Source organism: Paenibacillus sp. FSL H3-0310 (assembly GCF_038002785.1).
Taxonomy (GTDB): domain Bacteria; phylum Bacillota; class Bacilli; order Paenibacillales; family Paenibacillaceae; genus Paenibacillus_AQ; species Paenibacillus_AQ odorifer.
In genome coordinates this window covers 3,228,774-3,344,116 of sequence record NZ_JBBODC010000001.1, presented here as the reverse complement: position 1 = coordinate 3,344,116, position 115,343 = coordinate 3,228,774, and the positions used below count along the sequence as shown (strand labels likewise).

Here is a 115,343-nt window from a genome sequence, read left to right as displayed (position 1 = left end):
TTCGTTCAATTTTTATAGAATGCTATAATTTAGAGAGCTTTGAGCAAAAAAAGCAAAACGAAATAAAAACCGTTTCTATACCTCCCCCGTCTTAATCTATGAAAGGTTGAAGAGAGGAGGCTAAGGAAGGACATGACGATGACTAATGCAGAAATGAAAAAAGTAACGATTCTTGATACTCGGAGCGAGACAGATTTTTACGATTCGATATTGGTACATAGAGAACAACTGTACAGTATTGCTTATAGTTACTTGCGTAACCGAAACGATGCGCTGGAAGCGATGCAGGAAATGACTCGCCGGGCCTGGATTAAAAGAAAAACTTTAAAGGACCCCAAAGCATTCAAATCATGGATTATTCGAATTCTAATTTATGTCTGCATAGATGAACAAAGACGGAGAAAACGTTCCATGCCGCTGGTAGATGAAAGAATAGGAGAACAGGTCACACACATTGGCCATCATCGGATGGAAATGCTGTGGGCACTCGAGCAGGTTAAGCCCAAGTATCGCCATGTGCTGCTGCTAAAATACTACAATGATATGACCTTGACTGAGATCGCTAACATTATGAATAAACCCGAGGGGACGGTTAAGACTTGGCAGCATAAGGGGCTCAAGCAGTTGCGAACCATCATAAAGAATCGGGGTGAATGGAACAATGAGTAGTCAAGAGGAGCTTGCCATGTTAAGCGATGCCGGACGTATCCCACAAGAACAAAAAATAGAGAATGCAGCCGCTCAGATCTATGCGATCCAAGCAGGTTTGGAATTAGGCAAGAAACGTGGCAGAAGGTTAATATTCACAAAAAGCGCGATGTCTGTGCTGGCGGCTGCAGTGATGATAGCGGGCTTGCTGTTCTTCAATCCAACCCAGCTGTTGCCACAGCAAGGGACTTCGAGTGTTGATACGTTCGATTGGGGCGTATTGGAGCCTTTTAAAACATTGGCTGCAGCTGATATTGATGCTCTTACACTAGAGTCTGCAATCCGGAATGATTATGTACAAATCGTTAATAAGAGTGCTGAATCAAATGGATATAAAATTACTCTAAATGCTGTGCTTGCTGATGAAAATAAAATCATGCTGCTGTATACAGGGACAACAAGTGATGGTCAGGAAGTGTACAGTGTAAATAGTGTGAAGCTGACAGAAGCTGAAACTGGACGAGACGTAATGGAGGAGAATGGGAATAGGGGCGGAATGGGAGCACACGCAGAGGGAACCATATATACTTGGCTCGGTAAAACTGTATTCTCACTGGACCGAAATAAACCAAGGCCAACAGACGTAGTGGCGGATTTTCAGATTGCCTCTGTAGACCCGGGAATGTTAAGTAAACCGAAAACAGGAACGGTTTTATCCGACATGCGGTATTCTGATCGTTTAAAAGTGAACTTCTCTATTGATCCTAAGTTTTGGGAGCAGAAGACGGAGACATTAGTTGTAGACCACCCCTTCATAATTGACGGACAGGAAGTAAAACTAGCCGAAGTCGAGCTTTCTCCGTTAAGCATAGCGCTCAAATTTACGATAAATGAGGAATTGAAAACGGATTGGATCGTCCGAAATGAACTGTTTCAAAAGCTCCCCTATGAATTAACAGCGCAGGTTGGGAAGCGCGACATTAAAATTAATCCGAATTCTGGTAGTGGATCTGATGATGGATTTATAAGTTACTTCAGCAGTAATGTGTTGGATCACCCGAAGTCACTGCGACTGAAACTTAATGCGGGGGCAGATCGAGAGAAAGAAGAGTATATTGATATTCTGAAAAAATGAGCGGTAAGCGATATTAGTGAATATGCGTTGGGAGTTGTAATATAGAAAAAGGCCGCTGGTTGCGGCCTTTTTGTTATTGTTGGGACATTATACTAACTTTGCGAGTTACCTTTTAACACCAAACACGCCACTTGTTAAATGAGAACAAACTCCTGATGCTCCTATCGGGACTGTATGTGCATAATGCTCCTCAGGGGGGCTATAGGCGCTTAATGTTCCTCAGGCTTCACATGTTCCTCAGGCTTCTCATGTTTCACAGGCTTCTCACGTTTCACAGGCTCCTCACGTTTCACAGGTTTCTCATGTTCCTCAGGTTTCTCACGTTTTACAGGCTCCTCATGTTACGTACGCGCTTAACACTCCTAACGGACCATATTGCAGCTATTTTCGCTTTTTGGACCAATTTGCTTAGTTTTCGGACTGCATAGCTCTTATTGGTCTAAATCCACACCAAAATTGAGCATATTGGGTTGAATAGCTGCATCTGAGTCCGATAGCACTGCGAAATGCCCGGATTCTTCGAAATAAGGGCTCCTGTGTCCGAACCATCTGCCTCGTAAATACTGCACTGTAAACTCGCCATCTGACCTCGTAAATACTGCACTTTAAACTGTAAATCACCGTCTGAGCGTCTTAGCTATTTCGGCAGAACAAAAGTGGCATTAGTGCGGTACAAAAGAGTTGCTAATGTGGCAACTAAGTTAATAACGCTCCTCAGGTTTCTCAGGTTTCTCATGCTCCTCAGGTTTCTCATGCTCCTCACGTTTCTCATGTTCCTCATGTTCCTCACGCGCGTAACACTCCTAACGGACTGTATTGCAGCTATTTTGGCTTTTTTGACCATTTTGCTAGGTTTTCGGACTGTATAGCTCTTATTGGTCTAAATCCACACCAAAATTGAGCATATCGGGTTGAATAGCTGCATCTGAGTCCGATAGCACTGCGAAATGCTCGGATTCTTCGAAATAAGGGCTCCTGAGTCCGAACCATCTGACCTCGTAAATACTGCACTATAAACTGTAAAATCGTCGTCTGACCTCGTAAATACTGCACTGTAAACTGTGAAATCGTCGTCTGGCCTCGTAAATACTGCACAGTAAACTCGCCATCTGACCTCGTAAATATTACACTCTAAACTGTAAAATCACCGTCTGAGCGTCTGAGCAATTTCGGCGGTACAAAAGTGGTGCTAATGTGGTGCTAATGTGGCGTTAATATGGCGGTAGTAGCACTAATATGTCGCTAATTTGGTGCAAAGGTGGCGCTAGTGTGGCAACTAAGTTAGTAACTTTTCTCGTTGTAGTAATGGGATATGTGTTCAGTAATTAGTTAGTCGAGTTAGTTGCTGTAATTTGTTTTCAACCATTCCTCGTTTGACCAGGACAATTTGCCTGCCCCTGAGCCGTCAACAGCGGTAAGTCTGGATTTTAGACTAGCTGGGTCATCTGAAATGTAGCTGTAAGGTAGTGTTGTGAATCCGTTCCATGCAAATGCTTTAACGGCAGCGGGTACAGGGGAGAGAGGGCTGTTCTTAGATGTACTGTCTCCTCTGAACGTTGCTCCATCTAGTGAATAGATCGTATCTAAAGCTGCGATTGCACCCGTATATTTGCTATTACTTGCATCCGCTTGATTGTTGCGAAGAGGATACACTACATCAATGATTACAGACCTTTCAAGTAATACAGCTCCTCCTTCTGTAGAGATGGCTCCGTTACTTGTAACCCCGAAATGATACCCCTTGCTTGAGATCGCTTTTTCCATAGCGGAAGTTAGACGTTTTTTAGCCAATCTAGTATCTTCGTTGTCCATTACAATGTTATAGGCATGCGCATTACCACTACGAAGGCGGGGCATGCGGTCTTGTATATCTTTATAGTAGTTGTGATGGAGCGTTACAGAAAGAAGCGCATTATCAGCTGCAAACTCTGTTGCGCCTATTAAGTGGCCCTTTTTTTGACTAGCGGCAATCGCAATGATGTCGTCTTTACTTAGGCCAACTGAGCTGCTTCTTAAATAAGCGTACATGGGATAGGCAGCCTTGTTGGCTTCCATAGCATTAATTTGCTGAGTAACCCAGCTGTTTGCGTTTCTATCATCCCCTAAGAAGGATGACCATGAAATGGTGACGCCGTTGCTGCCTTTTTTAACATCGACAACTCCGTCATAAGATTTATTGAAGGTGCAGTGGTCGATCCATATGTTGTTGCTGTTCTCAATGGTGATGTAGTCCCAGTCGTTTTTATCGTAATTTCCTTTGGTTGCTTCATCCCATTCCCACAGCTCATCAAATTCAAGGTTGCGGATGATGACGTTAGAGCTTCTTTTAAAAGTAAAAGCGGCATGTTTAATGGTTGCACCCTTAGCTGAGAAAATGGTCAAACCGTCGAAGTTGTCTATAGACACTTTGCTGACACCAGTCTCTATTAATACGGGATGTGTTAAAGCACTGTTATGAGCGCTAAATGGGGAGATCTTTGCCGCATCAGAAATTTCATTCCATCCCAGATCCAAGTCGTTCATAATTTCAATAACCTTTATTTTGGATCCTTTTCTCAGTGCAGTGGCAAGATCTTCTGCGCTATATACCTTTTTATAGAGTGGACTGGTTTCTTGGATATTTCCACCACCTGTTGTTCCTATGGCAAACCCAGCCAAATCATATTCACTAACCTGAACCGGTGTAGGCGTTGGTGAAGCAGTCGGTATCGGCGTAGCAGTTGGTGTTGGTGAAACAGTCGGTATCGGCGTAGCAGTAGGTGTCGGTGAAGCAGTTGGTGTTGGTGAAGAAGTCGGTATCGGTGTAACAGTCGGTGTTGGTGAAACAGTAGGTATCGGCGTAGCAGTAGGTATCGGTGTAGCAGTAGGTGTTGGTATAGCAGTCGGAGTCGGTATAGCAGTTGGTGTTGGTGTAGCAGTCGGTAATGGCGTAGCAGTAGGCGTTGGTGAAGCAGTCGGAGTCGGTATAGCAGTTGGTGTTGGTGTAACAGTCGGTGTCGGTGAAGCAGTCGGTAATGGCGTAGCAGTAGGTGTTGGTGTCGGTGTAGTGCCAATGGTGTCAGAAACGGTCACGTTGTCGAACATCGTAATTGTCTTAAAGGTAACGAGCCCTGCTGCACCTTTTTTTAATTTGGAATCGGAAGCTGAGAGCTCCAGCGTATCATTTACATACATGTTGATGGTATTTCCGCTCATTTCGAGTTTTACGTTATACCAAACTCCTGTTTGCAGAGCGTAAGGTTTGCTGGACAAAGTTGTAGTAGATCCAGAAACTTTCTTTCTGATTTCCAGCATGCCATCATTATTATTATACAAAGAAGCTGCATAAAAATTATTTCCATCTATGTATCTGCCTGCAACATAAGTTCTGTTTGAGCCATTAAAATCAACAACTTTTACATCCGCTTCCACAGTGTAATCGCTCCAGGCTGGATCACCTGCAGAAGTACGTCCTTCTTTTGTGGCAGATTGGTAATATACGCTGTTGCCTTCGTCCTCAACAATAGTCCAATTCCCACTAGTGGATGTCCATAGATTATCGCCCTCTTCAAAGCGGTCTTGGAAGAAGGTAGAAGCACTTGCCGGATACACAATAAAAAGAGAAAAGAGCAGGGTAATGCACATAATAACACTAGCATTTTTCTTGAATGATTTTAGCAAACTCATTGTAATCCTCCTTATGTATTTATAAATTTATATTAATATAAATACATATATCGGAAATAAATATAAGTAATAATATGATTATAAAGTCCTTTTTTTAATTAGTGCTATAATAGCTTTTTGGGTATTCAACGATGAATTCTGATCTATACGAACTAGGAGTGATAGACTTGAGCGTAATCCGAATGGAGAACGTAACTAAGAAATATGAGAATACATTGATCTTTCGAGATATTTATTTTCGCGTGGGCAAGGGTGAACGTATTGGCTTAATCGGACGAAATGGAGCAGGTAAATCTACTGTTTTTAAGCTAATCATGGGAAAAGAGGAGCCAACGGCAGGAAAAGTAGAGTTAGATCCCAATGTGAAGATCAGCTACTTCTCTCAATTTTCGGAGCTTTCCGGGTCTTTGTCTGTACAACAAGAGTTAGAACTTTGCTTCGAAGAGGTAGCACGCATTGAACAGGAGCTTAACCAAATAGGAGAACAGCTTGGGCAGGTGTCGGATGATGTCCAGATGAATGCACTTTTAGAGCGCCAAGCTGAGCTTTTTGAACAAATGGAGCATTTGGATGGCTGGAATGTATCTGTGGAAATCAATACGGTGCTGACTAAATTAGGATTCGATGAGAGATCGCGGCATCAACCTGTAGAGGAGTTATCCGGAGGCTGGAGGAACCGCGCGGCACTGGCTAAAGTCTTAATTGAAGCGCCCGATGTTGTATTGCTCGATGAGCCTACTAATTTTTTGGATATGGAAGGGATCGTATGGTTGGAGCAGTGGCTGCACCGTTTCAATGGGGCGATGCTTCTGGTTTCTCATGATCGGCAATTTATTGACAGAGTGGTCACGCGGACGATAGAAATCGAGAACTATCATTTTCAGGAATATGAAGGCAATTATACCGATTACGTTCGTAAAAAGAAGATGCGTAAAAAAGTGCTCGATCGGCAATTTGAGTGGGAAGAAGAACTTCTCCTTATGGAGTCCGAGGCCATTGAAAACCGTGGTAGTAAGAAGTCTTCTAAGGATCGTCTATCCCGTAAGCTAACGGATATGAAAAAACGAGTGGAACCTCATCCAGTTAACGTATTAATCACTGATATTTATAGTAATTTACGTTTTCCTGACAAGCTGGGGGAAGTGAAGCGGATTGGACAAAGTTATGATGGCCGCTCCATTTTCCAGAACATTAGCTTCGATATTCAAAAGGAAGACCGGATAGCTATCGTAGGTCCGAACGGCAGCGGAAAATCGACACTAATCAAAGTACTGACTGGACAAGAAGCACCGGAATCGGGGGAAGTGACTTGGGAACGCGGGGTCGGTTATGCGTACTTTAATCAGATGTGGGATGAGCTGGATCATAAAGATACCGTCAGCCATGCCGTAAATGTTTATGGACTGGGACTGGACGCACCGCGGAAAAAGGTGAATAAATTTCTAGCGATGCTGCAATTCTCGGAAATGGATCTGAGTAAAACGATTGGCAGCCTTTCAGGCGGACAGCAGGCCAGAGTGGCTTTAGCGAAATGCCTTCTCTCCGGAGCTGCTGTCATTATTTTAGATGAGCCCACTAACCATTTGGATTTAACCAGTATTCAGGTGATGGAGCAGGCGTTGATTCATTTTCCTGGCGCTGTAGTAACAGTTAGTCATGATCGGTTTTTTATTGATAAAATAGCGACGAAAATGCTCACCTTTGATCCTGAATTAGGCATTACTGAGCAAAATGTTTAGGATTACGCGGGAAGTCGGATGATCACTGTCGTTCCTTCACCTACGTGACTGGAAATTTCAATTCCATATTTTTCGCCAAAATGAAATTGAATACGATCATGAACATTTTTAATGCCAATATGTTCTTCATCTAAGGTATCTGAGGGTTGAGAGAGACGGAAACGCAGCTGTTTAAGTTTCTCTTCCTCGATGCCAATGCCGTTATCTTTAACGATAATCAGCATATCCTCCCCCGATATCACCGAGGATACCTCAAGCAGACCTGGTTCACTGCGGCTTTCTAGGCCATGTACAATAGCATTCTCTACGATGGGCTGCAAGGAGAAGTGCATGACCTTAACGATCTCGCATTGCGGATCTAGCTGCTCCATGTACTGTAATTTATCCCCAAAACGCAACTGCTGAATCTTCACATATAGCCGGACATGCTCAAGTTCTTCGCGCAGGGTAACGGTGATTTTCCCAGTCTGGATATGAATCCGAAACAATCTGCCCACGATCCCCACCATCTCGCCAATCTCTCTTTGCCCATTGATGATGGCTTTCATTTGAATAGATTCAAGGACATTTGCCAGAAAATGCGGATTGATTTGGCTTTTGAGTGCACCATATTGGGCTACTTTTTGTTGAGCCTTGGCCATCGAAGATCGCTCAATATAGTTTTGCAAATCCTTAACCATCTTACGAATTCCATTATATAGAACCCCAAATTCATCTTGACGATTACTGTACAAATCCACATCGAAATTCCCCATCCCCACCAGCTTCACCTTCCGGCTTAACAGAATAATAGGTTTGGTTACGCGTTCAGAGAGGATATACATAAATAAGAGTGCAGTGACAAGCGATAAGAGCGCCAAGGTTAAAATGATTTTGCCAAGAAAAGAAGCCTGCTTAGTCATCTCTTTTTCATCAATATATTGAATGACCTTCCAGTTGGAGTAAGGAGAGGTAACAAAATTAATGTACGAATCCTTGTCATCAAAAGTACCATATAAGCTCCCGGCGTCATTGTTCATAAAAGTGTTAAGCGCCTGTTTGTCGATAGGGACTGGCTCTAAAGGACTCGTCTCCAATGAATCTGAGCTGTAAACGTTGCCCCCCTTATCGTCTAAAATAATAAATTTCCGCTTGCTATTCTCGGACAGCTTTAAGATTTCCCGTAATGAATCCAGCCGGATATCGATTAACATGACACCTAAGGGCTGCTTGCTTCCTTTTTTATTAATGACTCTGGCAATGGAGATGACGGATTGTTTGGAATTGGTGCGATAGAAGGGGAGATGACTTCCAAACAGGATTACGCCCCCCTTTTTTTGCTGCGTCTGTAAATACCAATCCTCTTGGGTGTAGTCCTTCACATCATAATCCGCACGATTGAAATTGGCGGAGTAGAATACACGTGACCCCGCGAAAATCTGCACACTGTCGACATTTTTAATCGTCATTTCAATCCCGCTGATGAACTGTTCAATCGTGTTTCCATACTGAATACTTAGATCATTCCCGATATTATCTTTGTTGATAGTCCAATGCTCGAGAGCGGTTTGTAATTGACTATCTACCTGGGCGTTAAGGGTCCCTTTTTCAATACTTTGCAGATACTGGTCGATGTTGAAAGAAAGATTATTAAGGATGAGATTAGAGCTGCTTTGATATTCATTTTTGACGGCTTGATTTGAAAAAATATAGATAATCGCGGATATAATCAGCAAAGGAATGGTAATGGTCAGGATCATCAGCACAAAAATCTGCCGATTGACATGCCGCATCCGATAGCGTTTTTTTGGCTGGTTTATTTGCATCATTTTGCTTACCACCCCGATTGTTTTCTATAGTCTGATGGGGTCATGTTGGTGAAGAGCCGGAACGTTTTAACGAAATGCTTATAGCTCTTGTAACCACACATTGTGCAGACATCGGTCACTAGAATCTCCGGTTTTTTTAAGCATTCCTGCGCGTATTCCATACGGATTTCGGTTACAAATCGCATATAGTTCTTATCGAGTTTTCTTTTGAACAGACGGCTTAAATAAGAAGGGTTATAGAAAAAGCGATCCGCTACCATTTGTAGAGTAATATCTTGATCAATATTAGCTCTAATGAAGGATTTAATATGTTCAAAGATAATCACATCCTGCTGATGGTTATCCGTCAGACCTTCGGTATATATGTTCCCCAGATGAACCATCCAATTCCCCAGCCACTCGAACATGACCTCAAGGGAGTGAAAATCCTCAACAAAAGTAAGGTTTAATAGTTTATCGCTGTACACACCCTCCCTATGAATGTGGTTTTTATTAGCGAAGCGGATAATGACACTTATGATTTCTTGTACATACGCAAGCCATAGATCAGGTGAAGGGCCATCTGCTTTATGCAAAATATCTTGTGCCAATCGTTGCATTAATTGTAGAATTTCTTGTTTATTGGCGTTTTCGATGCAGGAGATTATTCGTTTCTTATCGTTGTCATCTAGTTGGATAAGCATTGGTTTAGTAGCTGTGGCGCCTGCCTTTATGGAAGAGATATGGAATATATTCTGTTCATTCTGATAGAAGCGTTGATATAACAGCTTTTCAGACTCGTGAAGTAATGAAGTGATTTGAGACAGTTCGTTCGTCACTGTACCTATGGCAAGATAAAGGGCAAGATGATGTTCTAACGTAAGCTTGTTCAAATGCTGATCGAGTTCAGTAAGTACTTGGGTCTCAAAAGGGACAATGCTCGTTGCAGTCTGTGATCCCATGACTATTAGCCCGTATAGTTTGGATTTAGCAGCATATGTAAAAATAGATCGTGGCAGACTTGCCGGGAGATAGGCCTCCGTTGCAAGATGTATGAACTTAGTCGCCTGTTCTCGCATCCACCTTGTGGATGGTGAAGGTGTTTCTCTGATAGGGAAACCTGCCAAAACAAAAGGGAGATACAGATAATGTTTACTTTTGAAACTACATAATTCAGCGATTAAATTAGTGTCAATTGCAGGTTGTTCTTCTTCGAGTAGTAGCTTTATAAGTTGTGAGCCTTCCAGAGTAGAACGTTTCCTTTGTTCTTGTTGTTTAAGTTGCAGCTTGTTCATGCATTCTTGAATCACGGTTAGGCTTTCTTCATATTCCAGAGGTTTGAGTAAAAAAGCATGCACACTCCCAAGTTTGATGGCTCGTTGAGCGTATTCGAAATCATTAAATCCTGTCAAAATAATAAACAAAGTATCAGGAAGGAATTGGCGAAGCTCTTCTATCATCTGAAGACCATCCATTTCGGGCATGCGAATATCAGTGATCACTAAATCTGGCTGCTCACGTAGTGCGGTAGCGACGCCTTCTTTTCCATTCTCCGCTTCAACAATACTCTGAACACCAAGCTCCTGCCACGAAAAGTAATGTTTTAATCCCGTCCGTATTAACGGTTCATCCTCTACAATCATAAGCTTGTACATGAAATCCCTCCGGAAGACTAGATTTATAGTGGATTTTTCAACAACGATATCATCAAATGTAAGTTATAAGCTAAAAATTAAAATAATTATAGGTGAAATATGTAATGTATTATAACATTGAAGAGGGGCTGAAAGAAGGTATAGGTCAGAATACGACCCTAAATGTAAAAGGAGTGGGATTCTCCTGAATTTATAATTGATTTATGATTAGCGCAAGGAATGAGAAAGCATTCTATTCCACAAAAATAATAGGGGGTAGCACATGAGAGCAATGAAAAAAGGGCTAATGAGCATTGTTGGTGTCGCACTTTTAGGTACACAGTTAGTTGCATGCGGAAATACGAATACAGCGAATTCCGCCAATGAACCAAGTAATAATACTGATAAGAGTGAGCCCGCGGCCACCGAGACTGCTGCTAAACCAGTAGAAATAACATGGTGGAATTTTCCGAGCTTTCAAGCTTTAGATGGTGAAGTTGGCAAATATGAGAAGGAAATCATTGCAGCTTTTAATGAGAAGAATCCGGAAATTAAAGTCAACCTTGAGATGATCACCTTTGAAGGCGGCCCTGAAAAACTGAATGTGGCAATTGCTTCGAATACCGCACCTGATGTAATTTATGATGCTCCTGGACGGATTATAGACTGGGGTAAAAAGGACTTATTAGCACCTCTTAATGATATGGTGACCGATGAAGTGAAAAATGATATTTCGGAAGCCTTTTGGAAACAGTCTAGTGTTGGCGAAGAGATCTTTATGTATCCGATCAATACAGCTCCTTTTATGATGGCGGTAAACAAGACCGTTTTTGAGAAGATTGGCGCGCTAGATTTGCTTCCTCTGGATAAGGAAGACCGAACTTGGACGTTTGAAGAATATAAGAAAGCGCTGGAAGCTGTTAAAGAAAAAGCACCTGATGTTATTCCTACCGGATTCTTCGCGAAGAGTCAGGCTGGAGATCAAGGAACTCGTGCATATCTTGCTAACTTAGGTGTATCCAGATTTCTAAATGAAGATAATTCCGCAGTCGCGATCAATACTGATAATGCTGCGAAAGCGTTGGATTGGATCGTTCAAGCTACAAAAGATAAACTTAGCGTTTCTGGTGCGGCTTCCCTTGCGGCTGCTGACGTGAACGACTTATTTTTACAAGGGAAATTAGCCTTTACACTCAACTATTCTGCAGTACTTAAAGCTCAGAACGTATCTAAAAAAATGGTTGAATTCGAAGATGTTCTGCTTCCATTCCCTACTTTAGATGGATCGGAACCTAAGCTTGAACCTTACCTCGGCGGTATGGCTGTATTCAATAATGGTGATGAAGCTAAGATTGCAGCTTCTAAGAAGCTGATTGATTTTATTGCTAATGATCCTGTATGGGGGGAGAAAAACTTGATTCAAACAGGTGGTCTGTCTGTTCGTAATTCGATTACAGGCCTCTATGATGATGCAGAGTACAAATACGCTGAGTATGCTCGTAAATTCACAACAGATGCACCTACCATTGCCGATGGATATGCTGATATTCGTACTTTCTGGTTCCCTGAATTACAACGTGCTTTAACTGGAGGAGCAACCGGTAAAGAAGCTTTGGACAGCTTTGCTGCAAAAGCAAACGAAGCGATTACGAAAGCAAAGGCTGCAATGAAATAAAAAAAGTGAATGGTGTCCAAAAGAATAGAGTGCGGCAAGCACTCTTTTCTTTTTAAATCATCGAAGAAATGGGGAAGGACTGTGGGGACAACGGTTCGCAAAATAAAAGGTTATGTGATTCGTGACTGGATGATGAGTTATCTCTTTTTAGTGCCGGCATTTGGGTTTTTCCTGCTTTTTGTAGCTTATCCGATGGTGAAAGGGGTCTATATTAGTTTCTTTGATTACTCCTTGAGAGATTTCAGCTTTATTGGCCTCGATAATTATATCTCCTTAATAAAAGATGATAACTTCAGGAAGTCGATGGGAAATACATTATTGCTTGTACTCATCACCGTACCCATCGTTATTATTTTCTCGTTATTTATCTCTATGAATATTTATAAGAAAAAAGAGTTTGCCAGATCGTTTTTCCGCGGAGTGTTCTATTTGCCGGCTGTATCCTCGGTCGTAAGCATCACAGTCGTTTGGGGCTGGATCTATCATCCGAACTATGGGATTCTAAATTATTTGACCAGCTTTTTGGGAATGGAGCCTATATCCTGGTTAGGAGATACGAGGACTGCACTGCTTGCTATTATCGTGGTTCTGATAACGACCTCTGTAGGGCAGCCGATCATTTTATATGTGGCATCTATTGGGAACATTCCTACTTCTTACATAGAAGCAGCTGAGATTGATCGAGCGACGCCTTGGCAGATTTTCCGGAAAATATTATGGCCAATGCTAATGCCAACGAACTTATATATTATCGTGATTACCACGATCAACACCTTTCAATGTTTTGCACTAATTCAGTTGCTCACCTCGGGTGGACCTGTGTATAGCACATCGACTGTTATGTATGGCGTTTACGAACAAGCCTTTATGCTCGGTCATTTTGGATATGCCTCGGCGATGGGTGTCATCCTTGCGATTGTGATCGGGATCATTTCTATCATTCAATTCAAATACTTTGGCAGTGATGTTGAGTATTAAGGAGGGGACATCATGAATTCTACGAATCCGTTAGAACTGAGAGCACCTATTGGCCAATCTAAGAAAGTAAGCAAATGGAAAAAAGAATTGACGATTCCAAAAATATTAGCGACCATCCTGTTGATTCTAGCAACGTTGTTTTTTATCTTCCCTTTTTATTGGGTGGTTTCAGGGGCATTTAAGCTTCAGACTGTAGCAACAACGATCCCCCCGGAATGGTTTCCGGCTAAGCCGACTCTGCAAAACTGGACCGAGTTATTTAAGAATCCCGTTGAGCGCTGGATGTTTAACAGTTTCATCATTGCTTTTTGCGAAATGGCAGCGATTTGTATCGTTTCTTCCTGTGCTGGTTATGTGCTTGCCAAAAAGTCTTTTCCTGGCCGAGGGATTATCTTTACGATGTTTGTTGCCGCTATGGCATTGCCTAAGCAAGTTATTCTTGTCCCGCTGTTTACGATGCTTGCAGATTTTGGGTGGGTCAACACGTATAAAGGGCTTATTTTACCGGCGATTGGCTGGCCATTTGGAGTCTTTCTAATGAAGCAGTTCGCGCAGACCATTCCAGGAGAATTAATTGAAGCAGCCAAAATAGATGGCAGCTCTGAGATTCGTTTGTTCGGAACCATCATTTTACCTTTGTTAAAGCCTGCAATAGGGGCACTGGCAATCTTTACCTTCATCACTTCTTGGAATGATTATTTCAGTCAGCTGATCATGACCAGATCGACTTCAATGATGACATTACCACTTGGGGTAGCGACTCTTCGGGGTGAATTCACAACAAACTATGGACTGCTTATGGCGGGTGCTGCGTTAGCCTCTATTCCTATGATTGCAATTTTTCTAATGTTCCAAAAAGCCTTTACCCAAGGGATTACTATGGGGGCTGTAAAAGGCTAATTATTCCTATAACAACGAAAATTAATAGTAATGAATTAAACGATGGAGGCTGTAATTTATGAAATCATATGATCTTGAATCCTTTAAAGGCATTATTATTGCTATGTACTCCAGTTATGATGCTGAGGGGGAAATCGATAAAGAAGCAGCCCGAAAATTAGTTCGTCAGTATGCTTCTACGGGAGTAAAAGGTCTTTATGTTGGCGGAAGCTCTGGCGAAGGTATGCTGCAATCTGTAGAAGAACGCAAACAAATGCTCGAGGCAGTTATAGCAGAGGTTGGAAAAGAGCTTACAATCATTGCTCACGTGGGTGCCCCATCTACAAGAGACAGTGTTGAACTAGCTATCCATGCTGAGAAAGTTGGCGCACATGCCGTATCGGCTGTTCCAGCGATCTATTATCGTCTGTCACCGGAAAGTGTTGAAAGTCATTGGCAGGCGATTATTGATAGTACGGCGCTTCCATTTATTATCTATCACATCCCGCAAACTACAGGCTTTCAATTATCGAAAAGCTTGCTGATTAAGATGGCAGCTCAGGATAAAGTAATCGGGGTGAAAATTTCGGCGGAGAGCACGTTTGAGCTTCAGCAATTTAAAGCCGCAGGCGGGAAGGATTTTCTAGTCTTAAATGGACCAGATGAGCAGTATTTGGCGGGCCGCAGTATTGGGGCAGATGGCGGGATTGGTGGAACTTATGGGGTGATGCCCGAGTTATTCCTAAAAGTGGAACAATGTTATGTGCAAGGAGAGATGGCTGAGGCGCAGAAATGGCAGTTTATCATCAATGATCTCATTGTTGAATTGCTATCCTTTCCTTCATTATATGGTGCGTGTAAAGCTATCCTTAGTGTGCGCGGATTTGAAACAGGTCAGCCAAGAATGCCGCTTTTACCGATTAAGGATTCCGATCAGGAGCGGGTGGAAGCTCTGAACAATAGAATATTAGATTATATTCTTGAAGCGAAGGGATAGGGTTAATAATGACTCGAATAAGTGATATCTTTCCGGTGAAAGGTCTGATTGTTTCCTGTCAGGCACTTGAGCATGAGCCGCTTCATGGTGGGGATACAATGGCTAAAATGGCAAGAGCAGCGGTTCAATCAGGAGCTATAGGAATCCGGACAAATGGTGTTCCAGATATTGTAGCTATCAAAAAAGAAGTAAATGTACCGGTCATTGGACTTATTAAACGGGATATTCCCGGATCAGCCATATTTATAACACCAACCTTAGATGAAGTGAAGGCGATTGTTTCTGCAAAAGCAGAGATTGTTGCGCTTGATGTAACGAATCGGGAAGAACGCTTAGAGTCAGTAAAGCCATTAATAGAATATGCACATCTGAGAGGTGTGCTGGTTATGGCGGATATTTCGACATTTGAGGAAGGGCTTGCCGCTGAGAAATTAGGTGTGGATTTCATCGGTACCACGCTTTCAGGCTACACCCCATACAGTACACAGCAGGAAGGACCGGACCTTGTCTTAATTCAACAATTAAGCAAATTAGTGAACATTCCTGTTGTTGCGGAAGGACGGATATGGACACCGGAAGACGCAGCAAAAGCTAAGAATGCGGGGGCATCCTATGTTGTTGTAGGAAGTGCAATTACTAGGCCACAATTGATCACTTCGAGATATGTTAAGGCCGTGAGCAATTTCAATGACTGACGGAGGTGAGTCCGCGATGGAAGGGTATGATCCTCATATAGAATATGCGATCGGAGTAGATATTGGCGGCACGAAAATTAATGCCGGACTCGTCTCTTCACAAGGGGACGTTTTACATACTGTAAGCCTAAGCACATTGGCTGGACAGACGAAAACAATAGATCGCATTATACTAGCAATTCGGACATTAATGGATGAAATAATAGCACAACAAGCGGGAATTCAGCTCCAAGGAATTGGCGTAGGATCAGCAGGGCAAATGGATTGGGAGGCGGGGCGTATCCGCTCCGCTTCGGAGCTTATCCCTGGCTATGCTGGCACAGCTTTGAAGGAGTTGCTTCAGACACAGTTTCATCTTCCGGTAATCGTTGATAATGACGTGAATGTATTAGCATTAACAGAGAAATATTTAGGCTCAGGCAAAGAGGTAAAAGACTTTATCTGTCTTGCCCTTGGTACGGGCGTGGGTGGAGCGGTAGTCGTAGACGGCCATCTTGTCCACGGTTCTTGGGGTGGGGCTGGAGAGTTAGGGCATATGTCCGTAGATTTCAAAGGACCTGCATGCGTTTGTGGTGGAACAGGCTGTTTGGAGCAGTATGCTTCAGGCACAAGTATCGCACGTCGCATGCGCGACAAGCTTTTATTACATAACCAGTCCCCAGAGAATGTAGACTCACGGGAAGTGATAGCGAGATGGCGGGCAGGTGACTCTCTGGCTACAGCGTTAATGGAAGACACGATTGCTGCGCTCGGATCCGCGATTGCTTCATTAATCCATATTTTTAACCCTAAAGTCATCGTCATTGGCGGTGGAGTTGCTGAAGCAGGCGAACTTTTGTTTGAAGGCATTAGAAGGGAAGTAAAGGGCAGAGTAATGCCATCGATGCTGGAAAATGTTCGTATTGAAGCAGCCTATCATGGTAATTTATGTGGAATGATCGGTGCGGGGCTGCAGATGTGGGAGTATAGTCCCGATAAAGTAAAGAGAGCAGAGCTATAAGGGTCTATTCACCATCTATCTGTATAGAAAGTCATGGGGAGCAATACGTAGAAGCGAGTTTAATTGTACATCGTACAACTATATTTCTCGAATCCCTCCAGCCGATGGATGTAAGTGTATTTTGTACAGCTATTTTCTTGATTTACAGCCTTAGTGGTGGCTTCTCGTGTTTTTAGTTGTAGAAAATGCAACTAAAGTCAAAATGATTGCATTCGCCTACGAAATAACTGTATAGAATACATTTATTCTATTTCTCAGATTCCCCTGAGATCCGGTGTAATTGAGCCATTGAAGATTGATTAGTGTTTTGGGATTGATTAATTTTTTAAATAATTAAGTTAGAACCACATGTGAATAATACTCCATGTGGTTTCTTTTATTAGTTATAGCCCGCCCCAGTACCCAATGCCGAATGAACCCTTCGTTCAACCATCAACACATCTAACCCATGTTATGGGAAGCAGTTTTTCGCTTTTTACGTTGAATTTATGATGGTGATTCATTAATGTGAGCATATCACACGATATCGCTACGACGAATTCAATGTGTCCAAAGACTCGGGGAAATTCGACCTTAACAGGTCCGGCTCGGATAACTTGTTTGACCAAACCAGCCTAGCTAAGATTTTAATTAGGCTTAAGGGATACAAATTTTCCAGTTTGTATCCCTTAACTTATATAACAAAGGATGGGAAAATTATGGTCGATTATAATAACAACGAAGGAATAGGCGGTTTTCAACAAGGCAGCTATCGTCCATTAGCCATTCATCCCATTGAGGCGAATTGGACCAGACAATCCCGATTCAGAGCTCCAACATCGCTTTCAGTTTTGAAGCGAGTTGTTGACTCGGGGCGGCCGGATTTTTCATATGGATTAAGCTCGTTTACAGTGAATGAACAAGGGAGAGCCATTTTGGCTGTGGGGCAGGGTGATTTCGAGCTTAATCATCAATATGGCAAACTGTTTCGGGTTTGCTTTGAATCTGACACCGTGGAGCTGCTATTGGAGACTAAGGCATCCCTTATGTCTCCCCCCGCTGATCAGCCCAGCCTCCATTTTGGTTGCGACCAATAGCATTCGAGATAATCAGCTCATTTCGGTTGACGAAAACGGCCGGATAAATTGGAAGACCGCAGTGGATGGTGTGCCGTATGGCAGGCCGGTGGTAAACAGCGAAGGGCATATTTACCTGTGTACATATGAAGAGGAGTCACAAATTATTGGGAGACTCTATGCTTTTGACGCGGATGGAACCATAAGATGGGTTTACAAGTGCTCGTCCATATTTTGGTGCGATCCGGTTATTTCCCGTGAAGGAATCATATATGTTGGTCAAAATGTGAATTCCAAACTTTATGTTTTTATTCCTGATGGAGAGTTGTTGTGGGAGAAACGGATGGGTCAAGGAGAAGGGCACCGTCCCCCTGTCATAGATCAGGATGGGGTTATGTATTGGTGTCTTTCTAGCCAGTTATATGCCATTGCTCCGGATGGCGAAGTGAAATGGATATACCAACCGGAGGAAAGTTACGTTGATACCAGCCCTTCCCTGGGCGCAGACGGTAATTTATACGTAAATTTGACCGGCGGGGAATTCATTTGTTTAACGCGAGACGGTGAACAGCTATGGAGAGCGGAAACTAAAGGTTTTGCAATAACTCAGCCAATTCTCGGCCGATGCGGCAACGTTATTCAAAGTCGCTTAATGGATAACTCGATTGAAAGCTACTCCGTTGTTGATATTTTTTCCCAAAAAGGAGTGCATTTAGCGGAGACCGCAATCAAAGGTTCCATTCATTCGGTGATTTTGGCAAATGATGAAGTGATTTACGTCCTGTCCTCCTATTGGACGGCTAAGATGGAGCCTAAATGGGAACTTCATTTGCAAATCTCCATCGGGCAGTCCCAAGGTTGGACAACAGTACTGGGGGAGAAATTCAACTGGGAAACGATTGGTGAAAGCGCCAGATCTTTGTCTAACTTGATCTCTTCCCTTGTACTTGCTATAGGATACTTTGATGATGATGTGCGGGAGAGTGTAGAGCAACTGGAGACTGTTGTGCCTGCTCCGCTTATTCTGAAATATGACTGGGTAGAGGACGATGAGTCGCTTGGTCGGGGATTTGCTCCGGCACAGTGAATTATATAGTCCTAATTAGAAAAGTGTTTTTTTATAATGCTATAGATATGGTGGGAGAGCAAAAGCTCTGCCTATCAAAATCCCTTGATTTAATAGAATAATTTACCGATAATGTTAATGGGGGAACCCAAAATCAAATCCGTCATGAAGCAGGAGGCACTATCGGACAATGATGACTTTAATGAACATGGTGCGGGGAACGGAGAACGATCTTCCTGCTAAAGAGATGATTAAGTATTGGAATCATGAGCCTGGAACCTTAAAGATGGTAAGGGCCAGCAGCAATTTTATTTATACCTTTCAGTGGAATGGTAACCGCTTTTATTTAAGGTTTACTCATGAAGAGGATAATTCTCCAGACAATATCCAGGCAGAGCTGGATTTTATGATGTATTTATTAGAACAAGGTTATGAGACTGTCTCTCCAGTGCGTTCTAAGTCTGGCAATTGGATTGAAACGTTGTTAACGGATCACGGGCGATACCACGGGGTAGTTTTTGAACAGGCCCAGGGTGAATATGTTTCACTTGATGAGATGAAGGAACCTCATTTTTATCAATGGGGCCAATCGCTTGCACGTCTGCATAATTTTTCGGAAACCTATGCACCGAGCACACCTTATCGCAAAAGCTGGGTCGATTCATTGAATTTTATTTATTCCGTATTGAGCAGGCATCCTGAGGAGCATAAGGCGCTTAAGGAATATGAGCGGATTGAAGCTTGGCTATCGGAGCTTCCTTTTGGAGTAGGGCATACTGGGCTCGTACATTATGATTTTGAGATGGATAATATCTTTTATATGCAAGAAGAATCCCGCTACAGTGCCATCGATTTTGATGACTCTATGTATCACTGGTTTGCGATGGATATTACATCGGCGTTAAGAGACCTGACGGAATCGGATGATAATGAGAGTAGAAGAAACATTGACCATTTTATTAGTGGATATAGATCGGTTAAGCAGCTGGATGATGAGTATATGAAGTTGATACCTGAATTTCAAAGATTTGCAGACTTATACAGTTTTGCTAGATTACTTCGGTGTATGGAGAATACGGATGATTCTATTTTCCCGGATTGGGCGAAACAGCTTAAACTGAAATTAGAAAGAGTTTGTGACCGATTACGAACCGGCTTTCAAGCACATATAGTGCTGAAGGATATTACTGAAAAAAACTGGTACGCTTGTACTCAATTAGAAGTATCGGATGAGCAAAAGGCTATTTTTCCTGTACCGGTGGTCTATTGGTTAGCCGAAGCAGCTTATTGTGGTATGACCCCGCTCGCTTTATACGCAGATGAAGAATTGGTAGGTTTCTCTGTGTATAGCGTAGATCCTGAGGATGGAAGTTATTGGATTATGGCTTTTATGATTGACCAGAAATATCAGAACAGGGGTTTAGGCAGAACGGGTATGGATACCTTAATTCGTTATATTAAAGCAGAACATCATTGCGACAAAATCGTTATTGGCCATCGGATCGAAAACGAACGTGCTACGAATTTATATACATCACTCGGGTTCGTTGAAGTCAGTAGGGACGAGTTTGAAGTTATACGAGGGTTGGTAGTGTAAAAAGGGAAAAGCCGCCAAGGGTTTGGCGGCTCTTTTTTATATAAGGAAATAAATTAATCTACAGAACCGGTAGCCAGCAGCTGATCAAAAGAGACAGGGAATAGTGGCTCAATCAGCGATAAAATTGCTTTTGCATACTCCTGAATTTCTTTCTGAGCGTCATGCTCCAGTCTTTGATTTAAAAAATGGGCTACAGATTGAACTGAAGCTGTCCAGTACCAACGAACGAATAATCCATAAGCAGGTAGAAACAGTCTTGCTTGTTCAGCACATATACCATCTGCTAAAGCTGCTTCATACTTAGATAATCCTAACTCGGTGTATTCTTGAAGCTCGCGGGTGTATTTTTCACCAAGCTCCCATGCAATGATGTCACCACTGCCTTGTTTGGAATTCTCTGGTTTGGATCTCCATTCTCCCGCAGCAGGTTGATAAAAAACGGGTTCTTCGGTTATGTATCTGCGGCTGGATTCGTTCCAGGCTTCCAAGCTATCTCCAGTACCTTCGTAATGAGCAGAACCGACTACGTATTTCCACCACTGTCTCGCAACCATTAATGGGGCATAAACCTCAAATTGAGAGATGGCATGGCGGAAAGGAGAGGTATGTCCTTCACGGGCAAGGAATTTTATTAGTTTAATATCCCGATTACTAAGCTCAAAAGATTGTTTTGCATAAGAAACACGCGCAGCGTTAGCAACCGTTAAATCTGAGCCCATATGATCTACTAATCTTACATAACCTTCATTTAAAACTTTGATTGTTGTCAATTTAATGTAGCCTCCTGTTCCAAAGCAGAGTAAATGAGTTCGTCACACCATTGTTGATTGCAAAATCTAGTCTCTCTGAGGATTCCATCCCTAATCATTCCTGCTCTAATCATAACTTTTTCAGATTGAAGATTCTCTGCATTGGCATAGGCAACGACTCTATGGGCATTAAGAGAGCTAAAGGCGTAGCCTATCAGTGTTTTGACGGCTTCTGTCGCATAGCCCATTTTCCAGTATTCCGGCAGTAAGACCCAGCCAATCTCCCACTCTCTGATCTCTTCCCAATTTAACTTTATACTTACGTTGCCTATGGGGGTACTATTTTGCTTTGTACATACTGCTAGATCATAATGCTCACGCGGATCGCTGGTAGTCTGAGTCAGAATCGAAAGGAAGTTCTCTTTAATTTGTTTTGCATCTGGTGCGGTGTTTTCATATTTGTGAGACAAAGGATTAAGTTCCAGTTCTTCATAAAAAGAAAAATCATTGCTTGTATAATCTCTTAATATCAATCTGTCGGCTATTATTTCCATGAGTTAATACCTCCTAATCCATGATTATAATGGAAGACTCTGTAATTATCACGGAGTAAATTCACTAGAAATACAAAAAAAATTTTTCTGTAAATTTTTCTCTAGTAAAATTGTGGAATTGTGATACAGTAATTAAGGTTTATATATTTAGAGGGGGATGTAAGGAAAATGAAAGCTATTAAATGGAGCATCACTGCAGCGTTAGCAGTATCTATGTTGGGTCCAATACATACAGTGAAGGCGGCAGATACGCGTAACGTCGATTACGATCAAGGTAGTATTTTACGGAGTGCCAGTTCAGTTTCGTCATCATACAATGAAGGCAATCCGCAGGTTGAAGATTTGATTTTTCAGATGGATGCTACCGAAATCACTGTTGGGGACAATGTTCCGGTACAAATCTATGCTAAAGATGCCGATGGCATTTCCGAACGCGTTCCGTTAGCTCAAGCAAATGTCGTAATTGAAAAGCCTTATTTGCTGCAAAAGCAAGCCGATGGCACAATGAAAGCCTTAGCGGTAGGAGAAACGAACGTAACGGTCATTTCAGGATCAGATTCCAAAACAATAAAAGTTTCGATCAGTGCGGACCATGATATTGATCAAGGTGCATTTGTTAATGGAACAATGTATTTGCCGGTTCAATCGGTTTTTCAAACGTTGGGAGCAACAGTCCAAGTTAATACAGCAACTAAAACCTTTAGCATTCGTCTAGGTGATTTGCCAATACAGCTTCAACTCGGAAGCGATATTGCAATGGTGAATGGTGCGAAGGTCAAAATGAGTGGTAAGGTGCAAAAGATCGACGGATCTACAGTTTTTCCTGCCACGCTTTTAAAGACTGCACTGTCAGCAGAGTTAATTTGGGATGGAAATTATCAGACGATGGAGATCTACTTCGGCAAAGCAGAGTTGTTCGCCTATACGAAACAAACTGCGCAGATTTTTAAGAAGGAAGAACAAGGAAACCTCGTTAAGTTCATTGGAAAAACATATTGGCTCAATCAATTCGACTCCGATTATAAGTTCCAAAAAGTCACTATTGTAGATATTCTACCTGATTATGAAGGTGAATTCGCCATTTCTTTTAAGGTTTTATCGACGGGGCAAATTCTTAACTCTTATACAATGTCGGGGGATGAGTTGATCCGTACATTAGGAAATAAAGAATATTTCTTAACAACGGATCCATTTAAGACCTATAAGTGGTCGGATGCGATTTGGACTAAGATTAAAAAGAGCATAGTTGCTACTGGGATGACCAAGCAGCAAGTGGAGTTTAGTTGGGGTAAGCCAATAAGTAAATCCACACTATCAGGTAGTGGCATTCAAGTGGAGACCTGGCAGTATGGTAATTATAACTATGTTACCTTTACGAACGGTGTTGTCTCCATGATTTATACGAATTAATACTTCCTAATTTCTGCGTTACTTTAGTCATAGAGCCTGTCTTTGCGACATATCATTTTGGAGAAGCACTTTCAGAATTAAAGTGTTGACTATTGTTGGCCGAAATGAGGGGTTTATTCATGGCAAAGTCAAAACGTGGACATGCACTTTGGAATTTACCATCAAGGGGCAGGGGCACTTGCCCAATCTGTCAGAACACCCGTATTAAGCTGCTTTATCCCAAGAAAAAAACGGATGGAGCAGTCGTTAAGGTCTGTAAACGCTGTGACAAGGCTCCGCAGACGAAAGTGGATGCCGTGTTGATTTAAAAAGAGTACACAAAAAGAGGCTGTCTCAAAAGTGGATTTTTCTACGTATGAGGCAGCCCTTCTCATGAATAAAACAAAGAAGCGCTTCTCTAATAAGAGAGGCGCTTCTTTTAAATTCTACAGAGATTTAGTACGTATATGATTATTTCGTTATCCGATTAATGACCTGTTCGCGTCTAGGACCCACGGAAATCGTAGTAATACGCGTGCCAATAGAGGTTTCAATAAAATCAATGTAAAGCTTAGCTTGTTCTGGCAGATCTTCGAAGTCGGTGATCTGAGAGATATCGCAGTTCCAGCCAGATAAATGTGTGAATATCGGTTTTGCAGAGTTCAGTTTATTCGTAGCCGGGAACTTGTCGGTGATCTCTCCATTTTCAAGCTCATAAGCCACACAAACTGGAATCTCATCCAAATAACCAAGCACGTCAAGATTAGTCAACACGACTTCAGTGGCACCCTGCATTTGGCAACCGTAACGAGTAGCTACAGCATCAAACCAGCCCATACGTCTAGGACGGCCAGTCGTAGCCCCGAATTCCCCGGCATCGCCACCTCTTGTACGAAGTTCATCCGCAACGGGCCCTTCTAATTCCGTAACAAAAGGTCCAGCGCCGACACAACTGGAATAGGCCTTGGTTACAGCGATGACATTCGTGATAGCTGCTGCAGGAAGACCGGCACCGACAGGTGCAAACCCGGCAAGTGTTGAAGAGGAGGTGGAGTAAGGATAAATACCGTGATCAGGATCACGCAGAGCCCCAAGCTGACCTTCAAGTAAGATAGTCTCTCCCTTAGCATAAGCCTCTTGCAGCAAGTCTGTTGTATTGGCTACATAAGGCGCTAGCTGTGCAGCTTCTTCTTGCAGCTGAATCATTAATTCCGAGATTTGGATCGGGGCTTTCTTATATAAATGCTCAAGTAAGATATTTTTGGAAGCGAGTAATTGTTCAAGACGTTTCTCAAGTCGGGCGGTATCAAATAAATCCGCTACCTGTATGCCTAGCTTTGCATATTTATCTGCGTAAAATGGTGCGATTCCTCGTTTAGTTGAACCGAATCCTTGAGATCCCAGACGTTCCTCTTCTAGTTCATCAAACAAACGATGGATTGGAAGCACGATTTGCGCCCGTTCGGATACGAATAATCTAGGCTTTGGCACACCTCTATCCGTTAAAGCTTTCAATTCTTTTATTAATACTTCTGTATCAAGTGCTGTTCCGGGTCCAATAATGTTTGTAACGGAAGGATAAAATACCCCAGATGGCAGCATATGCAATGAAAATTTTCCATATTGGTTTATGATGGTATGCCCAGCATTACTACCACCTTGAAAACGAACGACAAAGGAAGATTGTGCAGCTAGCACATCCGTCATTTTTCCTTTTCCTTCGTCGCCCCAGTTTGCTCCTACAATTGCAATTACGGTCACGCGTTTTCGCCTCCCAAGCTTGTTTTTGGCTACAGGACTAAGTATAATGCTAGTTAAATCATTAGAAAAATTGATATAAGTTATATCTATTATAAGGTGGAGTAATGACGTGGGGATGGACATTAATTTGGAGTGGTATCGCTCTTTTTATTGGGTAGCGAATACTGGGAGTTTAACTGCTGCGGCAGAACGACTCAATATTACACAACCGGCAGTAAGTCACACGATTAAACAATTGGAAGAAAAAATGGGCGGCCCGTTATTTTTTCGCACTTCTCGCGGGGTCGATCTAACAACAGAAGGAAAAGTACTGCTAAGCTTTATTGAGCAAGCCTTTCATCATGTAGACATGGGCGAAAGAGCGATCGCAGATATGAACAATCTGAACAGCGGCGAGATTCATATCGGAGCAAGTGACACCTTATGCAAATATTATCTGTTACCTTTTTTGGAGCAATTTCATGAACAATTTCCCAATATCCGCATTCATATTACAAATCGTACGACACCAGAAACACTTACGCTTTTAAAAGAAGGGAAAATTGATTTTGGTATCGTCAGCTTGCCGACATCTGATAAACAGATTGATTTTCGCAAAAGTACTCAGCTTCAAGATTGCCTGGTAGGGGGCAAAGGTTTTCGTCATTTAGCGGACAAGACCATGCCGCTTGCTGACATTCAGCAGTATCCGTTGTTATGCTTAGAAGCGGGTGGCAGCACCAGAAAGTATATGGATCAGTTTTTAGCTTCTAATCATCTGACAATTACACCTGAATTTGAACTGGGAAGTGTGGATTTGCTTGTTCAGTTTGCGAAACGTGGTTTTGGCCTTGCTTTTGTTATTCGTGATTACGTAACCGAAGAATTGAAAAAAGGTGAGCTTGTCGAGATTCCTCTGGACCCACCTTTGCCAGAACGTAACATAGGAATTGCTACCCTGCGTGGAGTTCCTCTTACAGCTGCTTCAAAGTCTTTTCTAACATTATTAGAGTAGAATCAGGAAAGAGCTATTAGAGCATACCTAGTGAAGAGGAGGAAAGGTAATGAATCCTTTACTGGCTCGGCTGCGCAAGGGATACGGGAAAAAGCTTCGGGCGCTTCATACCTGGAATGGCTGGCTGGTTGTGTTGCTCACACTCACAGGACTTGTACTTGTAGGTGGCTTCTGGCGTGGCTTCTTAGGGGAAGGCAGAGTATGGATCAAAGAGCTTCATATCGTGGTCGGTGTCGCTTCGATCATTCCGGTTATTTATTATTTGCTGCTGGCAGGGAAACATTGGAAACAACTGAAGGAGCGGCCTTGGCAACGTTTTAATGTAATCGTTGTACTTTCATTGCTGCTCGGCTGGTTCGTTTCAGGAGTACTACTCTGGCAATTCCGCGTGGTGGGTCCACATGTATCGAACGTTGCTCTGATCGTCCATGACTTATTGACCTGGATAGGCCTTCCTTATATTATTTATCATTCTTTGACTCGGGTAAAATGGCTTAAAGAACCGAGCCGGCGGATAGTGAAAAGTGGCATTGAGACAGGCAGCCCTTCGAATCATCGGGAAACCCCGCAGCCGGTTTATACACGTAGAGCTTTCATACGCGGATCGATTGGTGTTGGGCTTGCGGTCACTATAGGTCCATCGTTTATAAAATGGCTCGGCAGTTCAATTGGAAATATCGGAGGCAGCGAAACAATTGATAAGCTGATCGAAAGTGATCGTAATCAGTTGTTGCCTGCACCCCAGCCACTGGCGGCATCCTCACCCCCTCTCGGAGGAGGGGCGCAAGGACAATTCCGTGTTTACACAGTCACTCCGATTCCAGAGTTTACGAACAACAATTGGTTTTTTACGATAGATGGGCTTGTGGAGCAAAATTTTAAGTGGAACTGGGAACAGTTCGTAAAGCTGAACCGGACCGTTCAGGTGAGTGATTTTCACTGTGTGACAGGCTGGTCAGTCTATAAGAATACCTGGGAAGGAATCAAGCTAAAAGATCTTTTGAGTCAGGCCGGTGTGAAGCCCACAGCTAAGACTGTGAAATTCTATTCGGGTGATGGTGTATACACGGATACGCTCACATTGGAACAAGCCGACATGGATGATGTGCTGGTCGCGGTAATGCATGATGGAAAGCCGATTCCTAGCGATCTCGGCGGTCCTGTACGGTTAATCGTTCCGAAGATGTTCGCATACAAGTCTGTGAAGTGGCTGAACCGGATTGAGCTGATCGAAGGCGATCATACGGGATATTGGGAGCAACGCGGGTATTCAAATGATGCGTGGGTATAAAATAGGGATCGTTAACCTTAATGGGCTTATTGCCTGTTAAGGTTTTTTTGTTGATTAATTCCTTATTTTTTTAGCATATAGCAAATGAAGAGACGTAATAACAGAAATTGCTCCATACAATAGAAGTGACTGGATGCAGGAGGTGGTTGTGATGAACGGGGTTAGAGCCATAAAGCTGTTGGGACTTATTCTCGGTGTGGTACTACTGAACATTATCGTGTTGTCACCAGGTTTATTAGGGGTGGAAATCGGAGGAACCAGTGTATTTGAAATAGCTTTAGGTGTGACATTGTTGTTTGTTAGTCTACTTGTTGTTCTTTATGGAAGTTATATTTTATTGTTTAAACCTTCATCTATCCCTGCTGTGAAAACACTGAAATCTTATGAGGATTATATAGCCGCGCTTACTCAATACAAGAATGTCAAAGTGCTGAAAAAAGACATTGCGCTTGCTCTAGAACAGATATCCCGGATGGAAAAGAAGAGAAGTACCTTGTTAGATGTTTTAGGTCAGAGATTCGAATCCACTGAACTTAGCTTCAAAAAATTTAATGCAGTCAGTTATGAAGTAGCAAAGCTTTTTTACCTGAACATTCGAGGGATTCTGAATAAACTCAGTGTATTTGATGCCTCAGAGTTCACCCTTTTCTCCAGCCAGCATAGACCCTCGCAGTTCTCAGATAAACTGGTGCAAAAAAAGACAGCTTTGTACAATGAATATTTAGCCTACGTAACAGGGTATCTTGGGGCAAATGAAGAGATTCTGCTGAAGCTGGATAAGCTGCTGCTGGAAATATCGCTACTTGACAGTACAGATTATACAGATGTTGAAGAGATGCCTTGTATGAAGGAAATCGATGAGCTGATCAAGCAGACGAAATTCTATAAGCAATGAAGGGGAGATGTGTATGGCTAATAAAGGAAAAACAGTAGCAGTTTTAGGGACCATTACGGTGGTAGTTTTTGCTCTCGTGTATTTTGGAATCACCTTGACTTCTAATATAGGAAAAACCAAAACCCAGATTTCTTCCGAAGATGCGGGGAAGCAGCTTGAGAAGCTATATAAGAACATAAACGTGACCACTGCTGAGCAAATCAAAGGCCAGATTGACCTGGATCCTGTTGCGATTGGGGATTCACTACCAGATATCTCAAAGTTTCCTGTATCCGTAGACAATACAACAGATAGCTTTGTAGAGATATTTTCTTCTACAGAGAAATCAGGAACGGGTAATGATGGTTGGCTAAATGAAGTTGCTACAGATTTTAACAACTCTAATATTGAGGTGAACGGGAGTCATGTTTCTGTGAAAATCCGTAATATTGCTTCAGGTACAGCGACAGATTACATAAGATCTGGGAAGTATGTGCCAGATGCCTTTACCCCTTCAAATGAGCTGTGGGGCGAAATGGTAAAAGCAAACGGGATGAACACTCAGCTAATCACTAAACGCCTTGTAGGTAATGTAGCTGGTATTGTTACCAGTAAGGCGAAATATGATGAACTAATAGAGAAATACGGTTCTTTAAACGTTAAGACGGTTACAGACGCCATAGCAAATAATGAATTATCAATGGGCTATACCGACCCTTTTGCCAGTTCTACGGGTTTAAACTTTCTGGTAACAGCGCTTGGGACGTTTGGCGGTTCAGACTTACTTGGTGAGCAAGCGGTGCAGGGCTTTGAGAAATTTCAAGCAAATGTACCCTTTATTGCCTCAACCACTTTACAGATGCGAGAGGCTGCAAAAACCGGTAAGCTTGATGCTTTTGTCTTAGAATACCAGATCTTTGTGAATGCAACAGATTTGAAAGGGGGGTATGTATTCACTCCTTTTGGTGTAAGACATGACAGCCCGCTTTATGCTTTGGGTGATCTTCCTCAGGAAAAACTCGATATTATTAAGAAGTTTGCTGAGTTTGTTGAACAGGATAAATACCAGGAGCTGGGTGAGAAAAAAGGCTTCAATGGTCTTAATGATTACCAATCAGAGCTTAGTACAGTGGATGGCAGTCTCATATCCTCAGCTCAGAAGCTGTGGAAAGAGAAGAAAAATGGCAATAAACCTATCGCCGCAGTATTTGTGGCAGATGTCTCAGGAAGCATGAACGGGGAACCTTTGAACCGCTTAAAGCAATCTTTATTAACAGGCCAGAAGTACTTGGGCAAGGATAACAGCATTGGTTTTGTCTCTTACTCTGATAACGTTACAATCAATCTTCCGATTGGAAAATATGACACGAACCAGCAGTCCATGTTTGTTGGTGCGATTGATAGTCTTCAAGCAAATGGGGGGACGGCTACTTTTGACGGGATCGCGGTAGCCATCCATATGCTTCAAACGGAATTACAGCTAAATCCGGATTTGAAGCCGTTGATCTTTGTATTAAGTGATGGAGAGACCAATGAAGGGCATTCCTTGAATGATATCAGAGGTCTTATTGAGACCTACAAAATCCCGATTTACACGATTGGCTACAATGCGAATATCAAGGCGCTTGAGAGTATTTCGAGTATAAATGAAGCGGCCAACATCAATGCAGATACAGATGATGTAGTCTATAAAATTGGCAACCTGCTCAATGTTCAAATGTAAGCTATTTTTTATAGGAGGGGTTCTATGTCGTTTACTATGGAAGTCGTAAGTCAGGAAAAGCTGAAATCAGTAATTGAAGAGCAGGTCAAACCTGAGCCTGAGGAAGTATCACAACTGAAAGCACTGGCAGTAAACAATGTCTCCGCCATTCTGGATCTGAATTTAGAGTCACTGGATAAGCGGAAAGCGGTGTTGCAATCCATTGATAGCTTCGGTATGGAAACGATGAGATCCTCTTCGGACAAAAACTCCCTGTTGCAGGTTTCAGTGGGAAATTTATCAAAGACAGGGGATGAAGGCGGCCAAGTAGCGAAAGGTTTGACGGAGCTTAATCTCCAACTGAAGGATTTGGATCCCAGTGCAGTAGATTTTGCTAAGACAGGTTTTTTAGGTAAGTTCTTTAATCCATTACGTAGTTATTTTGCTAAATATCAAAAGGCGGATGCTGTCATTTCAGATATTATAATTTCTTTAGACAAGGGTAAGACCGTTCTGAAGAACGACAATACTACGCTGGAATTCGAGCAACAGTCACTTCGGGAACTTACAAAAAAGCTACAAAAAGAAATTCAGCTCGGCATGCTGATGGATCAGGAAATAGAGACGCAACTGGAAGCGGCTAAGCTGCGTGATGAGGATGAGGAGAAAGTTCGGTTCATTACAGAAGAAGTGCTTTTTCCGTTGCGGCAGCGTGTCATGGATTTGCAACAGATGCTTGTAGTGAATCAACAAGGAATTATGGCCATAGAAGTGGTTATTCGAAATAATAAAGAGCTGATCAGAGGGGTGGACAGAGCTAGAAATGTTACCGTGTCTGCCTTGAAAATATCGGTTACGGTAGCTAGTGCGCTGTATAATCAACGAATTGTTTTGAAAAAGATCGAACTTTTAAATCAAACCACCGATAGCCTGATCAGCGGTACCTCAAAAATGTTGAAAAACCAAGGGGCGGAAATCCATAAACAGTCGTTAGAATCAAGTATTTCAGTGGATACATTAAAGCAAGCTTTTACAGATGTGCTATCCGCTCTCGATTCCATCAGTACTTATAAGCAGGAAGCTCTCCCCAAAATGCGTGAAACCATTAATCAGTTCAGAGAGCTGGCAGATAATGGCGAACAGCAGATTGTGCGGCTGGAAAAGGGAAATAAGTTGGGGCTGTAGCCTAGCAAAATCATAAATCCGGTTAATTATGCGCCTTGAGCAACAAATCCTAGCCTTTAGTCTGGTATGACTCCAGCCCCAAGACTGTTTTGAGCCTTCTTTTTCCCACGTATAATGAGATTAATTGAAAAACGTGAGAGGAAGGACAATAGAAATGAATGATAAGTTATACACTATGCCGATGGGAGCTCTTGATTCCATGCATATTCCAGCAGAATCACAACCCCAATCTAAAACGCGCAAACGTGGAGCAAGTCCAAAGACATATCGGAGTATTTTATACTTCTTAATCTCTTTGCCGCTTACGATTGTATATTTCGTGTTTATGGTGACAGGGCTGACGTTATCCATTGCGTTAACCCCAATATTTATCGGAATTCCTTTGTTTTTTGCAGTAGCTAAGGGATTGGATTACATCGTACAATTTGAGCAAGAGCTGGTCAGATCATTGTTAGATATTCCTAGACCTAGTGAAGAGGCCAGATCGGATATGCAGCTAGAGGGAGCGGGCTTCCTGCAACGAATGAAGTTAGGTTTTCATGGAGCGAAGTTTGCCCGTAACGTCATGCTGATTATGGGTCGATTCGTATCCAGTATTATTTTCTTTTCAATAACAGTAACTGTAGTAGCGGCTGCACTGGGCCTGATTACACTACCTGTGCTGCACCAGATTTTCTTGCAAACCATGGATTTGAACATTTTAGAGAATAGTGTGTTTGCTTTGTTCCAGATCGACTGGACATTATCCCAACAATATATCTCCTATGTAGTAGCTGGATTTGTTGTTGCCTTGTTAGCAAGTTGGGTAATTCGTATGCTTATGGATGTGCAACGTAGAATGCTGTTCGTATCCTACGAGGAAAGACAACAGTACTAATTGAAAAGAAGAGATTGTCTCCAAACAACCCTTACTGAATCTGAATAAAACACCAGACAATGATCCTTCAGTTCGTGGAGAATCACTGTCTGGTGTTTTTGGTCTGCGGGGAGGTTTGCTTTTGCAAATGATGAGCTAGTGGAAGCTGACTGATTGCTTCTTTGATTTTTTTGGTGTCGGATGTTGGTGTGGGATGTTGAAGGAATCTGCGAAATAGCTGTACTTTGTGCAGTTATTTCGAGAGCCCAAAGAATAATCCTGACTTTAACTGTACTTTATACAACTAAAAACTAGAGAATCTACTTATAAGGGAGTAATTTCAGAAAATAACTGCACGAAATACACTTATATCCAGTGATCGAGCCTTCTGTTTGATTATAGTTGTATGAAATACAATTAAACTTGAGCGCTTTATAACGCTCCCCAACTTGTGAAAAAATGTTCATAATCCCATATAAATCCTGTATAATAAGAGTTGTGAAAACGTTTGAACAAAAAATCAGGAGGGGTTCTATGCATTCAAATGGATTATTTAGATGGAGCTTTTTGGGGTTTGCAGTATTAGTTTTGTTAGCGCTTTCGGGATGTTCCAGTTACGAAAATGTAAATGAAAAAGTTGCTACATCACCAACCCCCAATCCAACGATAAGCAATACTTCTAATGCATCGGAGAACCCAACCAATGTGGGGGCGGCAAAAGGTACTGTGCACATAGAAAATATAGGTGAGCGGAGAATATTTGTTTATTTACCTGCAGGTTATGAAGCTGACAGTGAGCGTTATCCTGTTGTGTATATGCACGATGGGCAGAATATTTTCAATACAAATACCAGCTCTTTAGGCAAAGAATGGAGAGTTGAGGAGATTATTGATCAGCTCGTTGCTGATGGAACCATGGAGAAGGTTATCGTGATAGGAGTCGCTTCAAGTGATGGATCAGAACGGGGAATGGAGTATGTTCCATTTCCGGATGAGTCTATTCCTTCGGATGGAGCGAGTGCAGCCGAATTTACCCAATATTTTATCAATACAGTTATTCCCTATGTTGATGGTGCTTACCGGACCATTCCCGATCGGGATCACCGGATGATAATGGGATCGTCATTCGGTGCTATTCAGGCTTTATGGATGGGGTATCAGCACCCGGAGACCTTCTCAGCGATAGGGGCTTTATCCCCTGCCACTTGGGTAAGCAATGGACGTATATTGGATGAGTTGGCGAAAGAGTCCGGGAAGCCTGCATTGAAGATTTGGCTCGACATGGGCGTAACCGAAGGAATGCCAATTGATCCGCTTGTGACTGTACTAAAGTCGAAGGGATTTGTATTAGGGAAGGATCTATTCTTTCAGATGGACCCTTTGGGTACACATGAAGAGAAGTCATGGAATAGACGTGTACATAGTCCATTGATTATGTTCGCCGGGAAAGAGGCTGGACAAACGATCAAGCATGAAGTAAGTGACTATCTGACATTAATCGGACCAGAAGCTATCGATATACGTCTTAATTTACTAGTCACTATGGATAATGGGATGGATTTTACAATCCTTGATGGAGTTGAATATCAAGTGTTGAATCCTGAAGTAGGGCAGGTAGACAAGGCAGGTAAGGTGAGCTTCCTGAAGCCGGAATCCTTGAAAGTAAATGTTTCATTTCAAGGTGTTACTGAAGAGCATTTGGTTAACTATGAGCATTATGTAAAGGTATTTAAAGTTTATGTGAAATCTCTTGATGTTGACGAGCATGGGGATGAGTTCTCCATTAACCTGAAGCTTTCTGCTCGGAAATTAAATTCAACTCCTGAGTATATCTCAGCGTTAGTGAGCGCTGCTGAAAAAATCGGTATATATACAATTAAGGAGATTCAGGAGGATTCCATAAGTATAATCTTTAATACGAAGTAGTCATAGAAATTAAAATTCAACTGAGATTATGCTCCTTTTTTGAATTTACTATGATCGTAACTAAGGGGAAATGATTCTCTGGCTGATAATCAGGGAATTTCTCCCTGATTCTTTCAACTAAAAGAAGCTGAGTCAATAAGTAGCGTTTCCAACTTATTGACTCAGCTGTTTTTTATCGCAAAATATATCCCCCATCCGGAAATAAAGTACTTCCTGTTGTATAGCTATTGGTCATCAAATAAATCGTTGTATGCGCTGCTTCGTCGGCATGACCCACCCTGCCAAGGATATTGATATTCGTATATTCGTCGTAAGCCTTGTCTCTAGTTTCCTGTTCTGCGCCTTCCCAATTAAAGTTGGTATGAATGGTTCCAGGGGAGATGACAATTTACCCGAATCGGAGCCAATTCTACTGCTAATGCTTTTCCCAGACTTTCAATCGCGCCGTTACAAGCTGCATAGGAGGCACCGTCTGCAAGTGGACGCTGGCTGAATGCGCCGGACATAAGAACAATGGAGCCTGTTGGGTTGATAAAAGGGATGGCATGCTTTACAGCATTATATTGCGGCCAGAACTTTGCATTAAAGCAACTGTGTGCAATCTCCAAGCTAGAAGTAATCGGTCCTCTAACATAGGAGGCTCCCGGAGTGAACAAATGGTCAAAAACGCCGATTTTTTCAAAGAAATCCTTCAAGTCCTGTTCATTTTGATTATCTAGTGAATGAATTTCAACAGAATCGAATCCCAGAAGGTGTTGAGCTTTCTCTAATTTATCTTGTGAACGCCCAGCGATTATGACAGCTGCGCCTTGTTCAACCGCTTGTTTGGCAGTCGCAAGCCCTATTCCGGAGCTTCCTCCGATAATGACGATGCGCTGGTTTTTTAATGAAATAGTGGACATATTTATCTTCTCCGTTCATAGTTAATTGGACTTATTAAGTTCTGTTTTTTATTATTAGCTATAAAATATAACCTGCACAGTACGCACTTTTTTCGTACTAGGTACGATTTTTCGTACTAGCTGGTTCGAACATACAGTTATATAACTATCGAAAGAGGGGATCGCATGGATTTGCTGGAGCCGAGATTAACCGGGGTTCTTACAACACTTGAAAAGATCGGTGGAAAGTGGAAGCCGCTCATTTTATTTATTTTATTGATAGATGGCACAAAACGATTTGGTGAACTTAGACGGATTATCCCAGATGTCTCCCAAGGTACGTTAGCTAAACAATTACGGGAGCTTGAAGAGGATCAGCTTATCGACCGGGTGAGTTATCATGAGCTTCCACTCAGGGTGGAATATAGTATTTCAGAACATGGCAAATCGCTAATTACAGTTTTGGATAGCATGTGTGGCTGGGGTAGGATGCATAAAGAATATTTGAATAATACAAGTAAGTAGAGGGGGTACATTATTATTCATACTATTTTGCAGGAACCAACGGGTCAGACCTACAAGACGCTGGTACAGGTAGCTATGGAAGTATGTGATGAATTTATTCTAGTAAAGCGTGATCAGATGGAGTTGGAGCCAGAAGGATATGAACTGCTTGAACAGCTGCAACCTTTTCTCAAAAAGGTCATAAAAGATGACTATTGGCCGGGGACTCGGCTTATGGGGCATTATGCAGATGTTTATTTTTTTGATTGTTCACCTGAAGCGGTCAATATTCTTTTATCCTATTCCACCAGCTTGTACTCGTGGGTACAGACCAGGCTGCCTGATGATCTTTGTTTTCTAAAACAGGGACAACCGTGGCTAATCAATACAGCCCATGAGAGAGAAAGCAATTTGATCACTGATGTGGATGAGGAACTTAATAGACTAGAGGCGTGCGGATTGTTGTTCCGTGACTTATCTGAGTTTTATAATGCTGATTAAAAAAATGGACTCATATTTATAGTGCAGAAGAACCCGCAGTTGGTGCGGGTTCTTCTGCATGTTCACTAATAATTCAACGCAACTGTTAAATTACAAGATTTCATATAATCTAAGAAAAGTATTGATAATTATTCTCATATGATTTAATATGATAACGATTCTCATTATCATTACTTTAGTTTGAAGAATGATAAATAAAATATAGATGGGGAGATTGATTATGAATCAGAAAAAATATTTATTAGCTGGGGTATCAGCAGTATTAGCTTTGAGTTTGGCAGCTTGCGGTAACAATGAAAAGGATAAGACAGCTTCAGAAAAAAGCACAAATAATGCTGCAGTAGCAACAGAAGGAACTGCAAATAACAAAGGAAATGCGGCTCAGGAGGCTGTTGCCACTGAACAAACCGTTACATATTTGGGCAAGGATTATGTCGTGCCTGCAGAGATTAATAATATTGTAGCAGCAAGTCTCGAATCTATGGAAGATGCTGCCATACTGGGAGTGAAACCTGTAGGTGTACTTGCAATAGCTGATGCCATTCCAGGTTATCTGTCAACTGACCTAGCGGGTGCATCCTTAGTGGGGGATAAATTTGCTCCAAGTAATGAAGCGATTCTGCAACTGGATCCAGATGTTATCTTAGGGTCTTCCAAGTTTGGGGAAGATGTGGCCGGCGCACTTAATAAAATTCAAACGATGATTCCTTATTCACATATTTCAACAAACTGGAAAGATAACTTGCTCTTATTAGGTCAATTATCCGGTAAGACCACAGATGCAGAAAAAATTATTAGTGATTATGAATCTAAAGCTGCGGGTGCAAAGGCTGAAATTGGAGAAAAGCTGAAAGATCAATCCATTCTAGTCATTCGCATTCGTCAGGGCAGTATGTGTGTGTATCCTGCTGGCGTTTATTTGAATCCGGTTATTTATGAAGATCTGGGTGCTGCCATTCCTGAGGTGATCTCCTCTACAGAAGCACAAGCAGAGCTTTCATTAGAAGCTTTGGCGGATATTAATCCGGACTATATTTTCTTGCAGTTTGAGACTAGTGAGAATACTGATAATGCAACAGCACTTGATGATTTGCTCAAGAATCCGATCTTCAAAAGCGTAACTGCTGTCAAAAATAATCATGTGTTTGTAAATGCAATTGATCCGTTGGCACAAGGTGGAACGGCTTGGTCTAAAGTAAGATTCCTGGATGCGGCAATTGAAAACCTGTTGAAGTAAAACCGAAGGTGCGATGAATAAGATGAATACAAAAAATTGGAAAGTTATATTGATCCTATCAACTTCTCCATTATTCATCGTATTAGCAATTGTTGTATCCGTCTTATATGGTGTTAAAGATATTGGAATATTGACAATATGGCAGGCGATTACACACTTCGATGCTAATAATGTGGACCACAACATTATTATGACATCTAGATTTCCGCGTGTAATCGCCGCTTTATTAGTTGGAGCGGCTCTGGCTGTTTCAGGGGCGTTAATGCAGGGGGTTACACGTAACTATCTTGCATCACCATCGATTATGGGAGTAAATGACGGATCGGCATTTGTTATTACGTTGGCTATGGTGTTTTATCCGGGATTATCGAATGTTCAGATGATTATTTTATCTATGGTGGGTTCAGCCATCGGAGCAGGTTTGGTTTTCGGATTTGGTTCATTGGTTAAAAACGGTTTATCACCAGTCAGGTTAGCTATTATTGGGACTGTAATTGGTACTTTTTTAAGTAGTATCGCCTCAGCAGTAGCGATGTTTTTTCAAGTCTCACAAAATGTTAGCGTTTGGTATAGCTCGAAAATACATACCGTTAATCCAGATATGCTAATATTATCAGTTCCTTTTATAATCGTTGGACTGCTCTTGGCGGTTAGTATTTCTAAGTCAGTAATGGTTGCTTCCCTGGGGGATGAAACCGCGATTAGCTTGGGTCAACGAACAAAATGGGTGAAAATTGTCAGTATTATTTCGGTTATATGTCTGACCGGGACAGCAGTAGCTTTAGTCGGCAAGATAGCCTTTGTGGGTCTAATCATTCCTCATATTACACGGTTTATCGTAGGTATAGACTATCGCTTTATCATTCCTTGCTCAGTGGTGATTGGAGCTGTTTTTTTAGCGTTTTGCGATGTCTTAAGCCGTTATATTAACTTTCCGTTTGAGACGCCAATTGGTGTTGTAACAGCCTTTATTGGCATCCCTTTCTTCCTTTATTTAATTCGGGTTAAAGGGGGAGAGCAGCGTGGATAGAAGTAAAGTACAGTTTAGCCGCTATATGCTGACACTATTAGTTTTTATCCTGTTAACCCTTGTGGCCGGATATTTTCATCTTACGAATGGCGTGTTTGATATGTCTGTAATGGATGTGATAAAAACACTGCTGCGAATAGATCCTAATGCTAAATTTGACCTGGTTATTTTTCAGTTTCGGTTACCACGGATCATTATTGCCTCATTAGTAGGAATAGGTCTGGGGATAGCGGGAACTGTCATTCAAGGGATTACCCGTAACGGGCTGGCTGATCCAGGTATCCTTGGGATAAATGCAGGCGCAGGAGCTGCCATCGTTGCGTTTATGTTTTTCTTTCAGATGTCGGGAGTTACTTTTTTTAAAGAAAGCTGGTTCTCGATACTAGCCATGCCGCTGTTTGGTTTTGTAGGTGGGCTTGCCGCAGTTGTCATTATCTTTATTTTTTCATGGCGGAATGGTGCACTCGATATGCAACGCTTGATTTTGACAGGGATCGCGATTAGCAGTGGTTTTGGTGCGTTGTCGTTGTATATCTCTCTGAAAATGAATGCAAGTGATTATGAGATGGCTGCGGTTTGGAGTGTCGGAAGTATTTACAGCGCGAACTGGACTTATATCATTATGATCGCACCTTGGGTGCTTATTTTAGGATTTATAATGTATCGAAAAAGCTATTTACTCAATTATTTTCAATTGGAGGATTCCAGTACAAAGAGCTTAGGGATCTCTGTAGAAAAAGAAAAGCTGATCTTTCTGTTATGCAGTGTGGGGATCGTAAGTGTTTGTGTATCTGTATCCGGTTCTATAAGTTTTATAGGCTTGATGGCTCCTCATATCGCCAGAAGATTAGTAGGGATTAATCACCGCTATATTATGTTATCCAGTGCAGTGGTCGGGATGTTTTTGCTGGTGATCTCTGATTATTTTGCCAAAACAATATTTCAGCCGGCAGAGTTACCCGTGGGTATAGTCGTTTCGATTATTGGAATTCCTTATTTCTTATATTTATTAGCAAAGTCAAGAGTGTAGGGGAGAGTGTACAGAAAAAATGACAACACAAGTAGAGCTCGAACACACAGAATCATGGAAACTTGAATCTCAGTATATGGGTTACACGTACGATATAAAGGTTTCTCTTCCCAGAGAAGCAGCACCAGAAAAGGGCTTCCCCGTGTATTACATGCTCGATGGTAATTCATATTTTCAATTGGGTCGGGATGTTGTGAAATTGCAGTCAAGAAATGCCCCGAAAACTTTTATTGCACCAGCAATTGTGATTGGCATTGGACATTATGGTTCAGATGAAGAGGTCTCTAAAAGAAGATTTTATGATTTCACACCTCCAGCGAAGCAGTATGTATATCCGGATCGATTGAAAAATGCTGACATAGGTCCACATGGTGGGGCTGAGAATTTTTTGGCTTTTTTAGAATTAGAGTTAATGCCAGCAATCAACAAGAAATATAATGTGGATCAGCATAAACAAGCCTTGTTTGGTCACTCTCTCAGTGGTCTATTTGTCCTCTGGACGTTATTCACTCGTACGAAGCTATTCCAGTATTATTTGGCCTCTAGTCCATCCATTTGGTGGAATGATCATGAAATCCTGACGTATGCGGAGCAGTTCTATAGCAAGGGTCAAGAGTTGACGGCCGATAAACAAAAGTTATTGATTACCGTTGGAAGTGAAGAATCGTTTATGGTCGATGACGCAGCAATATTATTTTCAAAATTGAATGAGTATGCTTTGCCTAATTTAGAGGTTGAGCACTATGTCGCACCCAATGAAAATCACGCTTCTGTAGTACCAACGATTATGAGTAGAGCGTTTCGAGTGCTGAACTGTTAAGGAGTGGGGATATGACGCAAATAAGGGCAGGCGAGCTTGTGCTTTTTGAACATATGGATCGTCAGATTACCGTGTATTTACCGAAAGAATATCATCTATTTCCGGAGCGGATGTTCCCAGCGGTTTTCTTACAGGATGGAGATTTTTTGTTCAAAGAGGCGATTACAGTTATAGAGAAAGATGTGGAAGAGGGAGTAACAGAACCGGTTATTTTTATAGGGATTGATTCTCAGTTGCGGAATGATGAATATACACCTTGGGAAATGCCTGCTCTTTTTAAGGATTGGTCCTTTGGGGGCAAGGGCGATGATTATTTGAATTATGTCTATCAGGATCTTGTACCCTATATCAAAAGCTCCTATCGCATCTCCAACGAGCCGGAGAAATTGGCTTTGGGTGGTGTTTCACTAGGTGGATTAATAAGTCTGTACGCGATGTACAAGACTGAAGCTACTGTTGGGAATTTTATATTGATATCTGCGTCTGTATGGTTTAAAGATTTCATTCATTTCATGGAGACATCAAGACTAGATAGGGAATGCAGAATTTATATGTATGTTGGTGAGCAGGAAGGGATCCACAAGACAAATGCCCAGAAGGACATGGTGCCTAACAGCAAACGTGCTTATGATATTTTAAAAGAGAAGATTGATGGAGCGGATCAGCGAGTGAAGTTTGAGACGGATCCGCTGGGCACGCATAATGACACGTTTTTCCTGCAATATTTTCCGAATAGTATCAGGTTCTTATTTCCAGCAAAATAAACATAATAGGACGAGCAGGAGAGAGTATCCTTGCGTCGTCCTATTTATCGTGTGATAGCTGCTCTAGTTATTCTTCTGTAAATTCTCAAGATGGGCGTCCAAATTATCGAAGGTTTGGGAAATCCCCTCTAACATCCCCATATCAATCACTTGTTGCAAGGCTTCCGGAGAAGTGTATTTACCGGTATTCACCAGCTTCGTTTGACCCTCCAGGTCGATAAAATCTAGCTGGACAAGCGTTTCAGGCAAATCTTTTGAAATATTACCCTCTGCATCTGAGAATCCATCTGTATAAATGACTTGTTCTGGGACTGTAATTTCCTTATACAACGCCTTGCCCCAAGACTCCATTCCGTAGAAATCCCCTTGATTCTTATCCACGCACTTCATGCAATAATGCCAAGTACCCCCTGGACGGAAATCGACATTACATACGGGAAGCGTCCAACCTTTTGGACCCCACCAGTGCTTCAAATGCTCTGCCTCAGAAAAAGCCTTGAATACTAGCTCACGTGGAGCTTGGAATTCGCGCTCTAATACTAATGTGTTGCCATCAACAACTTTGGATACCACTTGGTTGGACGGGTTAGAATTTGTCATGGGATAGATCCTCCTCAAATTTGTTTACTTCCTGCCAATTTCGACCTGAGGCTATGATTTATTATTGTTTTCATTGCTCTGTAGCTTTTGTAAATAATCATCCAGTCGATCGTATCGTTCTTCCCATATATGGCGGTAGGAGTCTAACCAATCGTCTATTTCCTTAAATGGATCAGGACGGAGCTTGCAAATGCGCTTGTTAGCTACAGCTTGAACTTCAATTAAGCCCGCTTCACTTAGGACGCGCAAATGCTTGGACGCTTGAGGCTGCCGTAGCTGAAGACTTTCTGCAATCTCCCCAACGGTTAGAGGATTCTCGCGTAATAGTTCAACGATCTGCATGCGGTGGGGTTCAGCTAAGGCACTCATAACGTTAGTATTCATAAACAAGGATCACTTCGATTCATTAAATTCATTCGTATCTCTATTATGACATACTGTGGTTGAGCGGCTCTATAGCGCCTCCTTTTTGGTATTTCCTGTTTGTGATGATAATATACCATGGAGGGAATATTCCTGTAAAGGAATATATAATAACCATTGTATGACAACTGCAAGAGAAGGGCATGATACAAGCATTAAAAAGAAATATGTTCCATGATAACCAACAAACTTTACAAAAAACATAGGAATAGATATAATTAAGTATAACTTATCGGGTTTTAGAATTACGCAAGGGGCCTAACGCCAGTGGGCTCCTTTTGTATTTCTTGGCCATGTTACAGGAGGGTGAAGGTCATACACAATGAAAAGATTATGGTTTGTGTTCATTATGGTCCGCATGGGGAGCGTTTAATCCGGCGTGGTGTCCAACTATCTGAAATTATAGGGGCGCCATTGTTTGTATTAAATGTCGATAGTTCGGATATTGATGAATATAATCAGAGCAAAGAAATGTATATGACGGTCTGGAAACGTCTTGCCGATGAAGCTGGCGCAGAGTTTATCATTCGGAAACGTGAAGGCCGAAAAACAACAGATATTATTGTAGAAGTTGCTGAAGAGAATGAGGTCACACAGATCGTCATTGGACAATCTGCTCAAACTCGGTGGCAGGAGCTTACCAAACGTAATTTCATCAATGAACTCATTGGTAAAATGAAAATGATGGATCTGCATGTCGTGGCTGTGCAGCGGATGCGTGCAGGGCTGGAAGAAACCCATGAGGAAGGCGTTATCGCTTACCTGGTCAAAAACGGGGCTGAGTACCAGCTCAGTGATGAACCTCAGGGAGAGTATTCGCTTAAGGGAAAGTTCTTTCACGAACTACACACAGAATTTGAGAACGGTTTATTCAGAATTGAGCAAGAAGATGGAAAGGCTAGATATCTGCATATTTGTGATGGCACATTGACCGATTCTTTATAATCGGGCTTGCCCTTATCAACATTGGGGCCTTGTATAAAAGGCCCTACCAATCATATGATCTTTGGCTTTTGGTAAAAAAGTAAGTACTAAAGTTCACAACTTGATAAGCTCAAGTGGAAAAGGAGGACTGCCTTTGCTGCATGTAATCATACTTGTTCCGTTTCTAATGGCCTTAGTAATCGCACTTTTGTCCAAGAGAGCACCCAACCTTCATAGAGGATGGCTTGTTTTCCCTGGTTCACTCGTTTTGTTTGTTTATTTCTTAACCCGGATTCCCGTTATTAAAGGTGGGGATTTGGGATATGAAACCATTTCATGGATTCCTTCACTAGGAATTGATTTGGTTTTCCATCTGGATGGATTAAGTTTGTTGTTTGCTTTGCTAATCACTGGGATGGGTAGTCTTGTAATTATCTATTCAATTTATTATCTGGACCGGCGAAAAGAAGCGTTAACCCCTTTTTATATTTATCTAATGTTGTTTATGGGGGCGATGCTTGGCGTTGTGCTCTCGGATAACTTGATGGTGTTATATGGCTTTTGGGAATTAACAAGTGTTTCGTCATTTCTGTTAATTGCCTTTTGGCATCGGCGGCAAAAATCGCGGTATGGTGCGCTCAAATCTATGTTGATTACCGTATTTGGTGGTTTAGCGATGTTTGCCGGCTTTTTAATGCTTTATGTAATGACAGGCACCTTTAGTATCCGGGAAATTTGGAGTGAGGTTGGCGATATTAGCGGGCATGCTTTATTTATTCCGGCGATGCTACTAATTCTCTTAGGCGCCTTCACCAAATCAGCTCAGTTCCCGTTTCATATCTGGCTGCCGGATGCCATGGAGGCACCGACACCCGTCAGCGCCTATCTGCACTCGGCAACGATGGTTAAAGCTGGATTGTATCTTGTCGCCCGTTTCAGCCCTGTTTTTGCGGGGCAATATGAGTGGTTCTGGGTTGTGTCAGGCGTCGGTTTGATCACCTTGATTTATGGCTCCATCCAGGCGATGAAGCAGACGGACCTGAAGGCTCTATTAGCCTATTCAACGATTAGTCAACTTGGACTGATTATGGGATTGCTGGGAATGGGATCGGCAGCGGCATTTTATGTAGGGGAAGATTCAGTCTTTTACACTGCTGCAACAACAGCGGCTATCTTTCACCTTATTAACCATGCCATCTTTAAAGGCTCTTTGTTTATGATGGTCGGTATAGTTGACCATGAGACGGGTACCCGCGACCTGCGAAAGCTGGGCGGACTGATTTCCATTATGCCGGTTACCTTTACGGTAGCGATGATCGGCAGTTTCTCGATGGCTGGTTTGCCGCCATTTTCCGGGTTTTTAAGTAAAGAGATGTTTTTTACGGCTGTTCTGAATATCCGAAACCTGGATATATTGTCTATTCCCTCGTTGTTTACGCTCTTCCCGGTTTTGGCCTGGATTGCCAGCGTGTTTACTTTTGCATACAGTATGATTTTGGTTTTCCACACCTTTTTCGGAAAATATCAGCCTGAGAAGCTGGACAAAAAACCGCATGAAGCCCCATTTGGACTTCTGCTTGCCCCGTGCCTGCTAGCAGTGCTGTCTATATTTATCGGTTTTTTCCCGAATATATTATCCAAAACACTTATTATCCCTGCAATGAATGCTATTCACCCTATCTTGCAGACCGGAGAACCCTTTGTTGTGAATATTCATTTCTGGCACGGCTTTACACCAGAAATATGGATGACACTTGGTGTTGTGATTCTTGGTATTATTGTATACCGAATCTATGGCCGCTGGAGTCTGGTCGATAAAGAATGGGGCAGTGGCTACACTTTAAATCAAGTCTATGACGGAGTAATCCGGCTGGTCGAGAAATCGTCTAGGGCGTTGACTGGCACCTATATGACAGGTTCCATGCGCCATTACTTGATGTATATCTTCGCTTTCCTGATCGTAGCCATTGGTGGAGCCGTATGGTATACCGATGGAATAACGCTTGGGACAACTGAATATGCTCCGTTTTCTTTGTTTGAAGTTATTATTGTTATGGTTATGCTTGTGGGCGCTTTGGCTATCCCCTTTGTTCGTTCCAGAATCACAGCCATTTTGTTAACAGGAATGGTTGGTTATATGGTTACTTTACTCTTTGTTCTGTTCCGGGCACCTGATCTGGCGCTTACCCAGATGATTGTCGAAGTAGTATCCGTTACATTGTTCCTGCTATGTTTTCGGCATTTGCCTAAGCTGGAGAAAGAGCCGCTCAAACTTCGGTCCCGCTTGCCTAAGCTAATTATTTCCATCGGGATGGGAATAACTATGACATTGGTTGCACTTGCTGCTTTAGGCAGTAGTCCGTTCGAATCCATCTCGAAATATTATGTGGAGAATAGCTATACCTTGGGTGGCGGTAAAAATATTGTTAATGTTCTGCTCGTTGATTTCCGCGGCTTTGATACCATGTTTGAAATTACAGTGCTTGGCCTTGCCTCACTTGCTATTTATTCCATGATCAAACTGCAGCTGGATACGGATGGAACTATTGCCCCACTGAAGCGGGCTGTGAAGGATAATAAACCACGTTCTTCTGTAAGTGATGATGTGTTACTACAAGCGGTAGCTAAAGTAGCCTTCGTTATGATATTAATATTTTCGCTTTATCTGTTTTTCGCCGGACATAATAATCCGGGAGGCGGATTTATTGGAGCATTGATGGCATCAGCCGCATTGGTACTGCTCGCCATTACTTTTGGGATTGATATGGTTGAGAAGGTATTGCCTATCGACTATCGTAAGTTAATCGCGGTTGGGGTATCTGTAGCTTTTCTTACAGGAATAGGTTCGTTTTTATTCGATGTACCTTTTCTGAGCCAAGCGTTTGGCTATTTCCAACTGCCACTTATGGGCAAAACAGAACTGACCACAGCAATGTTCTTTGATCTCGGTGTTTTCTTAGCTGTTATTGGTGTCACTATGAATATCATATTTACGATCGGGAGGGATAGCTAATGGAGCTTATTATTGCCCTGGCGATCGGTGTACTGTTTTCCGTAGGTGTTTATCTAGTTCTTTCCAAAAGCTTGCTGCGCATCCTTCTGGGAACCACTTTAATAACGCACGGCGTTCATTTGTTGTTACTGACAATGTCTGGCCTCAAGACAGGTGCTGCACCATTGCTGGGTGAGGAAGCGGAAGCTTATGTCGATCCTTTGCCGCAGGCGCTCATTTTGACCTCTATTGTAATTAGCTTTGGAGTAACAGCTTTTTTTATTGTTTTGGCATACCGGACTTACCGCTCGACGGGTACCGATGATGTGGAAGGAACCAAGGAGGAGAGACGATGAACAACTTGTTAGTGCTGCCTCTGCTGATTCCGGCCATTACGGCAGTAATACTCATTTTTCTGAAAGAACGAGTACGTCTGCAACGAATCATAAGTGCCGTGAGTGTGTTTTTAAATATCTTTGTTGCAGGATTCATTGTGTATCAGGTAAATACAAACGGTATCCAGACCTTATATATGGGGGGATGGCGTCCACCTTATGGCATTGTGTTTGTTGCCGATATGTTTTCGGCATTGCTCGTGTTGACTGCGGCCATTGTTGGCGCGGCTTGTCTGTTTTTTTCCTTCGCTAGCATTGGGGAAGACAGGGAACGGTTTTATTACTATCCGTTTTTCCATTTTTTATTAACCGGGGTATTTGGCTCTTTCCTCACCGGGGACCTGTTTAACTTGTTTGTCTGCTTTGAGGTGCTGTTAGTTGCCTCTTACGCTTTGATCGTACTTGGTGGGTCCAAGGGTCAACTGCGAGAGACATTAAAGTATGTATTAATTAATGTGATTTCCTCTTCCTTGTTTGTGGCGACGATTGCTTATTTATATGCCGCGACAGGAACACTGAATATGGCGCATCTATCTATGCGTGTAGCAGAGGCGGGACAAGGCGGTGTAATGAACGTCATTGCGGTTCTGCTGCTAATTGTATTTTCGATTAAGGCAGGTTTACTGCTCTTTTTCTGGCTTCCCGATTCTTATAGTGCACCGCCATTGGCTGTTAGAGCCCTGTTTGGGGCTTTGCTAACCAAGGTCGGATTGTATGCAATTACTCGTACCTTTACTTTGATTTTTATTCAAGAACCGGGACTTACCCATACATTGATTGCCTGGATGGCGGGGGCGACGATGATACTTGGGGCAATCGGGGCATTGGCATACAACGATTTGGGCCGAATATTTAATTATAATATCATCATCAGTGTAGGATTTATTGCTTTTGGGATCTCTGTTGCGACTCAGGATTCGTTAAATGGTGTAGTGTTTTATTTAATGCATGACATGGTTGCCAAAGCATTATTATTCTTCCTGGGTGGGATGATTATCTCAGCTTCAGGCACTGACCGCTTAAAAGAAATGGGTGGTTTAATCCGACGTTATCCGTGGACCGGCTGGATGTTTTTTGTACTGACTTTGGCATTGGTTGGTGTTCCACCCCTTAGTGGTTTCGCTGGAAAAGTGATGATGGTGCGGAGTGGATTTGGCGAGAATCACGTGGCTCTGGCGCTGATTGCACTTGCATCCAGCTTCGTAGTGTTATATTCCTTGATCAAGGTATTCCAGCAAGTGTTCTGGGGTGGCGAGAAAAGGGAAGAACAAGTCAAACCGCTTCATTATAAAGCTATGATGGCACCGGCAGCTGTTCTGTTCGCGATTGTAATTCTGATGGGTGTGGGTGCGGAGACGGTAAACGGACTTGTCAGCCAAGCCGGAGCTGTACTGGCTGATCCAGCACTATACATTAACGCTGTCATGAAGGAGTGATACTATGGCTTTTCAACTATTATTGAATTTCATGATAGCATTCCTGTGGATGTTCCTGCACAATGACTGGACTGGGCCACGTTTCGTCATTGGTTTCTTGATCGGTATCCTCATTCTGCTCGGAATGCGACGTTTTTGGCCCAGATTATATCTAGGAAAAGTGTGGGCAATTATTAAGCTAATCCTGTTGCTGCTGCGGGAGCTGGTCGTTTCAAGTTATGTAGTGGTAAAAGCTGTTCTGAGACCGGAGCTTAATATACGTCCAGCAATCTTGAAATATACTACAGAGCTGAAATCGGATTGGGAAGTGGCTACGTTGATCACATTGCTCTGCCTTACTCCCGGATCTGTCGTACTTGAAGTATCGGATGATAACCGGACTTTGTATATTCATGCCATGGATGTTGAGGATCCCGCACAGTTCAGAGCGAATATCCGTGACACCTTTGAGCGTGCGATATTGGAGGTGACCCGTTAATGATCCATTTTATTCTTATGCTCTCGCTTACGATTATGGCGCTGGCGATTGGTGTATGTGCCTGGCGGTTGTTGAAGGGACCTTCTTTGCCCGACCGGGTAGCGGCACTGGATACGATTGGAATTAATCTGTTAGCCATGGTAGCCGTTCTTTCTGTTTTACTCCGAACGCAGGCTTTTATCGAAATTATTTTGTTAATAGGCATTCTTTCCTTTATCGGCACGACGGCATTTGCCAGATACATCGAAAGGGGAGTGGTGCTTGAACATGGAAATGATCAAGACAGTCGGTGAATTGCTGTTTGCCTTATTAATACTGATGGGGGCATTGCTTAGTGCTGTAAGTGCTTATGGTCTGATTCGGCTGCCTGATGTTTATCTGAGATCACATGCTGCTGCCAAAAGTGCCACCCTTGGTGTTTTATGTGTTCTGAGCGGGGCCTTTCTATATTTTGCATTTTTTCTAGATCATATAAGTGCTAAGCTGCTACTGGGGATTGTCTTTGTATTTATGACCTCACCTTTATCTGCGCATTTGACGGGCAGAGCTGCTTATCGCTCAGGGGTTCCCTTATGGAATCGCAGAATTCAAGATGATTTAAGAGAGGTACTGGAGAAAGAAAAAGCTGTAGCAGCATCCCCTGAACGGGATGTGCCTCAAGAATAAAATCCATGAAATGGTGATCTGCGATTTCGGATTACAACAATAAGTTTGGATCGCAATAGCTAAAAAGCAACAACCCTGCATGAAAACGCGGGGTTGTTGCTTTTTTAGATTAAAACTACTCTTTTTTGTTATCTTAACGAACTAATATTTTGCCTTCTCCAGCAAGGATGCGAAGTACTCTTGGGAGTCGATCACCATCATTCTCAGGGATGTCCAATTGAATGCCGTAGTGGAAACTGCCTTGTTGTTCTTTGTTCCATTTCAATATTCCTTCTATGTACATAGATTCATCCGTAAGATTCATTTCCATGCCAATGCGTACTAGGTTATTTTCTGGGTTGATATTGAGGGGTAACGATAAGTGGCAACCCGATCGACTGATGTCGAACAATACAGCCCTTACAGGCTTGGAAGGAACCTGGATTCCGTTAATAGTAAGAATATGAAGATCAAATGTTACAGGTTCTTTAAGGGTATATCGAAAAGGTTCGGTTCTGCGATTAGTGTTCATATGCTCCTCCATACTTTTCCATGTAATATAAATTATCGACATAAAAGTAGGATTAGTGAAGAGCTGATTCAATTTTTGATTTATTTCACTACTTGAGCAGTCTCGTAGGTAAGGCAGCGCAGACTTTGATCAGGATAACGCATTTCTGCCGTGTAGCTGCTGCCATCTTCCAGCATCATCTGAACAGCGACCATGCCGCGTTTATCATTGGTGTCAGTGTTGATCAGTGTTGCTGTAGCAATTTTCCGGCTTTCTTTTTGTTTATCTGTTAGGATAGTTATGGCCGCATTGATCCAACGGGCGTCTTTATAGATAGTGCTGCCAGCAGAAGCGCTAATTGGTGTTCTTTTCAGAGCAATATTAATCGCGGTCGTATTCACTACCATACCGTTTATGGGATCAATTAGTACATCATATTCCCAGAATTCCTTACCTTGCCCTTCTAGGGTCTTGGCGTTATATGGACTGAAATGTACAGCCCATGTCCACGGCAGCGAGGTTCGGGTATCACTCAGAATAACCCGCATCTGCAGCTTGGCAATATCCACATCGAATAATTTGCGTACGCTTGAAGCAGCCAGAATAACGGCATCAGTTTGACTCAAATTCTCTGCAGCAGGCGGTGTGACAGTGGTCCGTTTGGATTCAGAAGTCTCATGACCCGCCATGTCTATGAAATTCTTAATGGTTTGTATTTCTTTAGGACTCATCTGCGGTTGCAGATCGTCATTCACTGTGGACACCGGCGTTGGTGCTTCCAACTTCACCCCTGGGGTTTTGGTGCTGGTTAAAGCTAAATGGGTGGTGTTTTGAATGACTGCACTGACGATTAGCAGACTCCCCGAGAACAGGAGTATAGCTAAAGTAGTGGGGAATTTTTTGTTATTCACTTGAATAACCTCCATTTGCTTCGGATGATGCTGAATCTTCCTAACCTTAAACTATAGATGTTATAGAGTAGGTGAACAGATGTTATGGAGTTGTAAAAAGATGCGGATACTTGTTCCTTGACCTAAAGTAGAATTCAGTGAAATTCTAGTTTGATGCGCATCTGCGATTTGCTTGCATAAAGATAAACCAAGACCCGCACCCCCGTATTCGCGTGTGCGCGATTTTTCACCTCGATAAAAGGGTTCAAAAACACGCGCGCTCTGTTCCGGTGTCATCCCAAATCCCGAATCACATACTTCCAATATGGCTTCATTTTGCAATACATAGGCAAGCAAGCGGATGGTGCTCCCTTGCGGAGAGGCATGAATGGAATTTTCGACAAGGTTAACCAAGAAGGAAGTTAGCAGATCATGATCACCCCAAACCGCAGGGATGGAATAATCCATTTCTAGTTTGATGCTTGTTTCGTCCAATTTAAGTTGCTCAATCTGTTTAACCGATTTGAACAAATCTGATATGTCTACTTGTTTCAGAGTCAGAGGATGATGCCGTAGGACGGACAAATCCAGCAGTTTGAAGGCTAAATTCTTCAGGCGTAAGGTTTCACTAAGGATATATTGACCAGCCATCTGCTGTTCTTCCTGGCCTATATTTGCGGAAGTCAGAAATTCAGCAAATCCCTGCATACTGGTTAAAGGTGTGCGCAGTTCGTGGGCGAGGTTATCGACCATTCTCTGCTTTTCATCGGCCATATTAGACAGTTCGATCACGTGCTGCTCCACTGCGTTTGCCATTCGGTTAAAGTTCAGGGCTAACTCACCAAATTCATCTTTACTGCGCAACTGCACGCGCTCGGTATATTTGCCTTCAGCGATCGTTTTTGTAGTCTTTGAAAGCTGTTTAAGTGGTTTGGTCAACTGCCGGATCAGCAAGTAGAGTAATAGGAGCAGAATTGGACCGATAATCCAGTTAATCATTACAAAAAAACGGTTCAGCTCATGCTGCTTAGCATACAGGTCACTGATATCACGTTGATAAACGATCGACAAAGCTTGATAGGGAGCAGGGAGTTCAGTAGAGAGTTGAATAGAATGTGACTCCGGTGTTGAGACTGATGGGACTCCGGCATTCGGATAAACCAGCTGGTCATTCTCCCAGAGCTGTAGTCCGATTCCCTGCTTATGATAAAATTCACCATAGGATTGAGCCACACTTGAGATTAAAGTAGAGGTAAGTGTGGCCCCACGGGTCTGAATCGATTCAAGATTTTCATAAATGTTGTTTGCAATTAATAGCTGTTCGCTTGAAGCACGCTGCATTTCGCTGTCCATGTTCAGCTGCCAGCTTTTTTTCATAATCATGATTACACTCACATCTAGGGCGACGATGAAGAAAGCGAGGACTGACAGCAGAATTTTATGCCAGAATCTCATACTAGACCTGAACTTCCAAGCGGTAACCAAGCTTAAATACGGTTTTAATTCGTTCTTCCCAGCCTAGTTTTTTGCGCAGCTGTCTGATGTGAACATCTACGGTACGGGTATCTCCTTCAAAATCATAGCCCCAGGCTAATTCCAGCAACTTTTCCCTTGATAAAGCAATATTTCTGTTGCGGATAAGGACCTCAAGCAGCTCAAATTCCCTAGCGGTTAAATCTACGGGTATCTGATCCACCATCACAAGCCTCTCAAGATAACGTACCTCAACGTTTTCACAGAGAAAATTGGAAATGCCTTTTTCGCTCCTGCGTAACACCACATTGATTCTTGCCAACAATTCAAGGATTTCAAAAGGTTTAATGATATAATCATCGGCGCCCAGCTCAAAGCCTTTGATGCGATCAGCCAGTGAATCTTTTGCGGTGATCAGAATCACCGGAATTTGTAAGTGAGCAATCCGCTGCATGATCTCAAAACCGTCCAGTTCGGGCAGCATTATATCGAGCAGAATTAAATCGGCCTTTTCACGTTCCAGCAGTTCAATAACCTCCAGCCCGCGATAAGCCTTGCTATAGGTATGTCCGACTAATTTTAGATTCATAGTAATTAAGTCACTGATTGCACGTTCATCTTCTACGACTATGATATGGCCCATAGTTCATTGTTCCCTCCTAAGCTAGCAAATCACTTCCTAATGCTAATAAACTATAAACAACTTATTACAGAATTGTCCAGTGCAGGTATGAAAAAGCATCTAGTTCTTCCTAATTTGGTTTGTTGATAAAGCTCAAAAAGGACTGAAAAAGCGAGCGGAAGCAGTCTCTTAATCAATCCTGAAAAACATCATTATAAACCTTCGGAACTCTTGATTAATTGGAAATTCCATCTGTTGTTGACTTAGACAAGTGGGCATCAGGGGCAATAAATTCGTGAACGATTTGACGAAAATACTCGTGATTATCATAGCTGTTGTACATACGCCAGGCCACTGTTTGGGAGTTGCCGAAAAATAACCGCTCAAACTGGGTTTGACGACCTCCGAATGCACCCGCTCCTAGTTCCCAAGCCAGCCGGAATAAGGCATTTCGATACCACGCATCCGAGATATTTCCCTTCAAATACTCATAAAGATACGAACCAGCGCTTGATGTAAAGTCGGCTTCAGAGGGGATCATGATGAGCCCGCTTGAACTGAGGTTTTGAACCATTTCAACCATCTCTGGATAAAACTCTGAAAAGTGAATGGTTGAAGCCAACAGTGGACCTTTATCTGGAACGAGATATCCAAATTTGTCGAGCGAAGCCCCTATTTCCGCTGCAAGTCTTAAGGCTTTGAAAGTTTCTAAATATGCTAATATTCTGGAAATAGGCAAAATCGTGTAGGACTCAAGGACAGCGTTTTGTTCTTCCGCCAAAGACTCTAGCATACCAAGAAAAAACTCGGTTTTTGCAATATAGCGGGTGACAATTTGGTGGGCCATATGCGTATGAAAGTTACTCTCGCCGAATAATCGGGAACAGTACCTCTCATCGCCATAATAAAATATACGAACATGAGGGATAAGTACACGGTCAAAGATAACAAGGGTATCCATTTCTTCATATCTTGAACTTAACGGATGGTCGTAAGTAGATGAGGCAGCGTAGCTTTCACGGCAAAAAAAAGTCATTCCAGGCAGATCATTAGGCACCGCAAAGGCAAACGCAAAGGGATTATCATCATCCACAAGTGAGGGTGAGGGAGTCGGGAATACAAGCATTTCATCGCAGGTAGCTCCCTGTGTTGCCATCATAAAAGCACCGGTAACAATCATCCCCTCATCATTGATTTCTACGACTTTAGCAGCGATAGAATCCTCTGTAGCATCAATCTGGCCGGATATTTTGCTGGCTTGAGGCTGGATGAAAGCATGGGATAAGGTAATATCATGATCTCGACAGTAGGCATAGTATTTTCTGAGGTTCTCAGCATATTTCGGATTATGATCCTCAAGGATATCAGCAGCTGTGAACAGAGACATGATGGCCGTATTCATATAATCGGGGGAACGTCCTAAAAATCCGTGGTGTCTGTTGGACCAGAGTTCAATCATTTTTCTCCGGCGTTCTAAATCTTCAGCATTTTTGGGTGGAAGAAAAGATAAACCAACCGGATCTCCAGTATCAGGTGAAGGATAGGTCATTTGCGCCAAATAACGTTCATCACACTGCATGTTATACATTTCGGCTTGTGTTTGTATGAGACCTTGAAAGGCAGGGTGTTTGGATAAAGGACCTTCAACACGTGTTCCTTTGTACCAGATATTGATCTTTTGCCGGTCGATTCGTTCGATGTATTGATTACCTGTTTTTATAGGCATAGGTTCCACCTCTTTGAAGTCATCTTTGACTAATAAAGCCGTATTATTGCTATTAATGTACGTAATCATGAATCTCCGTGTACATTGTCCATAAACCGTGGTGAGCTGGGAGTTTAGGGTTGACATAAACGATGCTGACTTGTATATTTTGGATATTGGATTACAAGTGTAGTCATACGGAGAAAAGAAAGGCGGATAGAATGATGTCTACGGAAACTCCAAAGATCTCGGATGCCGAGTGGGAAGTGATGAAGGTGCTGTGGGCAAGTGCCCCACGCACTGCAGGTGAGATTGTTGAAGCACTAGAAGGCAACAGGGACTGGAACCCAAAGACGGTACGGACGTTGATTAAGCGTCTGACAGAGAAACGGGCTATTGGTTATAAGCAGACAGGTAGGGTGTATTCCTATTATCCGCTGGTGCGGGAAGAGGAATGTGTCCAATCGGAGACAAGATCCTTTCTGAAGCGGATCTACGGTGGAACTCTGCGCCCGATGTTGGTCAATTTTTTGCAGGATGAAAAGTTGTCCCGGGAAGATATTGAAGAACTGAAGAGAATTTTGGATGAACGAAAGGACTGAGCCTCTTGCTGGAAGCTGCATACAATCTGTTCGTCAAGGTATTGTCGCTGTCTGCCATGGCGAGCGTGCTGGCTCTGCTGATCTTATTGACCCGCTTTCTGTTCAAGGATCGTCTGAAACCTACCTGGACGTATCTTCTGTGGATACCATTGATCGTGAGGCTGGCTATACCTTGGGCACCTGAAAGCACATTTAGTATTTTTAATCTGTTGCCGCTGGAGAAAGAAACGGCGCAGAGTTCCTTTATTCCGTCAGCGCAATCGGAAGTTGGCTTTACTTATGTCCCAGAGTTGACCGGAGGGGAAAAGGAACCGCCGTCAGTTACTGGAATTGCAAAAACTGGACCTTTGCCGGGAGAATCGACACCGGATGATGTGGCACAAGTCAATCCGCAAACCGATTCAGGATGGCAGCCGATACATGTACTGGTTTTGGTGTGGTTTGGCGGAGCGGCGGTGGTGCTGGGCATGTCGGTTCGAGTGCAACTGCGATTTACCGCACGGGTTCGACAGGAAACGGAGATCCATTCCTCACAAATCCAACGGTTGTTCGTATCCTGTAAGCAGGAGATGCAGGTGCGTCGCCCAGTCAAGCTGATCGGGACGAAGCAGATTGCCGTACCGACACTACTTGGCGTTATGCGGCCCAAGTTGCTGCTGCCCACCTCTACTTTACACACTCTGGAGACGAACGGACTCCGTCATATATTCCTTCATGAGCTGGCACATGTGAAGCGCCATGACATTTCGCTAAATCTGCTGACAGGTCTGCTGCTGGCCATGCATTGGTTTAATCCGCTGTTGTGGTATGCCGTACGCCAAATGAAAGAGGATCAAGAGGTTGCCTGTGATGCTCTGGCCTTGAAGCATCTTGAACCAGCTTGCCACAGAAGTTATGCCTTGACACTTCTTAAATTGTTAGAAACCTTACCCGATCCGATCCGGTTGGCAGGTACAGCTGGCATTTCAAGCAGTAAAAAGGAAATGGAAAGAAGGATTATTATGATCACCAGGCACAAAAAATTTACGGCAAAAAGCTCAATGCTGGGCCTCGCTGTAATTATGATCTTAAGTGGCTGTACCCTTACAGGAGCAAAGCTGAATTCTGCATCAGCTCCGGCAATGAGCGCTCCTGCTACTTTTCAGGCAGAAGTGCAGGATAAAAATACAACGGATTCCAGTGTTAAAGGCACTTTATTGGCGGAAAAAAACGGAATCACGGTATCTGCTAATCCCACTGGTGAGAATACACTTTTGCATAAAGTCACGGTAGATGTGCGTGGTGAAGTAAGCCGTACGTTCTTGTGGAATGCAGGAGAAGATAAAACTCGGCCTCCATTGATTGAAGAAGCAGATGTGAACGGAGATGGAACGAAAGAAATTTTCATACGCATTACGACCGGCACGGGTACTGGACTTTCTATGAGTGAGATTCATGTGCTTCAGCCTGCTAGCTTGGAAGAGCTTGTGGTCGAAGATCCGATCGAAACGTTGAATCAGAAGCTGAAATCATCCATTACACATCGAAATAACCACACTTATGTATCTGCTGAACTGGACGGAAAGCATTTGACCAAAGTGTATGATTACACGGAGGGAGCTTGGGGAGAGAAGGTCGGATTTGGCTCTATAGTTTCATACGAACTGATAGATGACCAAATTGTAGCCCATATGTCCGGTGCGGCGTCTATGTCTGAGTTTCCGCTCGAAGTTATTGCCGTTTACGGGAAGAATCTGACCATTGAGAGCGCACAGATGTACTATGGATCGTTTATATCTCCACCACTCAGTGAACAGGATATCAAGTCCATGATGGAAAAACAGCTTCCGGCAAGTGGTTGGACCTTTAGCAAAGACGGAGATCAGTATAGGGTGGATATAGATCCACTGAATGGCGTAGGGGAAGGCAATAGCTATAAAATAAATCCGCTTACCGGAACGGTTCATGACGTAACTTCTGGCAGTCCACTGAGAAGTCTTGTAAACCGAGAAGCGATAGATCTGTGGAACATCTCTAACGGTACAGAATACCAGAAGGAACTGTATAAGTTACTCCAACCTATCTTTGATACAGAGGGTTTCAAGCCAACAGATACGGACTGGATTTCAGGCTTTATCGGGGATGGTTATTTGTTCAGTGATGTTAGGCAAGGAAGCAGGGAATTCACGATTAAAGTAGATGTCTTTACTGGTCAGTGGGAGGAAATTCCTGACCCGTATTAATAGTTAAGTTTCAAGGTCTGTACCGTATTATTGAAGAGACCATTACTAGCGAATTGAAACTAAAAGCAGCCAGTACGCGCCGATAGATTATCGGCATGCACTGGCTGCTTAATTTTTCTTGAAGGGAGGACAGTCTTACGACTGTGTAAATTACGGATGACTAAAGGACTATTCGACCTGGAACTGGTTTAATTCGTCCTGAAGCTTTTTGGACAACTGATTGAGCTGCAGGGACAGTTCGGCAACCTGTTCAATGCTGTCCAATTGTTCTTGCGTACTTGCGCTAACTTCTTCCGTTGAAGCGGAATTCTCTTCTGTAGTTGAAGAAATGATTTCGAGTGCCTGTAGGATTTCATCTTTGTGTTTATGGACTTTGGAGGTGTTGCTGCTGATTTGAATCATACGTAATCTTAAAGCCTCCAAATCGCTGTTGATGCTAAAGAATACCTGTTTCGTAGCCTGCACGGATTTTGCATTTTCTTCGGCAATTTCAAGTCCTTGGGCTGTGTATTCCACAGATGCTCTAGTTTTCTCTTCGATTTCATGAACCTTTCTGCCAATCTCCTGTGTAGCCTGTGCAGTCTGCTCCGCCAACTTGCGAACCTCTCCGGCAACAACGGCAAATCCGCGTCCCTGTTCTCCCGCACGTGCTGCTTCTATGGAAGCATTTAGTGCCAGCAGATTGGTTTGCGTAGCGATTTGATGTACCGTGTCCACGATGCTCGAAATTTCATGACGGCTTTGATCAATATCATGGATGGCAGACGATATCGAATGAGTGGAGTTATGATTTTCTTCTGCCCATTTTGATAACTGATCTAATACATCCAACCCCAGTTCGCTCTGGTCGGCAGAAGCCTGCACCATCGTCTCTATGGCTATGGCATCATTAGCGATTTCGTCAATTTGACCAGATAATGATCCGGTTTTTTGCAAAATCGTATCCGTTTCGATCGACTGATAGTTGGTTGCATTCGCAATCTCATTAATGGCTGTGGCTGTATCGTTCATCGTTATAGCTGTGCGGGAAGAAATAGATTGCAGATCCTTTGAGGACTGGTTTAATACCTGAGCGGAGGTACCCACTATTTGGAGCATCCCTTGAATTTTCTGGACCATGTTGAATATTCCGTTGGAGATTTGTCCAATTTCGTTGTTGGAATAGGCATCAAATTGAACCGTCAAATCCCCATTTTCCACCCGTTTGATTTTGGTAAGCAGCTTCGGTATAGATCTGAGCAGATAACGGAGCGTGATATACGAAAATAGAACGAGCAGAATCGCCGCTGCAACAAACCCGCCAATCGTAATCCAGGTGAACTTTTTTAATTCGGAGAGCACTTCCCGCTCTGAAATAGTTAAACCTACGGACCAGCCGGTATCTTTACTTGTAGCATAGCCGATGTAACGGCGTTCTCCGTTGTCATTAATCAGATGTACGCCGGATTCACCAGCGATCATTTTCTTGCCGATTCCCCCAAGATCACCTGGCAGCTCATTAATCTTTTCCTTTGTGACCTTAGACTGGTCTGGGTGATACAGAATATCACCTGTTTTGGAGGCGAGAATGGAATAACCTGTGCTGCCTAGCTTATAGCTTTCCATTATCTCAGGGATATTTTTAGACGCTATATCAACCGCGACAAAACCGATTAATGTATTGTTGTCATTTTTTATCGGATAGAAAATACCCATCAGCATATCGCCTGTAGTGATGTCAATATAAGGATCGGAGTAGTACAGGCCGTCTGCTTCGACTGCTGGCTTATAATACGGCCGTTCTTTAATGTTAAAAGCAGCATCTGATGTCGTACCATTGTTGAGGATATAAAAACCTTTGCCGGCAGTACTAGCAATCCATGCATCTGCAAAAGTGGGTTCCACCTTTACAATGGCAGCTAGTGTCTTTGCTACCTCAGCGGCATGAGGAGAAGTTTTGGCCATTTCAGGAGCTTCGGTGGTTTCGATGTATTGTTTGAATAAGTTATTCGTTGACATTTGCTTGACCAGTGAACCCTTTTCCTTAAATAGTGCATCAAATTGACTGACAAGTGCCTGTGTTTTGGTCTGAAGCATAGATTCTTGTTGTTTCACAAGTATGCTGCGAGTGCTGGAAAACATAAAGGTTCCCAAGATTGAGAAGACGACAACAATAATAACTAAAAGTACAATGGACAAAGTATTTGCTATGCTTGATGAACCGAACCGCCTTTTTTTTAGTTGTTGTAACATGCTACCATCTCCCCCAAGTTGTCTCTGAGCAAATAGCTCATAAGAACATATCGGAAGATAGTGAGATTTTCGAAATAGTAATTTTGAGAATGAAAAAATTAAATTAAAATGGATGATGCACAGGATAAATCCTTGACTGGTACGGGATTTCAAGATGGTGGGGGGAGAGGGAGATCTTAACAATTAGCCTGTAGCTTGGCACATTGCAGCTACTGATTAGAGGCGAATTGTTGTTTTTTTAGGTGATGCTTAACTGCCTTTATCAGACTTCTTGTTGCGGTTGATAATGATTATCAATTATACTTCCGATAGGAAGGAGGCGAGTAAAGATTTTAAATGCTGATGATAATTTGATGCTCTGGGATTATGCACATATCCGGCTGATTGATATTCGCCATATGTTGTTTAAGGCAGGAGACAAGCTGACCTCCTATAGGTTCCCGGCTGCAGGTTTTTTATATATGGTTCGCGGCAACGTGGTTTTTCGGCTCAATGGAAATAAACATGCTGCAGAACGTTTTCATATCCTACACAGCGGAAAAGGAGGGCAACTGGATATTGATTGGGTCAGGGAGGAAATGGAGTTTTATTTTATTTTCTATAAAGCCTCGCTTTCGCTAACGTCCGGATCAGGTGTACGTAGACTTTTTGAAAGAAACAGTCCTTTTCAAAAACAATATGAATTTGCTCCGAATGCTCCAGTGGCTTTGCTGTCTCAAGTAAAGGAGATGCACCGGAAATGGCTGGACTCAAGTTCACTTGAACGGATTCAGATCAAAGCAATGCTTTATCAATTTGTCTACGAAGTTGAGCGGCAGAGACAGGCATATGGAGTCTATCCCGTCAAGCCGGATCTGGTGGAGCAAGCAGTTCGATACATACGAGAATATTACAGTCAGCCTATTACCTTATCCTCTATTGCAGAGCAGCTTAATTATAGTGTGGCCTATGTGGCGAAGCAGTTTAAAAGCAAGACGGGTACCAGTCTGATTGATTTTCTTATTCGGACGCGAATAGATAAGGCGCAGGAACTGCTGCTAAATACCGATGCATCATTGCAGGAGGTTGCCGCCGGAGTGGGGTACACGGACCTGTCCTATTTCATCCGTATTTTCAAGAAAACAACCGGTGTGACTCCGGGTAATTTTAAGTCATTGGCCCTAGGCTCTGCCAAAGGATCAGATCGTCCTAAAATCAGGCTAAGATTGTCTAATGCAGGATGGGCTGAGCCAAGTTATATTGATAATGATCATGATAATCATTATCAATATAGAAGAAAAGGGGATTTACCGATGGTTAGAAATACAAAAATGTCAATGGGAGCAGCGATGCTGTTATGTCTGGTTTTAATGCTTAGTGCTTGTTCTTCAGGGAACAGTCCTGTTAATTCTGTGAATGCTGGCCCTAGTCCAGTATCCTCTGTGCAAACAGAGACAAGTCCACCGGACTCAGCCACCAATTCAAAATCTACAAGAGTATATAAAGACAGTCAGGGGCATGAGGTTGATATTCCAGAGCGTCCACAGCGGATTGTGCTGCAAGGTAATTCGATCGGAGACCTGCTGGCACTCGGGATTCAGCCGGTCGGTGTCGACCGCCGGTTTATTGAAGAATCAGTCTATTTGGATAAGGAGACAACCCCGGCACAGGATATTGGATTTCCTACAAATCTGGAACTTGTTTTGGATCTGGAACCGGATTTGACAATGCTGGGTTATGTGATGGACAAACAATATGAAGAAGTGTCCAAAATATCACCTACTGTTGTATTTGACCAGAGTAAACCCTTGTCTGAGCGTCTGCCTGTCATTGGTGAGATAGTGGGTAAAAAGGCTGAAGCAGAGCAACTGTTGTCCGAATATAATCGCAAGGCCGAGAATATGTGGAGCGGATTGCGTCAGGAAGGCAAACTTGCCGAAGGAGAAACAGCGGTAGTGCTGATTTATTATTGGAACAAGACAATGTATTTGATGAAAACTGGTGGTATTCCTGCACTGCTGTATCAGCCGCAGGGCTACAAAATGTCCGAGGCAGTGAAGGAAATCGAGCCGGCAGAAGGTGCACCCTATATTGAGGTCTCCCCTGAGCTAATGCATAAGATGCTTATTGGTGACCATTTGTTTGTCATCTATCCGGCCAATGCTGATGCGGAAAATTCCTTTAATGAGTTAATGAAAACTGCGTTGTGGAGCTCGCTCCCTGCTGTAAAGAGCGGAAAAGTTACTTTTGTGGAGACTAAATGGAATTATGACGATATGTTGACCAGCAGCATGCTGCTGGATGAGTTCCCTAAACTGCTGGCTAAATAAATGAGATCTCAGGTTAATCCGCAACAAAGAAGCAGAGGAGGAACTCGCTGCTTCTTTATTTTGTTTATAAAGTAAAGAGGGTTGAATATAGAATAGTAATCGGTCATTGTTTTTTGTTGATTAGCTAGACTCCACGAGTAGCATCGATTAATCTGAAGAAGTGGAATGCGGGTTATGATTGAATCGTCGACATAGATAAACGGAGGCTGACTATGACTTACTCACAGATCTGGAACAACTCAGGAAATGAAGCCGATATTCTTTATTTGGAGCAGCAGATTAAGGCCGTTAAAAAAGAAATAAAACGAGCAGAAGCTGCAGAGCTTCAAGAAATATTGGATCAAGCGAATCGTAAGCTGGCTGAATTGGAAGCGAAGCTGGACGAGCTTGAGGATTAGGAGCTCACCGCCCTTTTGTACCGTTTGAACTTTATGTTTCTGAATTTGCACCGGTGTCTATATAGTTTTATAATTGTAGTTTACTTAATCGTATTACTGGGAGGAATGGGGAAGTGGATAAAAATAGAAAATATATGCTTGTCGGTGCGCTTCTGACAGGGGTAGGTGTCTCTTTGATGGCCTATACAGCAAGCCGCTATACTTCGTTTAAACGAATCGTAGCCAATACCATCCGTTTGGAAGAAATCGCCTCTCTAGAAATCTCGCGATTGTCTTCAGTTCCCGGTGAAAAGAAAGACATCATTATTACTGATCCTGCTGTTATTGAGCGGATTTTTGCTGATTTCTCTCATGTTCAATTAATGAAATCGGCCCGAAATGTCAGTTCTGACAAAAACTTTAGCTATTATATTACGATAGTTCAGGCTGACTGCAAGCAACGATTTGATATTATTTTAAAAAGCAGACAGCATATGATCATTTATGATAATGATTTAAGCAATCCTCACTTGAATGCCTATAAAATTATCAGCCCTTATTATCCGCAAGCACTGGAACAGGTTTTTGACTGATTATATAGAGGTGCGCAATGAAGTAATATCATAGCCCATTTCCTGCATAGCATCCAATCCATTTATGATCTCTATTGTTCGGGTGCCGTCCCAGCCTTTAGCCGTTCCATATTCGATCCATTCGCGGATACGCTGTGGATGATTTAGATTATAGACATCTTCAAAACCCTTTTTATGGTTTTGCAGCAGATAGCCTGTATTTAGCGGACAACCGGCAATAGGATCATCCCATGTTAGGATTTGGATGCGGAGGGGGTGGAGCTTTACATTTTTATGATAAATCTTTAATTCAAGCAGACTCCGTTCGTCATGGATTCTCATGCCCAATATATAGCTGTATTCCAGTTCCCTGAGCGTGATAGAACGCAGCTTTTTTTTCATGAAAATCGCCTCTCATCCTAATAATTTTGTTATCATAGCAAGCATAGGGATATTTTTCAAGCAATCAACAGGAAGGATGTTTATATGAAGTATGAATTTGGGGTCATGGCATCCATTACAGAATTGGTGGAGTACCCGGATGAGCAGAGTGATACCTATATTCCGCACCCGAATTTTCAGATCATCATGGATCAATTGGGTATTACAGTACCCGTTGCTGAGATTTATGAACATTTTTTTGCCAACCCTGTTCACACCGGACATGTGCTCGTTTACAGCAATCCAGAGCAACCAAACGCTTGTATTGTCCTCGACACTTACCGTGATCCGCTGGACCAGCTAGACATGATTTATTTCGGATGGCGCTGTTCGTCCGAGAAAGACAATATCCGTGAGCTGTCCCGGCGTTTTTATGATGAATGTGAATTTGCGGTCCGTTATGAAGAAGGTCAATCCGTGCTTTACAAGGTGTTGAAGGAGGATACCTATCCGCGAAAATTTTACTATAATACCGTGTTTGAGCAGCAGTTGAAACGATACCCGGCAAAATAGGCGCTAGAAATACATAACCGAATCACTTAGCACAAAAACGCGAGTTCAGGGCAATGCCGCCCAGACTCGCGTTTTCTATATACCTGTTTTTGAAATGCTCTGCATCATTCAGGCAATTACTGTGCCGTCAGCAGCTGCTCCAGAATTTCGGCGCGAATCTTCAGCAGGCTCAGCTCTTTCAGCGAACGGCTGCGCTGTGGAGTATCAATTTCAATAATTTTTACAATCCTGCCCGGATGTCGGGACAAGATCATAATTTCATCCCCCAACAGCAGGGCTTCATCAATATCATGCGTAACAAAAACGATGGCGCATTTCTTGCGCTCCCACAATGCGATTAATTTCTGAACTAAATCAAACCGCAGATGATAGTCCAGGGAGTGAAAAGGCTCGTCCATCAGCAGCATATTTCCGCCGTGATAAAAAGCGCGGGCAATGGAGCAGCGCTGCCGCATGCCTCCTGACAGCTGATGAGGATAATGATTCTTGTAGGCAGCAAGCCCGACCTCTTCCAAAAATGCTTCGATTTCCGACGCAGAGGTCGGAGAAGCCTCCTTAACAAAGCTGATATTCTCACCAACTGTAGACCACGGCAGCAAACAATCCTCTTGAAAGACATAGGACAGCTTTAGCTCTGGATGCACAGTGACCCTGCCGGAATCGGCGCTTTCGGACTGTGACAGGATATTCAGCAACGTTGTCTTTCCCGCACCTGAAGGGCCTAGAATACAAATGATTTTCGGCATCTGGATTTTAAGACTGATTTTTTCCAGGACAGGAACTCCCGAATAGTGCTTGGAAACTTCTTGTAGTGTAATAAGCATAAGCCCCACCCTTATTTATTCAAATGCGTCGGCAGGCTTACCCTGCTGCGGAACAGAAATGTAATGCAAGATTTGATCACATTCCAGAAAATAGCCATAAACAACGCCAGGGCAAACACACGTTCGGTCTCCAGATTTGTTCTGGCATCGGACAGCAGGCTGCCGATCCCGTCGACGGAGGTCAACAGCTCCGCCATTACGGCCAGCTTCCAGCCCAGTCCCGCTGAGGTGATCATGCCTGATTTCAGATAGCTTTTGAGCGAAGGCAATATGATATGCCGGAGAATCTTATTACCGGGCACATGATAGACCTTGGCCATCCGCATCAATTTGCCATCGATCGCCGCAAATCCCTCGTACAGATTGACCACCAAAACCGGTGTAGTGGACAACACGATAATAAAAATTGCAGGCAGATCCGTAAGCCCAAACCAAATGATCGCGATGCCCAGCCAGGCGATCGGCGGCACGGATTGCATTATATCGATGACAGGTTCCAGATAAGGCTTCCAACGCGGATAAAGTCCAAGCAGCAGCCCCAGACAGCCGCCCAGCAGCAGAACGCAGACCATGCCGATCAGCAGCTTGAGCAGCGTGCGATAAACTGCATAATAAAACTCCGGATCACCGAAATAGCTCAGGACCGTGCGCATCGTCTCCAGCGGGCCAGGCAGGACAAAAGGGTCCATCTGCATAGCTACAAGCTGCCACAGCAAGGCAATGCCCAACAGGGATATGGCTTTTTTACTTAGGCTGATAATAGAACTTTTCATCGGGAAGCTTGCCTCCAATGCTGTCCTTGCTGTAATTCATCAGCGTCTGGTAATACGTTGACAGAACCTCTTTGCTCTCGGAAGCGGAGGCGAAATCCAGCGCCATATGCGGAATCGCTTTCTCAACCACACCGGCGTCCAGCTTGAAATACTTGTTGGCCAACTGAGCCGCCTCTTTGGGTTTGTCCAGCGTCCATTGCAGCGCTTTTTGATATTCTTCCTGGAAGCGGGCGACCAGTTCAGGCTGGCTGGCAATTACTGACTGCTTGGTTGCGAGTCCGGCGTTGGGCAGATCGGTGTTTAATTTGGTAACCTGCTGCCATTCCTTTTTGTAATCCACGATCGAGCGCACCTGATCATTTTTCATTTGTATCGCGGTAATTTGCGGCTGAATGCTCACAATTGTGGAGGCCTTGCCGGATAACAGCAGCTGAGCTCCCTCAGCCAGCTGGGTGTAATGCAATGTGATGTCTTTCCCTGGCTCCAGTCCGTTATGCTTCAAAAAGGTCTGCGTAATATAATCGACAGGCGAGGATTTCATAGGCACATACAGCGTTTTTCCTTTAAGATCCGCCCAGCTCTGGATGGACGGATCTGTTGTAATCATGCTCATCACTGACCAGGTATTCACATTCATCAAGGAAAGATCCATTCCCTTGTTATACATCACGACGGCATTGTTCAGCGGCAGAGCTAAGAAGCTTACTTGATTGTCCTTAGCCAGCGCGGTCAGCGTGTCGATGGACTCCCAGGTTTTGAACTCGATGTTGACCGATTCTCCCAATGCCTTGGATTCAATTAGCCTCAGAATAGGCAGAGAAGGCGGAGAAGGAGGGCCGCCGACCGTGATATTCAGTGTTTCTGCCGGGCTAGCGGAGGGAGCGGCGGATTTGGGCGAATTTTCATTTTTTTGTTGCGAACAGGCACTTAACATAAAAAATAAACTTAACAGTAAACTGAGGCACAAGGCATAAACAGATTTAGCTTTCATCGTGAGTTCCTTTCAAGCGGTTATTTTGACAGCTAGATGGTAATGTTGATGAATTTTATTGATAATTATTCTCAATTACAGTGAAAATAAAAACCTATCATAAGACATGATAGGCCTGCGCCCAACTATTTTTTGCTGCTGCAAACGGCAATATAATTCAGATCTTTACCCGTCGTATTAAAAAAGGTATACATCTTTTTGAACTGTTCCCGGTTCTCTTTCTTGAGCCCGTTTTTCACAATACGCAGCGCCCCGATAACCCCTTCATCGCGAATGAGTCCATTGATACTCATTAAGGACATGGGACCGGTAGCATTGTCTACTTGCTTAAAGCCTGCGGAGTGGAACAATCCCGCCCAATGCCCAACAGACAGCGGCTCGACATTGATGTGAATGGTGCGGCGAAGCTCGGCTAGATGTTCTTCCATATTTTCCTTGGCAAAGGTAATATCATGTGTTAGCAGAATGCCGCCAGGCTTTAGTACCCGATAGTATTCGGCGACTGCTTTTTCCTTCGCAGGCTGGTTAAGCATCGTGAGCATGGCTTCATTAATGACAACGTCAAAGCTCTCATTCTCAAAAGGGAGCTTCATCGCATTGCCTTGCCGGACATGGATATAGTTTTCCAGATTGGCATTTTTAATATTTCGGTTTGCTTTTTCCAGCGCCCGCGGGTCCATATCAATGCCGGTAATTTGACAGTGGTATTTCCCGGCCAGTTGAATGGAGGTGGTGCACATATTGCAGGCTACCTCCAAAACCTGGCTGTCCGTACTCAGATTGGCTTGCTGGATCAGCCAGTTGGTTGCTGCAACGCCGCCGGGCCGCAAACGTTTTTTTCCCAGCCGCGCCAAAAAATTATGGCCTACTTCCTTTTTCATCGCATTCACCCCATTACTTATCCGGCTTGACTACAACCAGAAGCATCTGAAACGCCTCTGTTGCGTATAGGGCATGCGGAATATTGGCCGGCATAACTAGGGTCTCCCCCGCATGAACTGTGTAGTTATCTTCTCCAATTGTAATTTCCGCTTGCCCGGACAATATGTTGACCATGGCATCGCCCGGGGAAGAATGGCCCCCAATCGACGAGCCTTTATCCAGCGAAAGTAAGGTCATTGCCAGATTTGGCCGCTGTACAAGGGTCAGACTGGAAACCTGCTGTTCCTCTATTGTGATGATTTCTTTCAAATCTATGACTGCGGATTGCGGCAGTTTTTTAATAAATAAACCTGTTTCCATTTTGAATACCTCCGTTTTATATACTGATTTGCAAAAATTTGCAGCTGCTGTGGGCGGAATAATCATGCCATGTGCCCGCTGGGACGATAACAGATGCGCCGGCTGTCAATTGATAGGGCTCTGCCGCCACCAGCAGATGAAGCTCGCCTTCCAGCACATGGATGATTTTAGATTTGGGGGAGGTCTCCGAACTGATAGTCTCCTCCTGATCCATGGCATACAATACCCATTCCGGTTGTGCTGCTGTTTCGGCTGCAGCTACGGGCAAGGACAGCGTTCGGCTCGCAATCCGGTGCGGCTTGACGCTGATCATATCTGTTAAGAAAAATACCTTGCCTGCTGTAATTCCACTCATACGATCCCCCTATTCAAAGTACAGTGTTTTGATTATTTCCAAATTGCTTGATTGAATGATTCCTGCAATTTGATATAATGAGAATGACTAATGAGAATTATTCTCATTTATTTTATTGTAGCAGAGTATTCATCATGACTCTGTTGCCATGGCAACAGGAGGCTGAGAAAATTGCAGAAATATCTGAGCAGGATACAGAGCACCACTTTGTTTAAGGGATTCGCGGACCGGGAGGTGCAGCAAGCACTGAGCTGCCTGCAGGGCACAATCAAGGATTTTGCGCAGAAGGAGGTTGTTTTTAGAAAAGACGATATTCTGGATTCGGTGGGCATTATTATCCATGGAAATGTTTTGTTATGCAAAGATAATATCTCAGGCATGAGATTTATTTTCTCGGAACTCGGGGATGGAGAAATCTTTGGCGAAACGGCGCTTCGCCTTGTCCAAGAGCACAGCGGCTATGAAGCGGTGGCGGGATCGGAATGCCGGATTCTGTTTATCAAAATAAATAAAATCGTCCGGCCCGGCCAGGACACTTGCCATTTAAGGGGACGGATCATTGAGAATATGTTGGCCCTGCTGCTTGAGAACAACCGGTCTATCTATCAAAAGCTGGATCTGGTCTCCCACAAATCGCTGCGGGACCGTATCCTGCATTATTTGGCCCTCCAGACCAAAAAAAACAATTCCGCCTGTTTTGAAATTCCGTTTACCCGCAGCGACCTGGCTGATTATTTGACTGTTGACCGCAGCGCCTTGTCCAGAGAGCTGCAGCGAATGGCACAGGACGGGCTGATCCGGTTTAATCGAAATCAATTCGAGCTGTTGGACGCGGAGAATCAGCTGCGGATCAGCGATTTTTAGAATAATTTCTCCAAACATTGAAAAGGAGTAAACAGAGGGAATAATCAGCTAGAAAGCGCATTGGGAAAGGATTTGACCGATCTATACAGCATAAAAGACGTAGTTAAAGTTAGCTAACTGTTGACTTGAGTTTTGATTTGTTGATTTTAGCTATCTATCGGAGTTACTCATAAATACAAGAGCCCGCGTCGGACGCGGGCTCTTGTATTTTACTCTCCTCCAGTAGCCACCGGATTCTCCTCATATGAAATCCAATCACTCCAACTACCCGCATACAACTTCACATTCCTATACCCAGCTTTTCCGAGCGCGAGCACATTCGGGCAGGCACTTACACCTGAACCGCAGTATACGATAATCTCTTGTTCAGGATCAATTCCTTCATAATGCTCTTTTACCACCTCAGTTGATTTCCAGCGTCCTTGCTCATCCAGCACTTCTTTCCAGAACTTATTGATTGCCCCAGGAATATGACCTGCCTTCGGATCAATGGGTTCTTCAAGTCCTTCATAGCGGCGGGATTCCCGTGAATCAATCAATAGTGCGCCACCGTTTTCAACCACGTTCTGCACATCTTCCATGCTAGCAAGCATCTTCTTCTGAACATCTGCTTCATACTGGCTAGGAATCCTAACCGCTTGATGATCACTGACGGGGAAGGACGCTTTTTTCCAAGCAGAGTAGCCTTCATCCATTACAAACACACGTTCATGCCCCAAATATTTAAGCATCCACCACAGACGGGAAGCGTAGGCACCGCCTTGATCATCATAAGCAACGACAATGCTATCTCTGTTAATGCCAACCTTGCTGAGAACGGTGGTTAGCTTCGAGATCTCAGGCAGTGGGTGGCGTCCACCGTGTGCGCTTACTGGAGCGGAAAGCTGTTCTTCCAGATGTAGATAAAGTGCTCCGGGAATATGATCTTCCGTATAGGCTTTACGCCCAGCTTCCGGATCCGTGAGTAAAAAACGGCAATCGACTATAACAAGTTCAGGCTCGTATAACCGAGCAAGCAGCCATCGAGTAGAAACGATCGGTTCCATAAAGTAGCCTTCTTTCCTGTTTAATATGTATGGAGTCATTATAGCGGAAAATAAAAGAGGGCGCACCTTAAGCTTATGGCTTAAACTGCGTCCTCATTGAATTAGATCAAACGATATCCTGATGGCAAGCTGCCGGTACGTTGAATGGTGCGAACCTGCGCCGGGGTCAGCCGTTGATTGCTTGAAATGAGCGATTCGACATCTCCTCTTCGCAGAAAGTCGTCCAGTTCGCGGATGCTGCGGTTACCACGCAAAATGACGAAATTATCGCGGAAGGCAGAACGATCGAATAACACAAGCGTAGCGTTCGGATTTGTGGAGAAGAAGCGCAAGCTTTCTATTCCTGTAAGGACTGAATCTATATCTGCAATGCCCAGGTTGCCGCGAAGAGTTCTGCGAAGCCCCCGAAAGTTCTCCTCACTAAACACTCTTAGCCTAGGATATATTACAGATGTTACTTTTTTTGTAATCATGGTTAATCCCTCCAAGTTCGATTGACGAACTGTCGTTTTCGACAACTCGCCGCCAGATTTACCATAAATGAATGCGGTAATTTCGACTGGAAAAAGGAGTGACCTGGGCGTTAGGCTCCGGATTACTCCTTTTTGTTGTAAGCAGTTGTTAGATCAAACGATATCCCGAAGGCAAGTTACCGCTGCTGCGGATATTACGGATTTGTTCGAGGGTTAGGCGTTGGTTAGTAGAAATAATGGATTCCACGTCATTGCCTGAAATGAAATCATCCAGATCCCTAATGTTGCGGTTCCCGCGAAGAACACGGAAATTTCCTCTAAACCTTGTTCTTGTAAAAAGTACCAGTGTAGCATTGCTGCTAGTAGAGAAGAACCGAAGGCTCTCAATACCATCGAGGATGTTGTCCGTATTACGAATACCCAGGTTGCCAGTATATACTCTACGGCGTCCATTGAAGTTTTCTTCATCGTACACGGTCAAGCGAGGGAAAGTCTGAGAAATGTGAACTTCTTTTTTCATTTGTAATTCCTCCTTTGTTATCTAATCTATGTTCATATAACTTTTTGGCTTGGCTGAAAGTCTAATAGAAAGCCCTTATTTGCATGAATTTATTATTTTGGGCTTTACTCCAACAACATATTAGTGTACTATTTAACTATGACACTGACACAATATAAAAAATGAACAATACATTAGTTGGCAGGGAGGATTAGCATGAAACAGGGGAGTGGTGTAGAAATGCAAGATTCAATCGTTCTGCAAATGAATGAGGTAAGTAAGATCATCAAAGGAAGACCAATTGTGGATAAGCTGACATTTGATATCCGTAAGGGTGAAATTGTTGGATTGCTAGGTCCAAACGGTGCAGGAAAGACCACAACGATTCGAATGATGACGGGTTTAATAAGGATGAGCGAAGGCGATGTGATTATCCAAGGCCACAGTGTAAAAAAGGATTTTAAGCAGGCGATTGGCCATATCGGTGCGATAATTGAAAATCCAGAGTTTTATCCCTATATGACTGGACTTGATAATCTGAAGCAGTATCAAAGAATGACGGATAACATTGAGGCTGGCAGAATAGATGAGGTTGTAGAACTGGTAGGACTTCAAGAAGCGATGAATAAAAAAGTAAAGGCTTATTCGCTGGGGATGCGCCAACGTCTTGGGATTGCTCAGGCGCTTCTCAATCGGCCGAAGTTATTGATTTTAGATGAGCCTACGAACGGACTTGATCCGGCCGGAATACGGGAAATGCGTGATTATATGCGTACCATCGCCGAAGTGGAAGGCATTTCTATTCTGATTTCCAGCCATTTACTTACTGAAATTGAACAAATATGCCATCGGGCTATTGTGATCCAGAATGGTAAGCTGGTGACCGTAACTACGATTGGTGAGGAGCAGGAAGCAACCGCACAAGTGAAGCTCACCATCCGTGTAGGATCAATCGAATCCGCTATAAATATCTTGGAGCGCTTGGATTATGCGGAATTGATCTCTATGGATAGCGCGCGATCTGAAGTGACAGTAAGTCTGCTTGATAGCAGAGTACCGGAGCTTGTATCTACTTTTAGTGATGAAGGTGTGGGGATTTTTCGGATTACGGAGAATAAACAAAGTCTTGAGGAAGATTTCTTGAAATGGACAGGAGGAAACCGCATTGCGTAACTTTAATAATCTGATTGTGAATGAATGGCTCAAGCTCTCAAAAAAACGCACATTTTTTATGCCATATCTGATATTAATTCTATTATCCCTGCTGTTAGGTTATATAGTTCATTCTGTCTCACCTGACCTGTTTGAATCAGCTTATGATTTTTCAGCTATGATGCTGCTTTCTCAAGGGATTGGGCAAGTGATTACAATTCTTGCGATCATCGGAACAGCAGGTATTGTCTCAAAAGAGTATAGTCAAGGAACCATTAAGTTCCTGCTTATCCGCGCCAGAAGCCGTACAGCAATCCTCGCATCCAAATATGTGGTTGTACTGTTGTATGCTTTGACTTTGACTGTCATCGGAGGTATAGCCGTTTTTGGAACAGGGGCTTTGTGGTTTGGACTAAGTGGTGGAGAAGCGGGTATGAGTGAGATGCTTACAAACCTATTGTATAATCTCGTTAGTACGGTTGTGTATGGAACACTTGCTTTTATGCTGGGGATATTGACCACTTCAACGGGAGTAACGATTGGGGCTACTATGTTTGCGCTAATGATAGACAAATTGATTATTTCTCGTGATTTTTACAAATATGTTCTGTTTCCAAACTTAAATTTATCTGCTTATGAAGGTGGAGGAGCACCTATGCCTGGAATGACACTGACCTTTTCTATCGTGATGCTTGTCTTATACACAGCTGTCTTTCTTCTCGTAGGTTTCTCCGTCTTTAGACGAAGGGATGTTGCTTAATCATGACAATCGAATTCGATAACAACCTGCCGATTTATATACAGATCATGAATTACATCAAAGGTGAAATCGTCACAGGCAAGCTGAAACCGGGAGATAAAATACTCTCAGTACGAGAACTTGCCAGTGAACTGCAGATTAATCCGAATACGGTGCAAAGAACTTTTCAGGAACTGGAGCGTGAAGAAATCGTGGAAACCCGGCGTGGAATGGGAAGATACGTCACAAGTAATGAAGGTACTATCCTGACCATCAAAAAAGAAATGGCCAAAGATGTGCTAGATCGTTTCATTCGTGGTATGCAGGATCTTGGCTTTCAAGGCGAAGATATTTTAGCGGCGGTTGCGGAGAATATCCGTAACAAGGATAAAGAATAGGGGGATAAACAAGTTGGGAAATATACTTGAGGTTCATGAAGTTACAAAAAAATATAGATCCAAGCATGCCCTCCACAAGGTATCTTTTAATCTGAGTGCGGGTAAGATCACAGGACTGCTGGGCAGTAACGGCAGCGGCAAAAGTACACTTATGAAAATCATCGCTGGACTGACACAACCTACCTCTGGTCGTGTATCCGTCATTGGGGGTTCTGTAGGAACAGAAAGTAAAGCGGTGGTGTCGTTTATGCCTGATAAGCCGCTTACAGAATCCTGGATGAGTGTTTCTGATGCTCTGAAATTCCAAACTGACTTCTATCCGGATTTTGATCAGACTAAAGCCTCGCGAATGTTGGAGTTTATGAAACTAAGAGCGCAAGATAAGGTAAAGGACCTGTCCAAAGGGATGAACGAACGTTTACAGCTTACACTTGCCCTATCACGCCGAGCTAGCCTTTATTTGCTGGATGAACCCATTGGTGGTGTAGATCCGGTAGCTAGAACAAAAATTCTTAACGCGTTAGTAGAGTTTTATGAAGAGGACAGTACCATTCTCTTATCAACCCATTTAGTATCGGATATTGAGCGGATCTTTGATGATGTGATTTTTATAAAAGAAGGAGAAATTCTGATGCATACTGCGGTGGAGGATATTCGGCTACGCCATGGCAAAAGTATTGACGAACTGTTCAGAGAGGTGTACGCAGAATGCTAAAGCTAGTGAAGTATGATTTTAGACGGGATAGGGATAAGTTTCTTGCAGTTTTTGTAATCATAATTCTGGCACAGATTGGGTTAGGATTTACCAAACTGCATGACTATGAACGGTTTACTTTGAACGGAATAGCTTATGTTATTGCAGGACTGATCTTTCTTGTCATGGCAGCAAAAACTTTTTTTAACAATATAAATTCCTATAATCGTCGCCTAGTGCCCGTAAGAACCCTGAACACAGTCCTTTCTCCGTTAGTGCTCTATTTAGCTCTAATGCTGGGTATTATTTTAATAGCTTTGATCCATTTTGGCGTGTATCTTTCAATGTATCCCTCCTCATTTCTTCCGGAGAATTTCTGGAAAGTGGGATTGTTAGTTCTCTTGCAAGCGTATTGGTTTGCCGGTTATATCATGCTTACCTTGATGGTCTCCATTACGGTTGCACGAAGTGTGAAATTTAAGGGGCGAGTATGGATTGGGCTGGCCACTGCGTATTTGTTACAGAATGGAATATTCTATTTGGAGTATTTTATTTTCAAAAGTAACTTCACTGCTTGGGAAAGTGTATTCCAGTTCGAGGTCATAGATGAGACGGATACCGCAAATGGGATACAGCTTATACAGGGTCATTTGAATCTAGCTCCTCTTCTGTTTGAAGCGGTGATAGCAGTTCTTCTTATAGTGGTCATCATCAAGCTAGTTAATAAAAGAGTGGACGTCTAGCCACAACTTGGCGGAATAGTTTTTTGAACGGAGGCAGAGCGATTTAGCTTTGTCTTCGTTTTTGTGCAAAAAAAAGACGTCCTTCTAAGTGAAGGGCATCTGTTAGGGTAAGTTCTATAGACCTTCAACCCGAAGGGTGGCGGTCCATGTTTCAAGCTCTCTTATTAGGCGTTCTTCCTCATTTTCGTCCAAGCGGAATTTAACTCCATATTGATATTGGCCCAGCCCAAACATCCAACCCCACCGGACGCTGCATAAGAGCTGAAGCTTCTCTTCATTTAATTGAAGATGAATAATAAGCCTAGTATCTCTTGCAGTGAATCGAAGATTCAAAGGAGTACGTACCTTACAACCCGAACGGCTAAGATCGAGTAATACAGCCTCTGTTAACTTTCCAGCACCTGGACCGGAATTGTTAAGCGGAACTTCAATCCAGCATTCAAGCGGATGGTTCATAACATAACGGAATGGTTCTTTCCTGCTGGACACATCCATAATTTTCCTCCCCATTGTTTATTTGCTATTATATCGAAAGGGAATGTTGAGAACAATCTACTAAAGTGCTATTTTTAATTAAGAATTAATTTTTTTAATACTGATGAAGGTGATGAGATTTATATGTACCAATACCTTAATGAAACGTTCCGTAATCACAATTTTGATCAAGGAAGCTTGCAGGATGGTGAGTTAAATAACTGCACATTCGAGCAATGCTCCTTCAAAGGCACTTCTATGGAAGAGATGAACTCTATTGGCTGCCGATTTATTGATTGTGATTTTACTGGAGCCATGCTTAATGCGTCTCACCATAAAGGTTCAGCGTTTACCAATTGTAAATTTACGGGAGCGAACCTGTTTGTATCTAAATTCGAAGATTGCAAGATGGTAGGATCGGATTTCTCAAATGCATATTTGGACGGAATCTCTCTACTCGGAGGGGACTGGTCGTACACGAACCTAAGACATACTAATCTAAGCAGACAGGATCTGCGAGGGATTCGATTTACAGAAGCGGATTTAATGGGCTGTAATTTGCAAAAAAGTGACTTGCGCGGAGCGGATTTGAGCCGTGTACAATTGTCTCAATGCAAGCTTAAGGGAGCGGATATGCGGGAAGCGATTGTTGAAGGAATTGATTTAAAGAGTCTGGATCTGCAGGGAGTGCGGATGGATATTGAACAGGCGGTACTCTTGGCACGTTCATTTGGGGCAAAAGTAGGGAATTAGTAAACGGACGCATCAGTTGCTAGCGTGGATCATAAAGACCTCCGCTAGCAAATCAATGCTTGAAGCGGAGGGGGTGGCAGCGCAGATTATTATGAGTATTCTAACTGCTGAACCTATGTATTATGGCATATGTAATAGTATGCGTTAACGTAACCGTTTTCTGGGTTTTGTCCACCATTTAATCCATAAGAATCCATCATCATCACGAAAAAACTTTATACCTACCCAGCGTAAGGGTGTCCATACTTCTTTAAAATAATATGAAGGCATAGTCTGTTAGACCCTCCTATATAGTAAATTATTACTATATATTACGCTAATTCTACGGGATTCACAAGCTAGATTTACTAATAATTACATATTGTCCGGGTGAAAGGAGTTGAGGATGCATTATGCAGGACCTAAGGCACCGCTTGAGCTACCGAGAAGTGCACCCTTCCATTTTACATAGACGCTCTACGTCATAGTGGATAGCAGTGGTCGATGTCATGAAAGACAAAGGAGTAGTAGTTCTCTAATAATAGGAGAACTACTACTCCTTTTTTTGGGATCGTTGTTTGGCTGCTTTTACACCGCCGAGTCATATTCAGTCTATTGAAGCTTTAGGACCCGGATGACGTTATTAGCATGTTTTTATCCTTTTTAGCATGGTTTCGGACCTCAGAGACATTATTCTATATGAAGAGCCTGTTATTGAATGTTTTTGGTGCCAATTACGGCTGTGGTGTCCGTTAATATCCAAAAAGTGAGCTAACGCTGCGTATAAGGTCAGCTGAGTCCAATAGATGATTCGTAAGCGAATGAGATGTAATTAGGAAGTTAGATGTTCAGATCATTGAGGCTACTCCAGCAGTCATTTCATGGGTAATGGGATGGCTTTTTTTTGTTGCCGAGTTGGATTCGAATCTAGTAAAAACACAATGTTAGAAGGGGATAAGCACAGTCATTTTATGATGCCTCGCATTTAATAAACGGAGAGGATGTGATGAGATGACAGAAGGCGAGTTTATAGCGAAGATTGCGAATTTTGCTGTAAAGGACATGCAGCTCACTAAGGTTCCTGCTTCGTTAACCATTGCTCAAGCGGCTCTGGAGTCAGGCTGGGGCAGCAGTGGATTGACTATCAAAGCGAATAATTTGTTTGGGATCAAAGGAAGTGGACCTGCTGGCAGCATTACTGTACAAACTACTGAATATATTAACGGTAAAGCTGTTAAAGTTAATGCCCCTTTTCGAGCCTATAACAATTGGGGAGAATCTATCGCGGATCACTCCGACTTGATTGTGAATGGAGTCTCATGGAATCGCAACCTTTACAGCAAGGTTCTCGGTGCAAGTGGCAAGGTGGCTGCACAAGAGATTGCCGCAGCTGGTTACGCTACTGATCCGAACTATGCAGCTAAGCTGATTCAAATTATGAATACCTATAATCTGTATCAATATGACGACAAATCCATGGGAGGAGATGATGAGATGTCAGCAGAGGATAAGCAAAAGCTTGTTAGTCTAGAATCGGAAGTAAAGGAACTGCGTGCTCTTATAGCAGCTCTTACAGATAGCAGGGATACGCTGAAAACAGGTGTGCAAGAACAGGGGCAGTCGATTAATAAGCTTACGGATCGGGTAACATTCATTGAAAATCGGGCAGTCATGAATGTCCCTGCATGGGCTGAGGCGGCTGTGAAAGCAGCGACTGCGGCAGGACTTCTCGATACTCCATCGGGTGGCAGTTACGATTTCTATCGCATATTAACGGTGCTGAACCGTGCAGGTTTACTTGTAACAGGAAGTAAAAAATGAAATAAGGAGGATTAAAAAACATGTATAACGATGCTCTCAACAGTGTGCTTGCCTTTGCTTCAGTCCTAGCTGTTTTTGTAATGGCACTTGTACAACTTGTGAAGAATAGCATTGAACTTCCGCGGAACATTGTGCCAGTAGTGGGGTTGGCTATTGGCTTGCTGGTTGGAGCAGTTGCCTATCCGTTCACTGATATGAATCTGATTCTGCGACTCTGGGCGGGGGGGCTTGCGGGGCTATCAGCGACCGGTTTGTTTGAACTGGCTTTTAATAAAAGGGATGGGACGAAAAAAGATGATAAATAGATCTTGCCTATGAGTTTTATAAAACAATCGTTTTACACTGGTAATGTGGCTATGCATTCAGTCGAGAACACTAATATATTATGGTATGCCAATTTATAAAGGGGGTGCAACGATGGGAACTTACCTTGATGCAAGAACATCTCAAAATGCCAGCCTAGCCAACTCTATAGCGATTCCTATTACGGTACTTAACACGCCGCAGCTTTTTGGACAGATTGGGTTGTTAACGGCTGGAGTGACTACCAATCCACGTGTTCTCCTTAAAGGAACGATATCAGTGACACTTCCGCTAGCGTTAGTGGGTATCACAATTACGATTGTAAGAGGAACCTTGGCTACTGATCCAAAAGTGTATTCTGCTACTTCAACTTTTGGTCTTAGTATATTGGCTCCACAAGTAATAACTTTTTCGGCAGATGACTTCTTACCCGCGATCACACCTCAGCTCACTTATACAGCATTTGTTTCTTCTAATCTTCTCGGTACAGTACGTGTGGGCCCAGAAAGCTTTGATGGTATTTTAGTTTCTGATTAATTGTAGAGCCTTTAACCTCGCTGGTAGCCCAGTAGAGGTCTTTTTTTTTAACTGAACGCCCAATCTTCTAAGGGGATCATTACATATCTTATGATGTATTCTAAATACGGAGGAGGTCTTCTCATGGGTGCTGAATATGGTCATGTTGGTGGTGCTTTTACTTCTACAGGCGCAATCTTAGTTTTGTTCATCTTATTAGTAATTATTACAAGCGCATGCATATTCTAATTTACTAAAATAGCAGAGCTCCATGTTGGCATTTTGCCGACTTGGGGCTTTTTTTTTGTAGGTATTTTGTCCATTAAGGCTATATAAAATATTAAGTTAAAAGAATACTAATCACGTAGTGAATAACATGAGTTTACAATACTATGATTTTGAATATTCAAATATACATGTTATCTTAATCTGATAACATAGATTAATACTGTTAAATTTTATTTAGGAGAGAGCTAGTTTGAAGAAAAAAATGATGATCGGAATTTCTTCTGTTATTGTACTTTTAATCATTGTTGTAACTGTGGGAAGCTTTTATTTCTATCATGTTGCTATTGCACGTGCTTCAAAGGACTTCTTGAATGAAAGCCCTGACCTGCAGTCCAGTCCAGAGGTAGAACAATCTAAAGATACCTCGAAGGCAGACCAAGAGTGGTGGGATACCCAGAGCTTTGATAGATGGGAGATGAATTCTGATGACGGAATAGAGCTTAAAGCATACTATTTAGCTGCTCCTGAACATTCCAATAAGACAGTGATTATTGCTCATGGGTATGCTGGAAATGCAACTCAAATGAGCGGGTATGCCAGAATGTATTATGAGAGACTTGGATATAATATTTTGCTGCCGGATGCCAGAGGACATGGAGAAAGTAAGGGTGACTATATCGGATTTGGATGGCCAGAACGTAAGGATTACTTGAAGTGGATACAGAACGTTCTGAAAGCAAACGGTGAGGATACACAGATTATACTGCACGGTGTTTCCATGGGGGGAGCTACCGTAATGATGACAAGCGGTGAAGATTTACCAGCTAATGTTAAAGCAATTGTGGAAGATTGCGGTTATACCTCAGTGAAGGACGAGCTTACCTTTCAATTAAAAAGAATGTACCATCTCCCCGCCTTTCCAATTGTAGATACGACCAGTATGCTAACAAAGATTCGGGCAGGTTACTCCTTTGGTGAAGCCTCAGCCTTAGAACAGGTGAAGAAATCTAAAACGCCAACCCTGTTTATTCATGGCGATAATGATACTTTTGTTCCTACGGAAATGGTTCATACGGTATATGAGAATAGTCCGGTCGAGAAGGAGCTTTACATCGTTCCTAATGCGGGTCACGGAGAAGCTTTCCGCATGGATCCGGTTAAGTATGAGAGCGTAGTTTCTGAGTTTATCGGAAGATTTGTGAAATAGTTGTTGCTGAAAAGGCTGCCGAAAGGTAGTCTTTTCGTGCTTATAATACCGTTAAACATAAATTCGGGGCCCTATCTCTAGGGCCCCTTTCATGGGAGAGGAGAAACCGGACGAAGAGCTTATGGGGAAACGTAAGCCTGCTCCGCGGTTGTCTACGACATTTGTGGTGTCGATAATTACATGATGTCCCTGGAAGTCCAATCTTATACATTAAGATGACTTATTTCTCTGAATAAGCTGTTTCGCCTTCTTATTTCATATCTAGACAAATTTTTTATTTCATCGCGCAAATGTGTTACGATAGGCGTGGACTTATGCCTTTTTGGGCATAACAAACAGAGATATAGAGCGGGTGAATAACAGTGAGAGTGGTATCGGGAAGTGCAAAAGGAAGGCCACTGAAGAGTGTTCCGGGAAGTGGGACAAGGCCTACGACCGATAAGGTGAAGGAAGCTGTATTTAGCATGGTAGGCCCATATTTCGAAGGTGGAGCGGTGCTGGATTTATTCGCCGGTACTGGCGGTTTGGGGATCGAAGCCTTAAGCAGAGGGATGGAAAGTGGCGTATTTGTTGATATGGATCCTAAAAGTATCGACACGATACGCGCCAATCTGAAGGCTACTAAGCTGGAAGAACAAGCGCAGGTGTACCGTAATGAAGCTGGTAGAGCGCTAAGTGCGTTGGAGAAGCGGGGGAAAATTTTTGATTTGGTCTTTTTAGATCCTCCCTATCGCTTGAAGCACGGGGATGAGCTTATGCTTATGATGGTCGAAAAAGGAATGCTGCAAGAGGACGCAATTATTGTTCTGGAGCATGAATCAAGTTATGCCTATCCTGAAGAGATTCCAGGATTTTATAGGCTGCGTCAGGCCGTATACGGAGAAACGACAATTTCTATTTACCAGTATGAAACTAATCCTGCAGAGGAAAGTGAAGCTGGTGAGGAGGTAGAGAATGAGTCAGCAAATTAGAAAAGAACGTGTTGCCATTTATCCAGGTACCTTTGATCCCGTGACTATGGGACATATGGATATTATTCGGCGCGCATCCAAGCAATTCGACCGTTTGATTGTAACGGTGCTTAATAATTTGAGTAAAAACCCGCTGTTTACTGTTGATGAACGGACAGAGCTATTAAGACAGGCGACCGCTGATATTCCCAATGTGGAAATTGACAGCTTCCGTGATCTGTTAGTGAATTATGTTCGTCAAAAAGATGCTCAAGTCATTGTTCGGGGTATCCGTACCGTTACTGACTTTGAATATGAGCTGCAAAACGCATCGATCAACCATAGCCTGGATCCCGATGCAGAAACGATTTTTATGATGACTAATCCGAAATATTCGTACTTAAGTTCCAGCGTTGTTAAAGAAATCGCCCACTTCGGCGGGAATGTGACTGATTTTGTGACGCCTGAGGTTGAACAAGCGATGAAGCGTAAATTTAACCGAGCCGATGGCGAATAGTACTTACTAGATACGTTCCAGCAGATAATCCCAACAGGATGATGAGCAGAAGGGCTTGCAGACTTAGCAGCTGTGGAAAAGAGCTCCATATGTCCGTTACATTAATGGTGCCGCTTGGAGTCGGGCGTGAGTCTGCAAGTGCTGGTAAAGCAGCTTTACGGATAGCCAACAATGGTTTCCAGAGCAATAAAGTTAACAGAAAAGCATAAAGTCCATGCATCAGACGAACCGTAGCGTAGGGTAGAAATCTGACTCTGGCTTGTTTGAGCATGGTCAGCACCTGTAGTTGCGCACAGAGTCCGCTCCAGCCCAGTGCAGCAGACAGCAAAGCTATCCCAAACATACTAGAGGGACCTGTTCCTATGCTTGCTAGCCCTTTGCTGATTGCGTCGGCGCCTAAATGAATTTCCAGCAAGCTTGCTGGCAGAGCAGCTGGCAATGCGGGAAGTACAGTAGTGATGATATTGATGACTACAGCGAACATAATCATGTAACCGCCCACGACCATCAGACTTTGCACGGCATTAGCGACGGACTCGCCGAGAAGCTTGCCGAAGCTGCGTCCGTCTTTTGCTCTGGCATCTGTTGCTGCAAGCTGAACGCGACTATATAAAGAAGGCTGTTTGGTGTCCGTGGAGATCTTATCAACTGGTTTCGTGTTCGCTGACCGCCCCTTTAATAGAGCATCGGTGTAGCTGGCTAGAAGTCCAGAGATCCAGTGGATGGCCAATAGGAAATAACCTGCTGAAGTACTGTGTAGAAAAGCTATGCCAATTACTATAAGCATGGTTACCGGGCTGGCGAAGTGTGTAAGTGCGGCAAGTCGGGCGGCTTCCTTGTCAGAAATGCTGTTCTGCTTGTGTAGCTGCATGACCCCTCCAGCTCCACCGGGGAATCCGGCTGTGATTCCGAGTGCCAAGGTCCAGCCGCTGGCACCGGGCAGACGAAAGACCTTTTTCATCAATGGCTCCAGAAGCACTCCAAAACCATGCACGAAACCCGAGGCGGTAAGCATCTCTGACAGCATCAGGAAGGGGAGCAGGGCAGGGAATACGAGTGTCCACCAAAGCTTCAATCCTTGGAGTGAAGCCTCAAAGGAGCTCTCCGGTGAGATAATAATTGCAATGGCTGTCAGGATTGCCATAATCCCGGGTATAAATGGTGTGGAGCGTGTAGCTAGTCGGCGTATTTGAATATTTTTCATTTCTCAGATCACCTCTTCATAACTTAAGGCATGGACGATGTGTTATCAATTTATGCAGAGTAGACAACCATCATGCCAAACCACTAGTCGAAGCGGTAATGAAGTTCAATCATTCATATCCTAAAAGTGCCGCGGGAAAGAAGGGAAGAGCAGTGAAGCAACTGAAGCATCGGCCGGGTTTCCGCGCCACAGCTTATCTGTTTACGTTTGTAGTAATCGTGTATGTATTTGTCTTTATGAACACCCCGTACATCGTATATCAGCCAGGCAGTGCATCTGAAGTTGCCCCTATGATTAAGGTAGAGAATGCCGATCCGGCTGAAGAAGGAACGTTTATGATGACTACGGTGTCTGCTAGTTATGCTAATGTGGCCTTATTGGTCGCCTCTGCTTTTAATTCCAATTCAGAGGTTGTGCGAAAAGAAACCCGGCTAGGGGATAAATCAGAAGACGAATATGCTGCAGAGCAGGTTTATTATATGAATAGCTCACAGTCTTATTCTGTTCAGGCCGCTTATCATGCAGCGGGAATTCCATATGAGGATGTAGTGGATTATCTCTACGTCTTTTCGGTTCCTGTAGAAAGTAATAAAGGACAATTTCTGCCGGGTGACAAAATCATTAGTGTAGAGGGACAAAAAGTGCCCGATCCTGAAGCACTGTCTAAACTGCTCACCTCTAAAAAAATCGGAGATCAAGTCGCTGTTGTTTTGCAAAGAAATGGCAAGGAAGTACAAGAACAAGTGACGTTGGTTGAAATAAAGGATAAAGAGGGAGCTGCCGTTCGACCTGGTTTTGGAGTCACTATTGCCGCCGTTCAAAAAGTAAAACCAAAAGAAGCAGGGAAAGCTGTCAGCTTTGTAGATACAAATGTTGGCGGACCTTCGGCAGGGCTAATGTTCACTATGGAAATTTACAATCGCCTTACTTCTGGAGATTTAACTAAGGGCCATAGGGTTGCAGGGACGGGTACGATTAACGCTGAGGGTGTAGTTGGTGCTATCGGTGGAGTGAAACACAAGATCGTGGCTGCGGACCGAGAAGGGGCGGAGATTTTTTTCGTGCCTGTTAAGAATTATGACGAAGCCAAAGCAAAAGCTGATAAAATCGGCACATCTATGAAGCTGGTGCCTGTATCTACGCTGGATGAGGCGCTGAAGTATATGGTGGAACTGCCGGTCAAACCATGACCGGAGGTTCCAAATAATCGCGGTACATATCATTTCTACGGGGTTCCTTAAAAGCTCCCGCGAAAGCGGAAGCGGCTTGAAGATCTCGCTCAAGCTGCGGATGGGAACAAAGGGACGGGCGCATGACGATGGGCAACGTAGCTTTTTGTTTCATTTCTTTAAGCAGTGCTCGTCCGCTTTCTCTAAAACCAAGAATACGAATATATCCGGGCCCCTCTGCTAGTATGGAAGGGGTCATTTCTTTTTTAGAATGATTTAACAGAACATGTAGCAGCAGACGCTGTAACCGTGTATGCGTGTAGCGCTTGCTCTTAAGGGCGTGAAGCAGGCCTGAAACAGAGAATTGCTCCAACTCAGGCAAAAGCCGCAGTATTCGGTTCTCCAAGCCTTCATTCATATCATGGATCGCGTGTAACTCGGCAGCAGTATGGGTGGTCAGCAGATGGCGGAGCGGGATACTGAAGCTCTCCAAGCTCAGAGGGCCCCTTCCGGCTGCATGCTCTCTTTCCAAAATGGACACGCTATAATCCGGCATATAAGCAGCGGGAGATCCGCCTTCTTGCAGCAGCTTGCGGATGGCCGTCGCACTTGCAATAGAAGAGTCGGCTTGTAATGGGTCATGGAAGCCTGCTGCTGTGCGCGGAATGGTTAGTGGCATTATCTTGCTGTGCAGCCGCTGCAAGGCGATAAGATAATGCAGGCCAAGGCTGTTATTCGGCTGGCGCAGCAGCTCGCCTGCATCTCCGGGACTCTCCGTTTCCGGGAGAGTCCCTTCAAAGGCCACCGCCGCCGCTGCGCTGTACGCGGCGGGGAAGCTCGCTCCGAGCGCCATGCGGCGGCGGATCTCGCTCTGAAGCTCGCTGCTTTCCTCAGCCAGATATCTGGCCAGCGGGAGCAGCGAGCCCAAAGTGCCGGCTTCGGAGCCGAAGCACAAGCTGTCCACGACCCCGGTCGCTTCCAGCAGTGCAACTGCTCCGAACGCGAACCACTCGGCTGGCTGGACGGCATAAGCCACCGGCAGCTCAATGACGAGGTCGGCGCCCATATGCAGCGCCATCTCTGTCCGGGCTTGCTTGCTTACCGCCGCCGGCTCGCCGCGCTGGGTAAAGGGACCACTCATGACGACGATGGTGCGCTCTGCGCCGGAAAGTCTTTTGGCTTCCGTGAAGTGATGCACATGTCCGTTATGTAAAGGATTGTATTCTGCGATGATTCCAACCGTTGTCACTGTGGCTTCCCTCCGATAAGTAAGGTATATTTATTGAGTTTAGTAGGGTAGATTTCTAGAGATACTGTTAGCACAAGCTGATCTTTTGATTTACACTAATAGTTATATCATAATTCACCGCATTTTCTGAAACAATATAAAGGGAAAATGGTTGACAAAGGTATAGAATACTAGGTATAATAAATTTTGTTTGTTTGGGAGTGATAAGTATGCAGATTCACTTTCGCAAATTAGCGAATGCCGACGAACCGTTACATATTCACGATGTTGTGGATGTCAGCGAGGTAGTCAAAGGGCGCAAGGATATTCTAACTGTTGCTCCGCTCTCAGTAGACCTTAAAGCGCTGCCCGCGGGAACCGATTGTGTGAACGTGGTGGGGAAACTGAGTGGAGATGTGGACATGTTATGTTCACGTTGTCTCACGGAGGTCAAAAGTGATTTGAACATTCCTTTTGCTGAGACTTTCAAGTGGCTTAAGCAGCCAGTTCTTCCAGATGATGACGAAGATGAGGATCTCATTTACGTCAAGGATGAGGTTGTGGATCTTATCCCGTATGTGGAAGAAAATTTCGTACTGCACTTACCGGATTCGGTATTGTGCAAGGCAGACTGTCTTGGTCTTTGTCAGAAATGCGGACAGAACTTGAACGAAGGCACCTGCAGTTGCGACAACACAGTGATCGATCCTCGACTCGCTGGGTTGAAAGACTTTTTCAAATGAAACATTACAACAAAACACATCCTGCTCTGAGGAGCAGGCTGACAGAAATATCACGAGGAGGTGGAACACATGGCAGTACCACAACGTAGAACGTCTAAAACACGCCGTGACAAACGTCGCACCCACTTTAAGTTGGTTGTGCCGGGCATGGTGAAATGTGAACAATGCGGAGAGTTGAAACTAGCTCACCACGTATGCAAAGTTTGCGGAACTTACAAAGCAAGAGAAATCATCAAACAATAGTTTCAAAAATAAGTAGTACTTCACTTCGGTGAGGTACTATTTTTTTGTCCAAATTTAATAAAGATAAGGTTTGCAGCTATACTTTATGTTCCGCTCAGAAGTCAATGCTTTATTTTTGGTGCGGCATGCTTTATACTACATATTAGTACCTGGTTCTAAAAAATATTTATGATTGTTTGACCTAATATAACAGCGGCCATTCAAGCGGCCGGATGCTTTCTTTAAAATATAAGGAAGTATAAGTTATGCACCTATACTTTATGTCTTATATTTCTCGCTTAAACGCTTACCGTCCTTATTAGGGCGCCGAAGGCGTTTATGCTTGGCATGTGCCAGGAGGTGAGCCGCTATCGAGCGGATGTCCAAGAAAGAACGTCAGCAACAGCTGCTACATATAATTGCAGGCAATCCTTTTGTAACTGATCGGGAGTTGACTCGTCAGCTGAAGGTGAGCATTCAGACGATTCGGTTAGACCGGATGGAGCTGGGAATACCAGAACTGCGTGAAAGAATGAAACAAATGGCAGAGCATTCCTATGATCAGGTGCGCTCTTTGCCTGCGGATGAAGTGATCGGAGATATTGTGGATTTACAGCTCGATAAGAGCGGGATTTCGATCTTTGAAATTCGTGAGGATCATGTCTTTTCCAGAAATGGGATCGCCCGTGGCCACTACGTGTTTGCTCAAGCCAATTCGCTTGCGGTTGCTGTAATTAACGATGAAATTGCCTTGACTGCTTCAGCCGACATACGATTTGTTCGTATGGTTCTGCTTGGTGAGAAGTGCATTGCTAAAGCTCAAGTGCGGTCACTTGCAGGCAGAGGCGGCAAAGCAGAGGTGGACGTATTCACCTATGTCGGAGAAGAATTGGTATTTCAAGGCCACTTTATAGTGTATCGTTCCGCTAATGAAGAGTATAGTGAAGGGGGTAACCGTAGTGCTGATCGCCATTGATGCCATGGGCGGGGACAACGCTCCTGAATGTAATGTCGAGGGGGCGTTGTCCGCGGCCGCGGAATGGAAAGATACGCAGATTGTGCTCGTAGGTGACGAAGCCAGACTAGAGCCACTGCTGAAGGACAAGCCGTCCAACCTGAGTGTGCGGCATGCAGGAGATGTTATTGGTTCTGATGAAGAGCCGGTTAAGGCGGTTCGCCGCAAAAAAGATTCATCCATGGTTGTAGCTGGACGTATGGTGCGTGAGGGCGAAGCAGATGCTATGATTTCGTCAGGTAACACGGGGGCGCTTATGACTACAGGGTTACTTGTAGTAGGCCGTATGCAGGGGATTGAACGTCCGGCGCTGGCACCTATGATTCCGACGCTGGATGATGTTGGCGTGCTTGCGCTTGATCTTGGCGCTAACATGGATGCGAAGCCTGAACATCTGGTGCAATATGCGCTGATGGGCAGCATTTATCGGAATAAAGTGCATGGCATTGCTAAGCCGCGGGTTGGACTTCTAAATGTAGGGACGGAGCCTGGGAAAGGCAACGAACTGACCAAAGAAGCCTATCCACTGCTGGAGAACTTGCCGGGCATTCATTTTATCGGTAATGTTGAGGCACGCGACGTACTGACAGGAAACTGCGATGTGCTTGTCTGCGATGGATTTGCTGGTAATATCCTGTTGAAGTCGCTTGAGGGTACAGCGGGTGCATTGTTCTCTTTACTGAAGGAGCAATTCAGCCGTTCTCTGAAGACTAAACTTGGAGCGGCTATGCTGATGCCGGAGCTTAGAGCCCTGAAGGGCAAGATGGATTATAAAGAGCATGGCGGTGCACCGCTGCTTGGTCTTAGCGGATTGGTAGTTAAGGGGCACGGATCTTCAGACGGAAATGCGGTTAAAAATGCAGTAAGACAAGCGCGGATTGCTCTGCAAGCCGATCTTGTGCCAAGTATATCCAAGGAAATTAGCGGGAAGTGAGTGACGAAATGAAACAGTTGCGGCCGGTTGGGATTATCGGTACGGGTAAATATGTACCTGAGAAAATTTTAACAAACAGTGATCTAGAAAAAATAGTGGAGACTAACGATGAATGGATCGTCAGTCGGACAGGGATCCGTGAAAGACATATCGCTGCACCACATGAGGCAACTTCTGATTTAGCCTATGAAGCTGCACTTAAAGCTTTGGATTCTGCAGGCATGAAAGCCGAAGATCTGGATCTTATTATTATTGCAACGGTAACCCCTGATAGCTCCTTTCCTTCCACAGCCTGCATTTTGCAGGATAAACTTGGAGCAAAAGGTGCTGCGGCCTTTGACTTATCAGCAGCCTGCTCTGGTTTTGTATACAGCCTAGCTACTGCGGTTGGCTTTATTCAGAACGGAATGTACAATAATGCACTCATAATTGGTGCGGACACTTTATCCCGCATCACTGATTATACGGATCGTAACACCTGTGTACTGTTTGGCGATGGTGCAGGAGCAGTAATCATCGGTGAAGTTCCAGAGGGACGCGGTTTCCAATCCTTCGATCTGGGTGCTGAAGGTTCTGGAGGAAACTTGCTTAAGCTGGAAGCTGGGGGCTCGCGCTTGCCTGCTTCTCCGCAGACGGTTGAAGACAAGAAACATTTCATCTATATGAATGGCCGGGAAGTGTTTAAGTTTGCCGTTCGTGTTATGGGCTCAGCTACAGAACGTGTGCTTACTAAAGCCGGATTAGGTAAAGAAGATATTGATTTGTTCGTACCGCATCAAGCGAATATTCGTATCATTCAATCCGCTATGCAGCGGCTTGACCTGCCACCGGAGAAATGTGTAATCAATGTTGATAAATATGCTAATACATCAGCAGCTTCTATTCCTCTAGCTCTAGTTGAAGCGGCGGAAGAAGGACGCATGAAGGAAGGCGACACGGTTCTGATGGTTGGATTCGGCGGTGGCTTGACTTGGGGCGCGTCCGTATTGATCTGGTAATAGAGGAAGGAGTTCTTACTTATGAGTAAAATCGCATTTGTCTTTCCCGGTCAGGGTGCACAGGCAGTTGGAATGGGTAGAGATGTATATGAAGCTCTTCCACACAGCCGCGCGGTATTCGAAAAAGGTGACGAGGTGCTCGGATTTCCGCTGAGCCAGCTGATTTTTGAAGGACCTGACAGTGATTTGAAACAGACCGTAAATACACAACCAGCTCTGCTAACAGCAAGTGTGGCTTTTCTGGAAGCATTACGTGATCAAGGGATGAAGCCGGATTATGTAGCTGGTCATAGCCTAGGAGAATACAGCGCACTGGTTGCGGCAGGCGTATTGTCCTATGAAGATGCTGTAAGACTCGTGCGTTTACGCGGTCGTTTTATGGAGGAAGCTGTTCCAGGTGGACAGGGAGCTATGGCTGCAGTGCTTGGTGCGGAGCGGGATGCTCTGGCAGAATTATGCCGGAGCGTATCCGAGGAGAGCGGCGTGGTAGAACTGGCGAATGTGAACTGCCCGGGACAGATTGTTGTTTCTGGTTCACAGGCCGGGGTTAACGGTGTTGTGCAGCGTGTTAAGGAAGCAGGCGGAAAGCGGGCTATTCCGCTGGAAGTAAGTGGACCTTTTCACTCTTCGATGATGAAGGCTGCGGCAGACCGCTTGGCAGACGAGCTGAAGAGTGTTACCTTTAATGCTCCGGCTGTACCTGTTATTGTCAATGTTACCGCAGCACCTGTAACGGATCCTGAAGAAATCCGTGAACTGCTTGTCCGCCAGGTGTACTCCCCTGTGCTCTGGCAAGACAGTATTGAATGGCTGATTGCTGATGGTGTGGATACTTTTGTGGAAATTGGTTCTGGCAGTGTTCTGGCAGGTCTGATCCGCAAAATAGACAAAACGGTCAAAGTAATCAACATTAACACGCTTGAAAGTGTGCAAGCTGTCTTGTAAGATACGTTCAAACATTGTTTATCAATAGCAATATGATCGAAAGGGGAATAAATGATGTTCTCAGCATTGCGGGGTCAAACGGCCCTTGTAACTGGTGGCTCTCGCGGCATTGGCCGCAGTATTGCACTTGCTCTCGCGGAACATGGCGTGAAGGTGGCCGTGAACTATGCGGGCAGTGAAGCAGCCGCACAAGAGACCGTAGCTCGGATTGTCGAGCTTGGCTCGGAGGGTATTGCCCTTCGTGGCGATGTCGGCAATAGTGAACAGGCCGAGAACCTTGTCAAAGAGGTTCTGAATACCTGGGGACGTATTGACATTGTTGTCAATAATGCCGGCATTACCAGAGACAACCTGATTATGCGCATGAAAGAAGAAGAGTTCGATCAAGTGATCGAAACGAATCTAAAAGGGGTGTTTAACTGCCTAAAGGCAGCTACACGCCCTATGATGAAGCAACGCTACGGGCGAATTATCAATATTTCTTCCGTAGTAGGTGTAACAGGAAATCCTGGACAAGCTAATTACTCCGCAGCTAAGGCAGGTGTCATCGGTTTAACGAAGGCATCGGCTCGTGAGCTTTCCTCACGGGGGATCACGGTGAACTGTATCGCTCCTGGCTTCATTGATACAGATATGACGCGTGAGCTCTCTGAGGAAGTGCGCAGTGAGCTTGAGAAGGGCATTCCACTTGCTCGTCTGGGGCGTCCTGAAGAGATTGCTATGGCTGTAGTCTTCCTGGCCTCTGAAGGCGCTGCGTATATGACCGGCCAGACACTACACGTGGATGGCGGGATGTATATGTAACTCTCCGTCAAGGAGAAATTACACTGTTTTAATGCTGAAATGTGAGGGATAAAGAAAGCGTTTTTGACGCTCTATGGTATTTTGAACTCATATCTCGTATAATACCAAAAGAGGAGGTGAACCGGATGTCCGATGTATTAGAGCGTGTAAAACGCATTGTCATCGACCGCTTAGGTGCCGATGAAGCTGAGGTAACATTAGAAGCGTCTTTCAAAGATGATTTAGGTGCTGATTCTCTTGATGTAGTAGAATTGGTTATGGAATTGGAAGATGAATTCGATATGGAAATCTCTGATGAAGATGCAGAGACGATTACGACCGTGGGTGAAGTTGTGAAGTACATACAATCTCATACCTAGAGTCATATGATTGAGAGTCCCGTTCCTGCTAGGGCGGGACTTCTCCTCATTTATAGAGCACTAAAGATGAATCAAAGGTTGCCTTGAGCAACTATATAAGGGATATAACAGAACCGCAGGATGGTTAATGATGCGGTTATCGCTGTTCATATAGTAGCAACAGAAAGTATATAAGTTCTGAATATAATGTATACAACCTATAGATGGGGTGATTGTGTTTGAGTCATAGAGTGGTTGTTACCGGGATGGGCGTAGTTACATCATTGGGCAAAGATTTGGAGACGTTCTGGGATAATCTTATGAGCGGCAAATCCGGTGTATCACAGGTTGAGACCTTTGATGTCAGTGAGTATACTACGCAAATAGCATCCTCTGTTAAAGATTTCGATCCAGAGGCACTTTTTGGTCGTAAGGAAGCCCGCAAAATGGACCGTTTTGTACAATTTGCAGTGGCTGCCGGTGAGGACGCATTACGAGATAGCGGACTTAAGATCGGTGAAGATATTGATGCCGAAAGAATAGGTGTATCTGTAGGATCAGGTATTGGTGGTCTTGGAACTTGGGAAGACAATCATAACTTGTTGCTTGAAAAAGGACCGAAGCGGGTTAGTCCGTTCTTCATTCCGATGATGATCGCTAACATGGGTTCTGGGCAGTTGTCCATTAACCTTGGTGCAAAGGGTCCTAATACGACGACAGTAACTGCTTGTGCTACAGGAAGTCACTCCATTGGGGAATCCTTCCGCTTGATTCAACGTGGAGACGCGGATGCAATGATCTGCGGTGGTTCCGAAGCGACCATTCGTCCAACAGGTATGGCTGGTTTTTGTGCTATGAGAGCAATGTCCACTCGCAATGATGAGCCTGAGAAGGCAAGTCGTCCGTTTGATGTGGATCGCGATGGTTTTGTTATGGGTGAAGGTGCCGGGATTCTTATTCTGGAATCACTCGAACATGCTGAGAAACGTGGAGCGAAGATCTATGCTGAGGTTATCGGTTATGGTCTAAGCGCAGATGCTCATCATATGACTGAGCCTGATCCAGATGGTGCAGCTCGCTGCATGAAGATGGCAATCCGGGATGCTGGTATCTCTCCTGAAGATATTGATTACATCAATGCTCATGGTACTTCAACGCCTGTAGGAGATAGATCAGAAACTGCTGCTGTTAAAAAAGCATTGGGTGACCATGCCTATAAAGTGGCAATTAGTTCGACGAAATCCATGACAGGTCACCTTCTGGGTGCTGCTGGTGGAGTAGAAGCTATTATCTGTGGCCTTTCTTTGCAAAAAGGGATGATTGCGCCAACGATTAATTTGGACAACCAAGACCCGGAATGTGATCTGGATTATGTACCAAATGTGCCACGTAAAGCTGATCTTGATATTGTAATGTCGAATTCGTTCGGCTTCGGGGGACATAACGCAACAGTTATTCTAAAAAAATATAATTAGTAAGGGGACAGTGCGGTGAAAGGAGAACTGAAGCAGTTACAACAGCAACTTCAAATCCAATTTCACGATTCTGTGCTTCTGAAGCAGGCCTTTACCCATGCATCCTATGTGAATGAACACCGTTTCAATCAGCATCAGGACAATGAGCGTCTCGAATTTCTTGGGGATGCAGTTCTGGAGTTAACGGTTTCTGAATATTTGTACAATCTATTGCCAGACCGACCTGAGGGAGAGTTGACCAAGCTGCGGGCCGCTATTGTATGCGAGCCTTCACTGGTCAAGTTTGCGGAGAGTTTAGGTTTTGGCCGTTATGTACTATTGGGCAAAGGGGAAGAACTTACGGGCGGACGTACTCGCCCGGCCCTGCTGGCTGATGTATTCGAATCCTTCGTGGGAGCGCTTTATCTCGACCAAGGACTGGAAACAGTGCGGAGTTTTCTTGATAATCACGTATTTCCTCTCGTGGAGACGGATGGGAAATTGCAAATGCAGATGACCGATTATAAGACGGAACTGCAAGAGCTAATTCAGCAGCACAATATGGGTACATTGGAATATCGAATTATAGAAGAACGGGGACCCGCACATGAGCGTGAATTCGTCTCAGAGGTGTATATGGCTAACCGTTCACTTGGTAAAGGAAGCGGCAGGTCCAAGAAGGAAGCAGAGCAGCAGGCTGCAGCAGCAGCACTTTTGCATCTGAAAGAGGACGGTGCCTGAGTTTTGCATCAAGGGGACAAGCGGAGGAGAGCAGCAAAGGTCTGAATACCGGCGTTTAGGCGGAGCTCAGACCGTTGCTGCTCTTTTTCGACAATATAAGAACATATATGTTCCGCGTTACAAAGGATAAGGTACATCTTAATGGTTTTTTAGGGTACAAACGCTATGGTATAATGGGTCAGAGGTGATTGGCAAGTATGTTTTTGAAACGGATAGAATTAGCTGGTTTTAAATCATTTGCCGACAAAACAGAAATGGAGTTTGTGCGCGGTATAACGGCTGTAGTTGGCCCGAACGGAAGCGGCAAAAGCAATATTTCTGACGGCATACGCTGGGTACTCGGCGAACAGAGTGCTAAATCACTGCGTGGCGGCAAGATGGAGGATATCATTTTTGCTGGAAGTGATGCGCGTAAAGCCGTGAATTATGGCGAAGTATCACTTACGCTTGATAATGAAGATCACACACTTCCGCTGGATTTCAGCGAAGTTACAGTGACTCGGAGAGTCCACCGCAGTGGAGATAGTGAATATTTAATTAATAAGCAGTCCTGCCGTCTGAAGGATATCACAGAGCTGTTTATGGATACCGGTATCGGACGTGAAGCGTATTCGATTATCGGGCAGGGTAGGATTGAAGAAATTCTAAGTACTCGTTCCGAAGATCGGCGAGGCATCTTTGAAGAAGCATCAGGTATTGTGAAATATAAATCGCGCAAGAAAGACGCAAGTCGAAAGCTGGATGATACCGAGCAGAACCTGCTTCGTATTCATGATTTGATCAGTGAGCTTGAGGATCAGATTGGGCCACTTAAGGATCAGTCCGAGAAAGCTATCCGCTTTAAGGAACTTCGCGAACAATTAAAACATCAGGAAATTTCAGTATACGTACACCAGATTGAAGGCATTCATACCGCTTGGCAGGAAGGTAACGCTAAGCTTGAAACGTTGAAGGACGAGCAGCTGGAGCTGTCTACTGTGGTTTCGGCTCATGATGCCAAGCTGGAGAGCGGGCGCTCTGAACTGCGCACAATCGAAGCACAGATCGAGAAGCAGCAAGAGCAATTGCTGCGTTATAGCGAAGCATTTGAGAAGAGCGAAGGTTACGGTGAAGTGCTGAGGGAACGCAAGCGCAATCTGGAAAGTAATCGTGAGCAGTTAATGCTCACGTTAGGTTCGGTTGGCGAGCGTTCTGCAGATCGTCAGCGTGAAGTCGTGGATCTGGAGCTTAAGCTTGAACAATCGCGGCTTAAGCTTGTGGATCTTCGGAAACAGATCGAAGATGAAGAGACAAGGCTTGAAGGTGTGGCAGACGGGATTAGCCAGAGCCAGGAAGAAAAGCTCAAAAGTGCTCTTTTGGAGCTAATGAACCTTATGGCGAATGCACGTAACGAAATTCGTTACGCGGATCAGCAAAAGGAGAATCTGGAACGTCGTATGAGCCGCAGTGAAGAAGAAAGCGGCAAATGGACAGCCCGGCATGAAGAGTTGTCTGCCAACCAGAAAGGGCTGAAGGACAAGATTGCCCAGCTGGGGAAGGAGCTTAGCAATCTTCGCGGGGCTTATATCACTGAAAGTGAGCAGCTTAGTAAACGTCAGAAGCTGATCGAAGAAACACAATCCGGTCTTCGGAAATGGGAACAGAAGCGGGAAGCGCAAGTCTCTCGTCATGAGACCATGAAAGAGATGCAGGATGATTTCGACGGCTTCATGCTTGGGGTTAAAGAAGTGCTCAAGGGTGCGCGCAAAGGACAGCTCAACGGTGTGCATGGTGCGGTTGCGGAGCTGATCTCTGTTCCGGAGAAGCTGGAAATGGCGATTGAGACTGCTCTAGGCGCATCACTTCAGCATGTGGTCATGGATAATGAGACTGTGTCCCGCCAAGCGATATCATTTCTAAAGCAACGTCAGCTGGGACGAGCTACCTTTCTTCCGCTAGATGTTATCCGGCCGCGCCAGATTTCTGGCAGTGACCGTGGTATGGTGGGTGATGCTGACGGATTTGTTGGAATTGGTTCCGAACTCGTTGGTTACGATGATAAATATACTAGCATTATTGGCAGTTTGCTCGGCAATGTGGTTATTGCGGAGAGCTTGGAGCAAGCGAACCGTATCGCCGCTAGATGCCAATATCGTTATCGGGTAGTTACCCTGGAAGGCGATGTAGTTAATGCCGGCGGTTCAATGACCGGGGGTAGCCAGCATAAGAAGAACAATAGCTTGCTTAGCCGCAAACGTCAGCTGGATCAATTAAGCAGTGAGATTGAAGAAAGCGAACGTCAAATAGTGAAGCTGAAGCAAGGCATTGCCAGACTTCGTGAGGAGCAGGAGAACGCTAGCGTGAAGCTGGAGGACCTGCGCCGTGATGGCGATGAGAAAAGACTGGAAGAGCAAAGAGTCTCCGGTGATTTGAAGCAGCTCGAGCATGAGCTTCGGCATGTGCAGGAGCAAGTGGAGAGCACAGGTGCGGAACGCAGCGGCTTTGAGAATGAAGTACGTGCGCTTGAAGAGACGCGGAAGCAAGCAACTGCTGAGCTTGAACGCCTTGAAAAGGAAGAAAAGGAAGCCCATGAGGGTATCCGTAACGCTGAATCAGCGCGTAAAGCGAATGAATCAGCTAAGGAAGAGCTGCAAGGCAAGTTGACCAGTATGAAAGTCTCGGAAGGCAAGCTCGATCAGGAGATATTCTCCCTGGAGGAGCAGTTACGTCGCCTAAGACAAGATGTGGGTTCACAGGACAAGGAGCTGCGCCAGAATCGAAATCTGTTACATACGATTGAACAGGATCTGGCTAACAATGCTTTGGAAGCTGTGAAGCAGAAGGAAGATTTGAACAGTTACCGCTTGAAGAAGGAAGAGACGACTGGAACTTTGGATTTTGCGCGTGCTGAGCGTACAGCGTTAACCCGTAAGCTGGAACTTGAGGAAGGCAAGACTAAAGATCAACGTCAGGCCCTTAAAGTAGTCGAGGACAAGCTGCGTGCCACTGAAGTTTCTGTCGGTCGACTCGATGTGGAGCTGGATAATATTCTCCGCAAGCTGAGTGATGACTACGAGCTAAGTTATGAATTAGCAAAACAGAGATATCCAGTGCCTGAAGATGTACCTGCCGCACAAGCCGATGTACAGCGTTTGAAGCGCAGTATTTCTGCGCTAGGAGAGGTTAACTTAGGGGCGATCGAAGAATATCAGCGGGTCCATGAACGGTATACGTTCCTCAGTGGACAAAAAGATGATCTAGTCGAAGCTAAGACTACCTTGTATCAAGTAATCCGCGAGATGGAAGATGAAATGTCCAAACGTTTCAAACAGACCTTTGATGCGATCCGCAAACAGTTCGGGACCGTGTTCTCAAAGCTGTTCGGCGGCGGGCGAGCGGATCTCATGCTTCTGGATCCGGAACATATGCTGGAAACAGGTATAGATATCGTAGCCCAACCACCGGGTAAAAAATTGCAAAATCTGCAGCTTTTATCTGGCGGTGAACGCGCTCTAACAGCGATGGCGTTATTGTTTGCTATTTTGCAAGTGAAGCCAGTTCCGTTCTGCGTATTGGATGAGGTCGAGGCTGCGCTCGATGAAGCGAACGTTGTTCGTTTTGCACAGTATTTACGCGAGTTCTCTGAACAAACTCAGTTCATCGTCGTTACACACCGCAAAGGAACGATGGAAGAGGCGGACGTGTTATACGGAGTAACGATGGAAGAGGGCGGCGTCTCCAAGCTCGTCTCAGTACGTTTAGAGGATGAAGAAGCTGAGATTGCTTAAATTCATCAAAGAAGAGAAACTTTTAGGAGGAACCAAATGAGCTTTTTTAGAAAATTAAAAGAAAGCATTTCCGGCAAAACGGAAAGTGTAACGAAACAATTCCGCGACGGATTAGAGAAAACCCGTAAAGGTTTTGTAGAGAAGGTCTCCGACCTTATCATCCGCCGCAAAAAGATAGATGAAGAGTTCTACGAAGAGCTGGAAGAGATTTTGATTGGTGCAGACGTGGGTGTAAACACTGTTATGACCCTTGTCGAGGATTTGCGTGCCGAAGTGAAGCAAAATCGGATTGAAGATGCTGCCGAGCTGAAGCCGATTTTGTCCCGTAAGCTTATGGAGCTGCTGCGTGGAGATGATGATAACAGCCTGAAGGAAAATCCGAATGGAATTACGGTTATTTTGTTCGTTGGGGTCAATGGCGTGGGCAAGACGACTACCATCGGCAAGCTGGCTCATCGTTACAAACAAGAAGGTAAAAAAGTTCTTTTGGCTGCAGGGGATACGTTCCGTGCCGGAGCGATTGAGCAGCTTGAGGTTTGGGGCCAACGCGCAGGCGTAGATGTCATTAAACAACAAGCAGGCTCTGACCCGGCGGCTGTAATGTACGATGCGGTCCAAGCGGCAAAGCAACGCAACGTGGATATCTTAATCTGCGATACTGCTGGCAGACTGCAGAATAAAAGCAATCTGATGGAAGAGCTCAACAAAATCTTCCGCGTCATTCAAAGAGAAATCCCAAGTGCTCCACATGAGGTACTGATGGTGCTAGATGCTACGACGGGTCAAAATGCACTTACACAAGCCAAGTTATTTGGTGAAAAGAGTGGCGTCACTGGCTTGGTCTTGACGAAGCTGGACGGTACGGCTAAAGGCGGAATCGTTGTAGCGATTCGTCAGGAAATGAATTTGCCGGTGAAGTTTGTAGGTCTTGGAGAAAAAATGGAAGACTTGCAGCCATTTGATTCGCAGCAGTTCGTACATGCTCTTTTTGCCGGATTAATTGCCGAGGAAGAAGAGTCAGAAGAATCGGAAGAGCAAGTGTAATCAACAGCACAATATAATCATAAAGAAGTCATATTTACAAGGAATGCCCTCGAAGCTATATTTAGTTAGGAGGGCATTCCTTTTCTTTTTTATAAAGGGTTTGTCTGTCATTTTGTAGCAACTGCTAAGCGACTTTTAGAAAGTATAAATGCATCGCGTAAGGGATCCCTTTAAATAACAGCTTTCCCTCACTAATTAGCCTCCAGAAGCGATATTCTATGAATGAGGTACTGATATACAAATTCCATTGCCCTATAATTGTGCCTACAACTAGACCTGCATTTACGTAGCCATCTCGATCCTCATACTGTTGAAATTGCAGAATTAAAGAAAGAATTTCTTCGTCATAGTAACTCTCGGGAACATTCATAAGCTGGCCATCAGCCCAAACTCTAAGCATATCTTCGGTGTTGCTGATTTTTTGCCATTCTAGTTCATACTGTTTTCTTTGAGCGGAGGTGATAGGGGATGTGTTTTCGGTAATTTTTATAATTTTTTGCAGAGCTTCATTTGGGAGCTGACTAAGTGCTCTGGGATATAAGCCGATTTCAAATGAAGCGGCAATCTCCCTATAAGCCTTGACTGAATCAATAACATGAATAGGTTGCGTCCTCTCACTAAGAATAGAAAGTGCAAATCGTAAACCTGTCTGATCATGGGAGTTATCTCCGCACCAAATAGTGATTTTTTTGTCCTCGGGAATTTCTTTTAAGGTCTGAATCATGGCTGCCAGTTTATGCTGGGGATTTAAATGATAACCCTGATCCGGAAATCGTTCCTGAAACCATAACTCACGGGTATGATAGCCTTCATTATTATGTAATCCACGCAACGGTCCAGCAGAGAACGTCTCATTAAATGAAAGTACTCGTATTAAATGACGACAACCCAGATGACTAAGGGCTACCTTCATTGATCCCGCTTCAGACAGGCCAAATAACAGATAAATGTGATTCCGCCTAGTCTCTTCCTGCTCAATTGACATAGTATATTTGTGCTCCATAGGTCACTCTCCCATCGCAACAAATTATACCATACTCAATGAATCCACATCCTCAGGCAACTATATAAAAAATACATTATATGAAAAATTCATAACAGTAATGCTTGTCACACTTCCTGCATACAATTCAATGATGAATCTACATTTCATCTCCGGCAACCTATATAAGAGAGAAAGGAAGCGATTCCAAAAAATACAAATATCTCCGGAATCACATTTCTCTGTTATATATGTTGACATGAACGAGTGGATTTACGTATTATGAGAATATAAACCAATATTTCCATGGATGTTTTCTGAAATGAAAGTATAAGTTGTTAACAAAGATTACATCTATCGAAAGGAGTCGGGCTCATGTCCAAATTAGATCCTCTGCCAGGTCTGTCTCCGTATCCATTACAGCATTTTTTCGATGAAATGTATGCTGATAAGAGGAATGTCCGGCCGCACTACAGACATGTGAATCGCATGTTTTCCGGAATGAGCTCCGAAGAGCTGCAAGGGAAGCAAAATTTAATGCAGCGTAGGATGATGGAAGAAGGAATTACCTTTACGCTTTACAACCCGGCTCAGGATCATCCTATGGAGCGAACGATCCCCTTCGATATGATTCCACGTATTATCCCTAAGAATGAGTGGGAGAGGCTAGAAGCTGGAATTATTCAGCGTATCACAGCTTTGAATTTATTCATTCATGACATTTACCATGAGCAATACATTGTTAAAGATGGCATCGTCCCTAGGCGTATGATTATTTCCAACTGTTATTTCCGTCCAGAAATGTCAGGTCTGCGAGTGCCCGGTGGAGCTTATATCACCACCTCAGGAATCGATCTGATCCGCCACCACGATGGGCATTATTATGTACTTGAAGACAACCTGCGAACACCCTCCGGCTTTTCCTATCTTTTTAAAGGCAGAACGCTTATGAATCAATTGTTTCCTGAATTGTCCTTTGCCAGCTCCATCCGAGATGTAGATCATAGCTTAAATCGCTTCTTATCCGTGCTTCGTAGTCTATCTCCTTCAAGAAGGTCAGATCCGGTTATAGCACTCCTAACGCCTGGAGAATACAATTCTGCATATTATGAACATGCTTTTTTGGCACAGCAGATGGGTATACATTTGGTCGAAGGACGAGATTTGGTAACAAAGGATCACAAAATATATTTGAAAGAAATGAACGGACTGCGTCGCGTGGATGTGCTGTATCGTCGGTTGGATGATGATTACATTGATCCGCTGGCCTTTCAACCTGATTCTTTACTGGGTGTGGCAGGACTTATGAATGCATATAGGGCAGGCAACATAGCGATTGCTAATGCTCCGGGAACCGGTGTTGCAGATGATAAAGCGATGTATGTCTATGTACCGGATATGATTCGTTATTATCTGAATGAAGAGCCGATCCTTGGTAATGTGCCGACGTATTTGTTGTCCAGACCCTATGAACGCCTGTATGTTCTTGAGAACCTATCCGAAATGGTTGTTAAAGAAACCTCATTATCCGGAGGATATGGGATGTTGATCGGAAGTGAGGCGACCAAAGAAGAATTAGCCGAGTTCCGAATGAAAATTATTGCCGATCCGGACCGTTATGTGGCACAGCCAATTATGTCCTTGTCCAGAGCACCCGTATTGTCGGGAGGCACTATGGCACCCCGGCATATCGATCTTCGGGCTTTTGTATTAATGGGCGCAGACCGGAAGCCACATGTCATACCTGGTGGATTAACACGAGTGGCTATGAAAGAAGGTTCACTGGTTGTGAATTCCTCGCAAGGCGGTGGCGTAAAGGATACTTGGGTTATGGCTTGATCTATTATCTTGTAAGCCTTGATTGTGAATCAAAAATATGCAGCATCAATTTGGAGGATAAAGGAGTGGCTAAAGATGCTGAATCGAAATGCGGAGGCTTTATTCTGGATCGGCCGATATATTGAAAGGGCAGAGAATCATGCGCGGCTAATCAATGTACATTATCATATCCAGCAGGAAGAGGATTTTCAGGAAGAAGGACATAAATGGTCGAGGCTTATCGATGCATTAGGAGTTCGAAGTGAATATTTGCAGCAGTTCGAAACCTTTTCTGAACAGGACGTGTTATCCTTTATTACACTCGATTTAGGCAATTCGAATTCATTATTCTCTTGCGTACATCATGCTAGAAATAATCTTCGCACACTGCGTCAGCATCTTCCAAGTGAGCTATGGGATATCGTCAACAGCTTTAATCTATGGCTTGGGGAGCGGTCAGTCGCTGATATTATGAGTGGCCCACATCATTTCTACCAGCAAGTGAAGGAACGTGCAGCTATGTTTCTAGGAGCAGAACAATCCGTAATGCTTAGGGGAAATGAATGGCATTTTATAGAGAGCGGCCGTTTTCTGGAACGTGCAGAGAATACGACGCGTATTTTGCAGGCAGTTATTGCCTCTTGCCGTTTCAAAGAGCTTAATGCAATTTATATTCAGTTACAGGCTGTGCTGAAATCGGTAAGTGGTTATCAGGCGTTTCGCCGTTATTATGCAGATGCTATGTCACCGGAGAGCATTTTAGATTTTTTGATCGCAAATCCCAAATTTCCACGTTCGATCCGCTTTTCTTTTCACCAGCTGGAAGAGCATTTAGCTAGACTTGAATTAGATTCCTCAGAAAAAGGCTCAGGTCATGAGAAGGTCATCCGTCAAGCAGGAAAGCTGAAGGCAGAGCTGGATTATATGGAGAAAGAGGAAATGTCCGGTGAACTGGTGGAAGATGTGCTGCAATCACTCGTAATATCTTGCCAGAGACTGGGCAAAACGATGGAGGGCGCCTTTTTTCGGCGAGAAGGAGTATCTGTATGAAGATTCAAATCAATCACACCACCACATACAGTTATCCAGAGCCGGTTACGGACAGTGTCAATGAAATCAGGCTTACCCCACGCACCAACTATCGGCAATCCTGTTATCACCATGAGGTTGAAGTATCTCCGGCAGCTAATCTATTAACGTATGAGGATTTCTTCGGTAATCGGGTGCATGCCTATTCGGTTAATAAGCCACATACGGAAATGGTCATTCATACTAAAGCTACTGTAGTAACGCTGGATAAAGCCCAGGGTACCGATCTTCCGCGAACCAGCCTTGAAGAGCAAGTTAAACTATTAAATGATGAAAAGTTTCAGAACCGTTATATTGAGTTTATTTTGCCGACCCGTTATACCGAGGTGACTCCTGAATTAGTGGAGTTCGCTTCCCAGTACCCTTTTAGTGAAGCTGAGGATATGTATGAATGGATTCTGAAGTTATCTTCGACGATTTATGAACAGTTCACCTATGATCCTGAGGCAACAAGCGTAAATACAACGGTAAAAAAAGCCCTCAAGCTCAAGCGGGGGGTCTGTCAGGATTATGCTCATCTTATGATCGCTGTCTGCCGCAGTGTAGGTCTGCCTTCAAGATATGTTAGTGGATATCATTTTGTCGGTGATCTACAGAGCAGCAATGCTAATTTCGAGCAGGCTTCACATGCTTGGGTGGAGACCCATATTCCGGGTACGGGCTGGCTTGGTTTTGATCCGACGAATAATGTTGAAGTGAACTGGCGTTATATCAAGCTGGGTCATGGACGGGATTATAAAGATATAGTACCTGTAAAAGGGGTATATCGCGGTGGAGCAGGAACACTGACTGTAAAAGTGGACGTACGCAAGCTGGACAACTGAACTGAAATAATTGAAACATCGAACATCGAACATCGAAACAATCAAAATATTTTAAATACTCTAAATATTCGAAACAAACTCTCCGCTCATCTTATTGAATGGGGAGATTTTTTTGTGCGGCGTGCCTAAATTCTGAAGATTTATGAACGAGATGATTCCATTACAGGTTTATTTGGGTAATCTTGATCCATAGTACTTATCTTACAGACATTAGAGGAGAGATTACATATGAGCCCAAACATATCTAAGAAACAAAGATTTATTGGAAAAACAGCGATTATAACCGGAGCGGGCTCGGGAATTGGCCGTGCTACCGCTATTAAGCTGGCGCGGGAAGGTGCAAATGTAGCATTGTTCGATTTAAATCTTGAAAGAACCTCTTCCTTGGCAGAAAAGCTTAATAAGCTTCGAAAAGATTGTGCGCTGGCCATAGAGGTAGATACTTCGGATGAGAAAAAGATGGAGGAAGCCGTACGTTGTACGGTGGAACAATTCGGAGGTGTGGATGTAGTATTCGCTAACGCGGGAATTAATGGCGCTGTGGGCCCGATAGAAGAACTAAGCTTGAGCGACTGGGAGCGTACGATGTCGGTGAACTTGACGGGGACTTTTTTGACTCTGAAATATACTATTCCTCATCTGAAAGATAAAGGGAAGGGCAGTATTATTATTACTAGTTCCATTAATGGGAACACTAGATTTGCCAGCTTTGGGTGGTCTACTTATAGCACTACCAAAGCTGGACAGGTGGCTTTTGCCAAAATGGCAGCTCTCGAGCTTGCTAAGTTTAAGATTCGTGTGAATGTTATCTGCCCTGGGGCTATTGCTACGAATATAGATGAAACCACTGAATTGAGCGAGGATGTTGAGGCAATCGTCATTCCGATTGAATTCCCTGATGGAGCGCAACCTTTGGCGGATGGACCGGGCAAGCCGGATAATGTCGCTGATCTCGTTGCTTTTCTGGCTTCGGATGAATCTATCCATATTACAGGTGCTCAAATCGTAATTGACGGCGCGGAGTCCTTGTTATCCTAATTTCGAGATCGCTTCCCGGTATTGCTCGTACCATTTATTCCATTCGTCTTTCCGTGACTCCAGCGTCGTGCCTTCCAAAAGATGCTGGATCACTTCTAGACAAACATGCCAGCCAGCGAGATCTCGTGGTGTATGCGGGGTAAGCGTTTGTAGTGTTTCGTTCAAGACGAGTAAACAGCCTTCTGAATTAGGGTATAACTCAAAACGAACAAGATCCTCAGCCCAAGTAAACTCAAAAATAGATTGATGCAGCAGCGCGGTAATTTCCATATCCACAAACGTTCCGTTTTGCATATCAAACTTTATAAGTCCGCCTTCACGCAGGTCCTCGATTTTTAATTCTGAAAACCATAAGGCAAGCTTCTCATTTTCGGTCAAATAAGACCAAATCTCAGTTGCGGAATGCTTTAACTGGCGTTCGAAACGAGCGACATAATGTTGATCTTCTTTTTGGATGTTAGCTAACATTTATATTTCTCCTTTGGACTACTGCGGTAGTCCTTTTTTTATTGAGTTGAGGATCATTAGAAAGAGTATAGCAATCGCCTGTGTTAATTGCACGATCCGGCTGTGTGGCTGAAGCGTAACTTATAGGGTATAGAGGGCAATAAAATAGCGGGAGAAATAAGGTCATAGGCAAGTCCACGAGCTCGATTTGCGTACGGCGCGGAGATAGTGTTGGCGGGGAAAAGGGATTGAAGATAGGGATAAGTGCGTGATGAGGGTGAAAATGGAGTGATGAAGGTGATAAGTACGCATGACGGGGAAAAGGGAGTGATGTAGGAGATAAGTGTGCATGACGGTGAAAAGGGAGTGAAGAGAGGGATAAGTGAATGATGAATAGCGGGATAAGTGAATGATGAATAGCGGGAGTAAACAGTAGCATCTACGGTGGCGAGGATGCATCGGCGTTGCGGACTGTATTGCAGCTATTTGGCGTTTTTGGTGTGTTTATTAGAAGTATCGGACTGCATAGCGCTTATTGCTGCGATTTTGAACAAAAGTAGGGCGTGTTTGAGCGAATAGGTGCAACTGAGCCCGATAGCAGAGAGAATAAGCCTGAATTAATGAAATAAGGTCATCTGAGTCCGAACGTTATATGGTGGCGAGGATGCATCGGCGTTGCGGACTGTATTGCAGCTATTTGGCGTTTTTGGTGTGTTTATTAGAAGTATCGGACCGCATAGCGCTTATTGCCGCGATTTTGAACAAAAGTAGGGCGTATTTGAGCGAATAGGTGCAACTGAGTCCGATAGCAGAGAGAATAAGCCTGAATTTGTGAAATAAGGTCATCTGAGTCCGAACGTTATATGGTAGCGAGGATGCATCGGCGTTGCGGACTGTACTGCAGCTATTTGGTGTTTTTGGTGTGTTATTAGAAGTATCGGACCGCATAGCGCTTATTGCCACGATTTTGAACAAAAGTAGGGTGTGTTTGAGCGAATAGGTGCAACTGAGTCCGATAGCAGAGGGAATAAGCCTGAATTTGTGAAATAAAGTCATCTGAGTCCGAACGTTATATGGTGGCGAGGATGCATCGGCGTTGCGGACTGTATTGCAGCTATTTGGAGTTTTTGGTGTGTTTATTAGAAGTATCGGACCGCATAGCACTTATTGCTGCGATTTTGAACAAAAGTAGGGCGTATTTGAGCGAATAGGTGCAACTGAGTCCGATAGCAGAGGGAATAAGCCTGAATTTGTGAAATAAGGTCATCTGAGTCCGAACGTTACATGGTAGCGAGGATGCATTGGCGTTGCGGACTGTATTGCAGCTATTTGGCGTTTTTCGTGTGTTTATTAGAACTATCGGACTGCATAGCTCTTATCGCTACGATTTTGAACAAAAGTAGGGTGTGTTTGAGCGAATAGCTGCAACTGTGTCCGATAGCAGGGTAAAAAGGACTAAATTAGTGAAATAAGGGCTGCTGGGTCCGAACGATCTATGGCGACGAAGAGGTAATGAAGGTACAAAGGATGTAGTATATGAGCAAGAGCTACTGGTTTCGATCGGTTTGCGGAGGCCTGGATTCGCTAATGGATCGGACTGTATTGCAGCTATTTGGTGTTTTTGGTTTGTATTTTGAACATATCGGACCGCATAGCGCTTATTGCTGTGATTTTGAACAAAAGTAGGGCGTGTTTGAGCGAATAGCTGCAACTGTGTCCGATAGTACAGCGAAAAGGACTAAATTAGCGAAATAAGGGCTGCTGGGTCCGAATGATCTATGGCGACGAAGAGGTAATGAAGGTACAAAGGATGTAGTATATGAGCAAGAGCTACTGGGTTCGATCGGTTTGCGGAGACCTGGATTCGCTAATGGATCGGACTGTATTGCAGCTATTTGGTGTTTTTGGTTTGTATTTTGAACATATCGGACCGCATAGCGCTTATTGCCGCGTTTTTGAACAAAAGTAGGGTGTGTTTGAGCGAATAGGTGCAACTGAGTCCGATAGTACAGCGAAAAGGACTAAATTTGTGAAATAAGGGCTGCTGAGTCCGAACGATCTATGCGACGAAGATGTAATGAATGTGTAATGAATGTGTAATAAAGGATGTAGTATACAAGCAAGGGCTCCTGGGTCCAAACGTTTCACGGTGGCCAGTGTATGCTGACATTGCGGTTATGGGCTTAGAATATGCATTGTGTACGATAGTTACAGAGTCTGAGCTATTCAACTGTGCGAGGAGGGCAAGGGGCATTTGAGTAAATAGCTCGCCATCCCTATAGTTAACAGCATAGGAAAGATCTGAGAAAGCATTCCGGCACCTTGATGCAAATCCTAAGTCTTTTATGCTAAAATTAACGCAATTCCGTAAAATCTACTTTTGCTTAGGCAGGGTAGTTAATAGTGTGGCATTGGTGAAGGAGGCTGCGTATATGGGGATGATGTCTTGGTTAGCTGAGCAGCGGATTCAGGAGTCTATGCGTAACGGGGAATTTCGAGATTTACCTGGGCATGGCAAGCCGCTGGAGCTCGAGGATTTATCGGGTGTGCCGGAAGAATTGCGGATGTCTTTTAAAATCATGAAGAACTCCGGACTGGTGCCTGAGGAAATCTCTCTGCGAGCTGAATGTGTTACGTTGGAAGGATTGCTAGCGGCTTGTCATAATAGCGGAAGTGCAGAAACCAGTGAGGGCAAGGCTTTGCGGTCAAAACTGTCTATGAAAAGACTGCGTCTACAGGAGTTATTACGTGAGCGCGGCTTGGATAGTAACCCTGCTTTTATGCAATACAGTGCTCAAATACACGAACAGATGATAAAGGAAGAGGAATAACGCTGGTTACGTTACTGCCTAAATGCCTACAGTCATTTGGACATCAGAATAAATAGTGTAAAATAAAAAGGCATCTCTTGGTCGTTTTAGACAGAAGAGCTGCCTTTTTGCTTGTTATGTGTAACTAAACATGTATACTCATCTAATTTGTTTAAAATATACCCATTCCGGATCGCCATCATCTAAATTCTCAATGACTCCGCTTTTAACAAACCCTTGAGAAAGACATAGTTGCTGCATGATCGTATTGGATTCATTGGTGGAGGTGAAAAGCTTGGGGGTTGGGCATTGTTCCTCGATGTAGCTAAGGAGTGTTTTGGCTATGCCTAGGCGTCTGAACTCAGGATCCACAATGACCAGCTGAATAAAACAGCATTCGAAAAAGGTGGTATCGCAGCAAGCAAATCCTACAAGCGTTCCATTATGCGATGCTACGTAACACTGCTCATGCTTGATATATTTTTCAATCTTCGATTTGCGGCTTTCATTGCCAATGATCTTGCTGTCTATTTTGGTGAGCATGGGTAGATCTGAAATTGTAGCTTTTGTTACGAATATCATAGTAAGTCTCCTTATTAATATTATAGAGGGTATGAATGGTAAGTCTTGATCTTTAAGGTTTTTTCACACATGATGAAAATGATCTAAGATAACTTCAAGGAAAATTATAACATATGATTATAGACGATGGAGAGATAGAATGAAACAGCTTCCGATTATACAGGTGCTTCCTGACCTGAAAAACATACTTAACACTGCGCAGGCAGCTGTACTTATCGCTGAACCGGGTGCAGGCAAAACAACTGGAACGCCTCCGGCGTTTTTGGACGAGCCTTGGATGGCGGGTAAAAGCATTTTAATGTTAGAGCCTAGAAGGCTTGCTGCTAGATCTGCCGCCACTTACATGGCATCCTGCCTTGGAGAAAGTGTTGGACAGACGGTAGGTTATCGGATGCGGAATGACACTAAAGTAGGCAAAAATACGCGGATTGTTGTAGTCACTGAAGGAGTATTAACGAGAATGCTGCAAAGCGATCCTTCTTTGGGTGATGTGGGTTTAGTTATTTTTGATGAGTTCCATGAGCGCAGTCTTCATGCGGATTTGGGACTTGCCCTTACACTGGAAGCACAGGCTGTGCTGCGGGAGGATCTAAGGATTCTTATCATGTCAGCTACCTTGGACAGTGAGCGGGTGTCTGCTTTACTAGGGGATGCGCCTGTAGTAAATTGTCCGGGCAGAACCTATCCTGTAGAAACAATCTATGTGCCAACTACTGGGAATTTTCCACTGGAAAAAACTGCTGCAGCTGCTGTGAGACGTGCGCTTGCTGAACAACCCGGAGATATTCTCGTCTTTTTACCGGGGGAAAGAGAAATACGCAGAACTCAAAGTGAGTTGGAAAATGGAAGCTTGGCAGAGCAGACGGTAATTCGCCCTTTATATGGCCAGCTGCCACAAAATATCCAAGATGCAGCTGTGGCTGCATCTGTTCAAGGTGAACGAAAAGTAGTGCTCGCGACTTCTATCGCTGAGACAAGTCTAACGATTGAAGGCGTGCGAACGGTAATTGACACAGGGCAGCGTCGTACACAGGTATTCTCACCACGCACAGGAATGCCAAGTCTGACGACAGTCCCGGTATCGAAAGCCTCCGCGGATCAACGGCGGGGACGTGCCGGACGAACAGCCCCTGGCGTGTGCTACAGGCTGTGGAGTCAGGAGGAGCATAATCGACTTCCGGATGACAATGTGCCGGAGATTATGCAGACGGACCTTGCGCAGCTCGCTTTGGAGCTGGCGCTGTGGGGCGTGCGCGATCCTGCCGCGCTATCTTGGCTTGACGCGCCGCCCGCTGCGCCTTATGCGCAGGGCACCGCGCTGCTGCGCCAGCTCGGCGCGCTGGACGCCGGCGGCGCTATTACGCCGCACGGCCACAGCATGGCCGCGCTTGGCGCGCACCCGCGAGCCGCGCATATGCTGCTGCGCGCGGCAGAGCTTGGCACAGCACCGCTCGCCTGCCGGCTGGCGGCGCTGCTGCAAGAGCGGGACCTTTTCAAGGGTCCCGCGGCCCTAGATTGCGACCTCACGCTCCGCGTTGAGGCGCTGCTCCGGTTCGAGCGCTCCGCTGATAGCGGCGGAGCGGACCCGGCGGCTCTGCGCGCTGTGCAGCGCGAGAGCCGCCATTTCCTGGCGCAGCTGCAAGCCGCGCCGGGCGAGAACGTGAACGACATCAGCCGCTGCGGGCTGCTTCTGTCGTTCGCCTATCCCGACCGGATCGGGCAGAAACGCGGCGATGGCGCGTTTCTGCTCTCCTCCGGTCGGGGGGCGGCCATGCGGGAAGGGCAACCGCTGGCCCGGTCATCTTATATCGTAGCTGCTTCGATCGATGATCGCGCTACACAGGGCGCAATTATGCTGGCAGCTGAGATAGAAGAAGGACAACTGCTTTCCTATCATGCAGACCGCATCACCGAGGAAGCGGATGTGTATTGGGATAAAGAAAGTGGAAGTGTGAAGAAACGTCGTCGCACAATGCTCGGCGCGTTGGTCTTAAAAGAAACTTCACATGAAAGACCCTCCGCGGAAGAAATGGCAAATGTACTATTAAGTGTCATTGCTACAGATGGCATTGAAATCCTACCGTGGGAGAAGGGAACCATACAGCTTCGCGAACGTTTGATGTTTATGCATACCTTACGTTCAGATTGGCCGGATGTATCAGATGTTGCTTTAATTGCTACTTTGGATGAATGGCTTTTGCCATATCTGCAAGGTATGAGGAACCTCCGCGACCTTCAGCGTGTACCGTTAGCGCGAGCGCTTGAGGGGATGTTAGACTGGAATCAGCGGCAGATGCTGGAAAAGGAGGCACCTACACATATATCTGTTCCTAGTGGCTCGCGTGTGCCTGTAGATTATACTAATCCTGCTGCCCCGGTATTGGCAGTAAGATTGCAAGAGATGTTTGGACAGCTGGACACACCTCGAATTGGAGGGGGAAAATTGCCAGTATTGCTGCATCTTTTGTCACCAGCTAGACGACCTGTGCAGGTAACCTCTGATCTAGCAAGTTTTTGGCGGGGGACCTATTTTGAGGTCAAAAAAGATCTGAAGGGACGGTACCCGAAGCACTATTGGCCAGATGACCCATTACAGGCTATTCCGACTAATCGTACACGTCCTGTAAAATAATTTATGGTTACATATGCTCTTGAAATTTTTCCTTAGATGTTTGGTCTCCCGTTTAAAGGGTAATTACTAGCGAAGACAATTACTAAGGAGGGCTTCAAGTGACTAAAAAAATCGTAGGTATTTTCGACACAGAACAAGAAGCAACCAGAGCAATTGAAGGACTTCACAATCAAGGATTTAATAATGATGAAATATCAGTAATCACACGTGATCGTGATGAGCTTAGAAACATCTCAGAGGATACAGGCACAAAAGCTCCAGAAGGAGTAGCAACAGGCGCTGCTACAGGTGGTGTAGTTGGCGGCGTTGCCGGACTATTAGCAGGGATCGGAGCATTGGCGATTCCGGGGATTGGACCGATTCTGGCGGCAGGGCCTATAGTTGCAACCCTTACAGGTGCAGCAGTTGGTGCAGGCGCAGGTGGATTAGTCGGCGGCTTGATCGGACTCGGTATTCCTGAGGATGAGGCTAAAGAGTACGAAGGTTATGTGGAAAGCGGCAAAATCCTTGTACTAGTCGATGATAATGGACGCGGCTATCAAGCACATGATGTGTTCCGCGGTAACCGTTCGCTGAATACTCAGCGTTACGAAGGCGTCTATAACGAAGACACTAGACTAGGAAATTCGATGGCTAACAGAGCGGATCGGACGGCTGAAGTCTACAACCGTGATAAAATATAAACATTATCATAACCTGCTTTTTAAGCGGTAAAAGGTTACAAGGAGCGATTCTCCGATTAATGGAGAATCGCTCCTTTGTATTTTTAGTCCATCGCGCCTCCCTTAATCACCCTTTGCTCATCTTCTTCTGAGGGGGACGGACCCAGATGACGCTATTGGCTAATTTTTGCTCTTTGCAGCAGGATTTCGGACTCCATGGACGCTATTCTATAGAATGAGGCTCATATTTGCTGTTTTTTATGCCAATAGCTGCAATGGGGTCCGATAGGGCTCCAAATATCGGATAATATTGCGTTTAAGGTCCGCTGTGTCCTTTGCTACTACGTACTTGATCGTTTCGGAGTGTCCTTATGCTGCTACGCACGTGCTGTCCTTGTATTGCTACGTAAGCGCACCCGGTCACGTGTCCTTATGCTACAGAGTATTCGCATCGGATTGCAACTCTGAACGTGCCCCGTTACGCAGTGTCCTTATGCTGTTACGCAGTGTCCTTAATACTACTACGCACGTGCTGTCTTTGTACTGCTATCTATGCGTACCCGATCACTGTGACCTTTGTTGGAGGGGCATCGTTCCGCTGACGTACATGCACCGTTCCCTAGAGTCCTTTTACTATTACATACGTGCATCGTTCCACTGTGTCCTTGTATTGCTACGTAAGTGCACCCGGTCTCTGTGTCCTTATCCTACTGAGCATACGTCCACGGTTTGCTGCTAAGAAATCCCCCCGTTCCGCAGCGCCCTTATGGTTGCTAAGCACATGCCTCGTTCCGCAGTGTCCTTATATGCTGCTACCTTGCACGATCTTAATCAAGGATACGAAGCATGCGGACGAAAGAATCAGCTGCCACGGATAACCTCATATCGCGATGGATTGCGAAGCCTATATTCCGGGGTGGAGGGGGATCATCTAATTGCAACTCGAAAAGTTCTCCTTTTTGAATCTCCTCAATTACAAAAGAACGGCTAATAAAGGCTACCCCGTAACCAAGTCTTGCAAATTCAGAGAGTAAATCGATGCTGCCCAGCTCTATATCTGGTTTAACGGACAATCCCTTACCAGCAAACCAATGATCAACAAACAGTCTGGTGCTGCTTTCTGGGGATAATAAAATAAAAGGTAACTCTGCAAGTTCTTTTGCCGTAAGCGAACGGTTTGCCAGTTGCTGAAAGGCTCGTCCCACTACAAAACAATCCTCAAGGGTGGCAAGCGTCTGAATACTTAATTGTGGATCGTCAATAGGCATATGGACGAGCGCACAGTCTATTTCGCCTTCTTTCAAACGTTTGGTGATCTCATGCGTTTTTCCGTGTGATAGCCGAATTCGTATGCCGGGATATTGTTTGTGGAATGCGTTCAATTGCGGAAGCAAAAGATTTTTTATAAGGGAATCACTCGCTCCAATCCGAACTTCTCCCTCGTTTAACTGCTTTAGATTGTGAAGATGCTTTTGTGCAGAATCCAGCATGACTAAAGAGGGCTCAACATATTCCAATAACGCCAGTCCTTCCTCAGTTAGCTCTACACCTTTAGATAAACGATGAAATAATTTGAGACCTAAAGAATCCTCCATTTGTTTAATGGCATAACTTACGGATGGCTGTGTAATATGCAATTCATTTGCAGCTTTAGTTAGATTTTTGTAACGAGCCGTATATAAAAAAATGCGATACCATTCAAGGTTAAAGAATTTGATATAGATCACCTCTATGACAGTCTATTGAAAATGTGATTTCATTAATTGCAACAATCTTATTATAATTTGGATATATAAATAATAAAAGAGTCGGCAATGGAGGTTTGAATATTATGGCAGGTAACACATTTGGAGAAGTATTCAAGATTACTACCTTTGGAGAGTCACATGGTGCAGCGGTTGGGGTCATAGTGGATGGAGTTACACCTAATGTTGAAATTGATGAAGCATATATTCAGAAACAGATGGATAGAAGGAAACCAGGCCAGTCCTCTGTAACTTCACCGCGTAAGGAATATGATGTGGTGCAAATACAATCAGGAATATTCGAAGGGAAAACAACCGGAACTCCACTCTTTGTAGTTCTGTACAACAAAGATATGAAACCGGAGGCCTATAACGATATTCAGCATTCATTTAGACCCGGCCATGCGGATTATACTTTTTTGCAGAAATACGGAATTCGCGATCATAGAGGCAGTGGACGGGCATCAGGCAGGGAAACAGCGGCAAGAGTAGCTGGCGGAGCGATCGCTCGGAAACTGCTCGAAAGAAGAGGGGTTGAGGTACTGGCCTACACGCAAGAGGTCGGAGGGATTAAGTGTCAAACCTTTGATGAAGATGTTATTGAACAAAATGCAGTCCGCGCCTGTGATGCTAAGGCTGGAGCTGAAATGATTAAAAAAATTGAACACTTAGCTTCGATTGGAGACAGCTGCGGAGGTATCGTGGAGTGTCGGATTAGAGGGGTTATTCCGGGTCTTGGGGAACCCGTATTTGATAAATTGGATGCAGAGTTAGCTAAAGCGATGTTATCTATTGGTGCTGTAAAAGGAATAGAGTTTGGAGCTGGATTCGAAGCGGCCTTTATGCTTGGAAGTGAACATAATGACGCGATGAATAAGAATGGATTTCTTAGTAACCATTCCGGTGGGATTATAGGCGGAATCAGCACAGGAGAAGAGATTATTTTTCGAATAAGTGTAAAGCCTACATCCTCGATTTCTGTTACTCAACAGACCATAAACACGAATGGTGAAGAAGTAGAGATTAAAACGGAGGGCAGACATGATCCATGTATCTGTCCGAGAATCGTGCCGGTTGTTGAAGCAATGGCTTGCTTAGTATTGGAAGATCTTTATAAAAGACAAGCTGCTATTTTTGGATGAAACACTTTATAAAATGAAACAAATCAAAGACTGCACCTCTTAGCAATAAGCTGTGAGGAGCAGTCTTTTTTGCATATGTGGTATCATATGGATAATCATTCAAATTATGCTTTATCTCTAGCAATGCCATAAGATACAGTACAGCGAAAAGGAGGGAATAGATGAGAATCTTTGTTGCAGGTGCTGCAGGTGTGATTGGACGGTCATTGCTTCCTAAGTTACTACAAGCGGGTCATGAGGTTATCGGTCTGACCCATAAAGAAGAAAACAAAAGAATCCTTGAGAGCATAGGGGCACAAGCGGTAATCGCGGATGTGTATGAGCGTGAGTCTATATTTGCGGCTATTCAAGCAGCCCAACCTGAAGTGGTATTTCATCAGCTGACTTCATTAAGTCAGCGGAATTTTGCAGATAATTCAAGGATAAGAATAGAAGGAACACGAAATATTGTCGATGCTTCACTGGCAACCGGGGTTAAACAGATTATTGCCCAAAGTATCTCTTGGGCTTATGAAGCTGGTGAGGGACCTGCCACGGAGAATACTCCATTAGATACTAATGCTTCTGAATCCCGGATGAGAACCATTGAGGGTATCCGCTCACTTGAAAAGGCAGTTGCAGAAATTCCTAATCATGTGATTTTGCGGTACGGAATGTTGTACGGCCAAGGGACTTGGTATGATGCTGCGGGATTAATGACAGAAGAAATTCGACAAGGGAGACTGACTGCAACAGAAGCAGTTACGTCATTCCTTCATGTGGAGGATGCAGCTAACGCGGCGGTGTTTGCTCTGAATTGGCCTTCTGGTCCAGTTAATATTGTGGACAATGAACCTGCGCGAGGAATAGATTGGGTGCCTGTTTTTTCTGAAATCTTGGGAGCTCCTAGACCTCCTTTGCAAATGGGCAGAGAAGGCTGGGAACGGGGGGCGTCCAATACAAAAGCTCGAATGGATTACGGATGGAGTCCATCATACCCTTCATGGAGGTCAGGTTTTGCTCAGAGCTTGAAAGGTTAGAGATGAATCCAAACATGTACAAGGAGAGATAACATGAGTAAATTAAAGAATTTTTCTTTAGTAGTCGTGAATTTAATTGCTGATCTATGGTTTGGAATCGTTCGAAAACCAGAGTTTTATGATAAACACACCGTTACTAGAACAAAGAAAGGGTATGTCCTGTTTGTATCTATGGCAGGCATTATCGCAGTGGGTTCAGCTTTTTGGTTATGCTCAAGAATATATTAGAAAAAAGGCTGCCAATTGGCGGTCTTTTTTTTGATATTGGATGTCAGAAAGCTAGAATGTTATGTTATTACTTAATAGATGGTTAAAACAGGCTCCTTATTATGTTCAGCGCATAAGATTAATGTCTAAACTCATGGATGAAAATCGTGCCAAAGTGACGCTTATTGCCGCCTCAGCTGGGTTTGGAAAAACGACACTTGCGGCTGAATGGGCTCGTACTCATTCCGATGAGGTTGCATGGTTGTCGCTGGAACTTGCAGATAACCATCTTGTACGATTCTGGTTAAGCATGCATACCGCAATTGAGAGAATCTTTCACCCCTTTTTGAATCACTTAGATTTGATTATCCAGTCTGTTCGTGACGGTTCAGTAGAAACTGCGATTCCTCTTTTATTAAACGATCTGCATTCTCTTCCAGGCTCTATTACACTTATAATGGATGATTATCATGCGATTACGAATCAATCGATTCATGAAAGTATGGGCTTTTTCATCGGACATCTTCCGGCTAATGTGAAGCTTGTAATATTGAGTAGAACCCTCCCGCCACTCCTCTTATCCCGCCTAAGAGCACAACAGGAACTACTAGAATTAAGTAACGATGATCTGAGATTTACATTTGACGAAATTGATGAGCAACAATCTCAATCCTTGAGCGAGCAGCTTTCACAAGATGAGTTATTTTTGCTTGGAAAAAAAAACAGAAGGATGGGCAGCGGGTTTAATTCTTGCTTTCCGCTCTTTTTCAGGAAGGGCTGGTCTTGGAAGCTATCCAGCATGCTTTTGAGGCAGAGGATTATACGTTTTCTGCATCATGTATGGATAGGCTTTTAATTCAATTATCAAAGATGGCGATGAATCTACATTGCTAGATTTACTAGATAAGTTGTCGATCAAAAATATGATTGTGCACCCTGATTTATTTTATTTTCAAGCGGGTTCGATGGCTGTCGCTGGACGATCAGATGATGCCAAACGCTTCTTACAAAAGGTTGAACTTTTCATGGAAGAGGAATTTATTATTCCGGAAAAAGAGCAAGCCGTAATTCAAATGCGGTTGGATCTGTATCGTGCTTCGGTTGCATTTTATCAGGGGACGTGGATACGTTCGTTGAGCTATTGGACCAAAACAGGGAAGGCATAGAGAAATTTGCATCTATAGTAAACGTTACAAGGACATGGTTTTGTATTTTTGGCGGATCTTTTCTATGAACGG

General features: G+C 44.0%; 114 protein-coding genes and 2 pseudogenes (1 of these 116 only partly in view). 83 read left to right on the top strand and 33 right to left on the bottom strand.

Annotated elements, in window-relative coordinates:
* The first annotated feature begins 132 nt into the window (after positions 1–132).
* Entirely contained in the window at positions 133–669 is a 537-nt protein-coding gene (locus MHH63_RS15115; protein WP_341171744.1) for a sigma-70 family RNA polymerase sigma factor, read from the top strand.
* Positions 662–1,783 (top strand): DUF4179 domain-containing protein, encoded by a 1,122-nt coding sequence (locus MHH63_RS15110; protein WP_341171743.1) that lies wholly within the window; start codon positions 662–664, stop codon positions 1,781–1,783. The genes MHH63_RS15115 and MHH63_RS15110 overlap by 8 nt, the downstream gene beginning before the upstream one ends.
* 1,338 nt (positions 1,784–3,121) lie before the next feature.
* On the opposite strand, the gene MHH63_RS28610 is transcribed toward MHH63_RS15110, so the two are convergent.
* Complete coding sequence (locus MHH63_RS28610; RefSeq protein WP_445255035.1) at positions 3,122–4,492, bottom strand: pectate lyase family protein; 1,371 nt, start codon at positions 4,490–4,492, stop codon at positions 3,122–3,124.
* Between the two features lie 363 nt (positions 4,493–4,855).
* Positions 4,856–5,407, bottom strand: a pseudogene (locus MHH63_RS28605) (LamG-like jellyroll fold domain-containing protein); the annotation flags it as partial.
* 209 nt (positions 5,408–5,616) lie between these two features.
* Here MHH63_RS28605 and MHH63_RS15100 point away from each other — a divergent pair.
* A complete protein-coding gene (locus MHH63_RS15100) occupies positions 5,617–7,188 on the top strand; it encodes an ABC-F family ATP-binding cassette domain-containing protein (protein ID WP_076280789.1) in 1,572 nt (523 codons plus the stop codon).
* A 2-nt stretch (positions 7,189–7,190) separates the two neighbouring features.
* Here MHH63_RS15100 and MHH63_RS15095 read toward each other — a convergent pair whose 3' ends face one another.
* A complete protein-coding gene (locus MHH63_RS15095; protein WP_076275825.1) occupies positions 7,191–8,996 on the bottom strand; it encodes a cache domain-containing sensor histidine kinase in 1,806 nt (601 codons plus the stop codon).
* 5 nt (positions 8,997–9,001) lie between these two features.
* Positions 9,002–10,630, bottom strand: a complete 1,629-nt coding sequence (locus MHH63_RS15090; protein WP_076301842.1) for a response regulator transcription factor — start codon at positions 10,628–10,630, stop codon at positions 9,002–9,004.
* 262 nt (positions 10,631–10,892) lie between these two features.
* On the opposite strand from MHH63_RS15090, the gene MHH63_RS15085 reads away from it, so the two are divergent.
* From MHH63_RS15085 to MHH63_RS15045, 9 genes are all read left to right on the top strand, one after another.
* A complete protein-coding gene (locus MHH63_RS15085) occupies positions 10,893–12,284 on the top strand; it encodes an ABC transporter substrate-binding protein (protein WP_076301843.1) in 1,392 nt (463 codons plus the stop codon).
* 81 nt (positions 12,285–12,365) lie between these two features.
* Complete coding sequence (locus MHH63_RS15080; protein WP_428323518.1) at positions 12,366–13,262, top strand: carbohydrate ABC transporter permease; 897 nt, start codon at positions 12,366–12,368, stop codon at positions 13,260–13,262.
* Positions 13,263–13,274: 12 nt separating this feature from the next.
* Positions 13,275–14,162 carry a carbohydrate ABC transporter permease gene (locus MHH63_RS15075; RefSeq protein ID WP_051491452.1) on the top strand — a complete coding sequence of 296 codons (888 nt, stop codon included), beginning with the start codon at positions 13,275–13,277 and terminating at the stop codon, positions 14,160–14,162.
* A gap of 58 nt (positions 14,163–14,220) precedes the next feature.
* Positions 14,221–15,138: a dihydrodipicolinate synthase family protein gene (locus MHH63_RS15070; RefSeq protein WP_076301844.1), complete on the top strand. Its 918-nt coding sequence runs from the start codon at positions 14,221–14,223 to the stop codon at positions 15,136–15,138.
* Positions 15,139–15,146: 8 nt separating this feature from the next.
* Positions 15,147–15,833 (top strand): N-acetylmannosamine-6-phosphate 2-epimerase, encoded by a 687-nt coding sequence (locus tag MHH63_RS15065; RefSeq protein ID WP_038570497.1) that lies wholly within the window; start codon positions 15,147–15,149, stop codon positions 15,831–15,833.
* Positions 15,826–16,833: an ROK family protein gene (locus MHH63_RS15060; protein WP_341171742.1), complete on the top strand. Its 1,008-nt coding sequence runs from the start codon at positions 15,826–15,828 to the stop codon at positions 16,831–16,833. Before MHH63_RS15065 ends, MHH63_RS15060 begins: the two co-directional genes overlap by 8 nt.
* Positions 16,834–17,531: 698 nt before the next feature.
* Positions 17,532–17,909 carry a hypothetical protein gene (locus tag MHH63_RS15055; RefSeq protein ID WP_339173735.1) on the top strand — a complete coding sequence of 126 codons (378 nt, stop codon included), beginning with the start codon at positions 17,532–17,534 and terminating at the stop codon, positions 17,907–17,909.
* Positions 17,893–18,975: a PQQ-binding-like beta-propeller repeat protein gene (locus MHH63_RS15050; protein ID WP_341171741.1), complete on the top strand. Its 1,083-nt coding sequence runs from the start codon at positions 17,893–17,895 to the stop codon at positions 18,973–18,975. The genes MHH63_RS15055 and MHH63_RS15050 overlap by 17 nt, the downstream gene beginning before the upstream one ends.
* 169 nt (positions 18,976–19,144) lie before the next feature.
* On the top strand, positions 19,145–20,551 hold the full coding sequence (locus MHH63_RS15045; protein WP_341171740.1) for a GNAT family N-acetyltransferase: 1,407 nt from the start codon (positions 19,145–19,147) through the stop codon (positions 20,549–20,551).
* A 53-nt stretch (positions 20,552–20,604) separates the two neighbouring features.
* Here the strand turns inward: MHH63_RS15045 and thyX are convergent, their stop codons facing one another.
* Positions 20,605–21,321 carry an FAD-dependent thymidylate synthase gene (thyX, locus tag MHH63_RS15040; protein WP_341171739.1) on the bottom strand — a complete coding sequence of 239 codons (717 nt, stop codon included), beginning with the start codon at positions 21,319–21,321 and terminating at the stop codon, positions 20,605–20,607.
* A complete protein-coding gene (locus tag MHH63_RS15035) occupies positions 21,318–21,854 on the bottom strand; it encodes a GNAT family N-acetyltransferase (RefSeq protein WP_341171738.1) in 537 nt (178 codons plus the stop codon). The genes thyX and MHH63_RS15035 overlap by 4 nt, the downstream gene beginning before the upstream one ends.
* Before the next feature lie 168 nt (positions 21,855–22,022).
* On the opposite strand from MHH63_RS15035, the gene MHH63_RS15030 reads away from it, so the two are divergent.
* Both MHH63_RS15030 and MHH63_RS15025 read left to right on the top strand, forming a co-directional pair.
* Positions 22,023–23,264, top strand: coding sequence for a stalk domain-containing protein (locus tag MHH63_RS15030; RefSeq protein WP_341171737.1), 1,242 nt, complete (start codon positions 22,023–22,025; stop codon positions 23,262–23,264).
* 119 nt (positions 23,265–23,383) lie between these two features.
* A complete protein-coding gene (locus MHH63_RS15025) occupies positions 23,384–23,572 on the top strand; it encodes a hypothetical protein (protein ID WP_036686376.1) in 189 nt (62 codons plus the stop codon).
* Positions 23,573–23,714: 142 nt separating this feature from the next.
* Here MHH63_RS15025 and MHH63_RS15020 read toward each other — a convergent pair whose 3' ends face one another.
* Positions 23,715–25,004, bottom strand: coding sequence for an adenylosuccinate synthase (locus tag MHH63_RS15020; RefSeq protein ID WP_076275816.1), 1,290 nt, complete (start codon positions 25,002–25,004; stop codon positions 23,715–23,717).
* A 115-nt stretch (positions 25,005–25,119) separates the two neighbouring features.
* Between MHH63_RS15020 and MHH63_RS15015 the strand changes: the two genes are divergently transcribed.
* From MHH63_RS15015 to MHH63_RS14985, 7 genes are all read left to right on the top strand, one after another.
* Complete coding sequence (locus MHH63_RS15015) at positions 25,120–25,998, top strand: LysR family transcriptional regulator (protein ID WP_036686616.1); 879 nt, start codon at positions 25,120–25,122, stop codon at positions 25,996–25,998.
* Between the two features lie 49 nt (positions 25,999–26,047).
* Positions 26,048–27,289 carry a molybdopterin-dependent oxidoreductase gene (locus tag MHH63_RS15010; protein WP_341171736.1) on the top strand — a complete coding sequence of 414 codons (1,242 nt, stop codon included), beginning with the start codon at positions 26,048–26,050 and terminating at the stop codon, positions 27,287–27,289.
* Between the two features lie 151 nt (positions 27,290–27,440).
* Positions 27,441–28,184, top strand: a complete 744-nt coding sequence (locus MHH63_RS15005; RefSeq protein WP_341171735.1) for a hypothetical protein — start codon at positions 27,441–27,443, stop codon at positions 28,182–28,184.
* Between the two features lie 13 nt (positions 28,185–28,197).
* Complete coding sequence (locus tag MHH63_RS15000; RefSeq protein WP_076217793.1) at positions 28,198–29,886, top strand: VWA domain-containing protein; 1,689 nt, start codon at positions 28,198–28,200, stop codon at positions 29,884–29,886.
* Positions 29,887–29,910: 24 nt separating this feature from the next.
* Positions 29,911–31,050, top strand: coding sequence for a toxic anion resistance protein (locus tag MHH63_RS14995; protein ID WP_248548134.1), 1,140 nt, complete (start codon positions 29,911–29,913; stop codon positions 31,048–31,050).
* A gap of 154 nt (positions 31,051–31,204) precedes the next feature.
* A complete protein-coding gene (locus MHH63_RS14990; RefSeq protein ID WP_076217792.1) occupies positions 31,205–31,927 on the top strand; it encodes a sensor domain-containing protein in 723 nt (240 codons plus the stop codon).
* Between the two features lie 513 nt (positions 31,928–32,440).
* Positions 32,441–33,832 (top strand): alpha/beta hydrolase, encoded by a 1,392-nt coding sequence (locus MHH63_RS14985; protein WP_341086416.1) that lies wholly within the window; start codon positions 32,441–32,443, stop codon positions 33,830–33,832.
* Between the two features lie 172 nt (positions 33,833–34,004).
* Here MHH63_RS14985 and MHH63_RS14980 read toward each other — a convergent pair.
* Positions 34,005–34,734 (bottom strand): annotated as a pseudogene (locus tag MHH63_RS14980) (SDR family oxidoreductase).
* Positions 34,735–34,899: 165 nt separating this feature from the next.
* Here MHH63_RS14980 and MHH63_RS14975 point away from each other — a divergent pair.
* The 7 genes from MHH63_RS14975 to MHH63_RS14945 all read left to right on the top strand — a co-directional run bounded on the left by MHH63_RS14975 (position 34,900) and on the right by MHH63_RS14945 (position 40,599).
* Positions 34,900–35,238: a winged helix-turn-helix transcriptional regulator gene (locus MHH63_RS14975; RefSeq protein ID WP_076126032.1), complete on the top strand. Its 339-nt coding sequence runs from the start codon at positions 34,900–34,902 to the stop codon at positions 35,236–35,238.
* 27 nt (positions 35,239–35,265) lie between these two features.
* Positions 35,266–35,718 (top strand): hypothetical protein, encoded by a 453-nt coding sequence (locus tag MHH63_RS14970; protein WP_081386290.1) that lies wholly within the window; start codon positions 35,266–35,268, stop codon positions 35,716–35,718.
* Between the two features lie 220 nt (positions 35,719–35,938).
* Positions 35,939–36,955 carry an ABC transporter substrate-binding protein gene (locus tag MHH63_RS14965; RefSeq protein WP_076280775.1) on the top strand — a complete coding sequence of 339 codons (1,017 nt, stop codon included), beginning with the start codon at positions 35,939–35,941 and terminating at the stop codon, positions 36,953–36,955.
* A gap of 22 nt (positions 36,956–36,977) precedes the next feature.
* Positions 36,978–37,985: a FecCD family ABC transporter permease gene (locus MHH63_RS14960; RefSeq protein WP_445321767.1), complete on the top strand. Its 1,008-nt coding sequence runs from the start codon at positions 36,978–36,980 to the stop codon at positions 37,983–37,985.
* Positions 37,986–38,010: 25 nt separating this feature from the next.
* Positions 38,011–39,015: a FecCD family ABC transporter permease gene (locus MHH63_RS14955; protein WP_076126226.1), complete on the top strand. Its 1,005-nt coding sequence runs from the start codon at positions 38,011–38,013 to the stop codon at positions 39,013–39,015.
* 19 nt (positions 39,016–39,034) lie between these two features.
* Positions 39,035–39,835, top strand: coding sequence for an alpha/beta hydrolase (locus MHH63_RS14950; RefSeq protein ID WP_076306318.1), 801 nt, complete (start codon positions 39,035–39,037; stop codon positions 39,833–39,835).
* Between the two features lie 11 nt (positions 39,836–39,846).
* Complete coding sequence (locus MHH63_RS14945) at positions 39,847–40,599, top strand: alpha/beta hydrolase (RefSeq protein WP_341171733.1); 753 nt, start codon at positions 39,847–39,849, stop codon at positions 40,597–40,599.
* Positions 40,600–40,662: 63 nt separating this feature from the next.
* On the opposite strand, the gene MHH63_RS14940 is transcribed toward MHH63_RS14945, so the two are convergent.
* Positions 40,663–41,199: an SRPBCC domain-containing protein gene (locus tag MHH63_RS14940; protein ID WP_341171732.1), complete on the bottom strand. Its 537-nt coding sequence runs from the start codon at positions 41,197–41,199 to the stop codon at positions 40,663–40,665.
* A gap of 51 nt (positions 41,200–41,250) precedes the next feature.
* A complete protein-coding gene (locus MHH63_RS14935) occupies positions 41,251–41,583 on the bottom strand; it encodes an ArsR/SmtB family transcription factor (protein WP_076126043.1) in 333 nt (110 codons plus the stop codon).
* 345 nt (positions 41,584–41,928) lie between these two features.
* On the opposite strand from MHH63_RS14935, the gene MHH63_RS14930 reads away from it, so the two are divergent.
* The 7 genes from MHH63_RS14930 (at position 41,929) to mnhG (ending at position 48,513) form a co-directional block, all read left to right on the top strand.
* A complete protein-coding gene (locus MHH63_RS14930) occupies positions 41,929–42,567 on the top strand; it encodes a universal stress protein (protein ID WP_232061321.1) in 639 nt (212 codons plus the stop codon).
* 127 nt (positions 42,568–42,694) lie between these two features.
* Complete coding sequence (locus MHH63_RS14925; RefSeq protein WP_076306367.1) at positions 42,695–45,559, top strand: Na+/H+ antiporter subunit A; 2,865 nt, start codon at positions 42,695–42,697, stop codon at positions 45,557–45,559.
* Entirely contained in the window at positions 45,559–45,894 is a 336-nt protein-coding gene (locus tag MHH63_RS14920; RefSeq protein WP_036686402.1) for a Na(+)/H(+) antiporter subunit C, read from the top strand. The genes MHH63_RS14925 and MHH63_RS14920 overlap by 1 nt, the downstream gene beginning before the upstream one ends.
* The gene (locus MHH63_RS14915) at positions 45,891–47,369 is read left to right on the top strand and encodes a Na+/H+ antiporter subunit D (protein ID WP_076183579.1); all 1,479 of its coding nucleotides are present in this window, start codon (positions 45,891–45,893) and stop codon (positions 47,367–47,369) included. The genes MHH63_RS14920 and MHH63_RS14915 overlap by 4 nt, the downstream gene beginning before the upstream one ends.
* A 4-nt stretch (positions 47,370–47,373) precedes the next feature.
* Positions 47,374–47,847, top strand: coding sequence for a Na+/H+ antiporter subunit E (locus tag MHH63_RS14910; protein WP_076126047.1), 474 nt, complete (start codon positions 47,374–47,376; stop codon positions 47,845–47,847).
* The gene (locus MHH63_RS14905) at positions 47,847–48,140 is read left to right on the top strand and encodes a Na(+)/H(+) antiporter subunit F1 (RefSeq protein ID WP_036686407.1); all 294 of its coding nucleotides are present in this window, start codon (positions 47,847–47,849) and stop codon (positions 48,138–48,140) included. Before MHH63_RS14910 ends, MHH63_RS14905 begins: the two co-directional genes overlap by 1 nt.
* The gene (gene mnhG / locus MHH63_RS14900) at positions 48,121–48,513 is read left to right on the top strand and encodes a monovalent cation/H(+) antiporter subunit G (RefSeq protein ID WP_081386304.1); all 393 of its coding nucleotides are present in this window, start codon (positions 48,121–48,123) and stop codon (positions 48,511–48,513) included. The genes MHH63_RS14905 and mnhG overlap by 20 nt, the downstream gene beginning before the upstream one ends.
* A 133-nt stretch (positions 48,514–48,646) precedes the next feature.
* Here mnhG and MHH63_RS14895 read toward each other — a convergent pair whose 3' ends face one another.
* The 5 genes from MHH63_RS14895 to MHH63_RS14875 form a co-directional block, all read right to left on the bottom strand.
* On the bottom strand, positions 48,647–49,024 hold the full coding sequence (locus MHH63_RS14895; protein ID WP_076126051.1) for a PilZ domain-containing protein: 378 nt from the start codon (positions 49,022–49,024) through the stop codon (positions 48,647–48,649).
* A gap of 80 nt (positions 49,025–49,104) precedes the next feature.
* Entirely contained in the window at positions 49,105–49,914 is an 810-nt protein-coding gene (locus MHH63_RS14890) for a hypothetical protein (protein ID WP_076279081.1), read from the bottom strand.
* Positions 49,915–49,974: 60 nt separating this feature from the next.
* Positions 49,975–51,270, bottom strand: a complete 1,296-nt coding sequence (locus MHH63_RS14885) for a sensor histidine kinase (protein ID WP_341171731.1) — start codon at positions 51,268–51,270, stop codon at positions 49,975–49,977.
* A gap of 79 nt (positions 51,271–51,349) precedes the next feature.
* Entirely contained in the window at positions 51,350–52,009 is a 660-nt protein-coding gene (locus MHH63_RS14880) for a response regulator transcription factor (RefSeq protein WP_076135640.1), read from the bottom strand.
* A gap of 214 nt (positions 52,010–52,223) precedes the next feature.
* On the bottom strand, positions 52,224–53,783 hold the full coding sequence (locus tag MHH63_RS14875; protein ID WP_341171730.1) for a 4-hydroxyphenylacetate 3-hydroxylase family protein: 1,560 nt from the start codon (positions 53,781–53,783) through the stop codon (positions 52,224–52,226).
* A gap of 134 nt (positions 53,784–53,917) precedes the next feature.
* Between MHH63_RS14875 and MHH63_RS14870 the strand changes: the two genes are divergently transcribed.
* Both MHH63_RS14870 and MHH63_RS14865 read left to right on the top strand, forming a co-directional pair.
* Positions 53,918–54,295, top strand: coding sequence for a BlaI/MecI/CopY family transcriptional regulator (locus MHH63_RS14870; protein ID WP_445321766.1), 378 nt, complete (start codon positions 53,918–53,920; stop codon positions 54,293–54,295).
* Positions 54,296–54,300: 5 nt separating this feature from the next.
* Positions 54,301–56,517, top strand: coding sequence for a M56 family metallopeptidase (locus MHH63_RS14865; RefSeq protein WP_341171728.1), 2,217 nt, complete (start codon positions 54,301–54,303; stop codon positions 56,515–56,517).
* A 168-nt stretch (positions 56,518–56,685) separates the two neighbouring features.
* Here MHH63_RS14865 and MHH63_RS14860 read toward each other — a convergent pair whose 3' ends face one another.
* On the bottom strand, positions 56,686–58,749 hold the full coding sequence (locus MHH63_RS14860; RefSeq protein WP_341171727.1) for a methyl-accepting chemotaxis protein: 2,064 nt from the start codon (positions 58,747–58,749) through the stop codon (positions 56,686–56,688).
* Positions 58,750–59,102: 353 nt separating this feature from the next.
* Between MHH63_RS14860 and MHH63_RS14855 the strand changes: the two genes are divergently transcribed.
* The 3 genes from MHH63_RS14855 (at position 59,103) to MHH63_RS14845 (ending at position 62,028) form a co-directional block, all read left to right on the top strand.
* Positions 59,103–61,058 carry an AraC family transcriptional regulator gene (locus MHH63_RS14855; protein ID WP_341171726.1) on the top strand — a complete coding sequence of 652 codons (1,956 nt, stop codon included), beginning with the start codon at positions 59,103–59,105 and terminating at the stop codon, positions 61,056–61,058.
* 212 nt (positions 61,059–61,270) lie between these two features.
* On the top strand, positions 61,271–61,456 hold the full coding sequence (locus tag MHH63_RS14850; RefSeq protein ID WP_076126066.1) for a hypothetical protein: 186 nt from the start codon (positions 61,271–61,273) through the stop codon (positions 61,454–61,456).
* A gap of 113 nt (positions 61,457–61,569) precedes the next feature.
* A complete protein-coding gene (locus MHH63_RS14845) occupies positions 61,570–62,028 on the top strand; it encodes a hypothetical protein (RefSeq protein ID WP_076126068.1) in 459 nt (152 codons plus the stop codon).
* On the opposite strand, the gene MHH63_RS14840 is transcribed toward MHH63_RS14845, so the two are convergent.
* Complete coding sequence (locus MHH63_RS14840; RefSeq protein ID WP_076183611.1) at positions 62,029–62,409, bottom strand: hypothetical protein; 381 nt, start codon at positions 62,407–62,409, stop codon at positions 62,029–62,031.
* 84 nt (positions 62,410–62,493) lie between these two features.
* Between MHH63_RS14840 and MHH63_RS14835 the strand changes: the two genes are divergently transcribed.
* Positions 62,494–62,961 (top strand): hypothetical protein, encoded by a 468-nt coding sequence (locus MHH63_RS14835; RefSeq protein WP_076126071.1) that lies wholly within the window; start codon positions 62,494–62,496, stop codon positions 62,959–62,961.
* Between the two features lie 116 nt (positions 62,962–63,077).
* On the opposite strand, the gene MHH63_RS14830 is transcribed toward MHH63_RS14835, so the two are convergent.
* The 6 genes from MHH63_RS14830 to MHH63_RS14805 all read right to left on the bottom strand — a co-directional run bounded on the left by MHH63_RS14830 (position 63,078) and on the right by MHH63_RS14805 (position 67,146).
* Positions 63,078–63,785: an ABC transporter ATP-binding protein gene (locus tag MHH63_RS14830; RefSeq protein ID WP_076275800.1), complete on the bottom strand. Its 708-nt coding sequence runs from the start codon at positions 63,783–63,785 to the stop codon at positions 63,078–63,080.
* 11 nt (positions 63,786–63,796) lie between these two features.
* On the bottom strand, positions 63,797–64,558 hold the full coding sequence (locus tag MHH63_RS14825; RefSeq protein WP_341171725.1) for an ABC transporter permease: 762 nt from the start codon (positions 64,556–64,558) through the stop codon (positions 63,797–63,799).
* Complete coding sequence (locus tag MHH63_RS14820; RefSeq protein ID WP_341171724.1) at positions 64,530–65,549, bottom strand: ABC transporter substrate-binding protein; 1,020 nt, start codon at positions 65,547–65,549, stop codon at positions 64,530–64,532. Before MHH63_RS14820 ends, MHH63_RS14825 begins: the two co-directional genes overlap by 29 nt.
* Positions 65,550–65,674: 125 nt before the next feature.
* A complete protein-coding gene (locus MHH63_RS14815; protein WP_076126079.1) occupies positions 65,675–66,430 on the bottom strand; it encodes a class I SAM-dependent methyltransferase in 756 nt (251 codons plus the stop codon).
* A 13-nt stretch (positions 66,431–66,443) separates the two neighbouring features.
* The gene (locus MHH63_RS14810; RefSeq protein ID WP_076189939.1) at positions 66,444–66,791 is read right to left on the bottom strand and encodes a cupin domain-containing protein; all 348 of its coding nucleotides are present in this window, start codon (positions 66,789–66,791) and stop codon (positions 66,444–66,446) included.
* Between the two features lie 16 nt (positions 66,792–66,807).
* Complete coding sequence (locus MHH63_RS14805; protein ID WP_076126083.1) at positions 66,808–67,146, bottom strand: cupin domain-containing protein; 339 nt, start codon at positions 67,144–67,146, stop codon at positions 66,808–66,810.
* Between the two features lie 171 nt (positions 67,147–67,317).
* Here MHH63_RS14805 and MHH63_RS14800 point away from each other — a divergent pair, with 171 nt between their 5' ends.
* On the top strand, positions 67,318–68,010 hold the full coding sequence (locus MHH63_RS14800; RefSeq protein ID WP_341171723.1) for a Crp/Fnr family transcriptional regulator: 693 nt from the start codon (positions 67,318–67,320) through the stop codon (positions 68,008–68,010).
* Between the two features lie 209 nt (positions 68,011–68,219).
* Here the strand turns inward: MHH63_RS14800 and MHH63_RS14795 are convergent, their stop codons facing one another.
* The 3 genes from MHH63_RS14795 to MHH63_RS14785 form a co-directional block, all read right to left on the bottom strand.
* Positions 68,220–69,056, bottom strand: a complete 837-nt coding sequence (locus MHH63_RS14795; protein WP_341171722.1) for a sulfurtransferase — start codon at positions 69,054–69,056, stop codon at positions 68,220–68,222.
* A 101-nt stretch (positions 69,057–69,157) separates the two neighbouring features.
* The gene (locus MHH63_RS14790; RefSeq protein WP_076126088.1) at positions 69,158–69,529 is read right to left on the bottom strand and encodes a hypothetical protein; all 372 of its coding nucleotides are present in this window, start codon (positions 69,527–69,529) and stop codon (positions 69,158–69,160) included.
* A 148-nt stretch (positions 69,530–69,677) separates the two neighbouring features.
* Positions 69,678–70,049 (bottom strand): hypothetical protein, encoded by a 372-nt coding sequence (locus MHH63_RS14785; protein WP_076126089.1) that lies wholly within the window; start codon positions 70,047–70,049, stop codon positions 69,678–69,680.
* A gap of 195 nt (positions 70,050–70,244) precedes the next feature.
* On the opposite strand from MHH63_RS14785, the gene MHH63_RS14780 reads away from it, so the two are divergent.
* Genes MHH63_RS14780 through MHH63_RS14760 form a run of 5 tightly spaced genes read left to right on the top strand, consistent with a single transcriptional unit; the run spans position 70,245 to position 73,754 of the window.
* A complete protein-coding gene (locus MHH63_RS14780) occupies positions 70,245–71,201 on the top strand; it encodes an ABC transporter ATP-binding protein (protein ID WP_081383247.1) in 957 nt (318 codons plus the stop codon).
* Positions 71,194–71,940, top strand: coding sequence for an ABC transporter permease (locus MHH63_RS14775; RefSeq protein ID WP_339173799.1), 747 nt, complete (start codon positions 71,194–71,196; stop codon positions 71,938–71,940). The genes MHH63_RS14780 and MHH63_RS14775 overlap by 8 nt, the downstream gene beginning before the upstream one ends.
* 2 nt (positions 71,941–71,942) lie before the next feature.
* Entirely contained in the window at positions 71,943–72,317 is a 375-nt protein-coding gene (locus MHH63_RS14770) for a GntR family transcriptional regulator (protein ID WP_076101764.1), read from the top strand.
* Between the two features lie 13 nt (positions 72,318–72,330).
* On the top strand, positions 72,331–73,032 hold the full coding sequence (locus MHH63_RS14765) for an ABC transporter ATP-binding protein (RefSeq protein WP_076126093.1): 702 nt from the start codon (positions 72,331–72,333) through the stop codon (positions 73,030–73,032).
* Positions 73,026–73,754: a hypothetical protein gene (locus tag MHH63_RS14760; RefSeq protein ID WP_340975859.1), complete on the top strand. Its 729-nt coding sequence runs from the start codon at positions 73,026–73,028 to the stop codon at positions 73,752–73,754. The genes MHH63_RS14765 and MHH63_RS14760 overlap by 7 nt, the downstream gene beginning before the upstream one ends.
* A gap of 114 nt (positions 73,755–73,868) precedes the next feature.
* Here MHH63_RS14760 and MHH63_RS14755 read toward each other — a convergent pair whose 3' ends face one another.
* Positions 73,869–74,249, bottom strand: coding sequence for a PilZ domain-containing protein (locus MHH63_RS14755; protein WP_076126099.1), 381 nt, complete (start codon positions 74,247–74,249; stop codon positions 73,869–73,871).
* A gap of 123 nt (positions 74,250–74,372) precedes the next feature.
* Between MHH63_RS14755 and MHH63_RS14750 the strand changes: the two genes are divergently transcribed.
* The 8 genes from MHH63_RS14750 (at position 74,373) to coaD (ending at position 80,502) form a co-directional block, all read left to right on the top strand.
* The gene (locus tag MHH63_RS14750) at positions 74,373–74,981 is read left to right on the top strand and encodes a pentapeptide repeat-containing protein (protein ID WP_076126101.1); all 609 of its coding nucleotides are present in this window, start codon (positions 74,373–74,375) and stop codon (positions 74,979–74,981) included.
* A gap of 990 nt (positions 74,982–75,971) precedes the next feature.
* Positions 75,972–76,781, top strand: a complete 810-nt coding sequence (locus MHH63_RS14745; RefSeq protein ID WP_248548157.1) for a glycoside hydrolase family 73 protein — start codon at positions 75,972–75,974, stop codon at positions 76,779–76,781.
* Positions 76,782–76,801: 20 nt separating this feature from the next.
* On the top strand, positions 76,802–77,086 hold the full coding sequence (locus MHH63_RS14740) for a holin (RefSeq protein WP_076101776.1): 285 nt from the start codon (positions 76,802–76,804) through the stop codon (positions 77,084–77,086).
* A 112-nt stretch (positions 77,087–77,198) separates the two neighbouring features.
* Positions 77,199–77,621, top strand: coding sequence for a hypothetical protein (locus tag MHH63_RS14735; protein ID WP_076183705.1), 423 nt, complete (start codon positions 77,199–77,201; stop codon positions 77,619–77,621).
* 123 nt (positions 77,622–77,744) lie between these two features.
* Positions 77,745–77,849, top strand: a complete 105-nt coding sequence (locus MHH63_RS14730) for a sporulation protein YjcZ (RefSeq protein WP_111503812.1) — start codon at positions 77,745–77,747, stop codon at positions 77,847–77,849.
* 229 nt (positions 77,850–78,078) lie between these two features.
* Entirely contained in the window at positions 78,079–79,035 is a 957-nt protein-coding gene (locus MHH63_RS14725; protein ID WP_248548158.1) for an alpha/beta hydrolase, read from the top strand.
* 362 nt (positions 79,036–79,397) lie between these two features.
* Positions 79,398–80,006, top strand: coding sequence for a 16S rRNA (guanine(966)-N(2))-methyltransferase RsmD (rsmD, locus tag MHH63_RS14720; RefSeq protein WP_341171721.1), 609 nt, complete (start codon positions 79,398–79,400; stop codon positions 80,004–80,006).
* Positions 79,990–80,502, top strand: coding sequence for a pantetheine-phosphate adenylyltransferase (gene coaD, locus MHH63_RS14715; protein WP_076126111.1), 513 nt, complete (start codon positions 79,990–79,992; stop codon positions 80,500–80,502). Before rsmD ends, coaD begins: the two co-directional genes overlap by 17 nt.
* On the opposite strand, the gene MHH63_RS14710 is transcribed toward coaD, so the two are convergent.
* Positions 80,480–81,706: a nucleoside recognition domain-containing protein gene (locus tag MHH63_RS14710; protein WP_341171720.1), complete on the bottom strand. Its 1,227-nt coding sequence runs from the start codon at positions 81,704–81,706 to the stop codon at positions 80,480–80,482. The genes coaD and MHH63_RS14710 overlap by 23 nt on opposite strands.
* A 152-nt stretch (positions 81,707–81,858) precedes the next feature.
* Here MHH63_RS14710 and MHH63_RS14705 point away from each other — a divergent pair, with 152 nt between their 5' ends.
* Positions 81,859–82,896, top strand: a complete 1,038-nt coding sequence (locus tag MHH63_RS14705) for a SepM family pheromone-processing serine protease (RefSeq protein WP_248548161.1) — start codon at positions 81,859–81,861, stop codon at positions 82,894–82,896.
* Here MHH63_RS14705 and MHH63_RS14700 read toward each other — a convergent pair.
* Entirely contained in the window at positions 82,886–84,124 is a 1,239-nt protein-coding gene (locus MHH63_RS14700; protein WP_076126116.1) for a nucleotidyltransferase, read from the bottom strand. The genes MHH63_RS14705 and MHH63_RS14700 overlap by 11 nt on opposite strands.
* A gap of 209 nt (positions 84,125–84,333) precedes the next feature.
* Between MHH63_RS14700 and MHH63_RS14695 the strand changes: the two genes are divergently transcribed.
* The 12 genes from MHH63_RS14695 to ftsY all read left to right on the top strand — a co-directional run bounded on the left by MHH63_RS14695 (position 84,334) and on the right by ftsY (position 97,108).
* Positions 84,334–84,846, top strand: coding sequence for a YceD family protein (locus MHH63_RS14695; protein WP_036686482.1), 513 nt, complete (start codon positions 84,334–84,336; stop codon positions 84,844–84,846).
* 69 nt (positions 84,847–84,915) lie between these two features.
* Entirely contained in the window at positions 84,916–85,089 is a 174-nt protein-coding gene (rpmF, locus tag MHH63_RS14690; protein WP_019911234.1) for a 50S ribosomal protein L32, read from the top strand.
* 358 nt (positions 85,090–85,447) lie between these two features.
* Positions 85,448–86,044 (top strand): transcription factor FapR, encoded by a 597-nt coding sequence (gene fapR / locus MHH63_RS14685; RefSeq protein ID WP_036686484.1) that lies wholly within the window; start codon positions 85,448–85,450, stop codon positions 86,042–86,044.
* Entirely contained in the window at positions 86,028–87,017 is a 990-nt protein-coding gene (gene plsX / locus MHH63_RS14680) for a phosphate acyltransferase PlsX (protein WP_038570599.1), read from the top strand. Before fapR ends, plsX begins: the two co-directional genes overlap by 17 nt.
* Positions 87,018–87,025: 8 nt before the next feature.
* On the top strand, positions 87,026–88,015 hold the full coding sequence (locus MHH63_RS14675) for a beta-ketoacyl-ACP synthase III (RefSeq protein WP_341171719.1): 990 nt from the start codon (positions 87,026–87,028) through the stop codon (positions 88,013–88,015).
* Positions 88,016–88,036: 21 nt separating this feature from the next.
* On the top strand, positions 88,037–88,960 hold the full coding sequence (fabD, locus tag MHH63_RS14670; protein WP_076190037.1) for an ACP S-malonyltransferase: 924 nt from the start codon (positions 88,037–88,039) through the stop codon (positions 88,958–88,960).
* A 54-nt stretch (positions 88,961–89,014) separates the two neighbouring features.
* A complete protein-coding gene (gene fabG, locus MHH63_RS14665; RefSeq protein ID WP_036686492.1) occupies positions 89,015–89,764 on the top strand; it encodes a 3-oxoacyl-[acyl-carrier-protein] reductase in 750 nt (249 codons plus the stop codon).
* A 125-nt stretch (positions 89,765–89,889) separates the two neighbouring features.
* A complete protein-coding gene (locus tag MHH63_RS14660; protein WP_036686493.1) occupies positions 89,890–90,123 on the top strand; it encodes an acyl carrier protein in 234 nt (77 codons plus the stop codon).
* Between the two features lie 218 nt (positions 90,124–90,341).
* Positions 90,342–91,577 carry a beta-ketoacyl-ACP synthase II gene (gene fabF, locus MHH63_RS14655; RefSeq protein ID WP_076101782.1) on the top strand — a complete coding sequence of 412 codons (1,236 nt, stop codon included), beginning with the start codon at positions 90,342–90,344 and terminating at the stop codon, positions 91,575–91,577.
* Between the two features lie 15 nt (positions 91,578–91,592).
* Positions 91,593–92,297, top strand: a complete 705-nt coding sequence (gene rnc / locus MHH63_RS14650) for a ribonuclease III (RefSeq protein ID WP_038570606.1) — start codon at positions 91,593–91,595, stop codon at positions 92,295–92,297.
* 197 nt (positions 92,298–92,494) lie between these two features.
* Entirely contained in the window at positions 92,495–96,064 is a 3,570-nt protein-coding gene (gene smc, locus MHH63_RS14645; protein WP_076126122.1) for a chromosome segregation protein SMC, read from the top strand.
* 36 nt (positions 96,065–96,100) lie between these two features.
* Positions 96,101–97,108 (top strand): signal recognition particle-docking protein FtsY, encoded by a 1,008-nt coding sequence (gene ftsY / locus MHH63_RS14640; RefSeq protein WP_036686498.1) that lies wholly within the window; start codon positions 96,101–96,103, stop codon positions 97,106–97,108.
* Between the two features lie 124 nt (positions 97,109–97,232).
* Here ftsY and MHH63_RS14635 read toward each other — a convergent pair whose 3' ends face one another.
* Positions 97,233–98,111, bottom strand: coding sequence for a DUF1835 domain-containing protein (locus MHH63_RS14635; RefSeq protein WP_341144231.1), 879 nt, complete (start codon positions 98,109–98,111; stop codon positions 97,233–97,235).
* Positions 98,112–98,465: 354 nt separating this feature from the next.
* Between MHH63_RS14635 and MHH63_RS14630 the strand changes: the two genes are divergently transcribed.
* The 4 genes from MHH63_RS14630 to MHH63_RS14615 all read left to right on the top strand — a co-directional run bounded on the left by MHH63_RS14630 (position 98,466) and on the right by MHH63_RS14615 (position 102,859).
* Positions 98,466–99,929, top strand: a complete 1,464-nt coding sequence (locus MHH63_RS14630) for a circularly permuted type 2 ATP-grasp protein (protein ID WP_341171718.1) — start codon at positions 98,466–98,468, stop codon at positions 99,927–99,929.
* A gap of 75 nt (positions 99,930–100,004) precedes the next feature.
* Complete coding sequence (locus MHH63_RS14625; RefSeq protein ID WP_076104260.1) at positions 100,005–100,958, top strand: alpha-E domain-containing protein; 954 nt, start codon at positions 100,005–100,007, stop codon at positions 100,956–100,958.
* Positions 100,955–101,821 (top strand): transglutaminase family protein, encoded by an 867-nt coding sequence (locus tag MHH63_RS14620; RefSeq protein WP_076126126.1) that lies wholly within the window; start codon positions 100,955–100,957, stop codon positions 101,819–101,821. The genes MHH63_RS14625 and MHH63_RS14620 overlap by 4 nt, the downstream gene beginning before the upstream one ends.
* Before the next feature lie 228 nt (positions 101,822–102,049).
* Entirely contained in the window at positions 102,050–102,859 is an 810-nt protein-coding gene (locus tag MHH63_RS14615; RefSeq protein ID WP_341171717.1) for an SDR family oxidoreductase, read from the top strand.
* On the opposite strand, the gene MHH63_RS14610 is transcribed toward MHH63_RS14615, so the two are convergent.
* The gene (locus MHH63_RS14610) at positions 102,851–103,327 is read right to left on the bottom strand and encodes an SRPBCC family protein (RefSeq protein WP_341171716.1); all 477 of its coding nucleotides are present in this window, start codon (positions 103,325–103,327) and stop codon (positions 102,851–102,853) included. The genes MHH63_RS14615 and MHH63_RS14610 overlap by 9 nt on opposite strands.
* Before the next feature lie 1,515 nt (positions 103,328–104,842).
* Between MHH63_RS14610 and MHH63_RS14605 the strand changes: the two genes are divergently transcribed.
* From MHH63_RS14605 to MHH63_RS14595, 3 genes are all read left to right on the top strand, one after another.
* Positions 104,843–104,992 (top strand): hypothetical protein, encoded by a 150-nt coding sequence (locus tag MHH63_RS14605; RefSeq protein ID WP_341171715.1) that lies wholly within the window; start codon positions 104,843–104,845, stop codon positions 104,990–104,992.
* Between the two features lie 133 nt (positions 104,993–105,125).
* On the top strand, positions 105,126–105,275 hold the full coding sequence (locus MHH63_RS14600; RefSeq protein ID WP_175619945.1) for a hypothetical protein: 150 nt from the start codon (positions 105,126–105,128) through the stop codon (positions 105,273–105,275).
* 463 nt (positions 105,276–105,738) lie between these two features.
* Complete coding sequence (locus MHH63_RS14595; protein WP_076218040.1) at positions 105,739–106,137, top strand: DnaJ family domain-containing protein; 399 nt, start codon at positions 105,739–105,741, stop codon at positions 106,135–106,137.
* Positions 106,138–106,275: 138 nt separating this feature from the next.
* Here the strand turns inward: MHH63_RS14595 and MHH63_RS14590 are convergent, their stop codons facing one another.
* Entirely contained in the window at positions 106,276–106,698 is a 423-nt protein-coding gene (locus MHH63_RS14590; protein ID WP_341171714.1) for a GNAT family N-acetyltransferase, read from the bottom strand.
* A 139-nt stretch (positions 106,699–106,837) separates the two neighbouring features.
* Between MHH63_RS14590 and hrpB the strand changes: the two genes are divergently transcribed.
* Entirely contained in the window at positions 106,838–109,330 is a 2,493-nt protein-coding gene (gene hrpB / locus MHH63_RS14585) for an ATP-dependent helicase HrpB (protein ID WP_341171713.1), read from the top strand.
* Between the two features lie 98 nt (positions 109,331–109,428).
* Complete coding sequence (locus MHH63_RS14580) at positions 109,429–110,013, top strand: general stress protein (protein WP_076126136.1); 585 nt, start codon at positions 109,429–109,431, stop codon at positions 110,011–110,013.
* Positions 110,014–110,819: 806 nt separating this feature from the next.
* Here MHH63_RS14580 and MHH63_RS14575 read toward each other — a convergent pair.
* Complete coding sequence (locus MHH63_RS14575; RefSeq protein WP_341171712.1) at positions 110,820–111,719, bottom strand: LysR family transcriptional regulator; 900 nt, start codon at positions 111,717–111,719, stop codon at positions 110,820–110,822.
* Positions 111,720–111,823: 104 nt separating this feature from the next.
* Here MHH63_RS14575 and aroC point away from each other — a divergent pair, with 104 nt between their 5' ends.
* From aroC to MHH63_RS14545, 6 genes are all read left to right on the top strand, one after another.
* Positions 111,824–112,879: a chorismate synthase gene (aroC, locus tag MHH63_RS14570; RefSeq protein WP_341171711.1), complete on the top strand. Its 1,056-nt coding sequence runs from the start codon at positions 111,824–111,826 to the stop codon at positions 112,877–112,879.
* A gap of 161 nt (positions 112,880–113,040) precedes the next feature.
* The gene (locus tag MHH63_RS14565) at positions 113,041–113,898 is read left to right on the top strand and encodes an NAD-dependent epimerase/dehydratase family protein (protein ID WP_341171710.1); all 858 of its coding nucleotides are present in this window, start codon (positions 113,041–113,043) and stop codon (positions 113,896–113,898) included.
* 33 nt (positions 113,899–113,931) lie between these two features.
* Positions 113,932–114,126, top strand: a complete 195-nt coding sequence (locus tag MHH63_RS14560) for a hypothetical protein (RefSeq protein WP_076126143.1) — start codon at positions 113,932–113,934, stop codon at positions 114,124–114,126.
* 133 nt (positions 114,127–114,259) lie between these two features.
* Positions 114,260–114,961 carry a hypothetical protein gene (locus MHH63_RS14555; RefSeq protein WP_341171709.1) on the top strand — a complete coding sequence of 234 codons (702 nt, stop codon included), beginning with the start codon at positions 114,260–114,262 and terminating at the stop codon, positions 114,959–114,961.
* 52 nt (positions 114,962–115,013) lie between these two features.
* Positions 115,014–115,271, top strand: a complete 258-nt coding sequence (locus MHH63_RS14550) for a hypothetical protein (RefSeq protein WP_341171708.1) — start codon at positions 115,014–115,016, stop codon at positions 115,269–115,271.
* 48 nt (positions 115,272–115,319) lie between these two features.
* On the top strand, positions 115,320–115,343 hold the start of the coding sequence (locus tag MHH63_RS14545; RefSeq protein WP_143766419.1) for a hypothetical protein. The gene runs 411 nt beyond the window's last position; 24 of the gene's 435 nt are visible here — the first part of the coding sequence; its start codon is at positions 115,320–115,322; its stop codon lies beyond the right edge, outside the window.

What these genes read in the sequence shown, in the direction of transcription:
- MHH63_RS14780 (WP_081383247.1), top strand. Translation starts at nt 70,245, where the DNA reads ATGAAACAGGGGAGTGGTGTAGAAATGCAAGATTCAATCGTTCTGCAA.
- MHH63_RS14920 (WP_036686402.1), top strand. Translation starts at nt 45,559, where the DNA reads ATGGAGCTTATTATTGCCCTGGCGATCGGTGTACTGTTTTCCGTAGGT.
- MHH63_RS15000 (WP_076217793.1), top strand. Translation starts at nt 28,198, where the DNA reads ATGGCTAATAAAGGAAAAACAGTAGCAGTTTTAGGGACCATTACGGTG.
- MHH63_RS14755 (WP_076126099.1), bottom strand. Translation starts at nt 74,249, where the DNA reads ATGGATGTGTCCAGCAGGAAAGAACCATTCCGTTATGTTATGAACCAT.
- MHH63_RS15035 (WP_341171738.1), bottom strand. Translation starts at nt 21,854, where the DNA reads ATGGAAATAATAGCCGACAGATTGATATTAAGAGATTATACAAGCAAT.
- smc (WP_076126122.1), top strand. Translation starts at nt 92,495, where the DNA reads ATGTTTTTGAAACGGATAGAATTAGCTGGTTTTAAATCATTTGCCGAC.
- coaD (WP_076126111.1), top strand. Translation starts at nt 79,990, where the DNA reads ATGAGTCAGCAAATTAGAAAAGAACGTGTTGCCATTTATCCAGGTACC.
- MHH63_RS14560 (WP_076126143.1), top strand. Translation starts at nt 113,932, where the DNA reads ATGAGTAAATTAAAGAATTTTTCTTTAGTAGTCGTGAATTTAATTGCT.
- MHH63_RS15055 (WP_339173735.1), top strand. Translation starts at nt 17,532, where the DNA reads ATGGTCGATTATAATAACAACGAAGGAATAGGCGGTTTTCAACAAGGC.
- hrpB (WP_341171713.1), top strand. Translation starts at nt 106,838, where the DNA reads ATGAAACAGCTTCCGATTATACAGGTGCTTCCTGACCTGAAAAACATA.
- MHH63_RS14850 (WP_076126066.1), top strand. Translation starts at nt 61,271, where the DNA reads ATGACTTACTCACAGATCTGGAACAACTCAGGAAATGAAGCCGATATT.
- MHH63_RS14905 (WP_036686407.1), top strand. Translation starts at nt 47,847, where the DNA reads ATGATCCATTTTATTCTTATGCTCTCGCTTACGATTATGGCGCTGGCG.
- MHH63_RS14870 (WP_445321766.1), top strand. Translation starts at nt 53,918, where the DNA reads ATGTCTACGGAAACTCCAAAGATCTCGGATGCCGAGTGGGAAGTGATG.
- MHH63_RS14785 (WP_076126089.1), bottom strand. Translation starts at nt 70,049, where the DNA reads ATGAAAAAAGAAGTTCACATTTCTCAGACTTTCCCTCGCTTGACCGTG.
- MHH63_RS15065 (WP_038570497.1), top strand. Translation starts at nt 15,147, where the DNA reads ATGACTCGAATAAGTGATATCTTTCCGGTGAAAGGTCTGATTGTTTCC.
- MHH63_RS14555 (WP_341171709.1), top strand. Translation starts at nt 114,260, where the DNA reads ATGGATGAAAATCGTGCCAAAGTGACGCTTATTGCCGCCTCAGCTGGG.
- MHH63_RS14885 (WP_341171731.1), bottom strand. Translation starts at nt 51,270, where the DNA reads ATGAAAAAAAGCTGGCAGCTGAACATGGACAGCGAAATGCAGCGTGCT.
- MHH63_RS15010 (WP_341171736.1), top strand. Translation starts at nt 26,048, where the DNA reads ATGAATCCTTTACTGGCTCGGCTGCGCAAGGGATACGGGAAAAAGCTT.
- MHH63_RS14875 (WP_341171730.1), bottom strand. Translation starts at nt 53,783, where the DNA reads ATGATTACGTACATTAATAGCAATAATACGGCTTTATTAGTCAAAGAT.
- fabD (WP_076190037.1), top strand. Translation starts at nt 88,037, where the DNA reads ATGAGTAAAATCGCATTTGTCTTTCCCGGTCAGGGTGCACAGGCAGTT.
- MHH63_RS14955 (WP_076126226.1), top strand. Translation starts at nt 38,011, where the DNA reads ATGCTGACACTATTAGTTTTTATCCTGTTAACCCTTGTGGCCGGATAT.
- MHH63_RS14595 (WP_076218040.1), top strand. Translation starts at nt 105,739, where the DNA reads ATGGGGATGATGTCTTGGTTAGCTGAGCAGCGGATTCAGGAGTCTATG.
- MHH63_RS14840 (WP_076183611.1), bottom strand. Translation starts at nt 62,409, where the DNA reads ATGAAAAAAAAGCTGCGTTCTATCACGCTCAGGGAACTGGAATACAGC.
- MHH63_RS14590 (WP_341171714.1), bottom strand. Translation starts at nt 106,698, where the DNA reads ATGATATTCGTAACAAAAGCTACAATTTCAGATCTACCCATGCTCACC.
- MHH63_RS15070 (WP_076301844.1), top strand. Translation starts at nt 14,221, where the DNA reads ATGAAATCATATGATCTTGAATCCTTTAAAGGCATTATTATTGCTATG.
- ftsY (WP_036686498.1), top strand. Translation starts at nt 96,101, where the DNA reads ATGAGCTTTTTTAGAAAATTAAAAGAAAGCATTTCCGGCAAAACGGAA.
- fabG (WP_036686492.1), top strand. Translation starts at nt 89,015, where the DNA reads ATGTTCTCAGCATTGCGGGGTCAAACGGCCCTTGTAACTGGTGGCTCT.
- MHH63_RS14820 (WP_341171724.1), bottom strand. Translation starts at nt 65,549, where the DNA reads ATGAAAGCTAAATCTGTTTATGCCTTGTGCCTCAGTTTACTGTTAAGT.
- MHH63_RS14975 (WP_076126032.1), top strand. Translation starts at nt 34,900, where the DNA reads ATGGATTTGCTGGAGCCGAGATTAACCGGGGTTCTTACAACACTTGAA.
- MHH63_RS14855 (WP_341171726.1), top strand. Translation starts at nt 59,103, where the DNA reads ATGCTCTGGGATTATGCACATATCCGGCTGATTGATATTCGCCATATG.
- MHH63_RS14945 (WP_341171733.1), top strand. Translation starts at nt 39,847, where the DNA reads ATGACGCAAATAAGGGCAGGCGAGCTTGTGCTTTTTGAACATATGGAT.
- MHH63_RS14815 (WP_076126079.1), bottom strand. Translation starts at nt 66,430, where the DNA reads ATGAAAAAGGAAGTAGGCCATAATTTTTTGGCGCGGCTGGGAAAAAAA.
- MHH63_RS14910 (WP_076126047.1), top strand. Translation starts at nt 47,374, where the DNA reads ATGGCTTTTCAACTATTATTGAATTTCATGATAGCATTCCTGTGGATG.
- MHH63_RS14730 (WP_111503812.1), top strand. Translation starts at nt 77,745, where the DNA reads ATGGGTGCTGAATATGGTCATGTTGGTGGTGCTTTTACTTCTACAGGC.
- MHH63_RS15090 (WP_076301842.1), bottom strand. Translation starts at nt 10,630, where the DNA reads ATGTACAAGCTTATGATTGTAGAGGATGAACCGTTAATACGGACGGGA.
- MHH63_RS15095 (WP_076275825.1), bottom strand. Translation starts at nt 8,996, where the DNA reads ATGATGCAAATAAACCAGCCAAAAAAACGCTATCGGATGCGGCATGTC.
- MHH63_RS14660 (WP_036686493.1), top strand. Translation starts at nt 89,890, where the DNA reads ATGTCCGATGTATTAGAGCGTGTAAAACGCATTGTCATCGACCGCTTA.
- MHH63_RS14895 (WP_076126051.1), bottom strand. Translation starts at nt 49,024, where the DNA reads ATGAACACTAATCGCAGAACCGAACCTTTTCGATATACCCTTAAAGAA.
- MHH63_RS15005 (WP_341171735.1), top strand. Translation starts at nt 27,441, where the DNA reads ATGAACGGGGTTAGAGCCATAAAGCTGTTGGGACTTATTCTCGGTGTG.
- aroC (WP_341171711.1), top strand. Translation starts at nt 111,824, where the DNA reads ATGGCAGGTAACACATTTGGAGAAGTATTCAAGATTACTACCTTTGGA.
- MHH63_RS14760 (WP_340975859.1), top strand. Translation starts at nt 73,026, where the DNA reads ATGCTAAAGCTAGTGAAGTATGATTTTAGACGGGATAGGGATAAGTTT.
- MHH63_RS14745 (WP_248548157.1), top strand. Translation starts at nt 75,972, where the DNA reads ATGACAGAAGGCGAGTTTATAGCGAAGATTGCGAATTTTGCTGTAAAG.
- MHH63_RS14625 (WP_076104260.1), top strand. Translation starts at nt 100,005, where the DNA reads ATGCTGAATCGAAATGCGGAGGCTTTATTCTGGATCGGCCGATATATT.
- MHH63_RS14940 (WP_341171732.1), bottom strand. Translation starts at nt 41,199, where the DNA reads ATGACAAATTCTAACCCGTCCAACCAAGTGGTATCCAAAGTTGTTGAT.
- MHH63_RS15030 (WP_341171737.1), top strand. Translation starts at nt 22,023, where the DNA reads ATGAAAGCTATTAAATGGAGCATCACTGCAGCGTTAGCAGTATCTATG.
- MHH63_RS14750 (WP_076126101.1), top strand. Translation starts at nt 74,373, where the DNA reads ATGTACCAATACCTTAATGAAACGTTCCGTAATCACAATTTTGATCAA.
- MHH63_RS14990 (WP_076217792.1), top strand. Translation starts at nt 31,205, where the DNA reads ATGAATGATAAGTTATACACTATGCCGATGGGAGCTCTTGATTCCATG.
- MHH63_RS14710 (WP_341171720.1), bottom strand. Translation starts at nt 81,706, where the DNA reads ATGAAAAATATTCAAATACGCCGACTAGCTACACGCTCCACACCATTT.
- mnhG (WP_081386304.1), top strand. Translation starts at nt 48,121, where the DNA reads ATGATCAAGACAGTCGGTGAATTGCTGTTTGCCTTATTAATACTGATG.
- MHH63_RS14695 (WP_036686482.1), top strand. Translation starts at nt 84,334, where the DNA reads ATGCAGATTCACTTTCGCAAATTAGCGAATGCCGACGAACCGTTACAT.
- MHH63_RS14600 (WP_175619945.1), top strand. Translation starts at nt 105,126, where the DNA reads ATGAGCAAGAGCTACTGGGTTCGATCGGTTTGCGGAGACCTGGATTCG.
- MHH63_RS14860 (WP_341171727.1), bottom strand. Translation starts at nt 58,749, where the DNA reads ATGTTACAACAACTAAAAAAAAGGCGGTTCGGTTCATCAAGCATAGCA.
- MHH63_RS14740 (WP_076101776.1), top strand. Translation starts at nt 76,802, where the DNA reads ATGTATAACGATGCTCTCAACAGTGTGCTTGCCTTTGCTTCAGTCCTA.
- fapR (WP_036686484.1), top strand. Translation starts at nt 85,448, where the DNA reads ATGTCCAAGAAAGAACGTCAGCAACAGCTGCTACATATAATTGCAGGC.
- MHH63_RS14835 (WP_076126071.1), top strand. Translation starts at nt 62,494, where the DNA reads ATGAAGTATGAATTTGGGGTCATGGCATCCATTACAGAATTGGTGGAG.
- MHH63_RS14825 (WP_341171725.1), bottom strand. Translation starts at nt 64,558, where the DNA reads ATGAAAAGTTCTATTATCAGCCTAAGTAAAAAAGCCATATCCCTGTTG.
- MHH63_RS15015 (WP_036686616.1), top strand. Translation starts at nt 25,120, where the DNA reads ATGGACATTAATTTGGAGTGGTATCGCTCTTTTTATTGGGTAGCGAAT.
- MHH63_RS14630 (WP_341171718.1), top strand. Translation starts at nt 98,466, where the DNA reads ATGTCCAAATTAGATCCTCTGCCAGGTCTGTCTCCGTATCCATTACAG.
- MHH63_RS14950 (WP_076306318.1), top strand. Translation starts at nt 39,035, where the DNA reads ATGACAACACAAGTAGAGCTCGAACACACAGAATCATGGAAACTTGAA.
- MHH63_RS14675 (WP_341171719.1), top strand. Translation starts at nt 87,026, where the DNA reads ATGAAACAGTTGCGGCCGGTTGGGATTATCGGTACGGGTAAATATGTA.
- MHH63_RS14605 (WP_341171715.1), top strand. Translation starts at nt 104,843, where the DNA reads ATGAGCAAGAGCTACTGGTTTCGATCGGTTTGCGGAGGCCTGGATTCG.
- MHH63_RS14565 (WP_341171710.1), top strand. Translation starts at nt 113,041, where the DNA reads ATGAGAATCTTTGTTGCAGGTGCTGCAGGTGTGATTGGACGGTCATTG.
- MHH63_RS14620 (WP_076126126.1), top strand. Translation starts at nt 100,955, where the DNA reads ATGAAGATTCAAATCAATCACACCACCACATACAGTTATCCAGAGCCG.
- MHH63_RS15045 (WP_341171740.1), top strand. Translation starts at nt 19,145, where the DNA reads ATGATGACTTTAATGAACATGGTGCGGGGAACGGAGAACGATCTTCCT.
- MHH63_RS14960 (WP_445321767.1), top strand. Translation starts at nt 36,978, where the DNA reads ATGAATACAAAAAATTGGAAAGTTATATTGATCCTATCAACTTCTCCA.
- MHH63_RS14735 (WP_076183705.1), top strand. Translation starts at nt 77,199, where the DNA reads ATGGGAACTTACCTTGATGCAAGAACATCTCAAAATGCCAGCCTAGCC.
- MHH63_RS15060 (WP_341171742.1), top strand. Translation starts at nt 15,826, where the DNA reads ATGACTGACGGAGGTGAGTCCGCGATGGAAGGGTATGATCCTCATATA.
- MHH63_RS14795 (WP_341171722.1), bottom strand. Translation starts at nt 69,056, where the DNA reads ATGGAACCGATCGTTTCTACTCGATGGCTGCTTGCTCGGTTATACGAG.
- MHH63_RS14805 (WP_076126083.1), bottom strand. Translation starts at nt 67,146, where the DNA reads ATGAGTGGAATTACAGCAGGCAAGGTATTTTTCTTAACAGATATGATC.
- MHH63_RS14995 (WP_248548134.1), top strand. Translation starts at nt 29,911, where the DNA reads ATGTCGTTTACTATGGAAGTCGTAAGTCAGGAAAAGCTGAAATCAGTA.
- MHH63_RS14790 (WP_076126088.1), bottom strand. Translation starts at nt 69,529, where the DNA reads ATGATTACAAAAAAAGTAACATCTGTAATATATCCTAGGCTAAGAGTG.
- MHH63_RS15025 (WP_036686376.1), top strand. Translation starts at nt 23,384, where the DNA reads ATGGCAAAGTCAAAACGTGGACATGCACTTTGGAATTTACCATCAAGG.
- MHH63_RS15085 (WP_076301843.1), top strand. Translation starts at nt 10,893, where the DNA reads ATGAGAGCAATGAAAAAAGGGCTAATGAGCATTGTTGGTGTCGCACTT.
- MHH63_RS15115 (WP_341171744.1), top strand. Translation starts at nt 133, where the DNA reads ATGACGATGACTAATGCAGAAATGAAAAAAGTAACGATTCTTGATACT.
- MHH63_RS14915 (WP_076183579.1), top strand. Translation starts at nt 45,891, where the DNA reads ATGAACAACTTGTTAGTGCTGCCTCTGCTGATTCCGGCCATTACGGCA.
- MHH63_RS14635 (WP_341144231.1), bottom strand. Translation starts at nt 98,111, where the DNA reads ATGGAGCACAAATATACTATGTCAATTGAGCAGGAAGAGACTAGGCGG.
- MHH63_RS15110 (WP_341171743.1), top strand. Translation starts at nt 662, where the DNA reads ATGAGTAGTCAAGAGGAGCTTGCCATGTTAAGCGATGCCGGACGTATC.
- rpmF (WP_019911234.1), top strand. Translation starts at nt 84,916, where the DNA reads ATGGCAGTACCACAACGTAGAACGTCTAAAACACGCCGTGACAAACGT.
- MHH63_RS14810 (WP_076189939.1), bottom strand. Translation starts at nt 66,791, where the DNA reads ATGGAAACAGGTTTATTTATTAAAAAACTGCCGCAATCCGCAGTCATA.
- MHH63_RS15075 (WP_051491452.1), top strand. Translation starts at nt 13,275, where the DNA reads ATGAATTCTACGAATCCGTTAGAACTGAGAGCACCTATTGGCCAATCT.
- MHH63_RS14965 (WP_076280775.1), top strand. Translation starts at nt 35,939, where the DNA reads ATGAATCAGAAAAAATATTTATTAGCTGGGGTATCAGCAGTATTAGCT.
- MHH63_RS14880 (WP_076135640.1), bottom strand. Translation starts at nt 52,009, where the DNA reads ATGGGCCATATCATAGTCGTAGAAGATGAACGTGCAATCAGTGACTTA.
- MHH63_RS14985 (WP_341086416.1), top strand. Translation starts at nt 32,441, where the DNA reads ATGCATTCAAATGGATTATTTAGATGGAGCTTTTTGGGGTTTGCAGTA.
- MHH63_RS14615 (WP_341171717.1), top strand. Translation starts at nt 102,050, where the DNA reads ATGAGCCCAAACATATCTAAGAAACAAAGATTTATTGGAAAAACAGCG.
- MHH63_RS14830 (WP_076275800.1), bottom strand. Translation starts at nt 63,785, where the DNA reads ATGCTTATTACACTACAAGAAGTTTCCAAGCACTATTCGGGAGTTCCT.
- MHH63_RS14935 (WP_076126043.1), bottom strand. Translation starts at nt 41,583, where the DNA reads ATGAATACTAACGTTATGAGTGCCTTAGCTGAACCCCACCGCATGCAG.
- MHH63_RS14770 (WP_076101764.1), top strand. Translation starts at nt 71,943, where the DNA reads ATGACAATCGAATTCGATAACAACCTGCCGATTTATATACAGATCATG.
- MHH63_RS14610 (WP_341171716.1), bottom strand. Translation starts at nt 103,327, where the DNA reads ATGTTAGCTAACATCCAAAAAGAAGATCAACATTATGTCGCTCGTTTC.